Here is an 85,462-nt window from a genome sequence, read left to right as displayed (position 1 = left end):
GGGTTACTGCCAAGAGTCGGGAGGTCCTTCGCTTTGCTCAGGATGACGGTGGTGTTGTCGTCCCGAACGTAGTGAGGGATTTCCTGGATGGAGTTACTGCCAAGAGTCGGGAGACTGTCAACTACCAAAGCGCGTATCCACAGCAGCGACTAGCTGTTGATGAATATTATCAAACCCCCGGTTTGACATGACCAACACCGCATCTCCAGGCTGAACTTTAGCAACAACCGCATCAATAATGCCTGCAGTATTAGGAAATACTTCGTTGGGGCAAGTCCAATCTTTTGCTACCTTTTCTAAATCAAACTGAGGTTGAAGCACATACGCACCATCCACAGGTGCTAACGCTTTAGCCATCGCTGTGGCATGAACGCCGGTTTTCATTGTATAAGAAGCAAATTCTAACACGGCAAAGATACGCTTATGTCGGCCACTTTCTTTCAAGGCAGCAACCGTTTTGGTTATTGCGGTTGGGTGGTGGGCGAAATCATCATAAATGGTAATGCCATGACGATTGGATTTGACTTCCAAACGTCGTTTAACCGGTTTAAATTCAGCTAAAGCGCTTGCAGCGACATCGATATCAACACCTGCATGTGCACTGGCGGCTATTGCCGCAAGCCCATTTTCAACATTAAATCGCCCGATCAATGGCCAATTCACCTCTGCCACTGCTTTTCCTTTATGCCAAATGCGAAAAGCTTGGCCATTTTCGCTAAGTAATTCAGCTCGCCAAACCGCCTCTCCATCAAAAGCAAGATCCTCCACAACGGAAAAAACCCCTCGTTCCAGCACTTCATTTAAAGCCGCATCATCGCGTGGTTTAATCACAATGCCTTTATTTGGGATGGTTTTCAAATAATAGTGAAACTGTTGTTGAATCGCGGGAAGGTCGGCATAAATATCGGCATGATCAAATTCTAAGTTATTTAAAATAGCCACTTCAGGTCGATAATGCATGAGTTTAGGGCGTTTATCAAAAAAAGCAGAATCATACTCATCCGCTTCAATCACAAACCACTCCCCCTGCCCCAAATACGCACTCGTATTAAAATTCGGCGCTACGCCGCCAATAAGAAATCCAGGTTGTTTACCAGCTTGTTCTAAGATGAAAGCCAGCATTGAGGTTGTTGTGGTCTTACCATGAGTCCCTGAAACAGCCAAGACCCGATAGCGAGTTAATATATTTTCTGCTAACCATTGAGGCCCAGACGTGTAGTTTTTGCCTGCATTAAGGACTGCTTCGACCACTGGCATTCCTCTTTTAATTGCATTACCGACAATCACACAATCCGCTTTTAAAGCCTGAGTGGTGTCTTCGTAACCTTCGGTCCATTCAATTTGTTTAGCGCGCAAGAGATCACTAACAGGAGGGTAACAATTCGCATCACAACCAGTGACTTTAAATCCCGCTTCTCTTGCTAATATAGCTAGAGCACTCATGAATGTTCCGCCAATACCTAAAATGTGTAAATGCATAATCAACTCTCATTGCCAAAATGAAACGGTTAAAATATTGCAAGCCAATAGTCCAAAACTTGCTAGCGCAGCACCTACATAATCCACTTCCAAAGCGCGTTTGTAAATATGAATTGTCACTAGAAATTGCCAAATAGTGAGCAAAAAAGTCAGAATTAAATATAAAACACCTAAAAAAAGAACAACCCCTTGATTAATATCGCCTTTTATAAGAAACGGCGTCATAAACAATAAAGGGAATGCAAAAAAATGAACTATCATGTGGCAAACCAAAAGTGCTGTCAAGGTTTGTAAAGTACGATTTGTTTTGTGGTAAATTTTTAATAGGATATAGGTATAAGCAAAATAGGAACAGAGCAGAGTTAAGGCGGCTAAAATGGAAATAGCAGGATTAAACACCTGCTTAAGATCCGCAAGATACCATTGTAAAAGAATCAGCAAAAAAAATAAAAAGGAGGCGATGCTTAACAAAAATGGGGAGTAAGGGGTATTCTCTGGACTCTTTTTTAAAATTGCAACTTCCCAATAACACTTAAAGAGCGCCTCCCACATACCTATATCCTATGTCAAAATGATTTTTAACCATGTCCATCTGAGCGGAAATAAGGACCTCCTCCACTCCTTGACAGTAACCACCCAGGAGGTCCCTCACTTCGTTCGGGACGACAAAACCGCTGTTATCCCGAGCAAAAGCGAGGGACCTCCCGATTCTTGGCAATAACCTCACTAAGGAGGTCCTTCGCTTCGCTCAGGACGACAACACAACTGTCATCCCGAGCAAACGCGAGGGACCTCCGACTCTTGGCAGTAATCTCACTAAGGAGGTCCTTCGCTTCGCTCAGGACGACAACACAACTGTCATCCCGAGCAAACGCGAGGGACCTCCGACTCTTGGCAGTAATCTCACTAAGGAGGTCCTTCGCTTCACTCAGGACGACAACACAACTGTCATCCCGAGCAAACGCGAGGGACCTCCGACTCTTGGCAGTAACCTCAAACCGTACGATAACGATCTCTATAGGCGGCTAATCGCTTTTTTATAATACTGACTTCTTCCACGGTAGGTTGCTTCCATGGGCCTGAAACTTTATAAGAGTAGCCACTAATTTTTTGCATACCCTGATTAATGATTTTACTTGCTACCCAAGTCGCAAAACCGGCTACAGGACCTCCTGCAATGGTTGCTACTACGGGTAAACTTGCAGTAATGTGCGGCGAAATTTTTAGATCTACATTATACCTCTGATTAGCAATGTCTAAATTTCCTTTCATTGAAGCATGAGCAACAGGCCCATCAATAAAACTATCTTGCGTGGTCATAACCCCATTAGTAATGTTAAAGCTTCCTTGAAACTGATCAAAACTGTACCCTCCTTTGGCTAAATCGCTGAAGTCTAATTTAAGACGTCGCGGTATAGTTTGTAAACTTAGGATACTTAATAACTTGCCTAATCCGAGTTTTTCTTCTGTTTCATGGCTCAAATTAGTAATGCGCCCGTCCTTAAAATTAATCGCTAACTCACCGTTTATTTTTGCCAATGAAAATTCAGATAAGGCCCCAGGCCACCCCCCTTGGAATCGCAATTCACCTTTTTGTGCTTCAACGGCTGGGCTCATTTTCCATCGCTGCAAGCTTGATGCTAAATCGTTGATATGCAGATCCGCTTGCAAGTGGGTTGTGTTTGCTTTGCCTTCTTGTTTCCATTCCCCTTTTGCGGTGAGCCAATAAGAAGGGGATTTTATTTCGCAATAGTCAAGCTGCCAGCGATTGGGTTTAGATCTCGCTTTTAAACTGACATCCCCTAAATCTAAAGCCCCTAACTGAAAAGAGGCAATGTGTAAATTTAGATTGGGCAAATCGGTTGGTTTCAAGGTCGACTTCACTCCGGTCGCTACCGGTTGGGATTCAGCGGGTTTACTTTCAAGTTTTAATTTATCAAATTGACCGGTTAATGTGTTTGATGACGGTTTATAGCGTAAATGAGCGGCTAAAGCCGCTTGATCTAAATGAATGACCCAATCGCCGCCATTAAGTTTTGCGGCTTTAAACGCCAATTCGTCATATTTTTCCTTCCATATTTTGGTTTTATGCAGTTTGATATCAATCAAGTTTAACGAATCAATCAAAGTGCTATTGCCGGTTAACTCGGGTAATTTCGCTTTTGTCTTGATCCATTGATCCAATTCGAAATAAGGCAATACCCCCACTAATTGAAGCCCCTCTTGCTTTTTCTCTTTGGCCTCCCCGCTGCCTATCCGTATTTCTCCCTTTTGTAATTTAAAAACGTCACTAGGTCGGGAAAACCATAAATCACTGCTTAGTTGATTATCATAATTAAATCGTAACCTGACTGCCTTTTTGGGGTTAAAGTCAATATTCACCGTGAGAGGCATTTTGGTCTCAACTGCTTTACCAAAGGGAGGGGGTAAATCAATACTTAACCCAACTAAAGACGTTTTCACTTGAAGGTGATCCAAGTCATTGGGATCATCTGTTAACTTTAACACCCCATCCATCTGTACCGCCCCCCTCATCAAAGAGAGGATGGGTAGATTAAATTTTTTGTTAAGCACATCAATTGTCGCTTCCCCAGAAATGTTGACTTGGGTATAAGGTACTGGCTTATGCACAGATTGGATCATTAAATTAGTCGGATTATTTAAAATCAATGCCCTCAAACCACTGCCCAGAACCCCTTCCTGATTAAATTGTAAGTTGCCGGTGAGATGATTTAATTCCACATCATCCATGCTGTGATGAACATGAACCGTGTTATTTTTAAAATCAATATCTCCAAGGACTAAAATGGTGTCATTCTCAGGATAAAGCGGTGCTTCTAATCTGAAATCTAAATCAAGCAAGCCTTGTATTTTTAGCATGTTCAAAGCCGATAATTTTTGCCGTAAGGGCGAATTCATGACGTAAGTTAAGGCTTTTTCGCCTGAGGTACGCAATTTACTATGAATGAGCAATAATTCTTTGTCTAACCCTAAATCGGTCACTCGCACATTGCCCTGCTTGATTTTTATGTTTTTCAAATCCGCATTAATAATGTCAGCATCTAAAAGTCGTTTATCCACTTGCAAATAAGCTTCAATATTTTTTGTCACTGGCCATTTGGGCGCAAAAACTAAATCGACTCCAGTTAAATGGCTTTTAATTGAAAACTCGCCTGGTTGTTTATCAAAAGGAAAATCCGCCAGTGGTCCATTCACGCTGATTTTACCTTGCGCTTTACTGATACGCTTAATGTCATGTTTAAGCCAAGCATCTAATTTCGCTTTAAGGTGCTTGGATGGCAAATAAGGTAATAAATGTTGCGCATCGGTTGCGGAAAATTCGCCTGTGAGATTGAGTAGCCCTGAAGAATTGGCATTCACTTTATCCAAAACACCTTTTAAGCTTAATAGCAGATTGGAGTGGTTGAGCACTAAATGATCCATACTCACTCGCAACCCTTCTCTTAATGTTTGCCAATTAAATGAAGCATTCAATGCAGAAAAAGTCATTGCTGGCTGATTTTTTTGGGCCAATACAACATTCGCGCCTACTAGCTCTAAGTTGCCTTCATTGGGCTGCCAATGAACTGTTCCAGAAAGATTATCTACTCCAGGCGATGTCGCTTTGGCTCGCCATCCTAAACCTGAAAAATAAGTAAGCACAGAACTCAGTTTACCTTGATTAATCTGAATTTGAGTATCCTGTAATTCACCATGCGGCTTCATTGCCACGAGGGGCATGAGTGATTGCGGCCAGGGAAGTGAAGAGGACAAGAGGGATTCAAGTAAGATATTTTGTACATAGACGAAATAAGTGTCCTGCTTGTTTTCGTAGCGAAGCAACAACTTATTCTCAGGCCAAGGAGTATCCCCCAAACGTAAATGAATTTTATTGCCGGTGAGTTCCCAACCTTTCTGGATAGGTTTCCACGCTAAGTTGGCTTTCAAGACAGGGATGAGTTGATTTTTTTGAGTGACTTTATCAACCCAAGCTAAATTGCGAATTCGAAATCTCGATTGAATATTTTGCAGTTGCCCTTGAGCGAGATCAACCCATAATTGAACATCCCCTTTACCACCTAATAATTGAAAACGCGAAGGATTAACAAACCCTTGCCATTGGGCGGGTAATAAATGCTGAATCGAGAAAAAAACATGACCATCTGTCTTATCCAATGCATAGGGGTCTAAACTCAAATCAGCAAGCAACTGAAAATTCGTGGCTGCAGTTTGCGCAAGACTTCCTCTACCTCGAATCCGGTAGTGTCCAGAATGATTAGCAACATTGAGATTAAGTTCGCTCAGCGGAATAACGGTTCCATCTTGCATATAGAGTTGGGCTGAAAGATTCTTAATAATGATTTTTTGTTGAGCTAATACCCAAGCAAGGATGGGTTTAGCTGACTCCCAGCTCATCTTGGGTTCCTCGTATCCGTCAATACCCTCAACATCCCAACCCTTATTGGTTTGACGCAGGCTTAAGTGCAAGTCATCGATAAAAAGCACTCCTGGTTGGATTTGCCAATGCCAAAGAGAGCTCAATAAATTAATTCCTACAAGCAATCGATGTAATTTAAGGACTTCCTGCTTACCATCAGAAATGATCACTTTGTTTAATTTAATAACCGGTTCAAACCAATACCAGCCCGTTTCCATCGTACTGATGGTGACAGTTTCACCAAGCATTAGGGATAAATGATGTTCAACTTCTGCCTTATATTGCTTTGCCCAAGGGGTTAATGCACGAAAAAGACTGGAAATGACCGCCGCGGTAATAATTAAAAAAGCCAGAGACATCCAGCATCGTTTTAACAATTTACTCACTGTGCTTCGTCGAATAGGTAGCAGAGTTTTTACTATACCACTGCTTTTGCGCATACTCATCACTTTCCTTTTGTTCTGCGCGTTCTTTCTTGATATTTTCTTGTTGTTCAACACGCCCGATTAGCCGTTTTACAGCATCTTGTTCAGATTTTGCTTGCAAGGAACTGTTCCCGCACGAAGTAAATCCGCTGCCGTTGAACGGGTTGTTTGCTCCTTTAAAGCCCGTAAATGCAATAAACGAAGAATCCTTGGGTTTCCTCACTGAACCCCTTTTAACTCATCCTTAAGCAGGTTCAAAACTTGATAAAAGGGGTTAATATTAATACTGTTCAGCCGTCTTTGCAAGTTGATTGAGCAAGCTAATACTGGCTATCGCCGCCATTAAGGGCATTGGGTTTAATAAAGCGACCGTATTAACTGTCGCATAAGATCCGTTACAAAATCTCCTTGCTTGTAATCAGGCAGCCTACTTCAACACCTCATTAAACCGCATACCCTTCTTTTCGCATCTTCGCCAATTTATAACGTAATGTACGCTCACTAATTCCTAGCATTGCCGCAACTTGTTGGCGATTCCCTTGATGCTCGTTCAGCGTTTGCTCAATCAAATCAAACTCATGATTTTTCAAACGATTGACGTCTTTATTGTCTTCTTTATTTCTATTGCTCGTTTGACTCATGATTTTGTGTGTCTTTGCTTCCACCTCTTCTATTTCCACTGAAGGAAGCTGAAGATGAGACACTTCGATAATACCGTTGGTTTGTAGCACCAAAGCGCGCTGTATCACATTGTCCAGCTCACGTGCATTACCCGGCCAACTGTATTCTAAAAGTGCAATTTTCGCCTCTTCGCTCAGCGAAGGGATTAAAGGATAGTGATTTTGGCAGTGACGGCGTATCAAATAATTCGCCAAAGGAATGATATCGCACTGCCGTTCACGCAGAGGTAACCAGTGTAAAGGAAAAACATTGAGCCGATAATACAAATCTTCGCGAAAACGTCCCGCTTTTACTTCTTCCAGTAATTTCCTGTTCGATGTCGCTAAAACACGAACATCAAGATTAATCAGTTTGTTAGCTCCAATGCGTTCGACTTCTTTTTCTTGCAATACTCGTAACAACTTAGCTTGCAAAGCTAAACTCATCTCGCTGACCTCATCGAGTAACAGTGTACCTCCTTGAGCCTGTTCAAATTTACCCGGGGTCGATTTATAAGCACCTGTAAATGCGCCTTTCTCATAGCCAAATAAGGTCGCTTCTAACATTTGCTCAGGAATCGCAGCGCAATTAATGGCAATGAAAGGATGATTTTTGCGTGGTGAATGATCGTGAATAAAATGAGCTAAAACCTCTTTTCCAGTACCGCTTTCACCACTGATCATGACACCCACATCCGATTGCGCCACCTTCAATGCCATCGACAGCAACGCTTGGCTTTTCGGATCTTGGGCGACCGGTTGGTTATCATCTTCGGTTAAAGCAGGTTTAATATAGCGATTTATTTTTTCAGTTAATGCATGAGCACTGAAAGGCTTTTGCAGGTAATCCACTGCCCCATGGCGCATCGCAGCGACAGCATCCTCAACTGAACCATGTGCTGTCATGAGAATGACAGGCACACCCGGATTACGGCGCTGTATTTCAGCAAGTAACTGCTGGCCATCCATTTCATCCATGCGGATATCGCTTAAGACAATAGCAGGACTATGGCGTTCAAGCATGGCAAGTGCTTCTTTACCATCTCTTGCTGCCAAATAAGAATGCCCCGCAAGATTCATTGTTTCTGCAAGTGCTTCGCGTAAAACGGGATCGTCTTCAACAATTAATACATCACTCATAACCAAGTCCTTTGTTTAAATTTCATTATCCTAAATTTACCCATAAAATCCAGAGGCTTTACCTCATTATCCTGGTAGATTAATCGTGATACAACTCCCTTTACCTGGTGAAGAATCTAATAATACCTCTCCACCGTGTGCTTCTACTACTGCGTATACTACAGCAAGCCCTAACCCTGTTCCTTGCGCTTTTGTTGTGAAGAAAGGCGAAAACGCTTGAGCCTTAACTTCATTAGACATACCTATACCATTATCAACAATCTTTAATTGCAACCCTCCCTGTTCGTTTTCCTTAACCATCAGGCTAATGCAATTTGCTTGCGCTTGCAAAGCATTAATAATTAAATTTAACACAGCTCCGATTAATGATTCACGATGTAACGATATTACCGTGTCGTTAAGTTGATTCTCAACCATGAATCTTGCTGATTCGGCTTGCACGAGCGGCTGCGCTCTTTCAAGCAATTGCTCGCACCAATCGTGCATGGAAGTCGGGACAGATTCTAATGATTCCCCTTTAGCAAACAGCAGAAGATCACGTATCTGTTTCTCAATGCTGCTATGACAACCCTGCAATTTCGCTATCCATTGAGCATAGCGCGGATCAACAAAAGAGACATTCGCCAAATGTTCAGTGTACAAGATTGCTGATGAAAGTGGAGTCCTGATTTGATGAGCTAATTGAGCTGTCATTCTCCCGATAGCGGCTAAACGGCCTTTGTGGGCTCTTGCTTGTTCATAAGCTCGTGTGACCGTCAAATCGGTAAGTATCACTAATTGACCTGGCAGACTATTGAGCGAGGAAAGAGCCACATGAACTCTACGCCCATCGGTCAAGGAGACTTCATGGCCATCATCTTCCCGAGGAGAAAAAGCCGTACGAATCACTTTTCGCCAAGCGAGCCCTTGCAGCCCGGTTCCTAGCAACTCCTCGGCTGCAGCATTTAACCAAAGAATATGGCCTTGAGCATTCAGCACTACTAGACCACAAGGCAAATTAGCTAAGATATCACGTTCTGGCAAATTGACGTCGCCCAGTGTTTTTTTCAAAGGCACTTCCGTACACTGCATTTATGGCCCTTAAATGTTCTAGTAAATCTGACCTATGCTAAAATATAAATAGAATCAGCCAATTAGTCCATATGCAAATGCGTCTTAGAACAGGGCTATCGTAAATTTAATTGTGCCAAGGCTCAACCGCCCCATCAGTCTTCCCTTGTTCATCTCTCTTTACTTATATACCCGTGATCTTTCAAAATGCTATTTTTGGTCTATTGCTTTTTCCGCCTGGGATTATTTTAAAACCTCGCAATAGGGCTTGCTATTACTCGTTTTTAAAATAATCCCAGCCAAAAAAATCAAGTTGCCCAAAACATAGCATTTTGAAAGATCACGGGTATATCCATTGACAATCTTTATCCCCACATTTCGCGCCTGATAAAATTTCAACGACCTGCGCGAGCCATTGTTTATCTTTTTTTCTGATTATTGTGTTGGTACGACCATAGATAACTGCATTCTTGTTACAAGAAATATATTTTGCAATAACCTCATTGCACTGCGCCGAAAAATAATGCCGATTAATATTCAATGTCTCTATCTTATTTGTGGCTAAAAGCTTTCCAAAAGGGACTTGGGTATTGAGCACAGCATTGATTACTTTTTGAGGCAATGCATTGAAATTAATGGTTATAAAAGCTAACTCCACCGCTAAGGTGTCCTGTTTCATTTGTGCAATTTTTACATTATTCCGTGCCCGATCTCGGTCAATTAACAGCGTGACCACCCGTGAATAGGTATTTGCTTTGGGGTTTTTAGTAATGTGAATAGACTGTATTTCTGGTGTACGATGATAATATTGTTCCACGCCAATCGTCATGAGATGTTGAGTCAGTAAAAAATCATAAGGCGAAGGCAATTCATTTTTATTGACTTCCGCCGATATCACTATTTTTTTTCCTAAAAAATGATCGATTTGGGTTAATGGATTGAACGCGTTTGTTTTGGCAGTGGAGTGACTCAGAAGGGTAAATAACACGAAAAAGTAAACGATTTTCCTAGCAATTGGTTTGAACATTGTCATGCTCCTTTGTTCAGAGTATTAAAAAATCTTCTCAAGTGAGGTCACATCGATTTCAGTTACGGAATTTGGCGTTTCTCTAACCAATCTTTCGAAATTAATTGGAGCATTACACGTGTATTGCGTAAGGATTAACCCTACTCTTTCATTGAAATCACTCGCGCTTCCTGCGCTACCCTCTGATTTCATCCATTAAAAAATCCATTGAATCAGTACTTAAATGCAGCGTATAAAATGACATTCTTTTTTAAAACAATTCTTTTTACAATCTCTTCGATAAATTATTTTATTCAATTTTTACTAATCAATATCCATAGGCCAGAATCATTGCTATCATTTATAGACAAAGATAAGTTTGGAAACTAAAGAAGTATTCAGCTCATGGAAAATTTACATCAATTATTGAATTTTATTTTACATATCGACAATTATTTACTCAATTTTGTTAGCACTTATGGGACATGGACCTATTTAGTCTTATTCCTCATCATTTTTTGTGAGACAGGCTTAGTCGTCACCCCCTTTCTTCCGGGTGACTCTTTACTTTTTGTTGCTGGCAGTATTGCCGCACAGCCTGCTACGCCGCTTAATATCATACTTCTTCTTCTCTTGCTTATTGGAGCTTCAATACTTGGCAACCAATTAAATTATTTTATCGGTCGCGTCATTGGACCGCGCGTCTTCTCAGCTGAATCGTCCTGGTTATTTAACAAAAAGCATCTCATTGAAACGCACCAGTTTTATGAAAAACACGGCGGAAAAACGATTATTCTTGCTCGTTTTATTCCCATTATTCGAACCTTTGCCCCTTTTGTGGCGGGGATTGGATACATGGGTATTTATTCTTTTTCACTCTACAACATTACCAGCGCATTGCTTTGGATAGGTAGTTTGCTCGGTTTCGGCTATTTTTTAGGTTCATTGCCTTTCATTAAGGACAATTTCTCACTTGTCATTTATGGCATCGTTATTCTTTCGATAAGCCCGCCTCTCTTTGCTTTCGCGTATCGAAAAATGACGCCCAATGGACGTCATAAATTAGAAAATGAGATTGATTGAATTAGCAACACCAAATAACCAGGGATACGGATTTAATAATGACAACAGCAATTACTGCAATTGGTACAGCTAATCCTGCTTATAAATACAATCAAAAAAACATCGCAGACATTTTAGCCAATTTATTAAATCTCAATCTTGCGAAAAAAAGACTGCTTAAATCCATCTACAATTCATCAGGCATTGAAAGTCGTTACAGCGTATTGGCCGATTCAAGTGAGACCATACATCAATTTACTTTCATCCCCAACACGCCTGCCGCGAGCTATCCAAGTACCTCCATCAGGATGGAAATTTATCGCAAAAATGCACTTCATTTAGCTTTGGCAGCGATAGAAGATTGCCTTATTAATAAACCTCATTTTGATCGACAGCAAATTACTCATTTAGTGACAATCAGCTGCACAGGCATGTACGCTCCTGGCATGGATATTGAGATCATTCAGACATTAAACCTTAATACGAACGTTAAACGCACTGCGATTCATTTCATGGGTTGTTATGCTGCCTTCAATGGCATAAAGACTGCCGACGCTTTTTGCAAAGCGGATAAAAATGCCAAAGTCTTAGTGGTTTGTGTTGAATTATGCACGATTCATCTTCAGCATAAACAAGATTTAGATAATCTCATTTCCAACGCCATTTTTGCCGACGGTGCAAGCTGTGCACTTGTAGAAGCTGAGCCTCAGCAAGGTCAATATTTTCGCTTGGAAACATTTCATTGCGATTTGTTGCCTCAAAGTGCAAAAGAAATGGCATGGCACATTGGTGATCATGGTTTTGATATGGTGCTCACGTCTTATGTACCCCAAGCCATTAAATCAGGAATAGCGCAGTTCGCTAACAATCTAATCACCCAAAATAAACTTACCCCTAACATGATAGACATTTACGCGATTCATCCCGGGGGTATAAAGATTTTGCAAGCTTGTGAGGAAGCTCTCGCTATTTCAAAACAAAAAATCACTTATTCCTACGAAATTTTACGCCATTTCGGCAATATGTCCTCTGCGACAATCTTGTTTGTCCTAAAGCGCATTTGGGATGACATTAAGCCACATGTTGATCACAATAAAACAATTTTTAGCTGCGCGTTTGGCCCAGGACTCACGTTGGAATCCATGTTGCTAAAAATTAAAAATAGCTAAGAAAGGAAGCCACGATTCACAACAAAAATGACCTTTGTTGCATAAATTTATGGTTGTAAAAACTTGATAATGTTGCGTCATGCATTAACGTGGGGAACAAAAAGAGAAAGCCCGGGGCTTCACGCCTCCCTCTATAGTAGGAAAGCCTAGGGTCTGTTAACCTTCAAAACCAATTTATTTTTTACTCGCTTCTTCATCCAACTTTCGCAAAAATGCCATTTTTTCGGCAATTTTGACTTCTAGCCCACGGGACACCGGTTCATACCACCTCGGTTCTTTCATTCCTTCAGGCAGGTAATTTTCGCCGGCAGCATAAGCATGAGGCTCATCGTGTGCATAACGGTAGGTGTGTCCGTAGCCAAGATCTTTCATTAATTTTGTCGGTGCGTTGCGTAAATGGATAGGGACTTCACGGGATTTATCCTGTTTTACAAAAGCCATTGCCTTATTGAATGCCACATAACCCGCATTACTCTTAGGGGCCATGGCCAGATAAATGACTGCTTGTCCTAATGCAAGCTCTCCTTCCGGTGAACCGAGACGTTCATAGGTCGCAGCAGCATCGTTAGTCAATTGCATCGCTCTCGGATCGGCAAGACCAATATCTTCCCATGCCATTCGTATAATTCGACGCGCAAGATAAAGTGGATCCACACCACCATCCAACATTCGACATAGCCAATAAAGCGCAGCATTAGGATTGGAGCCACGAACCGATTTATGTAAAGCAGAAATTTGGTCGTAAAAATTTTCTCCGCCCTTGTCAAAACGACGGCTCGCTGGGCTTAAGGCATTGCGGATAAGTTCGACAGTGATTTTTGTTTGCCCTTGCGCCTGAGCTGCTGTGTCAACTTGTTCTAATAAATTAAGCAATCGACGCGCATCGCCATCCGCATAATGCACAAGATGTTCAATCGCTTCTCCATTAAACTGCAAATGCGCGAGTGCTTGCTTTTGAGCACGTGCTAATAATTGCTTTAAATCTTCCTCATTTAAAGGTTTTAACACATAGACTTGTGCCCGAGAAAGTAATGCTGAATTGACTTCAAAAGAAGGATTTTCAGTGGTAGCACCAATAAATGTAATAAGACCAGACTCCGTGTATGGAAGAAGCGCATCCTGTTGCGATTTATTAAATCGATGAATTTCATCAATAAACAAAAGAGTATGCCTTTGTTGGCTAAGATAATGTTTTGCTTGTTCTACTGCAGCACGAATGTCTTTAACTCCGGAAAAAACGGCTGAGAGCGCAATCCATTCACAATCAAATGCATTAGCGCTTAAACGAGCTAACGTGGTTTTGCCCGTACCTGGCGGCCCCCATAAAATCATGGAATGCGGTTTCCCTGACTCAAAGGTGAGTCTTAACGGCTTTCCCTCACCAAGCAGATGATCTTGGCCAATCACCTCGTCCCAATGCTTTGGTCGCAATAATTCGGCCAGAGGCGCTTTTGGCTGGGTGTCAAAGAGACTCATTGTTGAACCACGTCTGTCCCCTTAGGAGGCTTAAATTGAAATAAGCTGGTTGCCACTTTAGGGTTAGCTTTGACATTGGATAGATAAACAATGGTATGTTGGCCTAGTTGATCAAACATTTCGATGGTACTCAATTCATTTTGTGTAAAAATTAATTTAAGCCGTTGAAAATTGGCTTTATTGGATTTAGAGCGCAAATCATAAGCTTGCTGTGCCCCAGAAATTTTTTCACTCACCTCAAAATCGCGTGTCACCGTGTTATCGTAACCACTTAAAAATAATGCAGCTGTGCCTTCTAAGCCCGCATCCTGTTTTTTTACAGTCACTTGCTCTAAATCAACGTCATAAACCCATATTTTTTGTCCATCGGCCACAACGAGCTGCTCCATCGGCTCTTTCGTTTGCCAACGAAAACGGCCAGGGCGCTCTAATGCCATGGTACCTGAGGAACGGGATATTTCTCGTTCTCTGGTTTTCACAATTTGCTTAAAATTCGCCGTTAAGCTGCGCATCGCATTGAGTTTGGCTTGCAAAGTGTCTGCAGCGGATTCGCAAAAAGCAGCGTGAGTAAATATAATAAATAGGAATAGGACAACTTTTCTCATTTTTAATCCTCTGTTACTGTAGACACCAATACATCTCTAAAGCCCCCGTCTAAAGGCCCAACAATACCCGTTCGCTCCATTTCTTCGATTAAACGCGCTGCGCGGTTATACCCTATTTTTAAACGGCGCTGCACTGCTGAAATGCTCGCTTTTCTTGTTTGAATGACAAACTCCACCGCTTGATCATAAAGCGGATCAGCCTCCTCGGTGTCTGGTCCTCCTTCGTCACCAAACCCACTCCCCTCACCGTCATTAATAATTTTAGTGATTTCATCAATGTATTCAGGTTCACCGCGTGCACGCCAATCATCAGCAATGCGATGCACTTCTTTATCATCCACAAAGGCGCCATGCACACGTAATGGCGCTCCACTTCCAGGGGCTAAATACAACATATCCCCATGTCCTAATAATTGCTCAGCACCTTGTTGATCAAGGATAGTGCGAGAATCAATTTTCGAAGAAACCTGAAAGGATATTCGCGTGGGAATATTTGACTTAATTAATCCCGTTAATACATCCACCGAAGGCCGTTGTGTTGCTAAGATCAAGTGGATACCTGCTGCGCGCGCTTTCTGTGCTATACGGGCAATGAGCTGCTCTACTTTCTTACCCACTACCATCATCATATCTGCTAATTCATCGATAACGACTACGATATAAGGCAATGGCTGTAATTCAGGTGCAACCTCACTCATGGAGTCTATTGGCTTCCATAAAGGATCAAGTAATGGTTCCCCTCTTGCTGCCGATTCCGTAATTTTTGCATTAAATCCTGCTAGATTTCGTACCCCGAGCGATGCCATCAAACGGTACCGTCTCTCCATTTCCCCTACACACCAACGCAATGCAGAGGCCGCCTCTTTCATGTCAGTGACAACGGGAGTTAGCAAATGCGGTATACCGTCGTAAACGGATAACTCCAGCATTTTGGGATCGACCATAATTAATCGCACTTCTTGAGGCGTAGACTTAAATAAAAGGCTTAGAATCATCGCATTAATACCAACCGATTTTCCGGAACCCGTTGTTCCTGCAACAAGTAAATGCGGCATTTTTGCTAAGTCGACTACCATTGGATGACCCGCGATATCCACCCCTAATGCTAAGGTAAGTGGAGAGTGAGCTTGTTGGTACACGTCTGCCGAGAGCACTTCAGATAGGCGAACCATATCTCGATGCTGATTGGGTAACTCCAAACCAACTACCGTTTTTCCTGGAATCACCTCCACCACTCGCACACTGGTCACGGATAAAGAGCGTGCCAAGTCTTTTGCCAATGCGGAAAGTTTTGAGACTTTAATACCTGCTGCTAACTGCAATTCAAATCGCGTAATAACCGGCCCAGGATGTACAGCAACCACATCCGCTTGAATACCAAAATCCAACAAATGCTGCTCAACTTCACGTGACAAAGACTCTAACTCTTGATGCGTATATCCTCCCATTGCTTTTCCAGGTTGTCCTTTATCCAGCAGGCTTAAGGAGGGTAAGCTGCCCACTGCTTGAGAGGAAACTTTCGGTGTCCGAATTTCTTTCACACTCTCTTTTGCAGGCTTTAAGACAGGTGCGGTAGGAGCTATTGCCGGTGGTGCAATCGTTGGCATGATGACAGGGACAACAGCAGGAGTCATTGTTTCCGTGTTGCCAGTGGGTATTAATAGGGGTACTGCTTTTTCTTTCGCAGGATTAATCGTGTTTTCTTTTTTAATGCCAGGAAGTTTCGGCTCTGACTTATGTGTAATTTTTGGCTGTTCAGGTTTTTTATTACGCTTTATTTTGGCCCTAATTAGGCGAGAGCTAGCAATGACGTTGCGTATGATCCAATGGCAAAAAGCTAACGCATAAGAACCGAGCGATTCAACAGCAAGAATCCACGACAGCCCAGTTAACAGGGTTATTCCTACTAAGAGAATAGCGAATAAAAGCAACGTTGCTCCCTGCATATTTAAAGCATATTCAAATCCCTCAGAAACAAAGCTGCCGAGCACACCACCCGCATTATGATAGGCATCCAATGGCTCAATTTGTGGCTCTAAGCTTAATAAACCACAACCACCAATCATTAAAAAAATTAAACCGCTAGCCCTTAAGCCAATTGCGGATTTATTTACCATTTTTAAAGCGCGATGATCTTTTAGAACGAGCCAGGCAATGTAGGCAATGCATACGGGTAAAAGAAAAGCAAAATAACCAAACATGAAGTAAAATGTATCAGCGATATAGGCCCCGACCTGCCCTCCCGCATTAGCCACTTCGGAGTTTGCTTTATTCACATGCGACCAACTGGGATCACTTAATTCGTAACTACTTAAGGACAGTAAAACAAACAAAGCACAGGCAGCAATGAGGATAAAACTCCCTTCACTTATCCGTTTGATAAAAAAAGGGGGCAAGTTTTTCTTCGAATTTTTTGCCTGTTTACCCACTTGTTGTTTCCCCATAGGTATTTAAATGTGTGCTATTTTGGCATATACCCGTGATCTTTCAAAATGCTAGACCAAAAATAGCATTTTAAAGTTTCTTGGGTATAATATCGGCGATCTTAACACAATTAATGAGGAAGGCAGAGATAATGAGCAAAAGCAATCACCATCGCTTAATAATTCTTGGCTCAGGCCCTGCTGGATATACTGCTGCTGTTTATGCGGCTCGAGCCAATTTGAATCCTGTCCTCATCACTGGCATGCAACCCGGTGGACAATTGACCACTACAACCGACGTGGATAATTGGCCAGGTGATGTGCAAGGTTTGCTAGGGCCAGTGTTAATGGAACGCATGCAACAACATGCAGAACGCTTCGAGACGAAAATTATCTTTGATCATATTGTCAACGCGGATTTGCAACAGCGTCCTTTTAAATTACAAGGCGACAGCGAAACATACACCTGTGATGCTTTAATCATTGCTACCGGAGCTTCAGCGCGTTATTTAGGATTGGAATCAGAAAAAGCTTATCAAGGACGCGGCGTCTCCGCTTGCGCAACCTGCGATGGCTTTTTTTACCGCAATAAAGCAGTTTGCGTTGTGGGTGGCGGAAATACCGCCGTTGAAGAAGCCCTTTATTTATCAAACATTGCTTCTTCAGTGACGCTTATTCATCGCCGCGATACTTTGCGTTCTGAGAAAATTTTGCAGGATAAATTGTTTGAAAAAGCACAAGCAGGCAATATTAAATTGCTATGGCATCATGTGATTGAGGAAGTGCTTGGTGATGGAATGAAAGTCACCGGCGTGCGTGTGCAGAATGTCCTCGATCACAGCACGCAAGAACTGAGCTTTGATGGCGTTTTCATTGCAATTGGTCATGATCCCAATACGGCGCTATTTAGAGGCCAGCTCGAAATGCAGGACGGGTATTTGCTTATCAATTCTGGGTTAAATGGCATGGCTACTGCAACAACGATTCCCGGGGTTTTCGCTTGCGGTGATGTTGCTGATCATGTGTATCGACAGGCCATTACTTCAGCCGGCTTTGGCTGTATGGCTGCTTTAGATGCAGAAAAATATTTAGATGCTTGCTCTCAATAACCATTACTGACACCAGGTTCGGGAATCCTCCGCAAAACCTAAGATGACAGGGGCTGGGCCTTAGCCAACAAAACAACCGGTTTAAGCAGAGTCCAATGTTGAGCCAAGGCTCAACCTGCTCAGCCATTAATGTAGAAGGAGATTGACCATTTCCCCTCCAAGATTACTGGCACAGGATGATTTAAGCTTTCCAAACCCTGAACAAAGTGACGCTTATGGGTTAGTTGCCATTGGGGGCGATTTAGCGCCACAGCGTCTCTTATCCGCCTACAAACAAGGTATTTTCCCTTGGTTTGAACCTGGTAGCCCTATTCTCTGGTGGTCACCTGATCCTAGACTTATTTTAAAACCCAATCACTTCAAATTATCCCGCAGCTTAAAACAATCATTGAAAAAACCCCATTTATTCACCATTGATAAGGCTTTTACTGAAGTCATTTCTTCTTGTGCACAATTAGGAGGCCGAACAAACCACACTTGGATAACGGACGAAATGCAAGACGCTTACACGGCTCTGCACATCATGGGGTATGCGCATTCTTTTGAAATATGGTCCGAACAAAAGCTCGTGGGGGGATTATATGGGCTCAGTCTTGGCCATGCCTTTTTTGGTGAGTCAATGTTTCATTGTCAGAGAGATGCCTCCAAAATGGCCTTATATTATCTTTGTCTGACATTGATGTCCTGGCAATTTGATTTTATTGATTGCCAATTACCAACGACGCATTTACAAAGTCTTGGTGCGGAAGTCATGCCTCGGCGCAAATTCCTTCATCTTTTAGAAAAAACGTTAAATCATCCTACTCAGCCGGGCCTTTGGAGCGCTTCTTCGTGAATAAAATGACTCCCGTTGATACGCCATTGCCATTTTCTCTAATTTAGTGCACTATCTGCGATTTCTTCGGACTATTTTTTTGAGAGACTCATGGCAAAAGAAGATCACATTGAGATGCTGGGTACAGTTATTGATACCCTTCCAAACACCATGTTTCGCGTGGAATTGGAAAACGGCCATATTGTAACAGCCCATATTTCTGGCCGCATGCGAAAAAATTACATTCGCATCCTTACCGGTGATAAAGTAAAGGTGGAGTTAACTCCTTATGACTTAACTAAAGGACGTATTATTTTTCGCGATAAAGGTTAACAGCCCAGGTCTTTATATTGAATGTGGTAGCCGAGGTGAAGCACCGGGTTTCGTGGTGTAGATTCCTCATTACGCTGCATCCCCAGACTACAATCTAAATAGCATAATACGCCTTCTTCGCGTCCCGTTTCACCGATTGTCTGCGGGACGTGGAAAAGGTTTAAGCCTGTAACGTAGCCCTCAATGCCCTGCCACCATCATTTCTTCGATCAACACCGAACCACAACGTGTGGAAATATTAGGATTTATATCATTACCCACCGCCGTGATGGCTTTAAACATATCCTTCAAATTGCTGGCGATGGTTATTTCTTCAACTGGGTATTGGATTTTGCCGTTTTCGACCCAAAATCCCGCTGCCCCACGCGAATAATCACCCGTTAGCCCATTGACACCCTGCCCCATTAATTCGGTGACCAGTAAACCTTTATCCATTTTTTGCAGTAATTCTTGTAAATCACCAGCATTAGAATCAATTGTTAAATTAAAAACACCACCACTATTAGCCGTTGTTTTTAACCCTAATCGACGGGCTGAATAACTGCCTAAAACGTATTGATGAATTCTACCGTCCTCGACAAAAATATTATTTCGGGTGGGCACGCCTTCACCGTCAAAAGGAGAGCTCCCTAAAGCACCCAGAAGATACGGCTGCTCATAAATTTTAAATGCGTTGGGAAATACTTGCTGCCCAATGGAATCCAATAAAAACGAATTTTTGCGATATAAATTAGCCCCATTAATTGCGCTAATAAAACTTGAAAAAAGACTACTAGAAACGCGTGATGAAAACAGAACTGGCACTTTTTGAGTTTTTATTTTTTTAGCGCCTAACCGGCTCGTTGTTCTTTCAACGGCAGTTCTTGCTAGCAACTCTAAGGAGGCTAGTTGATTGGGATTTCTTGCAGTGGTGTAGTCATAATCGCGCTGCATCGATTTGCCTTTTTTTGCAATCAGCGAACAGCTTATACTGTGGCGGGTACTTTGGATAATTCCTTCACCCCCATAAGTATTTGCAAACCCATGGCAAAACTGATAAGTCGAAAAATTAACCCCGTCTGAGTTAGAAATGCGTTTATCTAACGATAATGCTTGCGCTTCACAGCTTAATGCTTGCTCTATGGCTTGTGGAGGCTCAATCTCCCAAGGATGAAAAAGATCCAAATCAGGATAATGGTTGGTCATTAATTCGCGGTCAGCGAGGCCAAAGCAAGGATCTTCAGCACTCACGCGGGCAATATCGTACGCTGCATTAACCAGTGTATCCAGGGCCGCAGAGGAAGTGTCTGTGCTGCTCGCCCCCCCTTTTCGATGCCCGATATAAACAACTAAGCTCACTCCTTTATCTTCACTAAAAGCCACTGTTTCAACTTCGCCCATTCGCACATCAACAGAATAACCGCTATCATGATTTACAGAAACCATTGCATCGGTTGCTCCTTTAGCACGTGCTCGAGCTAAAACGTCTTGCATTAATTCAGCTAAATTCTTGGTTGACTTAGTTACTACTCTATTGTTATTTTCCGGTAATGTTCGCATGGTGGTTCTGCCGCTATCAAGTTTGTTATAAGGATACAAGATTAATATGCCCAGGCAAACCATTGTTTCTTTAAAATGGCTGACCCGCGTCTTCCAAATTTTTATGACTGTCTTATTATTGCTTTCCGCAACTTATATCTACTGCGCGGAAGACTGGCGAACACTTGCACCCGGCATTGAGTATCAAGATCTGGATGGCAATTTCCTTACCCCTTGGTCACATATCCATGCCTTCCGCATTGATTTAAAAGAGAATGAATTATCACTCATCTCTGCCAAAGAGTTATCGCGTGAGCATGCTTCGGTTGATGAATATGCACAACACAGCAACGCATTATTGGCGATAAATGGCGGATTCTTTGATAATAATTACAAACCACTTGGCTTAAGAATTTATGATAAGCGACAGCACAGTCCTGCCAAAAATATCAGTTGGTGGGGAATTTTTTATATTAAAAATCAAAAGGCTTATTTAACCAACATTAGTCAATATCGTCCTAGCAGCCAAATTGATTTTGCGATTCAAAGCGGTCCAAGATTATTAATTAACAATCGCATTCCACCTCTAAAACCAGGAAGGGCTGAGCGCTCGGCTTTATGCATTACTCATGATGGTCGTGTCATCCTTTTAGTTACTGATAATTTGCCTTTATCTACCACGGAATTAGCTCAAATTATGAAAGCACAGCCACTTAATTGTGAAAATGCCCTTAATCTTGATGGAGGTAGCTCAAGTCAATTACACGCTAAAGTAGGTTCTTTTCAACTCGAAGTCCACGGTTTTTCTAATGTAAGCGATGCAGTGATTGTAAGAAAACATCACTAACGCGTACCCTATTCTTAATTGAAAAGATGCTTGACCGTCATTTGAAATGAGGTTGTTCGAACTTACTAAGTAGCTACAATGTGGTAAATTAATATACCTTGATTTTTAAAATCATAAAAACTCCACAAATTATCCACAGGTTTTCCCAAATTTATTCCCTTGACCTCAGCTTAAAAACACAATATATAGGATTAAAAATTTTTTAATCACAATATATTGTGTTTTTGGTAAGCTATACTTAAGATATGAGAATCAGTTTTTGGTATGACGCTCCTCCTTTCATGGAATGAAATGAGTTATAACAACACCTTCGTGGAGAAAATATGTCTGAGATTCTAGAGCCGGTAAAAGATGTATCGCAAACAAGTCAACTGGAATTGACCGCTAATGCCCCAGGTTCCTTGAAAACCATTAAGCGCAATGGCAAAGTTGTCCCTTATGACGACAGCAAGATTAAAGTGGCCATTACTAAAGCCTATATTGCGGAAGAAGGGGGAAATGCTGCGGCCTCCAACCGTATCCATCAGCGTGTTGAAGAAATCACTCAACAAATTACTCAAACGTTTAAGCGCCGACTTCCCAGTGGAGGCACTCTCCATATTGAGGATATTCAAGACCAAGTCGAACTGGCGTTAATGCGTAATGGTGAATACAAAATTGCGCGTGCTTATGTCCTTTATCGTGAAGAACATCGCAAGGCGCGTGAAGCCAGCCTAAAGCAACAAGCCAGTGATTCTAAGGCCTTGCTAATCACCATGCCCGATGGTGAATTGGCACCGCTTGATATGGCGCGTGTGAATACTATCGTTGCTGAGGCATGTCGTGAATTGGAAAATGTCACCGCAGAACCTGTAATTAAAGATGCACTTCGTAATCTCTATAATCAAGCCAAATTAGAAGATGTGCATAAGGCGCTGATCATGTCTGCGCGGACGATGGTTGAAAAAGAGCCTAACTACACTTACGTCAGCGCTCGCTTGTTGTTAGATAACCTGCGCTCCGAAGCATTAAGCAAATTAAATATACAAGCAGAAGCAACCTTTGATGAAATGGCTGCGCTCTATCCCACTTATTTTAAAGCGTATATTGCACATGGTATTGCCCAAGGTTTGCTTGATCATCGCTTAGGTGAATTTGATTTAGATAAGCTTGCTAAAGCGTTGTTACCTCAACGTGATATGAAATTTACTTACTTAAGCTTACAGACCCTCTATGATCGCTATTTTCTTCATGAGCATGGGGTTCGTTACGAATTACCTCAAGCATTTTTCATGCGTGTGGCGATGGGACTTGCTATTCGTGAACAACATCGTGAGGAGAAGGCCATTGAATTCTACTTGCTTCTCTCCTCTTTTGATTACATGTCTTCAACGCCTACTCTTTTCAATTCAGGTACCGTAAGACCACAGTTATCAAGCTGTTACTTGACGACTGTACCCGACGATCTCGATGGTATTTACAGTGCAATTAAGGATAACGCTTTATTATCCAAATTTGCCGGTGGATTAGGCAATGACTGGACACCTGTGCGTGCGATGGGTGCACATATCAAGGGCACCAATGGTAAATCACAAGGGGTCGTTCCCTTCTTAAATGTGGCTGATGCAACGGCAGTGGCTGTTAACCAAGGGGGTAAGCGTAAAGGTGCTGTTTGTGCTTATCTTGAATGCTGGCATCGAGATGTTGAAGAATTCCTCGAACTCCGTAAAAACACAGGTGATGATCGACGTCGCACCCATGACATGAATACGGCCCTGTGGATTCCTGATCTTTTCATGAAACGTGTTCATGAAGAAGGTGACTGGACCTTGTTTTCACCCAATGACGTACCCGATTTGCATGACCAATATGGCAAAGCCTTTGAGGCACTTTATATTGCTTACGAAGAAAAAGCGCGTCTCGGCCAAATTCAGAATGTTAAAACCTTCCCTGCTATTAAATTATGGCGACGTATGCTTTCCATGCTATTTGAAACGGGGCATCCCTGGCTAACCTTTAAAGATCCTTGCAACTTGCGTTCACCCCAGCAACATGCAGGCGTGATTCACAGCTCTAACCTGTGTACAGAGATTACGCTGAATACCTCAGCCGAGGAGATTGCAGTTTGTAATTTAGGGAGCATTAACCTTCCTGCACACATTAAAAAAGGCAAAATTGATCGCGAAATGCTAAAGCGTACCGTCCGCACCGCAATCCGCATGCTTGATAATGTCATCGACATTAACTATTACTCAGTCCCGCAAGCGCGTAATTCAAACTTGAAACACCGGCCAGTGGGTTTAGGGCTAATGGGATTTCAGGATGCACTTTACATGCTTAAGCTTGATTACACGTCTAAGGAAGCGATTGAATTTGCCGATGAATCGATGGAATTAATCAGTTACTATGCCATCGAAGCGTCTTGTGAATTGGCTAAAGAGCGAGGAAATTATTCAAGTTATGAGGGGTCTTTATGGAGTAAAGGGATTCTACCTATTGATTCCATCAACTTATTACAGCAAGCTCGTGATAAATACCTTGAGCAAGATCGTTCTCAGCGCCTGGATTGGGAAAGCTTACGGGTTAAGGTTCGTACTCAAGGCATGCGTAACTCCAATGTGATGGCCATAGCACCTACAGCGACGATTTCAAACATCTGTGGTGTGTCCCAATCCATTGAGCCAACTTACCAAAACTTATATGTGAAATCGAATTTATCCGGCGAATTCACCGTAGTAAACCCCCATTTGGTTGCTGATTTAAAAGCGCTTAATCTTTGGGATGAGGTCATGGTTAATGACTTAAAATACTTCAATGGCAGCGTACAACCCATCAGCCGAATCCCTGCGGAATTGAAAGCCCGCTATGCCACTGCCTTTGAGATTGATCCAATGTGGTTGGTTGAGGCAGCTTCTCGTCGACAAAAATGGATCGACCAAGCTCAATCACTTAATATTTACATGGCAAAACCATCCGGTAAAAAACTAGACCAACTGTATAAACACGCTTGGTTACGCGGTTTAAAAACTACGTATTACTTGCGCAGCTTAGGAGCAAGTAATGCTGAGAAGTCAACCGTTACCGATGGCGCGCTTAACGCAGTCAAAATCGAAGAACCCAAAGTGTGTTCTATTCTTGACCCTGATTGCGAAGCCTGCCAATAATTGAGGAGAAAATACATGTCTAGCGCTACTCGAGAACAACAAACAAAAACACCTGAGTTTTCAGGTTTAACCGGCTTAGAATCTTTAGAAATGGGTGCAGGCCGAATTCATGTTGATGATAAGCAAATCATCAATTGCCGTGCCGATTTAAACCAATTGGTTCCCTTTAAATACAAATGGGCGTGGGACAAATATTTAGTGGCCTGTGCCAACCATTGGATGCCTAATGAAATCAACATGAGTGCCGATGTGGCTTTGTGGAAAGATCCCAATGGTTTGACTGCTGACGAGCGTCTCATTATTCTGCGCAACTTAGGTTTCTTCTCTACAGCGGATTCGTTGGTTGCAAATAATTTGGTACTCGCCGTTTATCGTCACATTACCAACCCCGAATGCCGTCAGTATCTTCTTCGTCAGGCATTCGAGGAAGCTCTGCATACGCATGCTTATCAATACATTATTGAAAGTTTAGGGCTTGATGAAGCAGCTGTTTTTAACATGTACAGAGAGATTCCGGCAGTTGCTAATAAAGCGGCGTGGGCTCTTCCTTTTACTCAAAGTTTAAGCGATCCCAATTTTCATACGGGTACCCCTGAAAATGATCAGCGCTTATTGCGTGACTTAATCGCTTTCTACGTTGTTTTTGAGGGTATCTTTTTCTATGTGGGCTTTACGCAAATTCTTTCCATGGGCAGACGTAACAAAATGGTAGGAACCTCAGAGCAGTTCCAATATATTTTACGCGATGAATCCATGCACATGAATTTTGGCATCGATGTGATTAATCAAATCAAAATTGAAAACCCCCACCTTTGGACCCCTGCTTTCAAAGAAGAAATGATTCAAATGATTAAAGAAGGTGTGGCGCTAGAATATCAATATGCAAGAGACACTATGCCTCATGGTATTTTAGGCATGAATGCCGAAATGTTTGAAGAATACCTCCATTTTATTGCTAACCGTCGCTTCAGCCAAATTGGTCTACCCGAGCAATACCCCGGTGCAGAAAACCCCTTCCCTTGGATGAGTGAGATGATGGACTTGAAAAAAGAGAAGAATTTCTTTGAAACGCGCGTCATCGAATATCAAGCGGGCGGGACATTAAGTTGGGATGATGAGGATTAATTTCTGCTGGCACCCTTCGCTGTAACTTACCCTATGTTGACGCTATAAATTGGCTGTGCTAGCTTGTAATTCGTTAAAACTAAAAGGAGTTAGGAATGGATCTAGTCAGTTTGGTGATCAGTTTAATCAGTGGAGGAGTTGGCGGTAATATTCTGGGTGCCGCTTGGAAAGATAAAAGCCTTGGTGCGATAGGTAACTCCATTGCTGGAGCAATTGGAGGTGCAGCAGGTTCATACATCACAATGGCCGTTGGTCTTTTAAATACATTAGGCTTAGGAAACATGACCGCTGGTGCACTTATAAGTAATGTAGGTTCGAGCGCTGTAGGCGGAGCTGTCTTAACGGCTATTGTTGGTGTGATAAAAAGCGCGATGAGTAAAAAAGCCTAAATGAAGGCTTTGCACTTCCGTGAAAGCGGGGATCACTCTGGAACACATAGCTTCCTACTTCCCCGCAATGACAATAAGGTAGCTCCGATTCCTCCACTAGATGATGGGCAATGACTTGCGTGTCGCAGGAATACATTCCAACTGCTCAGACTCGTCGTCGAGTAATGTTGTTTCCTGTTAATCATCATTTGTGCTATGGTAACTAATGGGATTAACACAAATGGATTTAATAATGCATAAGATTCCCACAGGCATCGCAGGCCTTGATAAAATCCTTGATGGTGGATATCCAAACGAGAGAACAACACTGTTAAAAGGTGGCCCAGGATGTGGAAAAACTGTGTTTTGCCTCTTGTTTGCACACAGCAACGTTTTAGATAATCGGCATACCACTTACGTCACTTGTGATGAACCTCCAGAACTCATTCTTAAAAACATGGATCAATATGGCTTATCAGGAAGTGAAGCCAATAAAAACAAAAAACTGACCGTCCTTGATTTTCGCCCACACCTATTTGATACAGTCACAGGTAGTTTTGAAGTTGATGCCATTCTTCTAAGGATTCAATCGAGCTTATCAGGCGAAAACCCCGTTCTTATCATCGACTCGCTCCAAAATCTATTGCTAGGGTTAGAAACACCCAATTATAAGATTGATTTATTAACTATATTTACATGGTGTAGAGAACATCACGTGACTTTATTGGTTACAGCTGGTAGTGGATTGATAACAGAACAAAATAATTATTTTGAAGACTACGCCGCTGATTGCGTTATTTTACTTGAACAGGCTATTCGCAATAATTTGATGACGCGTTTTTTAAGAGTCATCAAATTGAGAAGCTCTAGTCATGGGACAAACCAATATCCCTTCTTGCTTACCCGAAAAGGTGTTTCAATTTTACCAATTACCGATACAAGCTTAAACAAACAAAAAAAAATATCGCATATTTCCACCGGCATTTCAAAACTGGACGAAATGCTCGGCGGACATGGTTATTCTGAATCTTCAGCAATCATGATCAGTGGGTCATCCGGTACGGCAAAATCACTTCTGGCAGCCACATTGGCTACAGCTGCAGCAAAGGTGCAAAAAAAGGTATTGTATATTTCTTTTGAAGAATCATCCCCTAATATTATCAGCCACGTTAAATCAGCAGGCATCAACTTTGAAGAGCCTATTGCAAGTCACCTGCTGAATATCCATTCACTTCGTTCGATTCAGATGGGATTAGAGGAACACCTTATCACTATTACCACTATCATTGATGAGACAAAGCCCGATGTATTGATTATAGATCCAATAACATCCCTTTTAGATATGGGTAATAGTTTTGAAGTGAAATCTTTATTAATTCGTTTGATATCCTATGCCAAATCAAAAAATATTACCTTTATTTTCAATCAACTTTTACATAAGGATGCGGGTTATAAAGATACTGTCCATGTTTCAAGCTTGGCAGATACCTGGATAAGATTAGCTTTGATTGAATCAAACGGTGAGTTTAATCGCTCCTTACGCCTGGTAAAATCACGAGGTAATGCTACTTCAAATCAAATAAAAGAATTTCGCATAACGAATAACGGTATAGTGATTGAAGATCCTTATGTCGGAGAAGGCGGCATAATTTTTGGATCAAGAAAAAAAGAAAAACAGGTTGTAGATAAGAAAAAGAAAGAATTATTAACCGCTCAATTAAAATCCATTAATCAACAGATCGATTTGATGCAGACAGATAAAAAAGGCAATATTGAACACAGCAAAATGATATTTGATCTGTTAGAAAAAAAGCAAAATATTGAAATGGAACTTGAGTTGATAAAATCGATCACTTTAGTGAATATCACATCGAGAAGATAAGCATGGCTAAATATAAATTAAAACTTTTTATTATTGGCTATACATCCTTAGCTAAAAATGCAATTAAAAATATCAATGAGATTTGCGCGTTACCAGAACTCAAAGGCATGTATGAAGTCGAAATCATTAACTTACTGGAACATCCTCAATTAGCCGAGTCTGAGAAAATTATCGCCACACCTGTGTTAATAAAGGAACTACCCGAACCACTTCGGAGAATCATTGGTGACTTATCTGATCGCGAAAAAGTACTTGTAGGGTTAAATATCAGTGAAATCTGACAGCCTGCAGCTAGGTGAGTATTGGGAACACTTTGTCGACGCTTTAGCTGAACCAATTCTTGTTTTAGATTTGCTTGGTAAAATTCTTTATGCCAACCAAGCTGCATGTGATTTATTTGGTAAAACACTCGATGAGATTATTAATAGTGATTTTAGCTATCCAATTGAATTAGAAAAACCGACTGAAATAGAAATTTTAAGTATTAATAAAAAAATACGCTATGCCGAAATATATATTCGAGGAGGCGCATGGAAAAATGCTAAAGCATTTATTGTTACACTGCATGATATTACCGATAGAAAAGAAACAGAAAATAAATTAAACATTTTAGCCAATGTTTTCACTTTCGCAAAAGAAGGCATTGTTGTTACAGACTCAGATTTAAACATCATTGACGTCAATTCAGAATTTACCAACATTACCCAATACAAAAAAGAAGAAGTGATTGGCAAAAAAATCAACATTTTAAAATCAGGAGTTCAACCGGCTGATTTTTATAAAAAAATGTGGAAGCAAATTAAAAAAGACGGCTATTGGTATGGAGAATTGTGGAGTAAGAAAAAAAATAATGAAACCTACCCACAATTGCTTGCGATCTCGGAAATAAAAAATACTGATGGTGATTTGGTGAATTATATTGGTGTTTTTTATGATATGACACAACAGGAAATACAAAAGCAACAAATGATTCATCTCGCTTATTACGACAGCTTGACAGACTTACCCAATAGAAATTTATTGATGGATCGACTAGAAATCGCAATGAAAAACACAAGACGGTTAAAACATTATATAGCACTTATTTTTATTGATATCGATAGTTTTAAGTTAGTCAATGATTTATATGATCACAAAACAGGGGATGGTCTCTTAATACAGATGGCACAATTGCTTAAAAATTCAATACGTGAAACTGATACCCTGGCAAGGCTGAGCGGCGATGAGTTTGTGATATTGCTGGAAGGATTAGCACACCCACATGATTATAAAAGTTGGATAAATAAGATATTCGAAAACCTTAAACAGCCAGTATGTGTAGGTTTACATCAATTTGCTATCACTATCAGCGCAGGAATAAGTTTTTATCCACAGCAACAGACTATCTCTCCGGGGGTTTTTTTATCTCAAGCTGATCAAGCGATGTATAAATCTAAAATATCCGGAAAAAACCAATATTCTCTATTTGATATAAACCTTGATCTGGAAATCAGAAACCAGGAAAGTTTGATTAGGGAAATGAAATTGGCGATCCCTCGAAACGAGTTAAAACTTTACTATCAACCTAAAGTCAATATGAAAACCGGTAAACTATTAGGATTGGAAGGTTTGATTCGTTGGGTGCACCCAATAAAGGGTCTGTTAAATCCTAATGAATTTTTACCAATGATCAAAAATGACGCATTTTTGTTTGAACTTACAGAGTTCACACTAAAGTTAGCGCTAGATCAATTACAATTATGGAATAAAATTGATGACAAAATAACAATTAGTATTAATATCAACGCGGCTCAACTTGAGCAAGAACATTTTTTCGAAACATTAACAAATCTTATCAAACCTTACCCTCAAAGCGTATACGAGAGACTTGAATTAGAAATCTTGGAATCTAGCGTGATATCTAATTATCAATTGATTTCAGATATCATCAAAAAATGCAACCTGATTGGCATAGAGTTTTTGTTAGATGATTTTGGTACAGAACATTCATCACTTAATTTTCTAGTCAATTTGCCCTTTAAAGTTATGAAAATTGATACTCACTTTATAAAAAATATTATAAACAATGAAAAAGACACAAAGATATTGATAGCAATACTTGATATTGCAAAAGCAGTTAATCTTGACGTCCTTGCTGAAGGTGTAGAGACACAAGAACATATCGATTACCTGACGAAGCTTGGCTGTGATTTGGGTCAAGGGTATGCGATTGGTAGGCCAATGCCAGCTGAGCAGTTTCCCGAGTGGTATCAATTATGGAACAGCAAAAAACATGGGAGTTGAACTGGCTCCAAAAATTTTGGACAGTCGGATATGGAAATAGAGCAAAATAAGTGCATGTCGTTGGAAAAATCAGCTATTGACTGATTTCTTCACTATTCTAGGAAGAGAAAGATTGTCTCTTCACTCTAAAACTTTGGATTCACCCTTAAGGTGCTCCCGTCATGATAACGTCCCGCGGCTTGACCGCGGGATCGGAGGAATCACCTCTTATTATCGTGAGATTTCGCACTCGTTTTGGGTCGTCGAGTAGCTTATTACCAAATCCTTATGTGTTACAATCCTGCGGACGCATATGTGGAAATAAGATGACGTCACGAATCGAAGGTGAGTTAGTGAATAACATCACCAATCGATCAATACCTATTCCCTCACCTGCCGTTGGCGGCATGCCGTATTCCAGAGCTTGGATGAAGTCACTATCAAAATGCATTGCCTCCATATCACCAGCGTCTTTTTCCGCGACTTGTTTTAAGAAACGCTCTGCTTGATCTTGCGCGTCATTGAGCTCGGAAAATCCATTAGCAATTTCTCGTCCAGCAATAAAAAACTCAAAACGATCAGTGACTTCCGGATTAGCATCATTGCGGCGAGCTAAAGGAGAAACCTCAGTGGGATAAGCCGTGATGAAAGTAGGCTGGAGTAACTGATGTTCGACAGTTTCGTCAAACAAGATAATTTGTAATTTCCCCAAACCATCACTGTCCTTGTAATCAAATCCGAATTGATCGAGCAGTGCTCTACAATTTTCCACGGTTTCAATTTGCTCAGCGTTAAGTTGGGGGTTGTAGTGAAGAATCGCTTCTTTAACCGTCATTCGTGCGAAAGGTTGACCAAAATCAATGACATAACCTTGAAATTCGATTTGACGCTTACCTAATACCATATCACAAAGATAATGAAGTAATTGCTCTGTAAAATCCATTAAGTCATCATAATCCGCATAAGCTTGGTAAAATTCCACCATCGTGAATTCTGGATTATGGCGCGTGGAAAGTCCTTCATTGCGAAAGTTACGATTAATTTCGTAAACGCGTTCAAAACCACCCACCACTAAGCGCTTCAAATACAACTCCGGCGCAATGCGTAAAAACATCTCCATATCGAGACTGTTGTGGTAAGTGACAAAAGGCCGAGCGACCGCACCACCAGGAATCGGATGCATCATGGGTGTTTCAACTTCTAAAAACTGATGATTGTCCATGAATTGACGGAAGGCTTTAATTAATTTCGAACGTAAAAGAAACGTTTGCCGGCTTTCTTCATTGGCGATTAAATCAACGTAACGTTGACGGTAGCGCGTTTCCTGGTCAGCCAACCCATGGAATTTGTCCGGCAAGGGGCGCAACGATTTAGTTAATAACTCCATGCCCTCCGCATTGACGGTCAATTCCCCAGTATTCGTTAAAAATAACTCTCCTTTTACACCGACGATATCGCCTAAATCCCAATGCTTAAATTCCTCGTAGAGTTCTGGAAAATCATTTTGACGTGCATACACTTGGATCCGTCCAGAGACATCTTGAATATGAAAAAAGCTCGCTTTTCCCATAATACGGCGTAAAACAATACGTCCTGCGACAGCCACTTTAACGCTCTGCGCAGCTAAAGCTTCTTTGTCTGTTTTGGCATATTGATTTTGCAGATTAGCGGCTAAATATTGACGACGAAATTTATTGGGAAAATTAAACCCTTTAGAGCGCAGATCTGCTAATTTTTGCTTACGAATTTGGTAAACTTCACTTTCGTCTAAATGCTGTTCTTCTATCATGCTACACCAACTCCTGCTTTCAAACTTGCTACAATGAATTGATCTAAATCCCCATCCAACACCGCTTGTGTATTGGAAGTCTCAACACTGGTGCGTAGGTCTTTCACTCGTGATTGATCCAGCACATAGGAACGAATCTGAGAACCCCAACCAATATCGGATTTAGACGCTTCAAGCGCTTGCTGCGCTGCGTTCTTTTTTTGCATTTCAATTTCGTACAATTTCGCACGCAGTTGCTTCATTGCTTGATCTTTATTTTTATGCTGGCTTCGATCCGTTTGACACTGGACAACGACACCACTGGGCACGTGCGTAATACGAACCGCAGAATCAGTACGGTTAACATGCTGTCCCCCTGCCCCAGAAGCACGATAAGTATCGATGCGTAAATCGGCCGGATTGATTTCAATATCAATGTCATCATCAACTTCGGGAGAAACAAAAACTGCAGCGAAGGAGGTGTGCCGACGGTTTCCCGAATCAAAAGGGGATTTTCTTACTAATCGATGAACGCCCGTCTCGGTGCGTAACCAGCCATACGCGTACTCACCACTGAAATGGATGGTGGCGCTCTTAATTCCAGCGACTTCGCCAGCAGAGCATTCGACTAACTCAGTGGTAAAACCGTGATGCTCTCCCCAACGTAAGTACATACGCAGCAGCATCTCTGCCCAATCTTGCGCCTCAGTACCTCCTGACCCCGCTTGAATATCCAAATACGCGTTGCAGCTGTCCATTTTACCGGAAAACATGCGTCTGAATTCAAGTCCAGCCACTTTTTGTTCGATCACAGCCACCTCGGCAGCCACATCATGTATAGCACTCTCATCGTCTTCTGCACGAGCCAATTCAAAAAGCTCATTTAAATCAGCAATGCTCTGGCTTAGTTGTTCAAGTTGATTAACCACAGCTTCTAATTGAGCTCGCTCACGACCTAAAGCTTGTGCTTGCTCAGGATTATTCCATATTTCGGGTGACTCTAACTCTCGTACTACCTCTTCTAAACGTTCGCGTTTACTATCGAAGTCAAAGATACCCCCGAAGCGCGTTAATTCGCTCATTTAAATCCGCCAAATCAAGCGTGATTTGATTTACTTCTAACATGAATATCCTAAAATTTTTAATCAAAGCTATTATTGTACCGTGAAAGCGAAATACTGGCCAATAGAATGGCTCTTTTTAAATAGCGATGGCCTATTTGTTCATTTTTTATGCAAAAAAGTGAAAATTATTCGATCATTTTTGGAAAATGAACTTTTTCCTCCTAGACCTCAATATATAATGGAATCTTCATTAGGAAGCATCTTGCTATACTATAGAATAGAATTGTATCGCTACTGGAGATTCAGATGAGCAGAGAAAGACGTGACCAAGAAGAACTGAAGCGAAAAGCGGCTGAAGAAGAGGACGCTAAAAAGAAAGCGCAAATCGAAGAGGAAGCCCAACGTTTAGCAGAAGAAGAGAAAAAACGAGCGCTTGACGCTAAAGCGGCAGAAGAAGAGGAAGCCAAAAAGAAAAATCCTGAGGCAGAACAAGCCCTTGAACATATTACCTACCGTCTTTTAGAGCCTCTTGCGGAAGATAAGAAAAAAGAATGGAAAAAAGATGCAGATGATCTTGTCAATGACTACAAAAAACAATTCCCTGACAGAGAAATAGATGCCAAGGGGACTCTGGTCTTTCACAGTGAAGAAGAAATGACGAAATTTTTCACTGAACAAGCCGAACAAAAGCGTAAATTTTTATGCGCAGAAGTGGATGCCAATGGGAAGCTGACTGGTCGCTATCAGTTCTCCTGCGGTGATGGTACCCTTTATTCGGGCACCCTCGAACAAATTAAGGAAAAAATACAAGAGAACAAAACAAGTGCCTATCCACAACAAACCGCCGCAGGCCTCGCAATGATTAACAATCTTCTTAATCCTAAACCCAGCCCTGTTCAGGCTACTCAAACGGCTAAAGATAGGTTGAAGGGATTGAAAGATACAGCGGCGGCGGCAGATGAATCACTTAGAAAAGATTCACCTACCCCTTTGTCTACCACGCCAAATCCATTGAATCAACACTAAGGCGATTGGGGTCAAACCATCCATAATATATCCATCACTCAGGCAATCGAGATTTTATACGAAGCATTGCCTGACTGTGAATTTGCGACACTCGAGATTCACTAACCCCCAAAACTTCGCCAATTTCTTTTAAATTAAGATCTTGTTCATAATACAAAGACAACACCAAACGCTCATTTTTAGGTAAACTTTCAATGACTTGTGAAAGATGATTAACCATATCATCTCTTAAGACATTCCGCTGAGGCTCACTGAATTCTTCCCCATCTATTTTTAATATATCATCGGTAACACCAAGATCATCAAATCCATACAGCTGACTGCCAGCCGTGTCCTTAAGCATTTCATAGTATTCGTCCAAACTTAAACCCAATTCAGTCGCCACTTCTTGATCTTTGGCATCACGCCCTAGTCGGTTTTCCACTGTTTTTACCGCTTCAGCAATCAGGCGTGCATTACGGTAGACAGAACGGGGAACCCAATCATTACGTCGTACCTCATCCAACATGTGACCCCGTATACGAATACCTGCATACGTTTCAAAAGAGGCGCCTTTTGTGGAATCATAATGCCTCACCGCCTCAAGCAACCCTAGCATTCCCGCTTGCACTAGATCATCGAACTGTATTGAGTGCGGTAACCGTCCCAGTAGATGATGGGCTATACGTTTAACCAATAGTGCATGGGTTTTAACCAGCATCTCCTGAGTTTGTTGATTCACTTTGCCGCAGGCAGCCAAAGCATCCACGACTCTCTCCTTAGTTTCGCTTGCCTTGGATAGACTTCCTTCGCCAGTTGCATTTTTAGTGTTACTCAGCTCGTTGAGTAAGAATTACAGAAAATCAATGCAGCTTGTTTAAATTTAGCAAATCCAAGGCAAACATTTTTTTCTTCAATATTCTCCTGCCACCAAGCGCTCAATAAAAAAACTGGTATTACCCCCTAATAAAGGCTTGTATGGCCAATCCTCTACCGTGTCAGCGACTTGTATAAATGCCTTTGCCGCATTTGACTCCGGGTAAGAAATAAGCACAGGCTTTTGTTTCTTTACTGCTTCATGGACTTTTTCATCAAAAGGAATTGCACCTAAATAGTCTAGGCGAACGTCTAAAAACTGTTCTGCAACGCGATATATTTTATTAAAAAGCTCTTTTCCTTCTCGTGCACTCCGCACCATATTGCCAAGAATATGAAAATGGCTCCATTCATAGCGTTTCGACATTACTTTAATCAAAGCATACGCGTCCGTGAGTGAGGTGGGCTCATCACAAACGATGACAATCAATTCTTGTGAAGATCGTGCAAAACTGAGTACTGTATCCGAAATACCCGCAGCAGTATCGATGATCATGTAGTCGACATCTTCAGTTAATTCATTGAAAGCGTCGATAATACCCGCATGTTCCACCGCGCTTAATTGGGTCATGGATTCTGTTCCTGAAGCTGCGGGAATTATTCTTACTCCGTCGGGGCCTTGAAGGATAATGTCACTTAAATGACAAAGACCTTGAACAACATGCGAAAGATTGTATTTCGCATGTAATCCTAACATGACATCAATGTTAGCTAACCCTAAATCAGCATCAAGCAGTAAAACATTCTTCTCGCGTTGCGCTAAAGCTAAAGCTAAATTAATAGACACGTTGCTTTTACCCACCCCTCCCTTACCTGCTGTGACAGCAATTACTTTGACTGGTTTTGAGCGGGATAAATGACGTAATTCGGCCGCTTGATCGAGCATCTCTTCTTTCTTATCCTTTGACATAGAACCTCCCTGCAACGGCATACGGTGCTTTGTTATCCTTGCCAATTGGGCACCCGTTAGTGGGATTTATTTGGGTTATTAACGACGAAGCGGTAGTATGGCTTACTCCTAGACTAAGTAATTTTTGCATGAGTCCTGTATGCAAAGGCTTACCAGGACCTGCATACCCGCGCAATTGGGCTTCTAACAGGCCTCGTAGCGTAAGTATTTCTTGACGCATGTCATTTAAAGGAGAAGTAGAAGTTTCTTTCTCTATTGCTTGCTTAACCGGCTCCGCGCTAGCAATAGCGGCATTGGTCGTCAGTACCGTTTCATTAACTGCAGCGACTATTTCTACGCCACTCTTGACACGACTACTTGATAAGATTACCGCCTCGGGACCAAAAGTCGCTTTAATTTGTTGCTTGGCGCTGCGTGTATCAGGGGCAACAAAACGTTTTAATTTCATAGAAACTCCATCTATCCAACGGTACCAATAATCCTTATTCGTTTGTTATCAGGACTTTCCTGATACGATAAAACATGTCAGTTACTGAAATATTACGCACAAAGCATGCCAAAACAGTTCGTATATTCGGTTACACAACTTATACGGCTAATTCTTGTTTTCCTTGCTGAGCAACCCATTGTGTCAGTGAATGCTGTATTTTATCAGCCATTCCTGGTTTAAACTCACTCCTTGCCCCCTATTGCTTTGAATAATACTTTGCAATAACTGTTCCAATTCAGGGTTCAAGTTAATGATTGCCAGTTCCTCGTAGGCGTTTGATGCGTTCTCCTTTACACACAATATCCGTTAAACGCACACCAAATTGGTCATTAACAACCACCACTTCGCCATGAGCTACTAACGTACCATTAACCAATACATCCAAAGGTTCACCCGCTAACTGTTCGAAAGCTACAATATCACCCTGATTAAGCTGTAAAAGGTTGCGTATAGTCATCTTAGTGCGCCCAATTTCTACGGTAACAGCTACCGGAATATCCAAAATTAATTCCATTTTTCTACATCTGCATCTTGAGGCACAGCATGTTGTTGTGTTGCAGTTGCTGTAATTGTAACCTCAGTCTGATTTGTCATTAACGCTACTCCCAGTCCCTAGTAACTTATTTTCTTTATAATCTTTACAGCTCTCTTATCGTTAGTACTTCCTATGGTTGCAGTAAAACCCGGAGTCCCTGCGATATCCAGTGTTATAACTTCATTCATTTCCAATGAAATAAAATCACCTACTTGCCAATTCATCAGTTTTCCAAGGGTACTGTTGGTTTGAGCCATGATTGAACTGACAACCATCTCCACATCCATTAACTCTTCTTTTAAAGGCATAACCCTGTTAGGGTTGATTTTAGTAAGATCATTCTTTGCTTTAGCTTGCGTTTTTTGCGGGTCTCTCGTCATACCCTCATCGGTGGATTTTTCTTCAGCTTCCACGGTATTTAGCAGAGCGTCAATTTCTTCCTGCGATAAAACTTCTCTGTCAGCCATCATCTCATCCTTTTTATAGCATTTTACTTAAAACCATGCTTCACATGAGCGCTTGGAGGCTTCAGCAAAATGTGTGACCAATTGAAATAGCTCCCTGTGGTTGTCATCTGACGTCGCTCGTGCCAAACTTAGATTAATTCGCTTTCAATAATGTGACATGCTCAGTAAAAATAAGCAATTTTCCAATTTTAGTCATGCTAAACAAACCACGTCTGATTGTTTTCGCCCAGACGATGAGCAGGATGTCGCCTCGCTTTTCACTTATTCATCGAATAAAAGGCTACTTGCCCGCGGCAATGGTTCAAGTTATGGTGATTGCTGTCTTAATGACCATGGCGTGATTATTGACACTTCTCGTTTAAACCATCTTTTGTCATTTGATGAAAATTCAGGACTGTTGGTGTGCCAAAGCAGTGTGACTTTCGCTGATCTGCTTCAGGTGCACCCTCATTATATTCCACCTGTGATTCCAGGCACTTTACGCGCAACGGTAGCCGGGGGTATTGCGAATGATGTGCACGGTAAAAATAATCACTACGCAGGAAGTTTTGGCGAGCATGTCGAATGGATTGATTTACAATTAGGAAATCATGCTTTTCACTGTGATCGAAAAACGCATGCCGAATTATTTCACGCCACTATTGCAGGACTGGGTTTAACTGGCATTATTAAACAAGCAGCAATTACTATGCGTAAAGCCTCGCATTTTGTCGCAGTTCGTTATGAAAAGCATGCTGAATTTGCAACGTTATTGCAACAGATGAGAAGTGAAGGTTGTCAATTTAATTACCAAGTCGCTTGGCTGGATTTGCTTAATGAACCTAGAGCCTTGCTCTCTCTCGCCAATCATTGTGAGGCACCCCATTTATCGTCCTCTCAGCATGATTTTAGCATTCCTAAGTTACCTATTCGGCTGATAAATCCATGGGTAATGAAACAGTTTAATCGGCTTTACTTTAAATTTCATCCAATCACTCCCCGAATTCTAGGCCTTGCTCAATTTAATAATCCTCTTGATTCCATTGCGCATTGGAATCGCTTATATGGCAAAAAAGGACTTTTACAATTTCAAGCCGTTATTAATGAAGACATCACACTGGATGCTCTAAACGCATTGCTAAAAATCATTCACGACCATCGAGCGACTCCAACTCTGGCAGTATTAAAATATTTTACCAAGCGGGGTATAGGTCTCCTGTCTTTTGCTCAACCCGGTTTTACTTTGGCCATTGATTTTATTAATAATCCCCAAGCACAAGCGGCGGTTTCTGCAATGAATGCCTGGGTTACTAAAGCACAAGGGAAAGTATATTTAGCTAAAGATCTGCTATTGACCAAAGAACAGTTTATTCAGCAATACCCTTATCATGCGCAATTTTCTCAATTACTCACTGAGTATCAAAGCACAATGCGATCTGATTTAAGTCATCGACTAGGTATTACCCGATGAATACTCGCTCGTGGGTAATTTTAGGAGCTACTTCCATTATTGCTGAAGAGTTTGCTCACTTAGCAGCGCAAGCGGGGCATGCTTTAGTATTAGTGGGCCGTAATCCCAAACAGCTTGCTATTATTGCAGCCGATATTCATCTGCGTTACCAGATCGATTGCGATGTTATTGTCGCCGATTTTTCAGGTGATTTGACTCAAGTGAGGCAAGCGCTTCTCCATCAGAATAAAGAAATTGATCTCTTCATCGCCTACAGCGCCATTTTAGAAAATGATGAATTAACCTCTGAACACATTACGCAGTTAGTCCAAGTCAACATCGAAAGCACTGTGCAACTCATCCATACTTACCTTAATAAACAGCAAACTCAGCACCATTTGTTTTTTCTAAGCTCGGTGGCAGCCTGCCGAGGACGCGCTAAAAATAGCCTCTATGGTGGTTCGAAAGCCGCTGTTGAAACTTATTTAGAAGGTCTACAACAAGGCGCTGGATCCAGTGTTCATATTACGATTGCAAGGCTTGGCTTTATCGATACGGCTCAGACTTTTGGCGAACCTGGAATTTTTTATGCTTCTCCACCGCAAAACTGCGCCAAAGCATGCTGGCGTGCTGTTCGTGCTAAAAAGCGATTCCTTTATCATCCTTTTTTTTGGCGCTTTATCATGGGAATTATTCGCTGGCTACCGTTTGTTATTTACAAGAAACTCAATATTTAGAAATGATCAACGGCTAACGAATTAATTTTATTGCCGGCAAAATGTTTTTTACCACGCCAAAAAATTGCAAGATATAAATGATTAACACGATCAAAACCAACAAGTTAAGCAGGCTCTTTATCGCCCCTGGCATCGGGATAAACACATTCACCAACCATAAAACTACTCCAAACAGGATGATGAGAAGGAATAAATTAAGTAACTCAGCCATGGATTTTCCCTATCGGTCGCTTCAAGTTAATTGTAGTATAAAAAAATCAGCTCAATTTGAACTGATTTAAAGAATAGATAAAGATTATTTATTATCTAACGATTAAAATGGCCTTGACTTGCCACCTGCTCTTACAATGGGTGAAGGCGCTGGTGCTGGTCCTCGCTGTGTTATTTTTGACGGGCTACCTGGATCAATTTGTCGTCTACCTGGGCCAGCCATACCACCTGCCTCGTTCCCTACAGTTTGAGTTAAACTTACCTCTAGTTTCCCAGACTCTAGCTCTTCTAGCTTTTGATCGGGTAGTTTACTAATTTGTTCCTCAAACTGAGACACTAACGCTTTAATCAATTTATTACGGTTCATGGCATAATCCTCTCAATCTAGCATTCCAATGGATTGCTAACTCATAATAAAACCGGTTCAATCTGTCCCTGAATGACCGCTTTACTATGTCATCTTCTAAGAAGTGCTTTAACTTAACCGCTTACACTCAAAGAAGCAAACCTGTCTCTCATTTGCCAGACATCGGTCCTTCTTTTGTGGTAACTCCTGTTTTCTTGCAAATAGGACACCAAAAATTGACTATTATTCTTTTATTTTTATTCAACTTCATCAATAGTCATATTACTAGCGTAACTAGCCTTATAAGTATAGTTCAAGGTTAATAAGACTACAAAAAGTCAATATATCTTACAAAAAATAGGATATAAACACACACTAAATTGTCTTGTATTATTCATTAATATAATAGTTTAGCCTGTAGCAATATAACAAATAACCTCGCGTCTTCTTATGACTTTGGTTAATGCATTATTTAGGTCTAAAATTAATTTATTCTCAGTGACTAATTTAAGATTAATTTATAATGGATATAGCTATCACCCTTGCATTTTTACTTGCACAGATTATTTTATTAGTTAGTTATTTGATGACATCGATGCTCTTTTTAAGAGCTTTGGTTTGTGTCGCTCAAGTTTTTTTTACGATTGCGACCCTCATGCTTGGATTATATCAACCAGGTATGCTGTCCAGCTTTATTTTTTCTGTATTGATTCTTTTCATTAACATGCTGCATATTTACCGACTTCTATATGCCCAAATACCTTTCAATATCCCTGAAAAATATAAAACTTTTTATCGAGAAAAATTTAGCCATTTTTTACCCAGAGAATTCATGATTTTAATGAAATATGCAAAAACAAACTCTATTAATGACGATTATCTAATCTATGAAAATTCGATTGCCGAAGTATCTGTGATCATAGAGGGTAACGCGTTGATTCTAGCTGGAGAAAATCGAGTTGCTGAATTAGGAAAAAACAGTATTATTGGTGAAATTAGCTTTCTCACTGGCAGTACGAGTATTGCTAGCGTTAAAGCAATTAACAGCGTAAATTTTTGCAGCTGGTCGAGAGAAAATTTATTAAAAATAAAGAAACGATATCCAAGCATCTATTATAAATTTCATGACCTTCTGATAAACAGCGCTTCTACAAAACTACGCGATCAAAATATACGTGGTTTTTATTCAGAGAAAACACTAAAAAAACTCTCATAAGTTTCTATAGGCTCAATTCAAGATTAAATTTTGTCTAAAAAAATTCAGGAACGTTGCCTAATCATGCCTACTCCTCATATGAATACTGCAGGTATATACCCATGATCCTTCAAAAGGCATTGATTGGGAGGGTAGCACTCTTGCTAAGGGGAAAACTCACGTTTTCTTGATTTTGGACTTTCCTTATTTGTTCAATCCACTCTGAGATGGCATGAATTAATAACGCTTCATTCGTAGGCTGCGGAAAACTATTTATGTTTAAAGTTTCCTCTTGTGCCCCATCAAGGGTAACGAATAAAAGAACGAGTAGTGAACACGCTGATTCACGAACCCACTCTGACTGATCATTAAGTTTATTTTGAATCGGATTAATAAAAGCTAATAAACTTTCTTTCCCTAAAGCAGGTACCATGGCCGCTAAGCAACCTAATGCGGCTTTACGTACCAATGGATCTCGATCGTCAAGTCTATTTTTAACAGGTTCAATTAAAGTCTCTAACGTTTCTCTCTCTAAAGCAGAGGCTATTTTTTCTAAATAATATAAGGAAGCCCTGCGAATATCCTCATCTTCATCCTCTAGATCATTTTTGAAAGTTTCAACCAATGCTGCTAGCACCTCTGCCTCTAAAGCCGGTATTATTCGTTTTAAACATTGTAATGCGGTTTGGCAGCCTGTTGAATTTACAGCATCAAGAGTGTTTATTACAGGTTCAAGAACTCTAGCTAACGCTTCTTTCTCTAACATAGGTAGCAATGCAGCTAAGCAATTTAATGCGTCCTGAGAAACATACCAAATTGGGTCATTGAATTTATTGATAACCGGCTCAACGAAAGGTTCTAAATTTTCTTTTAAAACGGGTACCATTGCTGTTAAACAAATCAATGCAGCATGAACAATATTTGGATCTTGGTCATTGAGTTTGTTTGTAATCAGCTCAATAAATGTTGCAAGTGTTTCTTTGGTTAATTCAGTAAGCCGTTCTTTTGTTACTAAGTAGTTTAATACTTTTTGGCGGATGAACCAATCTTGCCCATTGAGCTTAGTTATTACAAGCTGCACAAACATTACTAGTCTCTCTTTCTCTAGTCCAGCTACCATTGTTTTTAAGCATTTGAATGCTGTCTCCTGAATCCAATCTTGATCATTGATTTTGTTTAAAACTGGTTCGAAAAGAGCTGCTAACGTTTCGTTCGCTAAAGACGGTGCCATTGCTGCTAAGCAATTTAATGCCGATTGATGAAAATCTGAATTGGAATGATTGAGGCAATTTTTGACTGGTTCCACTAGGGTTGCAATCATTTCTTTTTCTAAAACCGGTATCATTGCTATTACGCATCCTAATGCTTTTTGGCAGACAGCAGGTTTTTTGTCATTGAGCTTGTTTTTAACCAACTCGATAAGCGGGGGCAATGATTCTTTCTCCAAAGCAGGTGCAATTGCCGCTAGGCAATCTAATGCGGCTTGCTGAATACAAGGACTTGGATCAGCCAGTTTGTTTTTAAGCGGTTCAATGAACAGCCCCAATGTTTCTTTCCTTAGACTAGGTACTACTGTGCTTAAGCAATTTAATGCTTTTTGGAAAACAAACGCCACTAGGATTTCCTGTGTCTCCTTCTCTAAGGCAGGTATCATTACAACCAAACAATTTACTACCGATTCGCGAACAAAAAAATCTGAGTCATCTAGACAATTTTGGACAGGTTCAACTAGCTTTGCTATCGTTTCTTTTTCTAAAGCAGGGATCATCACTGTCAAGCAGCGTAATGCTTTTTTGCAAACAGGCCACTCTTGGTCACTGAGTTGATTTTCGATAGGTTTGACGAGTGCGGCCAATACGTCTTTTTCTAAAGCAGGTGCCATTGCTGCTAAGCCTGTTAATGCAAATTGGCGGACCTCCGGATTGGAGTTGTTGAGGCTATTTTTGACGGGTTCAACAAGCATTGTTACCGTTTCTTTTTCTAAAGCCGGTATCATCGCCATTAGGCATCGTAATGCATTTTTACAAACAGACAGATCGTTGTCATTGAGCTCGTTCTTAACAGGCCCAACCAGCGTAGACAATACTTCTTTCTCTAAAGTAGGTACCATTGTAACCAAGCATTTTAATGCGAATTGGCGAACACCTGAATGAGAATGATTAAGGCACTGTTTTACCGGTTCAACAAGCTTTGCGAACTTCTCTTTCCCTAAAGCAGGTACGATTGCTGTCAGGTAGTATAATGCCATCCCTTGACGATTACTTGAATTTTGATTATCGAGTTTCTTCACAAGCGATTCAGCAAGTACTGCAAGCGTTTCTTTATCCAAACCAAGCATCATTTTTTTTAAGCTCTCTGAGACTCTGTTATGTGCTGCGACATCTTCATCATCAATGATTTTGTTGATGGAAAATTCAATAAATGTTGCTAACATTTGTTTCTTTAAAGCCGGTGCGCTCGCTACTAAGTCATTGATTGCTTCTCGACTTTCTTGCCAATCTGTGTAATTAAGTTTGCTTATAAGATTCTCAACAACCATCACACGTGATTTTTTATCCAAAGCAGGGCTAAATGTTATTAAAGAATTGAACGCTGCCTGCCATGTATCCGAATCATTGTTACTCAGTTTAGGTTCTATCAAAGTAATGTTTAAAGAAACTTTCCTAATACTGCCCAATAGTTTTAAACCGCGTAACCGATCAGACAAACTTAATTGAGGGTTTTTCAATTTATCAGAAAATTTTTTGACCAACTCATTCCAATAATTGCTTTCGATACTTCCTAATAGAATGCTCGATTTATAAAGCATGGTGAGTATAATCAGCTGGCCATCAAAAAATGTGGCATTTTTATCTGCATCATGCTTCTCGAAAAATAAAAAAAACTCTATCGCCCTTTGCTGTGCTCTACTACCTGTTCGCCAGATGCGTAAAAGGGATTTCATATCTAAATTGGAATAGATTTTTGCTAAAATTTCCGTGGGTAGAGGGGTAAAAAAATCGGTGGGTAGTAAAGAAAAAGAATTATCGAGAGTTTTGGTCATGGAGCAACCTTTTGGTAAGCTTACAAAAACGCTATATTGTATCTAAATATATGCATTATGTCAAAATATTAAACTATTTCTTACCTCATATTTTTCCCCTATTCTGAGATAATTCTTAGATTTATTAGTCAAGGTCAATGTTCTCGAGGCAAAGCCCTCTAGTTTTCTTACACACTACCGTATCTTAAATTTTTTCACCGATATTTAAATTTACTTCGTTCGATTACTCTGGATAATAATCCTAATCGAACAATGAAAAGCAATGATACGTTTGATGAGCCATTTCCTAATTCCCTAAAGATTGAAAAAGATACTAATTTTTATGATAAAAATGGTAAATTGATTGGCGTTTATCGTGTTAATGCAATCCCTTTTCATAAGATTGGGGACAAATTGCGTGAGGAATTAACCTCTGTGACTTTAAATCAACTCTCAAGAATGGGCGCGGCTTCTTCTGCAGAAAATATTAAAAAAAGAGAAAATAAAGAAAACTTTCATAATAATATTCGCTCAGCTCCATTTGGTGTGCTTGGGAAACAACTTCAAAGAGTAAGACCTACACAATTTTCTGAGGCTAAATTTGCTATCAAAGACGGGTTAGCCTCCGTCTTTGAAGTGGCTGAAAAAATTTACGCTGAATGTGCACCCGTTGAATATAAGACATTAAGTCGAGCAATGAGCTTTGCTTCTGCTTTTTTAATCAAGGGATCAAATTATCTTATAACAGCTGAAGCCAATTTTGATAAACAAACCACAGTTCATGTGGATCAAAACAAATTTCCATACCCTATATTAAATCCGCTTACGGTTATTTATCCGTCAGTTAAAAATCCTAACGGAGAAATTCAACGTAACTATGAAGGTGGCTATACTTTCTTCCCCGGCGTTTGCGGAATTTCACAAGAGGGTTCCAATTTTTTTGAAGGCATTTATTTCGATTTAAAAGAAGGGGATGTGCTGTTATGGGATTTTGAACGGTATTTTCATTGTAACACCAAATTAGTCCCTTTAAATGAACAAGACAACCGCGGATGGCATCGGATATCAATTATTGGTTTTACCAAAGGAGAAGCACTGAAAAAAACTTGTTGATCCACTTGTATTTGAAGATACTGATGACGAAGACAGTGCTATTTTTGAAATAGAAAACGGAAAGGACACTCCTGATCCTATGGAGAAACAGTTTGATTCTGTTGATGTGCCGGAAACCCTAGAAGAAACTGATATCGATTGCGACGGATTGACTAAAGAAAGTGATATGGATTGCGACGGATTGACTATAGTTGAAGACGAGGAATTATGGAGTGATTTGCCCATATTCAATTCGGAGCTGAACATGAAGAACGAGAAGAAACATTCTTATTTTCCAAGCTTCTTCTTTAAAACCGGAATACCTTTTAAAACCAACTCTCCCGAACAAACACCCGATAACCCAAATTATGGTGTTTAATTAATTGTTGAAAGAAATCAACAAAACCAGCCTAGTTATCGCATTGCGGTAACTAGGCTTTCTCTTTTTCCGTTTCCAAAATCTTCGCGAGCCAATGCAATTCCTTAATTCCTCTGGGGAAAAAGAAAGTAATTCTCATTTTCAATCAATCCAATTGCTCCTGAATTGCTTAGGATTCGATCTACTCTTGCATTTCCTCCCGTTGCAGTTAATAGGAATAAATTACCGATCACCTGAGAAAAGCTTTCAACACCTGATCGAGCAAACGTTGCGTTAATAATACCAATTGCTGCGGTAGGATCACTATTTCCTGGAGACAGGGCACTAACGTTAAAAATGTTTGCAATCACATTCATCGTACTTTGATCGCGCGCGCCAATCCCTTCCGCTACCAATAGTCCCCTCCCAGGAGAAGTTACGCTAACATTATAATTCACGTTTTGTGAAGTAAATTTACTCCTTTGTGTGAGCTCAGCGCCTATACCCGTAGTTCTGCTATTATCACCCGGGGTATGTGCCCTTACATTAATGATTGAATTACGAATATCCAAAACTGCATTTCGGGAATCCACCCCTCTTACAGGGACATTCACTCCGCCAGCATTAATTTCACTCCCAATGATTAACGCAGAAGTGGCATTGTCGACTCTAACCCCAGTACTATAACCATTTAGATCATTCGGTGTACCTATGGTGGAATTCACAAGCGAATTATTTCCGTTTAACCTCAAGCCTACTCGCTGAGAAGTAGTTATCTGCGGTATATATATTTCTTGAGAAAAAGCAAATGCAGAATAGCCAATTTGATTAACTAGGATAATATTACTTATATTACTACCGAACGCATCGATACCACCCACACCCATTGGTCTTTCATTTCCAAAGGCTGGCTTTTTAAAATCAAATGTTCTGCCGTCAATCGATTGGCCAGGATTTAAACGAATTCGCTCAGTGGCTGAAGTATCTAATAAATAATAACCCGTTGCTAAATCAAGGGTATCAATAGGATCGAGGGCACTAATTGTATCAATTTCAGACTGAGTTATCTCAGTATTTGTACAAGGTTTCTCCGCTGTGCAATTGTTTAATCCTTCGGCAGCATTAAAAATTTCTCCACCCGGTTTAAAGAACCAAATATGGTCTTTCTCAACAAGATTCGCGCCATTATCAACCCATCCTCGCTCGGTGGGAATGGCGGTACCACTGTCTAGTGTACTCAAATTACGACGGATGGGTTCAAGCAGGCGTCCTTCGCTTGGATTAATCGCACCAAAGCGTATTCGCACGGTGAACATAAAGGTATTGTTGTGCAAATTATCGTAAGAATCTTGGGCTAGAACACTAATTCGATCAGTGAATGGGTATTCAATCGTTCCGATGATACCGCGCATCTCCTTCATGTCGTGAAAGTTAAAATAATAACCACCTAAGGCTAGTCTTAGGTTATTAAAAGATTGAACACGGTAACCTACTTCGGCATCAACTCCTCGCCCCGCCGTTTCTGTATCCACTAAAATATGATCAAATTGTTTATGTCCTGAAAAACTAACAAAGCGGTAATCACCCAGATCATCGGCCCAGGCGCTACGAAAAGTTTTGCTGCGTGAACCCACCGGAAAATAACCATTTAGATGTCCATCCCATTGGGCATATATTGCTTCAATACCAGGGTTTAACGACCAGAAATATTTGTGGCTGGTCGACTCACTGCGATCGGCGAATAGATATCCTCCCAGAATATTGCGGCCAAAAGCTTGGCGAAAACCACCGGCAATACCCCCAAACCAACTGTCATCACGATAGTATTTTCCCTGCACATCGCCATAGATTATTCCATGCTCGCTACCCAATAACGGCACCATTAAATCACCGCGGGCTCCTGTAGTGGTTCCTGTAGTACCATCGCCCAGCAAACGAGGCGGTAATGGAAAACTATCACTCTCGGCAAAACCCGATGAATTAATCAATAAAGAGAAAGATATTAATAGAGCCTGATAATTTAACTTCGTCATAAAATGGAGTTTTTTATTATTTAATAAAAACTTTCTCTTAATTGTTTATGAATGTCAATGAGTTAGGCTAATAATGAACATTGCAGACGATCATTACCATAGTACGATATCGCTAATTATTATTCGATGAGGCGCTATTCAAACACATAACTATAGGTGCTTTCTGTTAAAAATTCATTTTCATGATATACCTGTAAATCAACCTGGCAATGGAGTTTATCTGTTTGAATAATATAAAAACTGTTGTGATTATCTTTTTTGCGCGGGCTTAATAAGCTTCCAGCATGTAAAATAGCGCTGGTAATCTTATCTTTTTGGGTAATGTTTTTAACATTGGCATAATGCAGGTGTCCGGTGCAAACTAAATGAATCGGGCTTTGCTGCAAATACTGAATAAAACGCTCCGCATTATTTAACGGATGATGCATGCCTGAAAACTGATATAAATTATGGTGAAAAAAAAGAATGTTTAATCGTTGATTTTTCTTTGAAAAATAAGTCTGAATCCGGTGAATCGCTTCTTGACTAAACTCACCATTTTTTATTCGATAAGGTGTCGCACTGTTTACACCTAATATGCTTATTTCTTCATTTTCAAAATGGGAAAAAAGCTCCTTTGAGACATACTTTTTATATTTTTTGAAAGGAGATAAAAACCTTTCTAAAAAATTGAATAACGGAATGTCATGATTACCAGGAACTATTAAAACAGGCGTAGGTAACTGCCGCAAAAAATTTTGGAATAAATAGTACTGTTTTTTTTGAGCCCGGTGGGTTAGATCACCAGAAATAATAATTACATCCGGTCTTATTCCCTTTAAATGCTCAAGAAAAGGCTCAATAATTGCATCCACATGTAGACCAAAATGAAGGTCTGAAATATGAACAATACGCATCATGACATCACCAGTACTCTGAGTGATTGAGGCAAAATTTGATAGTAAAGAGGCGGCTTCATTTCCTCCCAATCACCATCTAAAGAAACCCTAATTGTACTCCGCTTAGGGAAATCAATTTCTAATGAATCGCCAACCTCTTTAAAGATGAAATTATTTTCTTTTCCAAAGAGGATATTGATTAATCTTAGTAACCCAATTTTACCGTGTTGTACATAGTACAGCCCCAACAACCCTCTGGTTAATTCGTCTCTTTTAAAGGTTAAGGGAAACTCAAAGCAATAAATGTTGTTACTTATCATTAAAAATGGGCTTATAATGTGGGAATTTAAAGAAGCACTTTTAATCCTTGACTCAAAAACATCATGCTTTTTTAATACTTCTATCAAACTAGGAAAATAACTAATCCACTTATTGTATTTCTTTGCATATTCATCTCGTAATTTGGCAAATTTTGGATAAATACCAATCGAAGAATTATTAACAAAAATCTTTCCATTCACGGAGGCTAAGTCAATGGTTGTCGTCTTAAATTCATGGATACATCTGATCATATCCTTGGGATTCTGTGGAAGATTAAATTCTTTTGAAAAATGATTTAACGTTCCTAGGGGGAGGATGCCCAAAACAATTTTACTACCTGCACAATAATGCGCAGCAGTCCGCATTGTGCCATCGCCACCACCAACAATTAAAAAAGGATATTTTTGAGCACTTTCCCTGATTTTTTCCTCTATATTATTGGAATTAACCTGATGAAGCTGATAGGATAAATTGGCTTGAGAAAACTCATCCAAGTACTGATCAACATTCTGAGCATTCTTTGCATCCTTATTTACTATTATTGCGAAAGAATGGTTAGAGAGATGTTCTTTGTTAATTTTTATATCCTTGCTGTAAATTGCCTTATCTTAATATTTAGCAAAAAAATTCCTTTCCTGCTTGTAATCAAAACATAATATACTTACTTCTTAAGGGATCTAACTAACCCGTTTTTTTATTGATGGGTTTAAATCCAGAATAAACGAGGAAAGAATTAACAATTAGCCTAACAAGTTTAGAACCCAAGAATTAAAATTATGGGAGTAATTTAAACTGATTATCTCCAGTCGGTGGGTTCAAGAGGAATAAGAATCCACATAATTACATAGACAAGAAATGCAGAGCCTCCTAAAAGAAAAAATAGGACAAATATAAACCTCACCCAAAAAGGGTCGACATTAAAATAAATAGCTAAACCACCGCATATACCCGCTATTTTTCGCTCTCTTCGAGAACGCCATAGTTTCCGATAAGGTTTTAATACATTGTTCATCACTCTATCCATTTTAATTACCTTATGGATACTTTATCATTATTTGGATCACATAAAAAAGAGCAACGACAATAAGATAGACCCAAGAAATAGCTAGGGATTAGTATCTTATAGAGATAGGGTTAACATGAGACAGTTTTTTCGCGGCATGTACTATTTTGTATTAGGTATACGGCATTTAACAGCTAAAGGCCTTAAGCGCTTTATTTTATTACCTATTCTCTTTAATTGTTTGTTATTTGTGGGAATAATTTATTTTACGTATGATTATCTTTTTTCTTATTCTCACTATTATATCAGCCTCCTTCCTGCCTGGCTAAGCTTTCTTAATTGGTTATTTTTGATTTTTTTTGTTATCAGCTTTTTCTTATTATTTTTCGTAACTTTTACTGTTTTTTTCAACTTAGTGGCTTCCCCTTTTAATGGGTTATTGGCAGAAAAAGCTCAACGCTTATTTTATCAAAGGGATATTCCCTCTGTACCCTTTAAGCAAACTATACTTCGTAGTATTAAACGCCAAGGGCAGTTTTTATGGTATTTTTTTCCTCGATTTATAGGAATGGTTTTTTTATTTTTTATCCCAATTATTCATCCTATTTACCCCTTACTATGGTTTCTATTTAATTCTTGGATCCTGAGTATTCAATATCAAGATTTTGTAATGGATAATAATTTAATTGGCTTTAAAAAAATGCGCAATAAAATACAGGATAATGCGATGCTTTCCTTAGGGTTTGGTTCTTGCATAAGCCTTGCAAGCTTTATCCCTTTTGTAAATCTAGTCATTTTAACTGCTGCAGTTATTGGTAGTGTCTTTCTTTACAATGAAGAATACCAAACAACTTTAAATCACCATCCTCGTTTACTAAAAGAATAAAAATTGTTCTTAATAATATTAATTATTAGCCAGCAAGGCATTCCCAACCATTAAAGCTATCCATTTAGAAGATGAATATCTTATAAAAAATGCTCAGAAAAAAGGTTAAAAGAACTATTTACTCAGTTAAGTGATGAAATCAACGAAATCAGTTTGTTTGGTTTTTATAGCAGCGATATTAGGGATGAAGAGAATATCAGCAATTAAGAGCTATTTGGGCTTCGCTTAAAGACTCTGTAAAAGAATTAATTCTTCGATATGTTTGGAGACGCGTCTACACTGGATTTTAGTAATACTCAGTTTACTATAGAACAATTAAAAAAACTTTTTCAGGCTTTACCTGCTTCAGTGACAGCGCTTGATTTAAGTCATACGAATCTTCATGAATTGCCATTAGAAGAATTTATTGAGGCATTTAAGCTCTTAAAGTCAACGGTTAACAAGTGAAACTCGCATCATAGTCGTCGGATTCGTTCTCTTCGAGCAAAACCCGCTCCAGCGTATAATAAACTTCTACCAGCCTACTGCTCAGAGAACCACTTTGCTGCAACAAAAGATTTTCTCCAGCAGGAAACCACGTAGAGTTTGCGTGTTGATTTTGTGGTTGAAAAAGCGTGTGCGCAGAACAACCCAGTGAATTAGGCTGCCAAACATCTTGCGTTAATCGCGTTTGCCGAGATTTCGGCAAGCTATCATCAGTGCTTTGGGGGGGGCTAAGACTCTCTAACTCAGCAAGAATTTGGTCATAAGAGTCTGTTAATGGCCTTTCCTGCCGAGTGGCTTGCAGGCAAGCGCGTTTAACACTCCCATTAGGCAGTAGCACGTCTTGGGCCAATCGCGTTTGCCAGGCTTTCGGCAGGCTGTCAGTGGTTTGAGTAGTGCTAAAGCCTGCTAACTCAGCAAGATGGTCATAATATCCCATTAATGGGCTTCCCAGGCAGGGGCGTTTACCCTCCCTCTCATCTTCCAGCTGTTGTGATGAAGAGCGGCGCCGTTTTAATTGCTTTCGAGTGAACACTTCTGTCTTGATGCCATTGATGGTAACAAAATGTTTGATACAAGGCCCGTTTCCTTCTTTACTGTGGGTAGCAAGAATGGTGGCATCAGTGATTTCTTTACCTTGATAAAATAAGCGGTGGTAGCTGCATTGCAGAGCGGTGATGACCTCAGTTTTAACGCCATTGATGACAACAAAATGTTTAGTGCTGTTCCCGTTGCCCTCCTTGCTGTGAGTAGCAAGGATAGCCGCATCCGTAATTGCTTTGCCTTGATAAAATAAACGGCTGGAAAAGAATTGATCGGTCGTCTTAACCTCGACTTTAATCCCATTCATTACTACAAAATGTTTGGTGCCGTTCCCTTTGCCCTCCTTGCTGTGGGTAGCAAGGATAGCCACATCAGTGATTTCCTGGCCCTGATGGAATAAGCGGCTTTTATAAATTTGGTTTACAGTCTTTACTTCGGTTTTAACACCATTGATCTCTACAAAATGTTTGGTGATGCACCCCTTGCCCTCTTTACTGTGGGTGGCAAGAATGGCTGCGTCTGTAATTTCTTTGCCCTGATGGAATAAGCGGCTTTTAGAGAGTTGATTTACAGTCATAACCTCGGTTTTAACGCCATTGATGTCTACAAAATGCTTAGTGTTGCCCCCATGACTCTCTTTACGGTGGGTGGCAAGAATAGCGGCGTCAGTGATTGCTTTGCCTTGATATAATAAGCGGCTGGAATCAAGTTGATTTGCAGTCTTTACCTCGGTTTTAATCCCATTAATTAGGACAAAATGTCTTTTGTTAGGCCCTTTACCTTCCTTGCTGTGGGTAGTAAGAATGGCCGCATCAGTGATTTCCTTACCTTGAAGAATTAAGCGGTTTTTAGCACGTTGATTTGCAGTCATAACCTCCGTTTTAGCACCATTGATGACTACAAAATGTTTGGTGCCGCCCCCTCGCCCTTCTTTGCTGTGGGTGGCAAGAATGGCTGCATTGGTTATTTGTTCTCCATTATGAAAGAGCCGTAATGAAATTTTTCTATTGACAGGCATAACTAGCAATCTTAATTAACAAGCATGAAAGGCCAATTATCTTACATAGTTGGTAATTTTAAGTCAAACAGCATAATACGAGTGGCCTCTAATCCACTTAGCTACTAATTTTCTGAATTTATTCCTAATTACTCAAATTTTTGCATCGTTTTTAATGGAAGCAGTGTACTGTTTGAAAATAGTTCAAAAAAGAAGGGACACCAGTGAGGCATTCAACAAAAAAAATCAGCACATTTTCAGCTGATTTTAAGAGGAGAAATTAAGAATTATTATTATCCAAGGCCTAGAGGCGTTTTAGCCTGTTTGGTGCAGATGCGGTAGATGCTGTGGGGGCGGGCCTTGCCACCGCGTCTGCAGGAAGCCCCCTATTCGGTTGCTTAGCGACTGCAGCACCACCTGCTTCACTACCTACAGGGTGAGTTAAATTTATCTCTAATTTTCCTGATTCAAGCTCTTCTAATTTTTGATCAGATAACTTACAAATTTGTTGCTCAAACTGGGACACCAATGTTTTAATCAGTTTATTACGGTTCATAGCATAATCCTCATCTAGCATCCGGATAGAACGCTAATCTCATAATAAAGCCGCTCTTCGGATATCGCTTTATTAAAAAACTTCTAAGAGGTGTTTGGCTTTACCGCTAAGCTTTTCACCTAAAGAAGCTAACTCTGTCGCTCATTTGCCCGACGTAGCTCCTTTTAAAGCGGTTAACTTCCTGTATTCTTGCAAAGAGGACGCCCTAAAATTGATTATTTTTTACTCAATTTCTCATAAACTTTATTACTAGCGCGGCTAGTTCTATAAGTGTAGTTCAAGGATAATAAGATAACCACCTCTTCAATTTGATAAAAAATAAGCTAAATTCGCTGATTTTTTATCAGCTGGTTACTCATCGCCCACACTTAACTAGGGGTGATAGTTATACATACCTTGCTTTAGTTGATACAGCAGGAACCGGTGTTGGCTGAGCTCCTGCTGAAGTCGGTGGTTTTTTCGCTGCACCAGAAGTTGCGCCACCTGCTTCATTACCGACAGCTTGGGTTAAACTTATCTCTAACTTGCCAGATTCCAATTCTTCCAGTTTGTGGTCGGGTAAGTAACTGAGTTGCTCTTCAAACTGAGACACCAATGTTTTAATCAATTTGTTACGATTCATAGCGTAAACCCTCATAAAACTTTATGCTTGTAGCAATATAAGTGTAGTTCAAAGTCAAGAAAAAATGGGCTAGTTCAATATAAAGCCCATTCATTCAAAAAAAACCTATGATAGTGGCCCATAATATGCTTCTTTTGATACTAAAGCGGAGGGTCTCTGTAGATAATTTTCTGCTAAATTTATTGATATTCTTAAAAACTACACCTTTCTTAAGGAGAGGTTATGGAAAAAAATATCGCTGAAAACTTAGAATTATTTAATTTCCTGAAAGAACTGGATTTTTTCAGTATGCTAAGCAAGAATGCCTTGTGGCCTCTGGTTAATCTAGCAACAATTCGCAATTATGCCGCGAATGACATTATTATTCACGAAGGCGACAATCCTGTCGGCATTTTTATTCTACGCAAGGGAACGGTGCAAGTCTTTAAGACATTGCATGACGGTAAAGAACTTATCATTACCACACTCGCTCCTGGGCAAATCATTGGGGAAATTTCTGTTATCGATAAACTAAAAACGACGGCTTCCGTGCGTGCTATTGATGAAGTAGAGTGCGTTTTTATTTCGGAATGGGATTTTACCACCCAAATCCATGCTTATCCTGAAATCGGTCTAGAGCTTTTACCTGTTTTAGCCGCTCGTATCCGTATCATGTATGAGAAAATAGCATGAAAGATTCCGATCTCTATCGCAAACAAGCGCTTGACTCTGCTCAAGAAAGAGATGAATTTCAGCATGCCATACGTATTATTACGCCGAAAGCATGGATCTATTTAATCGTTTTTTTAATTATCTTTGTCGGCTGCCTGTTGTGGCTAATATTGGGAAAAATCTCCTCAATTGTGGAAGGCCAAGGAATCATTCTGGCAAAAAATGCAGCTATCATTAATGTCATGTCGCCTATCTCAGGTGGGTATGTCAGCGCGGTTCTTGTAAACCCGGGTCAAGAGGTCAAGAAAGGACAAATCCTAGCTACGTTAACTAATCCCAATATGGCCGCAGAAGCGAAGGAATTACGCAAATACATTGAGCAAGAAAAAACTAAATTAAATAACCTCTCTGCAACAGCACAAAAAGAAATTGCCATTCGCTTAAAACACATTGAAGAATCAATGAATTATGCCAAAACAATCAATGCCAATTTAAAGGAAAAAAAAGAACATCTTGAATCTCTGCTCAAAATCCAGGAAACCGCGTTTAAAAAAGGGATTTTATCTCGCCTCGAGCTCAATGATATGCAGGTCGCTTATTATGATGCGAAAGAGCAAATTAGTAAAAATCAGAATACCCTTGTTGAACTTAACCAAAACAGAAACGACTACATTGAATCATGGAATACCAAGTTAAGGGAGCAACAAGAAAAAGTAGCTCAATCAGAGTTTAACTTACGTAAACTCTTAGAAAATCTGAATTTAACCGAAAACGTCTATAGTCCAGCCGATGGTGTTATTGCCACAAATTATGTGAAGAAAGGGGATTTTTTAACTGAAAAGCAAACATTGACGAATATCATTACCCACAGTAATGATTTAGAAGTAGTGGCTTTTTTTAACGCCAATGAAGGTAAAAAAATAAAAATTGGCATGCCAGCAAAAGTCTTTCCAAAACATTTTAATACACTCGAATTCGGTGGTGTTGTCGGGCGAGTCACTTACGTGAGTGAACTACCGATTAACCCTCCCAGTATTGAAAGCACAGTAGAAAATCAAAAATTAGTTGATAAATTCATTCAACAAGGGCCTGTTTTTAAAGTAAAAATTGCACTAATCCATTCCTCAAATACTCCGAGTGGGTATTTATGGACGACATCAAAGGGTCCCCATGAACGTTTATCGATTGGCTCCATTGCGAGTGTGGGAATTACTGTCAAGAAACAACATCCTCTGGCGATAATAATCCCCATCGTGGAATCAGCAAAAAACTGGATGATAGGCGAAAATGATTAAATTTGATTTCGATCTTGGCTTATCTGAGGTTCACCATAAACGCGTGAAAACCCCAAGCATTTTGCAAATGGATGCGATGGAATGTGGCGCGGTTTGCCTTGCTATCGTTCTTGCTTATTATGGCTTGCACATTTCTTCTGAGACAGCCCGTGAAGCCTGTGGGGTAACCCGTGATGGGTCTAAAGCCATCAATATTATCAAAGCTGCTCGCAATATGGGAATGAATGCTGAAGGAAAACGCATAAAAGATCTTGATTCTTTAGGGTACATGCCTACGCCTTTTATTGTTTTTTGGAAATTTAATCATTTCATTGTGGTTGAAGGAATTATAAAAAATAAAGTGTATATCAATGACCCAGCCACAGGCCCACGCGTCATCTCTTTAGAGGAATTTGATAAAGGGTATACTGGGGTTTTACTGCGCATTACCCCTGGCGAGCAATTTAAACCCAGTGGTAAGAAAGAAAAATCTGTTTTTGGCTTGTTACGTGATTACCTTGAAGGGGATCTTGTTGAGCTTAGCTACCTTTTCTTTGTTTCGGCTCTCCTTTCGTTACCACAAGCTTCTATAGCATTATTCATTGAGTTTTTTGTTGATAATATTATCGTTGAAAACCAAGAACAATGGATGCTGGGTTTTGTGTTAAGTATGGGCTTTACTATCCTTTGCATGATATTACTTCTTTGGATTCAGCGATATTATTTAGTTCTGTATAAGATCCGATTTGCGATAAAAAAAATACCGCGGTTTTTCAATAAAATATTACACTTACCTATGTCATTTTATATTCAGAGAGCAACGGGAGATATCTCAAACCGCATCTATATTTTTGATGAAATTGCCCTGAAAATCACAGAAGGATTTTCTGAGGTTATTATTGATAGCTTAAGCATTATTATTTATACCATTATTATTCTTTTAATTAATAAAGTCATTGGACTCATTGTGGTTTTTATCACTATTCTCAATTTTATCTCAATCATTATTACTAAGCGTATTATCATTGACTTGGGTCGCCGATTTTCTCAAGATCAAGCCAAAATGCATGGGATTGAATACAGCGGTGTCCAAATGATGGAAGCATTGAAATTCATGAATGGCGAAAATCGATTTTTCATGCGCTGGTTAAGTTATAAATCCAAATTAATTGATTCACAGCAAACCATTGATGTTTACACAGCACTCATTTCATTACTCCCCAACGCATTGTATTTTTTTAATTTAGTTCTCCTCATTATCTTTGGAGCCCATTTTGTTATGCAAGGGACAATGACAGTTGGAGGAATTATAGCAACTTATACATTGTTACTTCTTTATCCTGAACCTGTCATTAGTATCGTTGACAATTTTTTAAAATTAAATGAACTCAAAGGTGATTTACTCCGTGTGAATGATGTGCTTTTATTTAAAAGTAATAAAGAAAAGAACCCAGAGCCACAACACATTAAATCGACCAATTTAATTGATATTAAGGGCATTTATTTTGGCTACTCAAAGCTAGAAGCGCCTATTTTATCGGATATAACTATCAGCCTAAAAAAAGGTGATACCGTTGCGATTACAGGCATTTCTGGCGGAGGGAAATCTTCTCTATTAAACTTGATTACCGGTCTTTATGATCCTTGGTTTGGAGAAATTTATCTCCTGGGGAAAAACATTAAAGACTATCCCTCCGATGAGTTATTTAAACTGGTTTCGTATGTCGATCAAAACATTTTCCTTTTTGAAGGGACAATCCGCGACAACTTGACAATGTGGGATAGAAGCATTGATGATGCAACCATTATTGAGGCCTTGCAAACCGCTTGTGTTTACGATGTGGTCAGCATGAAAGGCGGTTTAGATTACCGTATTCTTGAAGGCGGCGCGAACATCAGTCTCGGGCAGGCTCAGCGTATAGAAATCGCCAGAGCTTTGATCAAAAAACCTCAATTAATCCTTCTCGATGAAGCCACCTCAGCGCTTGATTCAGTAACGGAAGCCAAAATTTATCAAAACCTCAATAAAATGGATTGCAGTTTTCTTATTGTTGCCCATCGCTTAAGTGCAATCAGACACTGTAACGAAATCGTGGTGATTGAAGACGGAACCATCATCGAACGCGGGAAACATGAAGAATTATTGAAACTAGACGGTAAATATAAGCAATTCATCGAGAAGGATTATTTATTATGACGGATAAAGAATTTGAGAGAATTGCTCCCGGTTTATTAAAAATTCGGCAGGTACTTACTCGAGAAGACTCTACAAAGCACACCACTTTGGATGAAAAAAAACTATTGGTAGACGCTTGCCTTCATCTCGCCGAACTGTTAGGGATGGCACTTGATATTCCAAGTGGTGATTTAGAAGAAGATATTGATACAACGATGGAGCGAATCGCCGTTCATGCGGGTGTTCGCATTCAAAAAATAACGCTTGAGGAAAAATGGTGGGAAAAAGATCACGGACTCCTTTTAGCGTTTATTGATGGGCTGCCTTGCGTGTTATCGCCTAAACAAAATGGCGGTTATGAACGTTCGACGCCTATTGAAAAACTGCCGCTCACTCATCGGCAATTAGCGGCAGTAGAAAAATACGCGTTTACCTTTATTAAACCACTTCCCGATAAAATAAATAAGATTTTTGATATTTTAAAATTTTCATTTGGACGCTTATTTTCTGATTTAAGATCAATTCTCTATTTACAGCTCATGCTCAGTTTTTTAATGATGAGTTTACCCATTTTCATGAGTTATTTTTTCAATAACTTCACTCATTTTGTTGAATCAAGTCAGATGACCGTTTTAAGTGTCGCATTGATCATGAACACATTCATTTATTTTTTTCTGTCCATCAATCAGTCCATTATGATGCTGCACTTACGGTTTAAAGTACAAATGCGACTTGAACCTGCCATTTGGGATAGACTTTTAAAATTAAACCCGATTTTTTTTCGGCAATTTAATGCGGGAGACATTGCTTATCGAGCTGGAGTCGTTTCAGCCATTCAAGAGATGCTTACTCAATCCACGGTACTTTCGCTTTTTGGAATTATTGTTTCTATCGTTTCGTTCGGACTGATGTGCTATTACAGCTTTACTCTGGCTCTTTTATCTTTATTTACTTTTATCATTCTTGCTATTTTAATTCTCACCTTAAGTCAACGCTTTTTAACGCATCAGCGAAAAGTCTATGAATACATCATCAAGCAAGCTGGATTTGTTTTCCAAGTCATTAGTGGCATTATTAAATTCAAAGTCTCCGCAAGTGAATACCGAGCTTTTAATATCTGGTCTGATTATTTTTCCAATCTCCTCATTGCAAAATTCAAAGCTGAAAAAGTGGGAATTTACCTGCATATTATTCATGGTTCGCTATTGATGGTAGTCACATTAATTCTCTTTTGCATCTATTTTTATCAGAAAAACCAATTACAAATCGGTACTTTTATTGCCTTTAATGCCGCTTTCTCTCAATTTTTTGCAGCGTTAATCACCCTCACCACTTTCGTTTCTTCGATTCTTGTTATTATTCCTCTTTTCGAACAATCATTGGTTATTTTCCAAGCTAAAGTGGAACCTCGCCAACGCGGTGGAAGCCATGTGAAACTGGAAGGGAAAATCCGAATTAAAAACTTGTCTTTTCGCTATGATGAAAATCAGCCACTCGTGTATAAAAACATCAGCCTGACCGTTAACCCTGGCGAAGTCATTGGCATTACTGGAAGCTCCGGTTGCGGTAAATCAACCCTTTTTCGCATTCTGTTGGGTCTGGAAAAACCGCTGGATGGTCAGATTTTATATGATGAAGTCAACATGGACATGATCAATTTATCCATTTTACGACAGCAAATCGGTGTAGTGACCCAGAAAAGCGTGCTTATTCCGGGAACGATATTAGAAAATATTATTGGTAATGATAAACGGTTAACCCGAAACGATGCGTGGGACATCGTGTATCAGCTAGGATTAGAGCACATGATTTCTGGATTTCCAATGGAGATGGATACTTTTATTAATGAGGGTATGCAATCACTCTCTGGCGGTGAAATGCAGCGGATTATCCTTGCACGTGCTTTGGTTAAAAAACCCAAAATCATTTTTCTTGATGAAGCCACTAGTGCTTTGGATAGCCAAAGCCAATTTAGGGTTCAGGAGTATTTGAACAAACTAAAGGTCACCCAGTTAGTCATCGCACATCGTCTTTCGACTTTACGCAGTGCTGATCGTATTTTAGTTATTCAGGAGGGGCAAATTATTCAGGAAGGCAATTTTGATCGCTTAGTTCGTGAGCCAGGATACTTTGCCGAATTAGCGAAACTTCAATTTGCCAATCTGCAAAATGTTGGAGGTAGTTCTAAAAACTAACTTAGTTTGGTTTGGTGAAGAAAGTCCACCTAATCCACTGAGAAGTTTATGGACGGATAGTGAGAGAGGTTTCTAAAATCTCATCCGTGTCGTCTTCCGGAGAATAATCCTTTTCTTTCCTCCGCTCCTGTTTAAGCGCAGCAGCACTCTTCGCCATGCTTAGGATTTCTTTTTTCTGCGCATTCAAGTTCTCAACAAGTTGGTATACTAAGTCAGCTGTTTTAGAGCTCTCTTGAACTAATTGATCCAAAACTTGAGAATCACTAACCAATCCCTTTTTATATAATTCCGCGTAAGAATTAAATTTTTGTGTTTGCTCTTCAAGCAGCGCTTGGGCCGCTTTTAATTGAGCGCCTAAATTACAATCCACTATTTCTGCCAGTAAGTTATTGGAGACTTTTGCCTGGTGTTCTATATTCTCTTTGAGCTCTTTAGGACAATCATCAGGAAGATAGGGCGCAGCAAAAATGAATTCAATGGTTTTTTTAGCCCTTTCCACAGCGAAGGGGTTATCTGGGTTTCGAAAACGTTCTAATGACGCATAATCCTTTTTCATGGCAGCAAAAAAACTGGCAGGATTTTTCATGAATGCCCTCTTTTAATACAGCTTTATTCCGAAGATGAGTGCAAAGTTTAACATATTTTCATATAGTTGATCAGTTTTTTTCACTTTCTGTTATCCATTGACGACATAGCCCCTGAACCAATTAACCTTTTATAAAAATCAGGTTCTGGATAATTGCGGTAATTTATCGTGGTATCCATCCCGCCTTTTGCATGATAGAGAATATGGCAATGCATAAACCAAATGCCTGGATTGTCCGCATCAAATTGCAGCTTCATACTGGCATTAGGTAGAATCAATACAGTGTCGTGTAAAGGGCCATCGGTTATGGGCTTGCCATTCATTTCAGTAATTTGAAACACATGTCCGTGTAAATGCATGGGGTGAGCCATCGCTGAGTGATTAATGTATTCAATCTCTATACGCTGTCCTGTATCAATAATAAATGGAGTTACTTTTGGCCATATTTCATTGTTTATTGTCCAAACATACGTTTTCATATTCCCCTCAAGCGTATACGTTAAGGCTTTATCGACTGTTTTTTGGGGTAATGGAGTTATGGCTTTAAGTTGATGCTCTTGGGAATTATTCAGCGCAGGCGCTGTGGTATTCGCCGTCTCGCTGAGCTGAGGAATTAGGGCGTTCGCAGTCGCAAGAATGACACCAGTTTGACTGTTAGTCCCTTCAGGCTGTGCCAATATAGGATAAGCTCCCTCGCCCTTTGGGATAGTAAGCAGAATATCTAAGCGATTTGCCAAACCTAATTCAAACCGCTCCGCTGCTAGGGGTTTAACTGCAGCACCATCGACAGCAATAGCTTGGCCTGACAATTTTCCGGTTTCAATCCAATAATTAGTACTACTCGAAGCATTAATTAATCGTAAACGAAGCGTAGAACCTGGTTTTACTCGAATAATGTCTGGGTTTTTAAGCGTTCTCCGATTTGCCAAATAGGCATCAAATTTTACGTCATTGAGATCCATCGTTTCCATGTTCATGCCCGTCATGTTCATACCACTCATGTCATTGTTCAGAGGATGTTTATGGCGCAACTCAGCATACACCTGCTCTGGATCACGGAAGGTGAAATCTTGCAACATAACCACCGCTTCTTGGTCAGCCACCTTCTTTTCATTGGGATCGTGAATGATTAACGGTGCTGCCATTAATTTCTGAATTTGCAATTCCTCATGAGAATGCATCCAAAAAGTGCCGGCTTGAATAAGTTTAAAGCGATAGTGTTGTTTTCCACCAACGGGTATAGGTAATTGGGTCACGTAGGGAACACCATCTTGATTATTAGGATCAATTAATCCGTGCCAATGAATCACAATGGGGACATTCGTTTTATTGACGACGAGTACATTAAACTCCTGACCTTTTTCGCCTTCAAAACCCATTTTTCCATTGGGCTGAAGAATATTAAACACAGTACTTGACTTGCCATTCACACGAATAGACTCACTCACTACATTCAACGTAAGAGGCTGATCTCTTACCGGATCCCCGTGCAGAATGAACGGAATGAGCATTAATAGGGACAACGCGACTTTGTTTAAGTTTAAGATACATTTTAATTCCATTTGTCATACTCCTCACCAGCCGCAATGAATACGGTTAAGTATTAGCTTAGATTATATCCAAATAACGCCCAAAATAGCTTTAGCTACTTATAAAATCCGAATAAAAATGATGAAGATTTGTAAATTGCTCTTTAAAATATTGTTATCTACGAGGTCCCAGTGCCATAATCAGCGTATGCAAGTTTGAAGGGATAATAAATTGAAGAATAACAAGAAAACCATTACCCAGTGCAAACAAACCTATTTTATGTTTTTTCTGTTTTGTATCAGTGCTTATTTTCTGAGCCTTTCTCATTCATTCGCTTTTTCCCCCACCTATACTAAATACATTTCTTATTCCGATTTCGGACGAGGGGAACCTTTAGTCTTACTCCATGCTTTCCCTACGGATAAAAATGTGTGGCTACCCCAACAACAAGGCTTGAAGCAATATTTTCGTGTAATTAGTCTCGATTTGTGGGGCTTTGGTTACTCAGAGGGGACTAGTGGATTAGCCGTCACGATGAATGAATATGCTGATGAAGTGGCACAATTGCTGGATCAACTCACCATTAAGAAAGCAATTATTGGAGGGACCTCCATGGGCGGCTATATTGCTCTTGCGTTTCTTGATAAATACCCGAATAGAGTCAAAGGATTAATTCTCTCAAACACCCAGGCGGTAACCGATGGTCCCGAAATAACAAAATCAAATAACGCCCTTGCCTCCGATGTGCTTATTGATGGAACACAGAAATTTGTAAACAATTTTATGAGTAATGCCTTATCTGCTGAGGCTCCTCAACAAATCCGGTTGTTTTTACAAAACATTTTATTAGACCAAACTCCTTTTGGCTTAGCGTCAGCGCTACGTGGTATGTCAATACGTAAAGATTTTTCTCAAGTTCTTGCACAAACCACATTGCCGGTACTTATTATTACCAGCGACAAAGACTTTGTTATTCCACCTCAACAAAGTGCCAACATGCATGCCTTGGCGAAAAACAGTAAATTGGTTGTACTATCTGACGCCGGTCATCTCTCAAATTTAGAACAACCTGAACAATGGAATAAAGCAGTTATTAGCGCATTCGGACATGCTCAGGCGTGATTAGCCTCGCTTGCACGTCTTCATTGCTTAATCTTTCTCTTTTTTCTCTGCTGTCGACTTATCATCCAAGCAAATCGCGTGGATACTTTCGGTGCTCGTTACGCACTGCCCATGATTGCGAAGATCAAAATGCCATTGGTGCCTTGGACATACCCAGCATCCCTGGTTGTCTAACCAACCCGCACTAAGATCGCCTCCCAAATGAGGGCACCAGCGCAATATCGAATAACGTTTGCCTTCAAATTCCACAACAATTCGATCTTTATTATTGGCATGAAAGCGCTCAACTAAATCACAAAATCGTCCAATTTCAACAGCATCCAAGGCCACAAACCCATGCGTTACAATATCATAGAGATCTGGATTTCGTTTAAGCTTAACCCTAAAGGTAAGAACAAAATCGGGCCAATTCATCTCATTTTTTAAAACTTTGTTAACTTGCCATGCGGGTGCTTCAATTTTCCAATAATTGTCTGGATCCAAAATCTCTTGAGTGGTTGTGATAGTTTTATCGGTTAAATCAATCCGGTACATCATGTCTGAATAATCACTGATTCGCCAATACAAAATAGTGTTCACCTTCACATTCACTAAATTTACATTTTTCATTTTTTCCTCAAGATCTCGTCGTAAATCAATAAACACCTCTTGAGGAGAAATTTTTTTATTTTCTACTTCTCTTTGCTGGAAATACTTTTTATATTCATCAGCGTAAGCTTTGATGTAATTTTCATATTCGGGTTCGGTTACTCTGTTTTCGGATAAATGAATAAATTTCCCCGTATCAACATCTAAAATGTCACCCGGCATAATTTCAGGCCATAAGGTATCCGTCGCTTTACAGTGCTTGTCTAAATACCTGAGATACTCCGGCGCTTTAGGAAAAATATTGAATTTTTCAAAGTTAATAGGCATTAGCATAGGATCAAGAAAACAGGGAGGACCAGCGGAAGGAATATAAACCACAGGCATCACGGTTTCTATTGCTCTCGCAACAATAGAGAATTTATTCATTCGCTTTTTTAGAGAAACTCTTTGGTAATCTTTCTGAGGCATGTCATAGCAAACGGGATGCCATATCGCCCCCGAAAATTGGGCTGCAAAAACATCTATTTTTCCATGCAATTTTACAATTTTCTCTAATTTTTCATGCAACTTACAGTCATTTATATTTAAAAAACTTTTTGAATCTGCTTTAACAAGGATCGCAGAATCACAATCCAGTTCTGCATCCAGCACAAATAATCGAAGATTACCGTCTTTTAAGGCAAATTCCTCTTCGTAATTTAAAGAAATAATTCCGTCACATTGATAATTGATAGCTTCTAATTGTTCCTTAACAATGGAACGATGAAAATTAGCCAAAATAAACTTAAAATTCCTTTTTTTTAGCATTTTTAAGAATTCAATATCAAAATGATCCTTATGTTCATGGCTAATGTAAATGTATTTGTCTTTCGGTGAAGATTCAAAATGCTGTAAAACATAATCAATCATGTGACTATTTCGAGGGAATTGAAACCAAGCCGAATCAAATGCACCATAACGTGAAAGCCAGGGATCCATGATGATAATGGTTGCTTCAGACTCAACATAAAATCCTGCATGGCCTAAGTAGGTTATTCTCATTCAAGCCCTCTCTGTCATTGTTTTTACCAGATTCTTTAATCCAGATTCAATTGAGGATTTTGCAAAAATGCCAAGCTCTTCTCTCGCTAAAAATGGATCCCCCAACGAGCATTCAACATCACCAATTTTTTGTGGTTTGTGCATAATGACTAATTCTTTTTTTAGCTCTTGGCTTAATAAATTAGCTATTGTCTTTATTTTAGTACTTTTTCCAGTACACACATTATACGTTCGCACAGTACGGCTGGAAGTCGCCATCGATTTCATCAAGAAAAGAACAACATCTTCTACAGAAATGAAATCCCTTGATTGTTCACCTGAACCGTAAAAAATGCAGGGATTATCGTGCAATAAATTATTTAAAAAGATTGAAATTACCCCTGAATAAGGACTATCTAATTTTTGCCTGGGTCCATACACATTGAAAAGTCGTAATGCAGTTAAAGGCAGCTTGTGTATTTCGCTGATAAATCGAGCATAGCATTCAGCTGCAAGTTTGGTATACCCATAAATAGAGATGGGAGATAACGGCGCATTTTCTTTAATGGGAAAATGCAAACTATTACCATAGACGGCGCAGGAAGAGGCAAATACGATAGGAAGAGATCTAGAAGCACTCGACAGCTCTCCTGCTGTTTTTAAAAGATTTACTGTGGCTGTTAAATTGACTTCATGGGCTTTCAAGATATTTTCATTACATAGCGGTACGGAAACCAAAGCAGCAAGATGAAAACATCCATTTACTTTTTCCATAAGACTTCTGACTAACTGATAGTCACAAATATCGCCTTCAATGAAGATCGCTTCTTTAGGAAGATTCTCTTTACGGCCAGTAGAAAGGTTATCTAAGACATAAACCTTAGCATATTTAACTAATTGATCACACAAATGTGAGCCTATAAAGCCAGCTCCTCCAGTCACTAGATAAGTATCCATACTATCCTCTTAACATGATCACTTTATACTCAAGATCATTGAACTCCTCATTTAAAAAATACATTCCTAAAACACACACACACGCTAAAGCAAGAGTAAATCCGTATCCATAATAAAAAGGTCCCATATAAATCGAAAGCAAGGTAAACACCAAATTTAAAATGAAGTAGGCAATGGAAATAACGAATACATCCCATCTTCTATCCATATAGTATAAAATATCAACTATCGCTAGGAGCAAAACCTGTAAACTTGTCCCTATCACTGCAATATAAAGCAAGTTGTAATAAAGAATGGAAATATTTAATAAAGCCAAAATCTTTTCACCAAACTGTAGCATAATGATGATGACTAAGGCTTGAATTTTAACAATGGAGTAAATCACATTTAAGGCATAAGTATTGACTTGATCACCTGCAATCTTTATATAATCCAAAGACTTTCCATTGCGTATCGCTTCGTTAAAACGATTGTAATAATCAGAGAAATTAGTTTCTATGAGTAAAAGAAAAACAGCCATACCGGGTATTAAACACAGATAAGCAATGAATATAGGGAGATCATAGATTATTGAAGCACGAAAAGGACCGATAACCGCATAACTTGTACTCGCATTATACCAAAATATGAATTTATCCACCCATACACCTAAGTTAAAAAACAACCCGCTAAAAATTAATAACTTATACATGCTCCCTTTTTTCATGAAATGAAAATCAATGATCGAATTAGTAGGATATTCTTTGTAAAGAACAATCAGTAAATTGAGTAATAACACCATTTGCCCAATTAAAAAGCTGAATAGGAAGGCGTCTAGCCCATGATGACGTAACCAATAAGCTAAAAGAACAATAATGGAGTAGCTCAGTGAAAATGCTTTTAAAATAATGGTGTAATCTTTTAAAGCAGTAAGAAGCGTAATCACAACCCAAATATTGGATAGAACAACAAAACTTCCCATTAATAACAATCGATAAGCCACATCTTGTTGTGAGAAAAAAATCAAGGCGAAGAAAAATGAAAAAATACCGGCTGATGCCGAAATCACAAGCATTGCTCCATTTAGGTTAGAGATGAGGTAGGTGGGCCTATTTAAAAATAATTGGTCCGCGGCATAACGAGAAAAGCTATTTCCCGCAGAGCCACTAAAAATTAAGCTACCTGCAATTAAATAGGTAATAGAGATTTGAAATTGAGTGATGGCTTCATGTTGTGCGGGGATTTGAGCAATAATAATGGATAAGGAAATAATGCCTAATATTGAAATTAACCATGGCCCACCACCAATAATGCCTGCAACGGTATAAGCGGCTACTGTTCGTGTGATACTTTCGTGATTTAAAATTTTGCGTAAAGAGAATCCAATTCCCGCCATTGCTTACTATCCCTTGTTCATAGTGCTTTCGTATATTTGCTGGTATTTTGCGATCATTATTTTTTCATCATAGTATTTCTCTGCACGTTTAATCGCAGACTGGCTCATTTGATTCCATAATTCAGGGTCGCTTAAAACTTCCAAAATAGCCGCTTCTAAGTCTTTTGCGTCGGAAACCCTCACTATTTTTCCTGCTGGACCTAATGCAGCATCTTCCTCATTGATACCCATTATCATTTCTTTACATGCTCCCACATCAGTGGCTACCACGGGGACACCCGCAGCAAAGCTTTCCAGAAGAACAAATGGCATACTTTCCCTAATGGCAGGTAACACTAAAATCTTAATTTTTGGTAGAATATCCTCCATTTTTTGATGTGGAAAAAATTCGATAATATCTTGCAGTAAAGTATTTTCGACTAACTCAAGGCATTCTTGGGCATATTGAGGATCTTGATCGGTTGAACCAATGATCCAAACCTTTAACTCCGGCATTATATTGTGCAAATTCGGCACGGCTCTAATAAAGCCCTTCACATCTTTCATCGGTACGATGCGGCCAACGAAACAAATCACTGGAAACTTTTCTTCTAAAGGCCGTCTTAATTTCTTAAATCGATCGATATTAATTCCATTAGGGATAATCAACGCTTTCTTAGGATCCGCCCCTTCCTCTACCTGAATGTGGTGTGCATGACTAAATAAACTTATTACAGGGTCAGCAACATGATAAGTTAACTGAGCTAGTGTTTTAAAATAGCGATCCCATAAGTTTCTTAAGTAACTTGTTTCGGTTAAAGTTCGGTCAGGATCGTCTCGAAAAATTTGGCTTAAAAAGATATCAATTTTACGTTCTTTCGTATAAATACCATGCTCCGTTAAAATAAGGGGATAATTAAAATGCCGATGAATAAAAAAACCCAATAGCCCCGCATATCCCGTGGAGATAGTATGGACTACTTTTACTTTGGGGAAATTCGTAAGAATATGCGTTAACTTCCATAAAGGCTTATGAATGTTTTTTACAGTCCAGAAATAATCAATAAAGGAAGAGTCTTCGCACTGTTTAGTGTATTCATCTTTAATAAAATCCCAACTTAATTTGCTGTATAAAAACTGCTCATAATCCACCCCTGCAGGATCATTCATAATTTCACTGATATCAGCAATTTGATTTAAGTTTTCAGCAGTTGGGCATTTAAATAAATCATGCATTTGTTTAATAAACAGAAATCCTTCTTCATTGCCTATTAAGCTTTTTTTAGGTGGAGGCGGCTCATCTTCGTCAAAAAGATAATGGACCTGAAAGTGAGTAACATTTTTTGGAATATTATAACGTATTCCTTCTTTATAATTTTCAGGTGACCCACCTAAAAAAATAAGAGCAAAGGTGTATTGGGGAAAATTTTCTATAATCTGATGCACCCACGTAGAGACTCCGCCCAAAATAAAAGGATAGGAACTCTCAAGGAGTAGAGCGATATCCACTTCTTTGGCCTGTTTTTCAGACAAATAAGTAATCATTTTTTACACCAGAATTCGACGATTTTATTTATCCTTAAAATATAACGAAACGATGCATCCGAACATAGGTATTCTTTCACTGTATTATATTCCTTTTTTTTATACGCTAACTCTGCTAAATACGGATAGATTTTGCTATTTGGAGCGTTGTATTTCGAAGCCATCGATAAATTGGAAAGGCCTTCTTTTATTTGCCCATTTTCCATATTTATTCTCGATAATAAGATAAGCAGCGTCGTATCATCGGATAGTATTTCCAAAGCTATATTGGCGTAAAAATTACTTTGTTCCAATAATATGGAGCGGAATTCTTGATCTGCTAAATTGCGATAAACTAATTCCCAATAGAGTAAAGCGATTTGTTTCGTTATAAAGGCCTTTTTCTTTGGCTCAAGTATTTCTTCATATTTTTTTAGAAATTGATTAATTTTTTTTTGCAAAAAATCTTGTTGATTTTCTAACATGGAAAAAGCACATATACGAAGCTCTTCTAAATCATCTGACACTAAAGAACTATAAATGCGATTTGTATCACGTGGTAAACCTTTACTGACACTGTAGAGAGCTTGATTGCGCTCTTCTGGAGAATAATTTGAAGAATGTAATCGAACATCCGCCCAACTTGTGCCATACGCTACTACTTTGACAGGATTTTTTCTCGCGTACTCCACTTGAGGGTATAAATTAATTTCGATAGGCTGAAAATCTTCACCGTATTTTTTAAGAAGAAAAACAGCAATGATAACTACGATATTCCCTAGAGGAGGAATAAATGCTCCAATGCAGATTGACAAAAGTGCGAATGATTTCTTCCTTTTAATGATATCTAATTGAATTAAATTCATTATTAAAAGAGTTACTAATACACTTATCCCTAAGTTGAGAAAAAATACTTTTAGAATCAAATCCATAGGTGGATTTGATTGAAAAAGAGCACTAACCAATCCTTGTGATGAAGCCGTTTGATCAGGCAATGTTTTTTCCTTTTATAAAATTTAAAAAGTACTGCATAACCTTAAAAGGTGTTTCTGCATAAACTTGCATCGAACGTATCTTTATTTCCACATTATCTACAGGTAAACCCAAGTCCATCTGCAGATAATTTTTAATTCGGGTGATATAGCCATGAATACCCGCAGAAGAAGTAAAAGGCATTAAAGTGATTAAGACATCATAATTATCCAACTCTAAAGACCAAAACGAATCAAGGATTCGATGCTGATTTTTTAAATTATAGATAACATTATGGGATCTTAGGTGTTTGGAGACCATCACAGCGACCAGTGCGCTATCCAGGTCCAGATCTTTTTTTAACGGGATAAGCCGTATTATTTGGTTTGCAAAATCGGCAGAGCAATCGGGATAATGACGTAAAAAATCAGCCACTTCAGAAGAAACGCTCACTTCTTGGCTGAAATAGTAAGTCAGAATACTTAAGATTCGTAACATCTCTTCATTCAAATTCCAAAAAGGCATTTCTTTAATAATGAGTATACCTAAATGTTTATTTTCCCGGGTAATTAAAGGCGCTGCCACCAAATAAATACAGTCGCTTGCTTCTTCGATTTGATTAATACTTACAAAAGAAATTGTTTCTGATTCAATACATCTTTTCACTAGCGGGTCACTCAGCACCAATCTTCCTACTAAACCAATTTCTACAAAAGGCTCCGGATTTAACTGCTCATTCTGATATAAAAAAATTCCCCCTATATTAACTTGGCAAAATTGCGAAATAAGCTGCAAAAAAGAATAAGTGACATCTGGAGATAAAAGCGTGTCTGCATTTAAATTTAACTTTTGTAATTCCCTAAACGCTAATCGTAAGGTCATCGGTTTAGAAATAATATTTTGCTCCAGGTAATCCGAAGAAAGACGCAACATGTAATAAGAGCGCGATAGACTTTTTAATCGCTCTTCACTGTAAGCTTGCAATACGTCTGCATTTAACATTCTTCTCACCCAACTTGAGCTAAATAAGGTGCAGATTAATATTAGAGTTACTCCGCTTAATAAATAAAGTTGAAAATCAGTAAGAGAAATAGCTCCCGCATTGCGTTGACTGACAGCAAAAATAGCAATTATGCCTGCTGATAACAAACTTGGACCAAATCCATACTGAAATACCACGATGACCGAAGCGATCCATGGCCAAGGGAAAATTCCTCTTACAAACAAAGGATTATGTGGATTGGTTAAATAACACAGCCCTAATAGGAGGAGAGTAATACCTATCGCTTCCCCCCACATCCATATGCTGTGTTCGCGCCAAGTCCACACTTGTTTTAGTAGCGGTTTTATATTCATCTAACAGATCTTTAAACAAGACAGCATTGCGTCGATTAATCGCTGGGCTATCACTGCCAGTCCAGAACGACTCGTCCCCATTTTGCTCCCTACTGAACTCCAAATCATCTCGCCAGTGTTAACATTAAATATCTGTAATGAAACGCCTGCTATAGGTTCACCATCTAAACCTACCTTATAATCCCATTCATTCACTGCTCCCATGACCACATAATTCAGATGTTTCTCTTTTGCCCAGGTTAAAACTGCTTTCACAGAAGGAATAGCATTTGGGCACACGATTAATTTATTGCAATTCGCATTAGAAGGGTAAAAAACCAATGTGCGCACTCCTTTTGAGCGAAGTACTCCCGCGGTAATATTCATCGCACGATAGCCAGCTTGCGGTACTTCGGTATTATTAGCAAATACTGTAATACCCCATCTTGCATTCGCATTCACCGGAACAACCTGTGAAGAATTAATTTTTGTGCACCCAGCCATAATAATTAGGCTAATTAGGGCCAAGGCTCTTAATCCATATTTCATTCTGACTCCTTGTTTAATAAGTCACTTTAAAATACAACCTAAACAGTACTGCTTCAACGAATAAGACTATTTAGACATAAATTCGATAACTAATTTTCGCTAAACGTGAAGCTTGTATACCCTGCCCCTGATTCGTTCCCCATTCGTAATAAATTAACAAATGATCACGACCAAAGACCATGCCTGCGATACCTATATTAAATAATTTTCCAATTCCAACCGTTGAACTCCTTGAAATAGTGGCAGAGCCAAAAGGCCGCCATCGATGAGTATAAGTTTCCATGTAGGTTTGACCAAAAGAAAAAGTCAAACCAAATTCATTAAAATCAGCGGGGATTAAGAAATTCACATTGGGTTGGATGTTCTCTGGAACCAATTTAAGAACGCTGCCTCTGAGCAATTGCGTTGTTTTATGGTAATAATCTGTAACCACTCCATAGGGTGTTATGGTCCAGTCTGGGTAGGAATCCCAGAATTTATGCTCATAACGTAGAGTAATTTGAGTCCCATTCGCCAGATGCTGTCCTCCTTGGGTGTAAAAAAAGTTTTGCCTAAAATTTCCTGAAATAAAATCTTTTTTAAGAAGACGATAATAAAAATCCAAATCTAAATTGTTTTTTCTTCCGCCAACTAGCATACCAGCCGTATCATCTGCAGGCTGATGGTATCCTAGAGTGGCAGTTAATTCCAAATTGCTCAAAGCGGTATAGGTTCTTGTTATTTTGGCAGTAAAAAAAGAGCTCAGGTTATTACGATAGCCTAGATCAAGATCTAAGTAACCGCGTCGTTGCCTGGTGCTTATTTTTACTCCAGCGCGCTCATCCTTACTGGGCACTGTTCTCAATACCTGATTGGTGGTGGTCGTTATACTGCTATTGGTTTGATCCACTGAGGTCGTATTTTGACCCGGTAAATTATGCGTAAACCATACCGAATTATAGGGTGTTAAACTTAAACTAGGCATTAAAAAATAGGTATAAGACGCATTCGTCCTCGGGCCTACTACATTTCCATACTGATAATATTCCTGGCTAACGAATAAATTATCCGAATTTTTAAGCATTATGGGTGTAAAAAAATTATCATATAAATCTTGATCTTTTCGGTATCGCCTTAATGCCATGTAGGCATTCGTTTGTGCGTAGGGCAACGCATCAATTTCCATTGCAGCTCGCACGCGATCCCTGTAGGAAACAATTGCTTTTTTATCGCGCAAAATATCCCGCATTGCGGTGTGATCATGGCGAGCCAGAGCAATACTCAAGCGCGCCCATAAAGGGGGCTCTATTTTTTTCGCTTTATAATTCGAATAAATTGCTTTTGCTAAGGCGATATCATTATGCCCTAGAGCCCAAGTTAGCATCAGCAATTCAACATCTTTATTCTCATATTTTTCCAGCATGGATAATGCTACTGCTGTAGGATCACCAAATGCATTCCGCATCGATAATTTGACGTAATCAATCAATTGAACATAATTAGGAGGCTCTTTTTGATTTCTAAGCAAATTCAAATAAATGGGCCAAGCATAAACACTGACTTGTGCAGATTGAATATCATAAAATGAATTTTCTAAAATATCTTTAAATAGGATTAACCAATAAGGATTATTTTCATACTGTTTAAACTGATCATAAAATAAATTAAGGATTAATTTCGTCATTAATCGATTATCGAACCGGGCATACGTTTCTGCGTAAGGTCCCCATAACACTTGATTTTCAGGCAATTTTTGTTGCCATAATGGCAACATTTGTTTCAACAAAGCTAATTTATTTTTTTCAATCAGAAAATACATAAAATCAGCGGCTAAGGCTGGATCATGAGGTAGATAATTCATAGCATCCAAATAAGTCTGAAAAACAGTATTTTCATCTCCAAATTGGGTTTCATAATCAATTTTTGCACTCCAAAAAGTAGTCTCGTAGTGAAGCAATTTTAGAATTGACGGAGGCATTCGCGCTTCAAATTTTGGAAAATCGATACTCTGCTCTTTTTTCATCAAAGAAAAAATGACTGAAGCAAGATAATAATTATTGGGGTGTTGAGCTATCCCTTGCTTTGCATATTGGTAGGCTAAATTAGGCTCGCTTTTTGTTGTAATCTCAATAAGTCGGGAAAAAATTTCCATACTGGGTTTTTTTTCTTTTAAGAATTGTCGTCTACCGTATAGCTCATCTTGCGGCTTATTCGCTAAAAAGGAAATCACACTATAATCACCCCAAAAGCTTAATTTTTTAGGAGAGTTGTTTTGGCGTGCCAGAGCCATAACTCGTTCGGCCTCGGAAATATTTCCCTGATTCACATAAAGTTGTGCCATTCTCTCGGCAATCTCCGGGCGCATACCCACTAAAGCGCTTAATTTTTTTAGAATGTCTAGCTGTAGGACTGGCTCATCGATTACTTTATAGATTGTCGCTAATGTGTCCAAATAAAGCGTTTCTGGGATAGTGCTCCGATTTTTTTCGAGGATCTCCAGTAGCTTATTTATTTCGCCTAAGCGCAACATGATATCAATGTATTCATGCCAATTCGCTACCGATGTTTTACCTTCATTGAGATCAAATAAAAGGATTTCCGATAATGTCTTATCCGCATGAAGCTTTTTCGCCAAATCTCTTCCTTTGAGTTCGGCATTTTTATCATTAAAATTTTTCCATGAATATAAATACTGCTCTAAAGCGACATTCGGCTCCTGACTCCATATTGCGACTTGTGCAAGCCGCTCCCGCCATAATTTATTTTGAGGTTCTTGCTTTACTGCTGCCATGGCAACTGCATACGCTTTTTGCGGATTACCACTTTGGAGATACACGGTATACGCAAGATCATAAATCGCTTTATCGTACTTAATCATTTGTACGATTTGTTGCTTACTATCCCCCTTTTCGGGCAATACAAACTCAAATAACTCGCTTTGCTGTTTACCATCACCTTTTTTAGGAAGTATGACATTAAATAATTGTTTAGAATCGACTGATCCCACTTTTGTTGGTGAGGCAAAACTACAAGGTCCAATGGATTGAAAAAGGAAATTAAGTAAAAAGAAAGTGTGATACTTTTTTCGTCTCATGGTGCTGAACCTCGATAGTTCAGCTGTAAGAGCTGGTTAATGTATTGCTCAGCTGCTTTCTGCTGCCCAACCCTAAGAGCGAGTTTAGCAAGGTAAATTAAAGTATTTTTATCCTTTTCTAATCCATCAATGTTTTTTTGCGCAAACTCCAACGCTTTGCTTTCTACTCCCCCTGCACTTAAGCTATCCAGTGCTTTAGTATAATAAAGCCTTTTTTCATCGATTGAGGTACTCTTCTGCATCGCGGTAAGGTAAAAATTGGCACTTCCTTGATAATCCTTAATGTATAATGCAGCCCTTCCGGCTTTTGCGTAGAAAGCAATGGATTGTGTCCCTGGCAAAAGCGTGATTTTTCGATAAAGTTCATTCGCTAAAGCAGGTTGTTCATAAGCAAGAGCGCTATCGGCTAACTCAATCAATTCACTAGAAGTTAATTGTGGGGATTGCGCAAGAATCCCTCGGAGTGATTTTAAAATCGCCTCTTTTTCTTTACGAGGAAGACTTTTTTCTTTCAGCTGAAAAGCTTCAATGCTGATAATTTTGTAATAAAGCCAGAGAGTACGCCATTGAAATTGGGTGTTGGGTTTAAAGGTAACAAGGGGAGCTATCGTTTTTTTAGCATCCTCGATTTGCCCTACTTGGAATTGTTGTTGCGCAAGATTCCATCTTAAATTCATATCCTTTGGGTTATTTTCCACTAAATTCTTCAAATAACTTATCGATACCGCACTCGGTTCTTTATTTTGAAGTAACGTGTTAATAAATAATTTTTTAGGAAAAAGAAAAAGCAAAAAGCCAATAAACAATAATACAAAAAGGAGCATTTGCCACCAACCAAAACTCTTCCTTTTTTTATTCGCATTGAATGGAGAATTCATGTGTCACTCCTTCAGCGAATTCGTAGTATTTTTGATCACCTTTTTGGGATTTATGAGGAATTCTTTTTTTCCCCTCCCATAATGAACAATGGCTTACGTTTGCAAATGTAAATTTTGGCGGCAAATATCCTTCCAGAGCAAAATCAATTCCATTTTTTCTTCTCACAAAGCGAGTCACTCTGGCAGTCGAGTTAATTAAATAAGGGATGGTCGGTGGTTTAGCAGTAAGACGTAAAAACGAGTTCCCCCCCGGACCGAGATGAATATAATGGTCATTATTATAAGCGCTATAGCCTATCACATTAGTACTGCCAATAACGTCCGGGTATCCCATTGACTTAGGGACGCGCAACTCTCTTAACGAATCCCCTGTAATAAATGACCAACCATCTCCTTTTTTTGCCATCATTAAGTTTAAAAAATCCTGCGTTTTATTAAAATAATCAGAAACATAAATATTCATAATAGGCTGCGACAGAGCCCATTTATAAATTTCGTGTAAAGCCTTAATACCTCCGGGTCGTTGGACAGTGTAAAAATGGAAATAAATGTCGATGGGTTTTAAACGGCGTGGACTATCAGTAAGCTCAAGTGCATGGATAATATTAATTAAAGAATAAAATCGTGCATTCAAAGCAATCGTTTCATTATCATTTCCTATCGGTGCAAATACCTGAAAATAAGGTCCTTCAAAAAGACCTAAAGAAGAGACCTGGGTTAAAGAGTTTTTAGATTTTGTAATTAATTTTCCTGGATTTAAATTCGCTAACCCTAATTGATAAGCGTACTTTAATGCTTCTTCAGGCACATCGCCTTCCCCAGACCATAAAAAAACTTTACACTTTTTTCCCGGGGGAACCAAATTCTTGTTGATGTACTCCACTGAGCCCACCACTTCGGTATGCACATTAAATTTATAATTAGGGATTCTTAATGTGTAGGGATTCGGCTTATTTCCCTTATACCGTTCGGCTTCATACCAAATAAAAGGATGGCTATAGGTATGACTTGCTACTTCAACATAAGGAAGAGTAAAAATCTTTCGAGCAATTTTTTCTAACTCTGGTGATAACTCCGGATGTAACCCATTGGGGGCAATTTCTCCCTGGACAATGGATACGGTTGTAGGTACAGCATAGGGTTCTAAAAATTCCTTGCGAAATATTTCTCCTGTATAAGGTGCATTATACCATTCTCCTCGATTGGCAAAGCCATCACCGTCGATATGGATCATCATTAAGCGATTACCATTTTCAGAAGTGAGATCAGGCACGGGTTGCTCTGGCAGTTTTAACGCTTGGCTAAAAAATTTAAACGGATTGACCGTCCAGCGAAAAAAATCGCCGATATTCGGGAGTAAGATATTATTCGTTAAGTAATACCCGCCCCAGGGGGTAATCGCAGCCACATCAAATAGGTTGCCTCTATCATCCCTTGCTCGGAGTAAACTCGTCCCTTTTAAAAGTTTGAGTGATAGAAAATTTTCAGCAGTCACTAAAGGAGGAATTTCATAGCCCATCATAGGAGCCTGATAAACAACTTTTACCTTTCTAATAGGCATAGGATCATAGGTTACAGGCGCAGTTAGGCCAAACATTTTTATATTTTGATCTTCGGGAGGAAACCCGAAATCATTTAAAATCACGAGAGGTATTTTTTTCTCTAACAGCCCTTGATACCAATTTTTAAGCTCCATCTGCCTGCCAGGTAAAAGCCCACCAACCGCTACCACAACTCCTGCATACTCTTTTGCTGAAAGATCAGTGGGCAAAGGTTCAGCAAGATTCCGTAGCTCAGTAACATAGCCCATATAATTAAGAGGCATACTTACCGCAAAGGAAAGATAAGAACCTATTTTTTGATCAACATTTCCAACCTCGCCTTGATAAAATAATAGTATTTTGCGGGGCAAGGCATCAAAGTCCGATAAATAAATCTGATTAAGGGAACCGTCAGTAATCCAGGGATTAAACCCCAAATCAGCGATTTTCTTTGCAGCCGCTTTCGCTTCATTAGCTTCTTTAGGGGGTAGGTAATCTACCACTGTCACAGGAATTCCCATATTTTTAACGGCGTATAACGCTTTCAGTAAATTTTCTCTGTCTTTTTCAGGGACTTTAAAATATTCCTTTTTTAGGTTATTCCAACCATTAAACAATGACTCAGCAACAACGCCATCGACCAAGGGCTTGATTTCGGGTAAAACTTCAAATCCGCGATTCAGAATCAATCGTGCTTCAGGGTATTTTGCCTTAATTGCTCGGATTATTGCGATAATTCCCTCTTGCTGCTTTTTCATTTTTTGCGGATCTTCAGAAGCTATTCGGTAAGAATCCAGAGTATCTAAAAAAAAGCCTCGATACCCTTTTTCCCAAAGCGGAGTAATGATTTGATTAATAAAAAAGGCCTGCCAAGCAGGATTGGATTGATCCAAAACCAGCGATTGCCAATTTTTGTTATTGGCAATCACCCAATTTTTATCAATAGGTTTTCCGTATTGATTCAAATTTATTGCTTCGCCAAGGGATGCGTAGGCATAAACTTTTCGATCTGCGGTTGCAAGAACATGCGGGTCTAAACCGCTACTGGGTTCGATCACCACGTTTTTGAAAAGCCGTAACTTTGCCAAAGGAGGATGAGGACCGTAATAAAAAGCTAAATTATAGTTGGAAGAAAACTCAGCCAGGCTGTTCGCTGAGTAGAAGAAAATAAACAGCAATACTGTAAACCGTAAGCAGCTATTAACTAAAAAAACAAACCTTGTTGTAATACAATCCATCATCCCTTAAGTCCAACTGTATTTCGGCTGCGATTAAAAGTGCGGTTTTATTGGTCGACACCACACAGTCAAGCGGCGAGACATGAGGAGTGAAAGTAAGTTCTCAGCTTACACTTCTAACCCTGCCCTCGCATTTCTCTTATCATTTCAACCAAAAATCCTTTTGGCCATTCCCCTATATTGCTCCATCAAAGAAAAAAAGTCTATTCGATCAATCACTTTTTGCTGGTTTTTCTATTCTCCTTAAAAACGATTGACTCATTAATTAAGACCCTTCAGTCTCTTTTCCAAATTTCGGCGTATAATCTATATATGATTTCTATCCCCGACAGTTTAGCCTGGGCACATCCTCTCGTTCGTGACTGGTTTACTAACAAATACAATTCCCCTACTGAACCACAGGAGCAAGGATGGCCCTCGATTTTGGCAGGCCTTACTACACTCATTTCTGCACCTACAGGCTCAGGAAAGACATTTGCTGCTTTTTTGATTTGTATTGATCAATTAGTCAGGCAATCCTTAATGGATTTACCCGATCAAACCAGCGTGGTCTATATTTCGCCATTAAAAGCATTGACAAATGACATTCAAAAAAACTTGCTAGAACCCCTTGAAGAAATTCAGAGGCTAGCCAAAGAACGTGGCTTGCTCATGAAAGAAATTCAAGTTGCAGTAAGAACGGGAGACACACTGGCTAAAGACAGACAAGCCATGTTAAAAAAACCCCCTCATATTCTTGTTACCACCCCCGAATCGTTTTATTTATTGCTTACGGCAGAAAAAAGCCGCGCCATTCTTAAAGACATTAAAACAGTGATTGTCGATGAAATTCATGCTCTAGCCAATAACAAACGGGGCTCTCATTTATCGCTATCGCTTGAACGACTTGAAGCAATTAGCTTACAAAAACCAGTACGAATCGGTTTATCAGCAACGCAAAAGCCCCTTGAACTTGTTGCTGATTTTCTTGCGGGTACAGCTGGCCCGCGCCCTGTGATTGTGAATATTCGTCATAATCGACATTTGGAACTTAAAATTGAAACACCTGAAACCGAATTAGGCCCTGTGGCCACTAACGAGATGTGGGATCAAATTTATGATCGTATTGCCGCATTAGCCCAGCAAAATCGCTCCACCTTAGTGTTTGCCAACACGAGGCGCTTAGCTGAGCGTGTGGCTCATCATTTATCAGAACGATTAGACAAGGAAAAGGTTGCAGCCCACCATGGCAGTTTGTCGCGCAAATTGCGTCTGAAAGCAGAAACGCAATTAAAAGCGGGCAAATTACAAGTACTCGTTGCCACCGCCTCTTTGGAATTAGGAATTGATATTGGAACCGTGGATTTAGTCTGCCAGCTTGGTTCTCCCCGCTCAATCGCCATCGCCTTACAGCGCATCGGCCGAGCAGGACACTGGCGTGGCGCTGTTTCCAAAGGCATCTTTTTCGCGACAACGTGTGATGAGTTATTGGAATGCGCTGCTTTAGTCTATGCCATTCGCACAGGCGATCTCGATCGATTACTCATTCCAGAAGAGCCATTGGATATTTTAGCCCAGCAAATGGTTGCATGTTGCGCAACTAATGACTGGTCTGAAGAAGAATTATTTAATTTGATCAAGAAGAGTTACCCTTATAGAAACTTATCGCGCGACACATTCACCGCTTTGTTGCAGATGCTCTCAGAAGGAATTGCAGGCTCGCGAGGACGCTATGGCGCTTACCTATTCCGAGATCAAGTGAATGGTATTGTTAAGGCACGGCGTGGCAGCCGCTTGGCCGCCATTACCAGTGGCGGTGCTATTCCCGACAATAGTTTATTTAAAGTCATCACCGAGTCAACCGGTGTGGTTGTGGGCACACTGGATGAAGATTTTGCCATTGAAAGTAATCGAGGAGATGTTATTTTGCTCGGTAATACCTCTTGGCAAATCAAACGCATTGAAAGCGCAAAAGGACGCGTTATCGTTGAAGATGCACATGGCGCTCCACCGAGCGTGCCCTTCTGGCTGGGCGAAGCCCCATCAAGAACGGATGAGCTTTCTTTGCAGGTCTCCAATCTGCGTAAGAAAATTCAGGAGATGTTATATCGCCCCGAGCAAAGCGAGGTTCCTATCAACACACAAGAGATCCCTCACTGCGTTCGGGACGACAACACACCCCCTATCACCCCGAGCCAAGCGAGGGACCTCCCGACTCTTGACAATACCTCTCCCACGAAGGACCTCGCGAGAAAGGAGATCCCTCACTGCGTTCGGAACGACAATACCACTGTCATCCTGAGCAAAAGCGAAGGACCTCCCGACTCTTGGCAACAACCCCATCAAGGCGATCCCTCACTACGTTCGGACCACCGTCATCCCGAGCAAAAGCGAAGGACCTCCCCACTCTTGGCAAGAGCTCCATCAAGGAGATCCCTCACTACGTTCGAGACGACAATACCACCGTCATCCCGAGCAAAAGCGAGGGACCTCCCCACTCTTGGCAATAACCTCAAAGAGTCCTCTCACACCACACAAGACTGGCTAGTTACCCATTGTGGTCTGAATGATAATGGAGCCCAACAAATCGTCAACTATATCCAAACAGGACGAGCCATTTTAGGCACAGTCCCCACTCAAGGGACGATTATTGCTGAACGGTTTTTTGATGAATCCGGAGGGATGCAACTTATTATCCACTCCCCTTTTGGGGCACGAATTAATAAAGCTTGGGGGCTTGCTTTGAGAAAACGCTTTTGTCGTTCGTTTAATTTCGAACTGCAAGCTGCAGCAACCGATAATGGCATAGCAATTTCTCTCGCAGAACAACACAGCTTTCCTCTAGCTGATGTATTTCATTTCCTCCACCCGAATACCTTGCGCCACGTTTTAATCCAGGCTGTCTTACAATCACCTATTTTTACCACACGATGGCGCTGGGACGCGCTGCGCGCGCTAGCAATCGTGCGGTTTCGCGGCGGGCGAAAAGTACCTCCTGCCATTTTGCGTATGCTTGCTGATGATCTTTTAGCTGCCGTGTTTCCAGATGTTGCCGCATGCCAGGATAATTTGGCAGGACAAGACATTGAACTCCCCGATCATCCTCTGATCAATGAAACCCTCAAAGACTGTTTAACCGAAGCGCTCGATATTGAGGGATTGATCAACGTTTTAAACCAAATTGTGGAAGAAAAAATTCAATGTATAGCGATTGATACCCCCACCCCTTCAGTCTTTTCTCATGAAATATTAAACGCCAATCCTTATGCGTTTCTTGATGATGCGCCATTAGAAGAGCGAAGGGCAAGAGCAGTTGAAATGCGTCGAGTACTACCTGAATCATTGCTGCAAAAAATAGGTCAATTAAATCCGGCAGCAATCAGTGAAGTACAACAACAAGCCTGGCCAGATATCCGCAACGAGGATGAATTACATGATGTTTTACAAACCCTGATTGCCCTGCCAACGAATATTTGTTTAAAGCCAAAAGACGGATGTAGTGAGCTATTACATTTAAATGATTACCGAAACGCACCACTTTCTTGGGAGGTTTTTTTTACCGAACTCTCTACTCAAGGACGAGCTGGAAAAGCGTCTGTTAATCAGCAATTATTCTGGGTGGCCACAGAGAAAATACGCACTTTTCAATGCATTTATCCTGAAGCAATCCTTCATTGTGACCTTAAATTGATTGAGCAGGCTAAATTAGAGCGCGAAGAAGCCCTTATCGAAATGCTACGCGGATGGCTGCAATACCTTGGGCCCACAACTAAAAATGAACTGGCTGAACTCCTGTGCTTGGATGTGAATGATGTTGAAAAAACGCTTTTAAGACTGGAATCCACAGGATTAATCCTACGAGGCCACTTTAGAGCCACAAACCAACTTGAATGGTGTGAGAGGCGATTGCTCGCACGAATTCATGGCCTGACGCTTGGAATTCTTCGAAAAGAAATAGAACCTGTTACCGCCATGCAATTCATGAATTGGTTATTAACTTGGCAACATCTCGCACCAGGCTCACAATTGCGAGGTGAGCAAGGTTTGCTAGAAGTGATTAAGCAACTGCAAGGTTATGAAGTACCAGCCAATGCCTGGGAGAAATGCATTTTTACCAAACGCATTAAAGATTACGACAAAGATTGGCTTGATCATCTTTGTTTTACAGGAGTCATTGGCTGGGGACGCATTTCCCCCCATCCGGCCATGACCTCCTCATTCGATGAAGCACTCCAACTTAAACGGATTTTGCCAACCAGTGTGACACCTATTACTTTTTTTGTACGTGATGACGCTGCTTGGATGGCTGGCATACCCCAAGTTAATCCAAACGATTTACACGTTTTGAGCCATACTGCGCAAAGTATTTATCATTTCCTAAAAGAAAATGGCGCATCATTTTTTATCGATATTGTAGAGGGGATTGGTGACCTTAAAACGCAAATTGAGCTAGGATTATGGGAGCTGGTGGCAGCTGGCCTTATTACTGCCGATGCGTTTGACAATTTACGTGCACTCATTGATCCCCATCGCCGCTCAGGTAGAAGAGGTCGTCGTCTTCACTATCGTCAAGCTGCCGGACGTTGGTCTTTGCTAAAACCCCGGAAATTCACGGATTCCACACCACCGATTGAAGCAATCTGTACCATGCTGCTAAAACGATATGGTGTTTGTTTTCGCGAGCTACTGGTCAAAGAAAAAATCGCTCCAAGTTGGCGAGATTTACTGACCGTTTTTCGGCGCATGGAAGCCAAAGGAGAAATCAGAGGCGGCCGATTTGTAAGCGGATTTGCTGGCGAACAATTTGCCCTATCCTATGCCGTGGATTCGTTACGTGCTTTTAAGAAAAGGGAATTTACCAAAGAACCCATTGACTTTTTTGCTGTGGATCCACTGAATTTAGTGGGTCAGATTTTACCCGGGAAAAAGGTGCCGGCATTATCAAAAAATCGCGTCACTATTGGCAAGAGTTGATGACGTAAGATGGGTATCGCAATACCTAAAACATACCGCGCTTCCCCGATACCCGTTAACACTGCAAGGATAAATAGTCTATAATTTCAAATACCTCTAGCTAGCTAGGATATTTGCTATGGATAAAGGTGCTACCGCTCTAGTTAAGGCATTCCTTTTAGGAACCAGTTTAACGCTCCCCTCAGTCAGTCTCGCTTTACCTTATGACATCTGTTCAGACTTATCCAGTTGCCAACCATTAGCTAATCAAGGAAATTCGGAGGCTCAATTCAATATGGGTGCGATGTATGATCAAGGCTTAAGTGGAATAAGTAAAGATCCGACAGAAGCCGCCAAATGGTATGAACGCGCGGCCAATCAAGGAAATGTTTCAGCAATGATCGCATTAGGCGACCTTTATTATGATGGCGTTGGTGTTCCTAAAGATTATGCACGCGCAGTAAAATGGTATAAAAATGCGGCAGAGCAAGGATCAGCAAAAGGGCAAGAATACCTAGGTTACGCTTATGAGAAGGGAGAAGGCATAGAACAAGATTATGCAAAAGCCATACTTTGGTACACCAAAGCGGCCAATCAGGGAAACACGGCTTCAATGATCTCTCTTGGAAATTTTTACTATAACGGCAATGGCGTTTCGCGCGATTACTCTCAAGCTTTAAAATGGTACCAACAAGCTGCAGATTTAGGATCCCCTATGGGACAAGATTTAGTCGGCTATGCCTATGACCATGGTGAAGGGGTCGCTCAAGATTATACGCAAGCAATGAATTGGTATATGAAAGCCGCCAGAGGGGGGAATACTTTTGCGTTGTATAACATTGGTAAGCTCTATAAAGACGGTTTAGGCGTACCTAGAGATAATATTCAAGCCTACGGCTGGTTTGCTGCTGCTTCAGCTGCCGTGCCTAACAATAAAAATTATCAGAGCGCTAAAAATGATGCTTATACTTTAGTTCCACCTGACAAACGTCCACAAGCTGAGCAAGCTGCTCAAAGTTTAATTGATAAATACGTAAATTTCTAACCATAAAGCCAGTGATAATAAGCGATAGATTGGGCGAAAGCCCAATCTTACACGTGATAGACTTTGGTGAGAACAATAAGTTCATCCCGGGAATAATATCAGGAGTTTTCTTCTTTCGTTTTCGTTTTTAATAGATCTCTAATTTCCGTGAGGAGGGACTCTTCTTTGGTTAAGTTTTCTGCCTCTTCTTCTCGCTTATGTTGCAAAATATTGATGAATTTAATAACAATAAAAATAGAGAAGGCAATAATAGCGAAATCAATTACAGTTTGAAGAAATAACCCCCATTTTACTATCGCTTCACCGATCTTGAAGGATTTATCGGAAATGTTAATCCCACCTAGCAATAATCCGATTAAAGGCATGATGATTCCATCAACGAGAGAGGAAACAATTTTGCCAAAAGCCCCTCCGATCACGACAGCAACCGCAAGATCCACCACATTTCCGCGCATAGCAAATTGCTTAAATTCACTCCAAAAGCTCATCGAATAACTCCATTTATTGTTTAGGATGATGAATTACAATTTACCCAGCGCCGCAACACAATCGGGTTGTGTTAATTCCACGGGTGGAATCACGCGCGACTCGTCACAGCTATCGACCTCAAGTCGAAAAACACTATGTAAAGCACGCACGCCCTCATCCAACATCGCCGCATCAATTAACACGGATATCTTAATTTCCGAAGTGGCAATGAGTTGAATATTAATTCCTTTTGATGCCAATGTTCTGAACATGATAGAAGCGACTTCAGGATGGC

67 protein-coding genes and 2 pseudogenes (1 of these 69 only partly in view) are annotated in these 85,462 nt (G+C 40.0%); 27 read left to right on the top strand and 42 right to left on the bottom strand.

Features of this window, described 5'->3' with window-relative positions:
• Nucleotides 1-117 precede the first annotated feature (117 nt).
• The 7 genes from mpl to B5D33_RS01160 form a co-directional block, all read right to left on the bottom strand.
• The gene (gene mpl, locus B5D33_RS01195; RefSeq protein WP_234802425.1) at nt 118-1,485 is read right to left on the bottom strand and encodes a UDP-N-acetylmuramate:L-alanyl-gamma-D-glutamyl-meso-diaminopimelate ligase; all 1,368 of its coding nucleotides are present in this window, start codon (nt 1,483-1,485) and stop codon (nt 118-120) included.
• A 3-nt stretch (nt 1,486-1,488) separates the two neighbouring features.
• Complete coding sequence (locus B5D33_RS01190) at nt 1,489-2,031, bottom strand: hypothetical protein (protein ID WP_058452483.1); 543 nt, start codon at nt 2,029-2,031, stop codon at nt 1,489-1,491.
• A gap of 441 nt (nt 2,032-2,472) precedes the next feature.
• The gene (locus B5D33_RS01180) at nt 2,473-6,303 is read right to left on the bottom strand and encodes a YhdP family protein (RefSeq protein WP_214608088.1); all 3,831 of its coding nucleotides are present in this window, start codon (nt 6,301-6,303) and stop codon (nt 2,473-2,475) included.
• A complete protein-coding gene (locus tag B5D33_RS16720; protein WP_207385584.1) occupies nt 6,296-6,463 on the bottom strand; it encodes a hypothetical protein in 168 nt (55 codons plus the stop codon). The genes B5D33_RS01180 and B5D33_RS16720 overlap by 8 nt, the downstream gene beginning before the upstream one ends.
• A gap of 322 nt (nt 6,464-6,785) precedes the next feature.
• Nucleotides 6,786-8,141, bottom strand: a complete 1,356-nt coding sequence (locus tag B5D33_RS01170) for a sigma-54-dependent transcriptional regulator (protein WP_058452480.1) — start codon at nt 8,139-8,141, stop codon at nt 6,786-6,788.
• 66 nt (nt 8,142-8,207) lie between these two features.
• Nucleotides 8,208-9,191, bottom strand: a complete 984-nt coding sequence (locus B5D33_RS01165; protein WP_234802424.1) for a sensor histidine kinase — start codon at nt 9,189-9,191, stop codon at nt 8,208-8,210.
• A 340-nt stretch (nt 9,192-9,531) separates the two neighbouring features.
• Nucleotides 9,532-10,218 carry a hypothetical protein gene (locus B5D33_RS01160; RefSeq protein WP_234802423.1) on the bottom strand — a complete coding sequence of 229 codons (687 nt, stop codon included), beginning with the start codon at nt 10,216-10,218 and terminating at the stop codon, nt 9,532-9,534.
• Between the two features lie 384 nt (nt 10,219-10,602).
• Between B5D33_RS01160 and B5D33_RS01155 the strand changes: the two genes are divergently transcribed.
• The gene (locus B5D33_RS01155; protein ID WP_058452478.1) at nt 10,603-11,280 is read left to right on the top strand and encodes a DedA family protein; all 678 of its coding nucleotides are present in this window, start codon (nt 10,603-10,605) and stop codon (nt 11,278-11,280) included.
• Nucleotides 11,281-11,318: 38 nt separating this feature from the next.
• On the top strand, nt 11,319-12,428 hold the full coding sequence (locus B5D33_RS01150; protein WP_058452477.1) for a type III polyketide synthase: 1,110 nt from the start codon (nt 11,319-11,321) through the stop codon (nt 12,426-12,428).
• A gap of 174 nt (nt 12,429-12,602) precedes the next feature.
• Here the strand turns inward: B5D33_RS01150 and B5D33_RS01145 are convergent, their stop codons facing one another.
• The 3 genes from B5D33_RS01145 to B5D33_RS01135 are packed head-to-tail and all read right to left on the bottom strand — an operon-like array spanning nt 12,603 to nt 16,953.
• Nucleotides 12,603-13,904, bottom strand: coding sequence for a replication-associated recombination protein A (locus tag B5D33_RS01145; protein WP_058452476.1), 1,302 nt, complete (start codon nt 13,902-13,904; stop codon nt 12,603-12,605).
• Entirely contained in the window at nt 13,901-14,509 is a 609-nt protein-coding gene (lolA, locus tag B5D33_RS01140; RefSeq protein ID WP_058452475.1) for an outer membrane lipoprotein periplasmic chaperone LolA, read from the bottom strand. Before lolA ends, B5D33_RS01145 begins: the two co-directional genes overlap by 4 nt.
• A gap of 2 nt (nt 14,510-14,511) precedes the next feature.
• Nucleotides 14,512-16,953 carry a DNA translocase FtsK gene (locus tag B5D33_RS01135; RefSeq protein ID WP_058452474.1) on the bottom strand — a complete coding sequence of 814 codons (2,442 nt, stop codon included), beginning with the start codon at nt 16,951-16,953 and terminating at the stop codon, nt 14,512-14,514.
• Between the two features lie 131 nt (nt 16,954-17,084).
• On the opposite strand from B5D33_RS01135, the gene trxB reads away from it, so the two are divergent.
• The 3 genes from trxB to infA all read left to right on the top strand — a co-directional run bounded on the left by trxB (nt 17,085) and on the right by infA (nt 19,188).
• The gene (gene trxB, locus B5D33_RS01130; protein ID WP_058452473.1) at nt 17,085-18,041 is read left to right on the top strand and encodes a thioredoxin-disulfide reductase; all 957 of its coding nucleotides are present in this window, start codon (nt 17,085-17,087) and stop codon (nt 18,039-18,041) included.
• A gap of 166 nt (nt 18,042-18,207) precedes the next feature.
• Nucleotides 18,208-18,876, top strand: a complete 669-nt coding sequence (gene aat / locus B5D33_RS01125) for a leucyl/phenylalanyl-tRNA--protein transferase (RefSeq protein ID WP_058452573.1) — start codon at nt 18,208-18,210, stop codon at nt 18,874-18,876.
• A 90-nt stretch (nt 18,877-18,966) separates the two neighbouring features.
• Nucleotides 18,967-19,188, top strand: coding sequence for a translation initiation factor IF-1 (gene infA / locus B5D33_RS01120; RefSeq protein ID WP_045098844.1), 222 nt, complete (start codon nt 18,967-18,969; stop codon nt 19,186-19,188).
• A gap of 180 nt (nt 19,189-19,368) precedes the next feature.
• Here the strand turns inward: infA and pmbA are convergent, their stop codons facing one another.
• Complete coding sequence (gene pmbA, locus B5D33_RS01115) at nt 19,369-20,727, bottom strand: metalloprotease PmbA (protein ID WP_058452572.1); 1,359 nt, start codon at nt 20,725-20,727, stop codon at nt 19,369-19,371.
• Nucleotides 20,728-20,773: 46 nt separating this feature from the next.
• Between pmbA and B5D33_RS01110 the strand changes: the two genes are divergently transcribed.
• From B5D33_RS01110 to B5D33_RS01080, 7 genes are all read left to right on the top strand, one after another.
• Nucleotides 20,774-21,553, top strand: coding sequence for a phosphodiester glycosidase family protein (locus B5D33_RS01110; protein ID WP_058452472.1), 780 nt, complete (start codon nt 20,774-20,776; stop codon nt 21,551-21,553).
• Nucleotides 21,554-21,876: 323 nt separating this feature from the next.
• Complete coding sequence (locus B5D33_RS01105) at nt 21,877-24,696, top strand: ribonucleoside-diphosphate reductase subunit alpha (protein ID WP_058452471.1); 2,820 nt, start codon at nt 21,877-21,879, stop codon at nt 24,694-24,696.
• A gap of 15 nt (nt 24,697-24,711) precedes the next feature.
• Nucleotides 24,712-25,821, top strand: a complete 1,110-nt coding sequence (locus B5D33_RS01100) for a ribonucleotide-diphosphate reductase subunit beta (RefSeq protein ID WP_058452470.1) — start codon at nt 24,712-24,714, stop codon at nt 25,819-25,821.
• Between the two features lie 95 nt (nt 25,822-25,916).
• Entirely contained in the window at nt 25,917-26,210 is a 294-nt protein-coding gene (locus B5D33_RS01095; RefSeq protein ID WP_058452469.1) for a hypothetical protein, read from the top strand.
• Nucleotides 26,211-26,442: 232 nt separating this feature from the next.
• Nucleotides 26,443-28,071, top strand: coding sequence for a circadian clock protein KaiC (gene kaiC / locus B5D33_RS01090; protein ID WP_058452468.1), 1,629 nt, complete (start codon nt 26,443-26,445; stop codon nt 28,069-28,071).
• Nucleotides 28,072-28,073: 2 nt separating this feature from the next.
• Nucleotides 28,074-28,352, top strand: a complete 279-nt coding sequence (locus tag B5D33_RS01085; protein ID WP_058452467.1) for a circadian clock KaiB family protein — start codon at nt 28,074-28,076, stop codon at nt 28,350-28,352.
• Entirely contained in the window at nt 28,342-30,354 is a 2,013-nt protein-coding gene (locus B5D33_RS01080) for a sensor domain-containing protein (RefSeq protein WP_058452466.1), read from the top strand. Before B5D33_RS01085 ends, B5D33_RS01080 begins: the two co-directional genes overlap by 11 nt.
• Nucleotides 30,355-30,619: 265 nt before the next feature.
• Here the strand turns inward: B5D33_RS01080 and lysS are convergent, their stop codons facing one another.
• Together lysS and prfB are read right to left on the bottom strand one after the other, a co-directional pair.
• Nucleotides 30,620-32,122 carry a lysine--tRNA ligase gene (gene lysS / locus B5D33_RS01075; protein ID WP_058452465.1) on the bottom strand — a complete coding sequence of 501 codons (1,503 nt, stop codon included), beginning with the start codon at nt 32,120-32,122 and terminating at the stop codon, nt 30,620-30,622.
• Nucleotides 32,119-33,226, bottom strand: a protein-coding gene (prfB, locus tag B5D33_RS01070) for a peptide chain release factor 2 (protein ID WP_115304923.1) whose coding sequence is annotated in 2 segments (ribosomal slippage) — nt 32,119-33,150 and nt 33,152-33,226 — 1,107 coding nt in all. Because the reading frame shifts where the segments join, the coding sequence is not laid out codon by codon here. The genes lysS and prfB overlap by 4 nt, the downstream gene beginning before the upstream one ends.
• 245 nt (nt 33,227-33,471) lie before the next feature.
• Here prfB and B5D33_RS16495 point away from each other — a divergent pair.
• Nucleotides 33,472-34,191 carry a hypothetical protein gene (locus B5D33_RS16495; protein ID WP_058452463.1) on the top strand — a complete coding sequence of 240 codons (720 nt, stop codon included), beginning with the start codon at nt 33,472-33,474 and terminating at the stop codon, nt 34,189-34,191.
• Between the two features lie 34 nt (nt 34,192-34,225).
• Here the strand turns inward: B5D33_RS16495 and B5D33_RS01060 are convergent, their stop codons facing one another.
• The 5 genes and pseudogenes from B5D33_RS01060 to B5D33_RS16980 all read right to left on the bottom strand — a co-directional run.
• Nucleotides 34,226-34,939, bottom strand: coding sequence for an RNA polymerase sigma factor FliA (locus tag B5D33_RS01060; RefSeq protein ID WP_058452462.1), 714 nt, complete (start codon nt 34,937-34,939; stop codon nt 34,226-34,228).
• A 144-nt stretch (nt 34,940-35,083) separates the two neighbouring features.
• Nucleotides 35,084-35,956 carry a MinD/ParA family protein gene (locus tag B5D33_RS01055; protein WP_058452461.1) on the bottom strand — a complete coding sequence of 291 codons (873 nt, stop codon included), beginning with the start codon at nt 35,954-35,956 and terminating at the stop codon, nt 35,084-35,086.
• A complete protein-coding gene (locus B5D33_RS01050) occupies nt 35,943-36,404 on the bottom strand; it encodes a hypothetical protein (protein WP_058452460.1) in 462 nt (153 codons plus the stop codon). The genes B5D33_RS01055 and B5D33_RS01050 overlap by 14 nt, the downstream gene beginning before the upstream one ends.
• Before the next feature lie 289 nt (nt 36,405-36,693).
• A pseudogene (gene fliN / locus B5D33_RS01045) lies at nt 36,694-37,040 on the bottom strand (flagellar motor switch protein FliN).
• Nucleotides 37,041-37,058: 18 nt separating this feature from the next.
• Nucleotides 37,059-37,292: pseudogene (locus B5D33_RS16980) on the bottom strand (FliM/FliN family flagellar motor switch protein); the annotation flags it as partial.
• A 313-nt stretch (nt 37,293-37,605) separates the two neighbouring features.
• Between B5D33_RS16980 and B5D33_RS01035 the strand changes: the two are divergent.
• Together B5D33_RS01035 and B5D33_RS01030 are read left to right on the top strand one after the other, a co-directional pair.
• Entirely contained in the window at nt 37,606-38,898 is a 1,293-nt protein-coding gene (locus B5D33_RS01035; protein WP_058452458.1) for an FAD-binding oxidoreductase, read from the top strand.
• Complete coding sequence (locus tag B5D33_RS01030; RefSeq protein WP_058452457.1) at nt 38,895-39,614, top strand: SDR family NAD(P)-dependent oxidoreductase; 720 nt, start codon at nt 38,895-38,897, stop codon at nt 39,612-39,614. The genes B5D33_RS01035 and B5D33_RS01030 overlap by 4 nt, the downstream gene beginning before the upstream one ends.
• Before the next feature lie 13 nt (nt 39,615-39,627).
• Here the strand turns inward: B5D33_RS01030 and B5D33_RS01025 are convergent, their stop codons facing one another.
• The gene (locus tag B5D33_RS01025) at nt 39,628-39,825 is read right to left on the bottom strand and encodes a Thivi_2564 family membrane protein (RefSeq protein WP_058452456.1); all 198 of its coding nucleotides are present in this window, start codon (nt 39,823-39,825) and stop codon (nt 39,628-39,630) included.
• Nucleotides 39,826-39,927: 102 nt separating this feature from the next.
• The gene (locus tag B5D33_RS01020; protein WP_058452455.1) at nt 39,928-40,191 is read right to left on the bottom strand and encodes a hypothetical protein; all 264 of its coding nucleotides are present in this window, start codon (nt 40,189-40,191) and stop codon (nt 39,928-39,930) included.
• Nucleotides 40,192-40,693: 502 nt separating this feature from the next.
• On the opposite strand from B5D33_RS01020, the gene B5D33_RS01015 reads away from it, so the two are divergent.
• Complete coding sequence (locus B5D33_RS01015) at nt 40,694-41,386, top strand: cyclic nucleotide-binding domain-containing protein (RefSeq protein WP_234802422.1); 693 nt, start codon at nt 40,694-40,696, stop codon at nt 41,384-41,386.
• A 109-nt stretch (nt 41,387-41,495) separates the two neighbouring features.
• On the opposite strand, the gene B5D33_RS01010 is transcribed toward B5D33_RS01015, so the two are convergent.
• The gene (locus B5D33_RS01010) at nt 41,496-44,408 is read right to left on the bottom strand and encodes a hypothetical protein (protein ID WP_058452454.1); all 2,913 of its coding nucleotides are present in this window, start codon (nt 44,406-44,408) and stop codon (nt 41,496-41,498) included.
• A 252-nt stretch (nt 44,409-44,660) separates the two neighbouring features.
• On the opposite strand from B5D33_RS01010, the gene B5D33_RS01005 reads away from it, so the two are divergent.
• Together B5D33_RS01005 and B5D33_RS01000 are read left to right on the top strand one after the other, a co-directional pair.
• Complete coding sequence (locus B5D33_RS01005; protein WP_058452453.1) at nt 44,661-45,500, top strand: hypothetical protein; 840 nt, start codon at nt 44,661-44,663, stop codon at nt 45,498-45,500.
• Nucleotides 45,501-45,579: 79 nt separating this feature from the next.
• Nucleotides 45,580-45,858, top strand: coding sequence for a hypothetical protein (locus tag B5D33_RS01000; RefSeq protein ID WP_058452452.1), 279 nt, complete (start codon nt 45,580-45,582; stop codon nt 45,856-45,858).
• Between the two features lie 104 nt (nt 45,859-45,962).
• Here the strand turns inward: B5D33_RS01000 and B5D33_RS00995 are convergent, their stop codons facing one another.
• From B5D33_RS00995 to B5D33_RS00980, 4 genes are all read right to left on the bottom strand, one after another.
• The gene (locus B5D33_RS00995) at nt 45,963-47,870 is read right to left on the bottom strand and encodes a hypothetical protein (protein WP_058452451.1); all 1,908 of its coding nucleotides are present in this window, start codon (nt 47,868-47,870) and stop codon (nt 45,963-45,965) included.
• 134 nt (nt 47,871-48,004) lie between these two features.
• Complete coding sequence (locus B5D33_RS00990) at nt 48,005-48,769, bottom strand: metallophosphoesterase family protein (RefSeq protein WP_234802421.1); 765 nt, start codon at nt 48,767-48,769, stop codon at nt 48,005-48,007.
• Nucleotides 48,766-49,608, bottom strand: a complete 843-nt coding sequence (locus B5D33_RS00985; protein WP_267889320.1) for a diacylglycerol/lipid kinase family protein — start codon at nt 49,606-49,608, stop codon at nt 48,766-48,768. The genes B5D33_RS00990 and B5D33_RS00985 overlap by 4 nt, the downstream gene beginning before the upstream one ends.
• 257 nt (nt 49,609-49,865) lie before the next feature.
• Nucleotides 49,866-50,081: a PspC domain-containing protein gene (locus tag B5D33_RS00980; protein WP_058452569.1), complete on the bottom strand. Its 216-nt coding sequence runs from the start codon at nt 50,079-50,081 to the stop codon at nt 49,866-49,868.
• 127 nt (nt 50,082-50,208) lie between these two features.
• On the opposite strand from B5D33_RS00980, the gene cysZ reads away from it, so the two are divergent.
• Together cysZ and B5D33_RS00970 are read left to right on the top strand one after the other, a co-directional pair.
• Nucleotides 50,209-50,958 carry a sulfate transporter CysZ gene (gene cysZ, locus B5D33_RS00975; protein ID WP_058452449.1) on the top strand — a complete coding sequence of 250 codons (750 nt, stop codon included), beginning with the start codon at nt 50,209-50,211 and terminating at the stop codon, nt 50,956-50,958.
• 258 nt (nt 50,959-51,216) lie between these two features.
• Complete coding sequence (locus tag B5D33_RS00970) at nt 51,217-51,405, top strand: hypothetical protein (RefSeq protein ID WP_058452448.1); 189 nt, start codon at nt 51,217-51,219, stop codon at nt 51,403-51,405.
• On the opposite strand, the gene B5D33_RS00965 is transcribed toward B5D33_RS00970, so the two are convergent.
• The 3 genes from B5D33_RS00965 to B5D33_RS00955 form a co-directional block, all read right to left on the bottom strand.
• Nucleotides 51,395-53,002, bottom strand: a complete 1,608-nt coding sequence (locus B5D33_RS00965) for a hypothetical protein (RefSeq protein WP_058452447.1) — start codon at nt 53,000-53,002, stop codon at nt 51,395-51,397. The genes B5D33_RS00970 and B5D33_RS00965 overlap by 11 nt on opposite strands.
• Before the next feature lie 283 nt (nt 53,003-53,285).
• A complete protein-coding gene (locus tag B5D33_RS00960) occupies nt 53,286-53,537 on the bottom strand; it encodes a hypothetical protein (protein ID WP_058452446.1) in 252 nt (83 codons plus the stop codon).
• 385 nt (nt 53,538-53,922) lie between these two features.
• On the bottom strand, nt 53,923-54,159 hold the full coding sequence (locus B5D33_RS00955) for a hypothetical protein (RefSeq protein ID WP_058452445.1): 237 nt from the start codon (nt 54,157-54,159) through the stop codon (nt 53,923-53,925).
• 222 nt (nt 54,160-54,381) lie between these two features.
• Here B5D33_RS00955 and B5D33_RS00950 point away from each other — a divergent pair, with 222 nt between their 5' ends.
• The 4 genes from B5D33_RS00950 to B5D33_RS00935 are packed head-to-tail and all read left to right on the top strand — an operon-like array spanning nt 54,382 to nt 60,455.
• A complete protein-coding gene (locus B5D33_RS00950; protein ID WP_058452444.1) occupies nt 54,382-54,831 on the top strand; it encodes a Crp/Fnr family transcriptional regulator in 450 nt (149 codons plus the stop codon).
• Nucleotides 54,828-56,105, top strand: coding sequence for an NHLP bacteriocin system secretion protein (locus B5D33_RS00945; RefSeq protein ID WP_058452443.1), 1,278 nt, complete (start codon nt 54,828-54,830; stop codon nt 56,103-56,105). Before B5D33_RS00950 ends, B5D33_RS00945 begins: the two co-directional genes overlap by 4 nt.
• Complete coding sequence (locus B5D33_RS00940; RefSeq protein WP_058452442.1) at nt 56,098-58,281, top strand: cysteine peptidase family C39 domain-containing protein; 2,184 nt, start codon at nt 56,098-56,100, stop codon at nt 58,279-58,281. Before B5D33_RS00945 ends, B5D33_RS00940 begins: the two co-directional genes overlap by 8 nt.
• Nucleotides 58,278-60,455 (top strand): ATP-binding cassette domain-containing protein, encoded by a 2,178-nt coding sequence (locus B5D33_RS00935; RefSeq protein WP_058452441.1) that lies wholly within the window; start codon nt 58,278-58,280, stop codon nt 60,453-60,455. The genes B5D33_RS00940 and B5D33_RS00935 overlap by 4 nt, the downstream gene beginning before the upstream one ends.
• A gap of 46 nt (nt 60,456-60,501) precedes the next feature.
• On the opposite strand, the gene B5D33_RS00930 is transcribed toward B5D33_RS00935, so the two are convergent.
• Together B5D33_RS00930 and B5D33_RS00925 are read right to left on the bottom strand one after the other, a co-directional pair.
• The gene (locus tag B5D33_RS00930) at nt 60,502-61,041 is read right to left on the bottom strand and encodes an HlyD family secretion protein (protein WP_058452440.1); all 540 of its coding nucleotides are present in this window, start codon (nt 61,039-61,041) and stop codon (nt 60,502-60,504) included.
• 80 nt (nt 61,042-61,121) lie between these two features.
• Nucleotides 61,122-62,603 (bottom strand): multicopper oxidase family protein, encoded by a 1,482-nt coding sequence (locus B5D33_RS00925; RefSeq protein WP_058452439.1) that lies wholly within the window; start codon nt 62,601-62,603, stop codon nt 61,122-61,124.
• 199 nt (nt 62,604-62,802) lie between these two features.
• On the opposite strand from B5D33_RS00925, the gene B5D33_RS00920 reads away from it, so the two are divergent.
• Nucleotides 62,803-63,693, top strand: a complete 891-nt coding sequence (locus B5D33_RS00920; protein ID WP_234802420.1) for an alpha/beta fold hydrolase — start codon at nt 62,803-62,805, stop codon at nt 63,691-63,693.
• A gap of 27 nt (nt 63,694-63,720) precedes the next feature.
• Here the strand turns inward: B5D33_RS00920 and B5D33_RS00915 are convergent, their stop codons facing one another.
• The 10 genes from B5D33_RS00915 to B5D33_RS00870 form a co-directional block, all read right to left on the bottom strand.
• Nucleotides 63,721-65,322 (bottom strand): Rieske 2Fe-2S domain-containing protein, encoded by a 1,602-nt coding sequence (locus B5D33_RS00915; protein WP_058452438.1) that lies wholly within the window; start codon nt 65,320-65,322, stop codon nt 63,721-63,723.
• Nucleotides 65,323-66,258 carry an NAD-dependent epimerase/dehydratase family protein gene (locus B5D33_RS00910; protein ID WP_058452437.1) on the bottom strand — a complete coding sequence of 312 codons (936 nt, stop codon included), beginning with the start codon at nt 66,256-66,258 and terminating at the stop codon, nt 65,323-65,325. It abuts the gene before it with no gap.
• Nucleotide 66,259: 1 nt separating this feature from the next.
• Nucleotides 66,260-67,633: an exopolysaccharide Pel transporter PelG gene (gene pelG, locus B5D33_RS00905; RefSeq protein ID WP_058452436.1), complete on the bottom strand. Its 1,374-nt coding sequence runs from the start codon at nt 67,631-67,633 to the stop codon at nt 66,260-66,262.
• 6 nt (nt 67,634-67,639) lie between these two features.
• Nucleotides 67,640-69,157 carry a GT4 family glycosyltransferase PelF gene (pelF, locus tag B5D33_RS00900; RefSeq protein ID WP_058452435.1) on the bottom strand — a complete coding sequence of 506 codons (1,518 nt, stop codon included), beginning with the start codon at nt 69,155-69,157 and terminating at the stop codon, nt 67,640-67,642.
• Entirely contained in the window at nt 69,154-70,131 is a 978-nt protein-coding gene (locus tag B5D33_RS00895) for a hypothetical protein (protein WP_058452434.1), read from the bottom strand. The genes pelF and B5D33_RS00895 overlap by 4 nt, the downstream gene beginning before the upstream one ends.
• Nucleotides 70,124-71,464, bottom strand: a complete 1,341-nt coding sequence (locus B5D33_RS00890; RefSeq protein WP_058452433.1) for a PelD GGDEF domain-containing protein — start codon at nt 71,462-71,464, stop codon at nt 70,124-70,126. The genes B5D33_RS00895 and B5D33_RS00890 overlap by 8 nt, the downstream gene beginning before the upstream one ends.
• A complete protein-coding gene (locus B5D33_RS00885) occupies nt 71,465-71,992 on the bottom strand; it encodes a hypothetical protein (protein ID WP_058452432.1) in 528 nt (175 codons plus the stop codon).
• A gap of 70 nt (nt 71,993-72,062) precedes the next feature.
• On the bottom strand, nt 72,063-75,065 hold the full coding sequence (locus tag B5D33_RS00880) for a tetratricopeptide repeat protein (RefSeq protein WP_058452431.1): 3,003 nt from the start codon (nt 75,063-75,065) through the stop codon (nt 72,063-72,065).
• Entirely contained in the window at nt 75,062-75,943 is an 882-nt protein-coding gene (locus tag B5D33_RS00875) for a tetratricopeptide repeat protein (RefSeq protein WP_058452430.1), read from the bottom strand. The genes B5D33_RS00880 and B5D33_RS00875 overlap by 4 nt, the downstream gene beginning before the upstream one ends.
• On the bottom strand, nt 75,918-78,725 hold the full coding sequence (locus tag B5D33_RS00870; protein ID WP_058452429.1) for a bifunctional glycoside hydrolase/polysaccharide deacetylase family protein: 2,808 nt from the start codon (nt 78,723-78,725) through the stop codon (nt 75,918-75,920). Before B5D33_RS00870 ends, B5D33_RS00875 begins: the two co-directional genes overlap by 26 nt.
• 309 nt (nt 78,726-79,034) lie before the next feature.
• Between B5D33_RS00870 and B5D33_RS16770 the strand changes: the two genes are divergently transcribed.
• On the top strand, nt 79,035-83,675 hold the full coding sequence (locus tag B5D33_RS16770; RefSeq protein WP_234802419.1) for a DEAD/DEAH box helicase: 4,641 nt from the start codon (nt 79,035-79,037) through the stop codon (nt 83,673-83,675).
• 118 nt (nt 83,676-83,793) lie between these two features.
• Nucleotides 83,794-84,699: a tetratricopeptide repeat protein gene (locus B5D33_RS00860; protein WP_058452428.1), complete on the top strand. Its 906-nt coding sequence runs from the start codon at nt 83,794-83,796 to the stop codon at nt 84,697-84,699.
• Nucleotides 84,700-84,797: 98 nt separating this feature from the next.
• Here B5D33_RS00860 and mscL read toward each other — a convergent pair whose 3' ends face one another.
• Together mscL and B5D33_RS00850 are read right to left on the bottom strand one after the other, a co-directional pair.
• A complete protein-coding gene (gene mscL, locus B5D33_RS00855) occupies nt 84,798-85,187 on the bottom strand; it encodes a large conductance mechanosensitive channel protein MscL (RefSeq protein WP_058452427.1) in 390 nt (129 codons plus the stop codon).
• A gap of 33 nt (nt 85,188-85,220) precedes the next feature.
• Nucleotides 85,221-85,462 carry the 3' portion of an aspartate kinase gene (locus B5D33_RS00850; RefSeq protein ID WP_065240009.1) on the bottom strand. It continues 1,054 nt past the right edge of the window, so 242 of the gene's 1,296 nt are visible here — the last part of the coding sequence; its start codon lies off the right edge, out of view; its stop codon occupies nt 85,221-85,223.

Origin of the sequence: Legionella maceachernii, assembly GCF_900167045.1 — a bacterium.
GTDB lineage: Bacteria > Pseudomonadota > Gammaproteobacteria > Legionellales > Legionellaceae > Tatlockia > Tatlockia maceachernii.
This window is presented reverse-complemented; position numbering and strand designations above follow the sequence as displayed.

Bases quoted from the DNA above. Each gene is read 5' to 3' on its own strand.
- B5D33_RS00935 (WP_058452441.1), top strand. From the start codon at position 58,278: ATGACGGATAAAGAATTTGAGAGAATTGCTCCCGGTTTATTAAAAATT.
- B5D33_RS01145 (WP_058452476.1), bottom strand. From the start codon at position 13,904: ATGAGTCTCTTTGACACCCAGCCAAAAGCGCCTCTGGCCGAATTATTG.
- B5D33_RS00890 (WP_058452433.1), bottom strand. From the start codon at position 71,464: ATGAATATAAAACCGCTACTAAAACAAGTGTGGACTTGGCGCGAACAC.
- pelG (WP_058452436.1), bottom strand. From the start codon at position 67,633: ATGGCGGGAATTGGATTCTCTTTACGCAAAATTTTAAATCACGAAAGT.
- B5D33_RS01030 (WP_058452457.1), top strand. From the start codon at position 38,895: ATGAATACTCGCTCGTGGGTAATTTTAGGAGCTACTTCCATTATTGCT.
- B5D33_RS01095 (WP_058452469.1), top strand. From the start codon at position 25,917: ATGGATCTAGTCAGTTTGGTGATCAGTTTAATCAGTGGAGGAGTTGGC.
- B5D33_RS00970 (WP_058452448.1), top strand. From the start codon at position 51,217: ATGTTTGGAGACGCGTCTACACTGGATTTTAGTAATACTCAGTTTACT.
- B5D33_RS01190 (WP_058452483.1), bottom strand. From the start codon at position 2,031: ATGTGGGAGGCGCTCTTTAAGTGTTATTGGGAAGTTGCAATTTTAAAA.
- B5D33_RS00880 (WP_058452431.1), bottom strand. From the start codon at position 75,065: ATGAGACGAAAAAAGTATCACACTTTCTTTTTACTTAATTTCCTTTTT.
- B5D33_RS00860 (WP_058452428.1), top strand. From the start codon at position 83,794: ATGGATAAAGGTGCTACCGCTCTAGTTAAGGCATTCCTTTTAGGAACC.
- B5D33_RS01010 (WP_058452454.1), bottom strand. From the start codon at position 44,408: ATGACCAAAACTCTCGATAATTCTTTTTCTTTACTACCCACCGATTTT.
- infA (WP_045098844.1), top strand. From the start codon at position 18,967: ATGGCAAAAGAAGATCACATTGAGATGCTGGGTACAGTTATTGATACC.
- B5D33_RS00940 (WP_058452442.1), top strand. From the start codon at position 56,098: ATGATTAAATTTGATTTCGATCTTGGCTTATCTGAGGTTCACCATAAA.
- B5D33_RS01055 (WP_058452461.1), bottom strand. From the start codon at position 35,956: ATGTCAAAGGATAAGAAAGAAGAGATGCTCGATCAAGCGGCCGAATTA.
- B5D33_RS01000 (WP_058452452.1), top strand. From the start codon at position 45,580: ATGGAGAAACAGTTTGATTCTGTTGATGTGCCGGAAACCCTAGAAGAA.
- B5D33_RS00915 (WP_058452438.1), bottom strand. From the start codon at position 65,322: ATGAGAATAACCTACTTAGGCCATGCAGGATTTTATGTTGAGTCTGAA.
- B5D33_RS01160 (WP_234802423.1), bottom strand. From the start codon at position 10,218: ATGTTCAAACCAATTGCTAGGAAAATCGTTTACTTTTTCGTGTTATTT.
- B5D33_RS01135 (WP_058452474.1), bottom strand. From the start codon at position 16,953: ATGGGGAAACAACAAGTGGGTAAACAGGCAAAAAATTCGAAGAAAAAC.
- B5D33_RS01110 (WP_058452472.1), top strand. From the start codon at position 20,774: ATGCCCAGGCAAACCATTGTTTCTTTAAAATGGCTGACCCGCGTCTTC.
- B5D33_RS00925 (WP_058452439.1), bottom strand. From the start codon at position 62,603: ATGGAATTAAAATGTATCTTAAACTTAAACAAAGTCGCGTTGTCCCTA.
- B5D33_RS00950 (WP_058452444.1), top strand. From the start codon at position 54,382: ATGGAAAAAAATATCGCTGAAAACTTAGAATTATTTAATTTCCTGAAA.
- B5D33_RS00870 (WP_058452429.1), bottom strand. From the start codon at position 78,725: ATGATGGATTGTATTACAACAAGGTTTGTTTTTTTAGTTAATAGCTGC.
- B5D33_RS00995 (WP_058452451.1), bottom strand. From the start codon at position 47,870: ATGACGAAGTTAAATTATCAGGCTCTATTAATATCTTTCTCTTTATTG.
- B5D33_RS00955 (WP_058452445.1), bottom strand. From the start codon at position 54,159: ATGAATCGTAACAAATTGATTAAAACATTGGTGTCTCAGTTTGAAGAG.
- B5D33_RS00965 (WP_058452447.1), bottom strand. From the start codon at position 53,002: ATGCCTGTCAATAGAAAAATTTCATTACGGCTCTTTCATAATGGAGAA.
- B5D33_RS01015 (WP_234802422.1), top strand. From the start codon at position 40,694: ATGGATATAGCTATCACCCTTGCATTTTTACTTGCACAGATTATTTTA.
- B5D33_RS00910 (WP_058452437.1), bottom strand. From the start codon at position 66,258: ATGGATACTTATCTAGTGACTGGAGGAGCTGGCTTTATAGGCTCACAT.
- B5D33_RS00990 (WP_234802421.1), bottom strand. From the start codon at position 48,769: ATGATGCGTATTGTTCATATTTCAGACCTTCATTTTGGTCTACATGTG.
- B5D33_RS00945 (WP_058452443.1), top strand. From the start codon at position 54,828: ATGAAAGATTCCGATCTCTATCGCAAACAAGCGCTTGACTCTGCTCAA.
- B5D33_RS01050 (WP_058452460.1), bottom strand. From the start codon at position 36,404: ATGAAATTAAAACGTTTTGTTGCCCCTGATACACGCAGCGCCAAGCAA.
- B5D33_RS01155 (WP_058452478.1), top strand. From the start codon at position 10,603: ATGGAAAATTTACATCAATTATTGAATTTTATTTTACATATCGACAAT.
- pelF (WP_058452435.1), bottom strand. From the start codon at position 69,157: ATGATTACTTATTTGTCTGAAAAACAGGCCAAAGAAGTGGATATCGCT.
- B5D33_RS01150 (WP_058452477.1), top strand. From the start codon at position 11,319: ATGACAACAGCAATTACTGCAATTGGTACAGCTAATCCTGCTTATAAA.
- B5D33_RS00960 (WP_058452446.1), bottom strand. From the start codon at position 53,537: ATGAACCGTAATAAACTGATTAAAACATTGGTGTCCCAGTTTGAGCAA.
- B5D33_RS01035 (WP_058452458.1), top strand. From the start codon at position 37,606: ATGCTCAGTAAAAATAAGCAATTTTCCAATTTTAGTCATGCTAAACAA.
- cysZ (WP_058452449.1), top strand. From the start codon at position 50,209: ATGAGACAGTTTTTTCGCGGCATGTACTATTTTGTATTAGGTATACGG.
- lolA (WP_058452475.1), bottom strand. From the start codon at position 14,509: ATGAGAAAAGTTGTCCTATTCCTATTTATTATATTTACTCACGCTGCT.
- pmbA (WP_058452572.1), bottom strand. From the start codon at position 20,727: ATGCGAACATTACCGGAAAATAACAATAGAGTAGTAACTAAGTCAACC.
- B5D33_RS01020 (WP_058452455.1), bottom strand. From the start codon at position 40,191: ATGAACCGTAATAAATTGATTAAAGCGTTAGTGTCTCAGTTTGAGGAA.
- B5D33_RS01100 (WP_058452470.1), top strand. From the start codon at position 24,712: ATGTCTAGCGCTACTCGAGAACAACAAACAAAAACACCTGAGTTTTCA.
- B5D33_RS00980 (WP_058452569.1), bottom strand. From the start codon at position 50,081: ATGAACAATGTATTAAAACCTTATCGGAAACTATGGCGTTCTCGAAGA.
- B5D33_RS01105 (WP_058452471.1), top strand. From the start codon at position 21,877: ATGTCTGAGATTCTAGAGCCGGTAAAAGATGTATCGCAAACAAGTCAA.
- B5D33_RS00930 (WP_058452440.1), bottom strand. From the start codon at position 61,041: ATGAAAAATCCTGCCAGTTTTTTTGCTGCCATGAAAAAGGATTATGCG.
- mscL (WP_058452427.1), bottom strand. From the start codon at position 85,187: ATGAGCTTTTGGAGTGAATTTAAGCAATTTGCTATGCGCGGAAATGTG.
- B5D33_RS01025 (WP_058452456.1), bottom strand. From the start codon at position 39,825: ATGGCTGAGTTACTTAATTTATTCCTTCTCATCATCCTGTTTGGAGTA.
- B5D33_RS16770 (WP_234802419.1), top strand. From the start codon at position 79,035: ATGATTTCTATCCCCGACAGTTTAGCCTGGGCACATCCTCTCGTTCGT.
- B5D33_RS01170 (WP_058452480.1), bottom strand. From the start codon at position 8,141: ATGAGTGATGTATTAATTGTTGAAGACGATCCCGTTTTACGCGAAGCA.
- B5D33_RS16495 (WP_058452463.1), top strand. From the start codon at position 33,472: ATGAGCAGAGAAAGACGTGACCAAGAAGAACTGAAGCGAAAAGCGGCT.
- B5D33_RS01085 (WP_058452467.1), top strand. From the start codon at position 28,074: ATGGCTAAATATAAATTAAAACTTTTTATTATTGGCTATACATCCTTA.
- B5D33_RS01005 (WP_058452453.1), top strand. From the start codon at position 44,661: ATGAAAAGCAATGATACGTTTGATGAGCCATTTCCTAATTCCCTAAAG.
- trxB (WP_058452473.1), top strand. From the start codon at position 17,085: ATGAGCAAAAGCAATCACCATCGCTTAATAATTCTTGGCTCAGGCCCT.
- B5D33_RS00885 (WP_058452432.1), bottom strand. From the start codon at position 71,992: ATGAAATATGGATTAAGAGCCTTGGCCCTAATTAGCCTAATTATTATG.
- kaiC (WP_058452468.1), top strand. From the start codon at position 26,443: ATGCATAAGATTCCCACAGGCATCGCAGGCCTTGATAAAATCCTTGAT.
- lysS (WP_058452465.1), bottom strand. From the start codon at position 32,122: ATGATAGAAGAACAGCATTTAGACGAAAGTGAAGTTTACCAAATTCGT.
- B5D33_RS00875 (WP_058452430.1), bottom strand. From the start codon at position 75,943: ATGAATTCTCCATTCAATGCGAATAAAAAAAGGAAGAGTTTTGGTTGG.